This is a genomic window from Rhodococcus sp. 2H158, assembly GCF_053764755.1.
In genome coordinates, this window is sequence record NZ_JBSNCE010000005.1 from 113,841 (window position 1) to 226,308 (window position 112,468).

A 112,468-nucleotide genomic window follows, 5' to 3' on the forward strand; every position below is an offset into this window, starting at 1 on the left:
CACGGCGCGGAAGGACGCGAGCACCGTCAACGGCGCCAACGGATCGGCCAGCGCCGCCCGGCGGGCCAGGACTGGTCGGCTGCCAGCACTCCCCCGAAGCCGGGCGCGGACAGGTCCTGGTGGTGCTGCGGGATGTCGGCGAGGGCACCCAGGAGGGAACTCGGCATCGGGGGCGGCGCCATCCGGGCGGCGTCGCGCAACGCGCGACGGGCCTGCTGCTGGGCCTCGACCTCCGTGGCGCACTCCGGGCACACGGCCAGGTGCTCGGCCGCCCGGAGATACGCGTTCATCCGCAGTTCGCCGTCCACGTACGCTGCCACAGCCTCACTCGCCAGGTGCTCCGTGGAACCGAACCGGCGGGTCGGGTGTGCCCTCGTCATGAAACCCTCCTGGCGGCTACCCCGCATCGACTCGACCGACTTCGACCTTCCCATGCTCGCGCAGGTGCTCACGCAGCGCCTGCCGTCCGCGATGGATGCGGCTGCGCACCGTGCCGAGCTTGACTCCCAGTGTGGCACCGATTTCCTCGTAGGACAGGCCTTCGATGTCACACAGGACGACAGCAGCACGATAGTCCGGCGCCAGCGAGTCCAGGGCCGACTGCAGGTCGGCGCCGAGCCGGGCGTCGTGGTAGATCTGCTCGGGGTCGGGGCCCTCGGAGGGCACGCGGTCGTAGTCCTCGGGCAGCGCCTCCATGCGGATGCGGTTGCGGCGCCGGACCATGTCGAGGAACAGGTTGGTGGTGATGCGGTGCAACCAGCCCTCGAAGGTGCCCGGCTGGTAGTTCTGCAGCGAGCGGAAGACCCGGATGAACGTGTCCTGAGTGAGGTCCTCGGCGTCCTGCGCGTTTCCGGACAAGCGGTAGGCGAGCCGGTACACCCGGTCGCCGTGTTCGCGCACCAGCTCGTCCCACGACGGCATCACCGCACGGTCACCGGTGGCGTCGAACACTGCCGTGCCGGTGAGCTCGACGTCGGCCGTGGGCTCGACGTCGGGGCTGGGGAGCTGGGGGGAATCGGCCATGTGGATCGCTGGATCCTCCTCTTCGGGACCGCTGATCGTGGGTGTCGGTGTCTTCGTCCAACACCCGAGGGCGCCGGCTTGTTCCCGGCCCCCGATCGCGCTGTCGGTGCGGTCTGATGTGGTACCTACACCCTCACGCACGGTGATGTGGTGCCGATATGAGCAACCTGAGCATCGCCTGAGAATCCGCCCGCCGTGCGCGCCTGCCTGCGACCGGCCCCCGGCGACGATAACCTCACTGGGGTGCACACGAATGCCGAACGGATACTGGCCCACGTCGAGAACGTCACCGAGGACGAGAACCTCGCCCTGGCGCGTGAGCGTGCCCTCGATCTCGGCGCAGATCCGATCCCGGCAGCAGTGGGCGCGGCCCTGGCGATGTTCACCCGCATGCTCGACGCACGGACGGTAGTCGAGGTCGGCACCGGCGCCGGCGTCAGCGGACTGTGGCTGTTGCGGGGCCTGCGCGAGGACGGCGTCCTCACCACCATCGACAGCGAGCCCGAGCATCAGCGTGCCGCCAAGACCGCGTTCCGGGAGGCGGGCGTCGCGGCCTCCCGTACCCGGCTGATCAACGGGCGCGCGCTGGACGTGCTGCCGCGGCTGGCCGACTCGGCATACGACCTGGTGTTCGTCGACGCCACCCCCGCCGATCATCCGCACTACGTCCGCGAGGGCGTGCGGCTGTTGCGACCGGGCGGGATCATCGTGCTGCACAACGCGCTGCTCTGCGGCCGGGTCGCGGACCCGGGCGAGCGTGACTCCGCCGTCCTCGCCGTCCGAGAGGCGACGCGGGCCGTGCTGACCGACGAGCGTCTCGCGCCGGTGCTGCTGCCGGTGGGCGACGGGCTGCTCTGCGCCGCCAAGCTCTAGCCCCCGGCGCACGCCCCGATCAGATCCACACGCCCTTGCCGATGGCGACGACGCCGCCGCTGCTGACGGCGAAGCGCTGCCGGTCGCGTTCGAGGTCCACGCCGATGATCTCGCCGTCGCCGACGACGACGTTCTTGTCGAGGATCGCGCGCCGCACGACCGCGCCCTTGCCGATGCGCACGCCCGGCATCAGGACACTGCCCTCGACGGTGGCGCCGTCCTCGATCATGACGTTGGAGCTGAGCACCGAGTTGCGGACGGTGGCGGCCGACAGAATGCTGCCCGATCCGACGATCGACTCCTGCGCGAGACCGCCCTGGACGAACTTCGCCGGGGGCCACATCTCGGACGCGCCGCGGATCGGCCAGCGCCGGTTGTAGAGGTTGAAGATCGGGTGCACCGACACCAGGTCCATGTGCGCGTCGTAGAACGCGTCGAGGGTTCCGACGTCGCGCCAGTAGCCACGGTCGCGTTCGGTGGCGCCCGGCACGACGTTGTCGTTGAAGTCGTAGACGTGCGCGGCGCCCTGTGCGACGAGGGCGGGGATGATGTCGCCGCCCATGTCGTGGTCCGAGTCCGGGTTCTCGGAGTCTGCCCGCAGCGCCTCCACCAGCACCTTGGTGGTGAAGACGTAGTTGCCCATCGAGGCGAAGGTGACGTTGGGATCGTCCGGGGTGCCGGGCGGGTGCGCGGGCTTTTCGAGGAACTGGGTGATGCGGCCCTGCTCGTCGGTGTCGATGCAACCGAACGCGAACGCCTCGCTGCGGGGTACCCGGATGCCGGCGACGGTCACGCCCGCGCCGGACTCGATGTGCTGGCTCACCATCTGCTCGGGGTCCATCCGGTAGACGTGGTCGGCGCCGAACACCACGATGTACTCCGGATCCTCGTCGTAGACGAGGTTGAGCGACTGGAGGATGGCGTCGGCGCTGCCGGTGTACCAGCGCGGCCCGAGCCGCTGCTGCGCCGGCACCGGAGTGATGTACTCGCCGGTGAAGCCCGACAGGCGCCACGTCTGGGAGATGTGCCGGTCCAGCGAATGGGACTTGTACTGGGTCAGCACGCAGATCCGCAGGAAACCGGCGTTGACCAGGTTGCTCAGTACGAAGTCGATCAGTCGGTAGGCACCGCCGAACGGTACCGCCGGTTTCGCGCGGTCCGCCGTCAGCGGATACAGGCGTTTGCCCTCGCCGCCGGCGAGCACGATTCCAAGCACATGGGGCTGGCTCCTCACACAGTCAACCTATCCGTCACCCCCCTCCGCCGCCAGCGAAGAGGCCCATCGGTGGCCGGAACGTCACGCGCCGGATAGTTTGATCCGGTGCGGGTGGCAATGATGACGCGGGAGTACCCGCCGGAGGTCTACGGTGGTGCCGGCGTGCACGTCACCGAACTGGTTGCGCAGTTGCGCCGGCTGTGCGAAGTCGACGTGCACTGCATGGGAGCGCCCCGCGAGGGCGCCTTCGTCCACGGCCCCGACCCCGAACTGGCGGGCGCCAACCCGGCGCTGACGACGCTGTCCGCCGAGCTGCGGATGGCGCACGCCGCGAGCGGCGCCGGCGTCGTCCACTCCCACACCTGGTACACCGGCCTCGCGGGGCATCTCGCCGCCGAGCTGTACGACGTGCCGCACGTGCTGACGGCACATTCGCTCGAACCGCGCCGGCCGTGGAAGGCCGAGCAGCTGGGCGGCGGCTACCGCGTCTCCTCGTGGTCCGAACGCAACGCGGTCGAGCACGCCGACGCGGTCATCGCGGTCAGCGCAGGGATGCGCCTCGACGTGCTGGACGCATATCCGTTCGTCGACCCGGCCCGTGTGCACGTGGTGCGCAACGGCATCGACACCGGGGTGTGGCACCCGGGCCCGGCCGAGCCGGGAGAGCCGTCCGCGCTGGAAAAGATCGGGGTGGACCCCGATCGGCCGATCGTCGCGTTCGTCGGGCGCATCACGCGCCAGAAGGGCGTCGGGCACCTCATCGCCGCCGCCCACGACGTGGACCCCGGGATCCAGCTGGTGCTGTGCGCCGGCGCGCCGGACACCCCGGAGATCGCCGCCGAGACCGAGCAGGCGGTGGCCGAACTCGAGCGCCGGCGCGGCAACGTCTTCTGGGTCCGCGAGATGCTTCCCACCGAATCGGTCCGTGAAATCCTCTCCGCGGCATCAGTTTTCGTGTGCCCGTCGGTGTACGAGCCGCTGGGCATCGTGAACCTCGAGGCGATGGCCTGCGAGACCGCCGTCGTCGCGTCGGACGTCGGTGGCATCCCCGAGGTCGTCGAGGACGGGGTCACCGGCCGGCTCGTGCACTACAACTCCTACGAGCCGCGGGCGTACGAGCAGGCGCTGGCCGCGGCTATCAACGAGGTTGCCGGCGACGCCGCCCTGGCCACGGAGATGGGCCGGGCCGGACGGGTGCGGGCCATCGCGGAGTTCTCCTGGGCGCAGATCGCGCGGCAGACCCTCGCGGTGTACCAGGAGGTCGCCGCCGCGCGGCACTGAGCGTCCCGGCTCAGTGCGTCTCGCGCCGTTCCCACACGGTGACCGTCACCGAGGCGGTCACCGGGAACGGCTCCGGCAGCCCCGCGACCAGCTCCGCCAGCCGCTCGGCGGTCAGGTGGTGCCCCGAGGGCCCCATGCCGGCCAGCTGTCCGAGTGCCGGACGGTCGAGCTCCAGGGTGAACTGCACGTCGGCGCGGTCGACCCGCTCGAACGCGCCGGACAGGGCCGCCCCGAGCCGCTCGGTCTTGCGCTCGTCCACCTGGACCATGCCGGGCAGGGCCACCAGTTCGCGCAGGTGCGACGAGGTGGGGGCCGCGACGACGAGCACACCGCCCGGCGCGAGGACCCGGTGCGTCTCGGCGGCGTTGCGCGGCGCGAAGACGGACAGCACGTGGCTGAGGACGCCGCTGCGGATCGGCAACTGCCGCCATACGTCGGCGAGCACGGCCCCGACGCGGGGATGGCTGCGGGCGATGCGCCGGACCGCGGGCTTGGACACGTCGAGCCCGATGCCGCGGCTGCCCGGCAGCGCGTCGAGCACCGCCGCGAGATACCGCCCGGTGCCCGCGCCCACCTCGAGGACGCGGGCGGTGCCGTCGCCACCGGGACGATCGGCACAGACGCGGGCGACGGCGTCGCGCAGCGGATCGTAGTGTCCCGCCTCGAGGAAGTCCGCCCGCGCGGCGATCATCTCCGCGGTGTCGCCGGTGAACCGCGTCGCGGCCCCGGTGAGGAGGCTGACATATCCCTGGCGGGCGACGTCGAAGCTGTGCCCGGCCTCGCACAGCAGCACGCCGTCGTCGAGGTCGAGTCCCCGCTCGCACTGCGGGCAGGCGAGCAGATCGATCACCGCGTCGAGCACGGGCAGTCCTTCCGAGAAACGAAGAGCACCGGAGTGCGAACAGCAACGGGCCCCGCGCACCGTGGAGCGCGGGGCCCGGAGAACCCGGCGAATCGTCGCCGGTTGCCGACACCTAGCTGGTGACGCCCTTGAGCTCTTCGCCGAGCGCTGCAGCTTCCTCCGGCGTGAGTTCGACGACCAGACGTCCGCCACCCTCGAGTGGAACCCTCATGACGATTCCTCGTCCCTCTTTGGTTGCTTCGAGGGGACCGTCCCCGGTCCGGGGCTTCATGGCCGCCATCCTCTGCTCCCTCCAAATCTGCGCTCGACTCTTGCGCGCGTGGGTTACCGTGGGGGCCTCGTCGGAATTCGACGAGGCTCGCCACATCATTCTTCCCTATCCGGCCGACCGCCGGGTAGCTGACTATGCCCTAATGTGGCCGGAAGCTGGTCGAACGTCCGTCTCGACCCAGCAGTCGGCGAGGTGATCGTCGACCATGCCGGTGGCCTGCATGAGCGCATACGCCGTGGTAGGACCGACGAACGCGAAGCCGCGCCGCTTCAGTTCGCGGGCCATCGCCGTCGACTCCGGTGTCACCGCCGGTACCTCCGCCACGGAGCGGAACCGCCGGGCGCGCCGCGCCGGCGCGAACGACCACAGCAGCGCGTCGAGGTCCGTGCCGTCCAGGTCGAGCACCGCCCGGGCGTTGGCGACCACCGCCTCGACCTTGCGCCGGTTCCGGACGATGCCGGCGTCGCCGAGCAGGCGAGCGACGTCGTCGTCCGTGTAGCCGGCGACCACCTCGACGTCGAACCCCGCGAACGCCGACCGGAACGCCTCCCGCTTGCGCAGGATCGTCAGCCACGACAGCCCCGACTGGAACGCCTCGAGGGCAAGGCGCTCGAACAGCTCGTCGCGCCCGTGCAGCTCGCGGCCCCACTCCTCGTCGTGGTAGTCCCGGTACAGCGTGGACCCCGGCGGATCCACCGCCCACGGACAGCGCACCAGGTCCTCGTCCATCGCTACTCCCCCCTGTCCGAGCGGTCCCCTGCGGCCTCTGCCGCAACGGATGCGTCGGCCTGCCCCACCGCGGCGTCCCCACCGTCGCCGCCGGGCGTGCCCCGCTCGGCGTTCTCGTACGCGGCGAGCCTGGCCCGCAGGTCGTCGATCTCGTGCGAGAGCCGGTCGAGCGCCCAGTCCACCTCGGCGGTCTTGTAGCCCCGCAGCACCTGCTGGAAACGCAGATCCCGGACGTCCGCGCCGGTCACGGCGGTGACCGGCAGGGCCGTTGCGGTGGTGCCCGGCGGGATCGGCGCCAGGGTCTCCCCGCGGCCGAACACCGCGCTCGCCACGAGGAACAGCACCGTGCCGACGACCACCATGACGAGCAGGTAGAGCAGAACCGTCAGCATGTACCGATCTTGGCACGGGCCACCGACAGGGCGCCCAGGGCGTCAGGCGACGGTGGCGGCCGGGGGCCGGTCCGCGAGGCTGACCTCCGTGGTGACGGGGACGAACGCGTCGCCGTCCACCAGGAACTGGGTCAGGCCGGCTCCCGAGTCGGGGATCCCACAGCGGGCGAGCATGGTGCCGACGATCTGCCGGCTCATCACCCCCAGCTCCCCGAGCGGCCGGTTCCGGTGCTTGCGCACGCCGAGGTTGACCTGGGCGATCGCGCCGATCCCGAGCCGGTCGTAGGTGTCGAGCAGCAGCCCGATCTCGACGCCGTAGCCGGGCGCGAACGGTACCGCCGACAGCAGTTCCCGGGTACCGGCGTACTCGCCGCCCAGCGGCTGCAGCACGCACGTCAGCTCCGGCCGCAGCGCCGCGAGCAGCGGCCGCGCCACCAGTTCGGTGACCCGCCCCCCGCCGTTGGCCTCCTCGGCGCCGCTGACCCGGAGCGGGCGGCGGTAATAGCCCTTGACCAGGTGGATTCCGTCGCCGGTGAGCAACGGTCCGAGCAGCTTGGGGACGAACGCCGGATCGGGGTCGAGCAGGTCCGAATCCACGAATGCGATGAGATCACCGGTGGTGGCCGCGACGGAGCGCCACAGCACCTCCCCCTTGCCGGGCACCGGGGCGAGGCCCGGCACCGCCTCCTCCCGGGAGAGCACGCGGGCGCCGGCGCTGCGGGCCCGCTCCGCCGTGCGGTCGGTGGACCCCGAGTCCAGCACGATCAGCTCGTCGACCAGCCCGCCGAGCAGCGGATGGATGGTGTCCACCACCCCCGCGACGGTCGTCTCCTCGTTGAGCGCGGGCAGCACCACCGACACGGTTCGGCCCCGCTTCGCGCGTTCGAGTTCGGCGATGCTCCATCCGGGTTCGTCCCAGCTGTTCGCCTCGGCCCACGGCCGGGTCATCGCGGTGCTCATGCCAGCCCCCTGACGGTGCGCGCCGGGGGCCGCGTGCCGGCGACGGCCGCCACCATGTCGACCACGCGACGGGTCGCCGCCACCTCGTGCACCCGAAACATGCGCGCGCCTGCCGCGGCCGCAAGTGCTGTCGCTGCCAATGTGCCCTCCAACCGGTCGGCGAGTTCCACGCCCAGAGTCTCCCCGATGAAGTCCTTGTTGCTCAGCGCCATGAGCACGGGCCACCCGGTATTTACGAGAACGTCCACGCGCCGCAACAACTCGAGGCCGTGGAAGGTGTTCTTGCCGAAATCGTGGGTCGGATCGATGAGGATGGAGTCGCCGGGCACCCCGGCCTTCGCGGCCCGCTCGGCCGCGGCGACGATCTCGCGCGTCACCTCGGCGACGACGTCGGTGTAGCGCACGCGGTGCGGCCGGGTGCGCGGTACCGCGCCCCCGGTGTGCGAGCAGACGATGCCCGCACCGAGTTCGGCCGCGACGGTCACCAGTTCCGGATCGGCACCCGCCCACGTGTCGTTGATCAGATCCGCCCCCTCCGCCACCGCGCGCCGCGCGACGTCGCTGCGCCAGGTGTCGACGCTGATCAGCAGCCCGGGGTGGCGGGCCCGGATCGCCGCGACGAACGGCACCACCCGCCGGGTCTCCTCCGCCGCGTCGACCACCTCGCCGGGGCCGGCCTTCACGCCGCCGATGTCGACGAGGTCCGCGCCCTCGGCCACGGCCCGATCCACGGCCGCCATCGCAGCGTCGTCGGTGAAGGTCGCGCCCCGGTCGTAGAACGAGTCCGGGGTGCGATTGACGATCGCCATCACCAGGGCCCGGTCGGTGGCGACCGGGCGGCCGCAGAGGGTCGGCGAGACGGTGACGGAGGCGGTCATGATTTCCATCCTGGCACGCACCCGCGGGCGGGCCCGGGCAGGAACCGGCCCAGCGGGAGTCAGCCCGCCGGCAGTTCGCCCCCGGCGACGGCCTCGACGTAGCCGTCGTACGCGGGCCGGTAGCCCTCCTCCGGCCCGGTGAGCACGTACACCGTGTCGTCGCCGGTGTCGGCGTAGCCCTGCTTGCGCAGGTCCACCTTGCGGCTCTTGAACGTCGAGGTGTGCTCGAGTTCGTCGACGACACGGACGAACAGCGGCACCGCGTACGACGGCAGCGCCCGGTACAGCTGCGCCGCGAGCGCGGTGCCGTCGAACTCGGCACCGTCGTGGAGCGTGATCGCGGCCATGCCGGCCCGGCCGTCGGTGCCGGGGATCTCGACCCCGTACACCACCGCCTGCGAGATCGACTCGTTCGCCGACACGGCCGCCTCGACCTCGGTGGTGGCGACGTTCTCGCCCTTCCACCGGAAGGTGTCGCCGAGGCGGTCGACGAACGCGACGTGCATGAAGCCCTGGCTGCGGACGAGGTCGCCGGTGTCGAACCAGGTGTCGCCGTCCTCGAAGCCGTCGCGCACGAGTTTGGACTCGCTCGCCTCGGGATCGGTGTAACCGTCGAACGGGGCGCGGTCGGTGACCTTCGCCAGCAGCAGGCCCACCTCGCCGCGGCCGACCCGGCGCAGCCGGCCGTCCGGTCCGCGGAGCGCCTTGCCGGTCTCGTGGTCGTAGTCGACCACTGCGTACGGCAGCGGGCAGACACCCGCGGTGCGCGGCTGGTTGAGGGCGTTGACGAACGCGATGTTGCACTCGCTGGCGCCGTAGAACTCGGCGACGCGGGCGATGCCGAACCGCTGGGTGAACTCGGTCCAGATCTCGGAGCGCAGTCCGTTGCCCACCATCAACCGGATGCTGTGGTCGCGGTCGTCCGGCGACGGTGGCTGGTTGAGCAGGTAGCGGCAGATCTCCCCGATGTAGACGAATGCCGTCGCGCCGTTGCGCTTCGCGTCGGCCCAGAAACCGGTGGCGGAGAACTTGCGGCCGAGCGCAAAGGTGGCACCGGCGGCGAGCACCGACGACAGCGAGACGGTGAGGGCGTTGTTGTGGTACAGCGGCAGGCAGCAGTACAGGGTGTCGTCGCGGCGCAGCCGGACCCCCAGGCTGCCCAGGCCCGACATGGACTTCAGCCACCGGAAATGGGTCATCCGGCTGGCCTTGGGCATGCCGGTGGTGCCCGAGGTGAAGATGAAGAAGGCTGTCTCCTTCGCCTGCAGGCGGTCGGTGACGGCGGGGTTCGCGGAGTCCGCGGCGACGGCGAGGTCATCGAGTTCGCCGACGCGCAGCATCTTTCCGGCCGGCGGCGCCCCGTCGAGGGACTCCAGGGCCTCCTCGCACTCCTCCCCGACCACGAGTACCCGGCTGTCGAGCAGGCCGAGACTGTGCGCGAGCACCTCGCCGCGCTGATGGTGATTGAGCATGCCGGCCGCGGCACCGAGCTTGACCGTGGCGAGCGCGACGAGCAACGCCTCCGGACGGTTCTTCATCAGCACGCCGACGACGTCGCCGGTGCGCACACCCTGCGCGGTGAGCACGGCGGCGTAGCGGTTGACCTGGGCGTTGGCGTCGCCGTAGCTGAGCGCGTCGCCCTCGAATCGCAGGAACGGCCGGTCCGGGTTCCGCTCCGCGAGGCGCTGGAACACCGACCCGATCGTCTCGCGCGCGTCCGGCCGCCGGATGAGACCCCGCGCGCCGCGCAGCAGGCTCGGTGCGTCGGGGAGCATTCGCGGAAGCTGGGTGGCGAGACCCACCAGGGAGATCGTCGAGCCGGACTCGGTCATGGCATCCTCGGTAACTGGCGGACAGGAACTTACTGCAGAGTAAGCAACCTCGGCGCGAAGCGGAAGCCCCTCACCCGGCGCAGCGGTCGAGGGCCTCGTCGATATCGCCGGTGACCTGCAGGCCGTCGAGCGCGTGGCGGTTGACGAAGCCGGTCGGCACCATCGCCTCGAGCCAATCCAGCAGCCCCCGGTAGTGCCCCACCGGGTCGAGCAGCACCACCGGCTTGGCGTGCATGCCCAGATAGCCGGCCGTCCACGTCTCGAACAATTCCTCGAGGGTGCCGATCCCGCCGGGCAGCGTGAGGAACGCGTCGGCGCGCTCCTCCATCACCTGCTTCCGCTGGCGCATCGTGTCCGTGACGATCAGCTCGTCGGCGTCGACGTCGGCGACCTCGCGGTGCACCAGCGCCTTGGGGATCACACCGACGGTGTGCCCGCCGGCGGCGCGCGTCGCCTGGGCGAGCGCACCCATCATCGACACGTTGCCGCCGCCGGAGACGAGCTGCCAGCCGCGCCGTCCGATGGCGGTCCCCACCGCCGCCGCGAGCTCGAGGTAGGACTCGTCGACCGGCCCGGAGGCGCAGTACACGCACACCGCCCGCGCCTCGACGGTGCGCTCGCCGCCGATGCCCTCGAACGGATGGAAACCGCTCACCACGGCCCGCCCCCTCCGTACAGCGCCGACTCGTCCTGCCCGCGATGGGCGTCGACGACGATCTGCACCGCCTCCTCGACACTGTCGGTCAGGTACAGCAGATCGAGGTCACTCGCCGAGATCCGTCCCTCGCCGACCATCGCGTGCCGGATCCATTCGAGCAGCCCCGCCCAGTAGTGGGTGCCCAGCAGCACGATGGGGAACCGGGTGATCTTGTGGGTCTGGACCAGCGTGAGCGCCTCGAACAGCTCGTCGAGCGTGCCGAAACCGCCGGGCAGGCAGACGAAGGCCTGGGAGTACTTCACGAACATCGTCTTGCGGGCGAAGAAGTAACGGAAGTTCAGTCCGAGGTCGACCCACTCGTTGAGGGCCTGCTCGAACGGCAGCTCGATGCCCAATCCGACGGAGAACCCGCCCGACTCGCTCGCGCCCCGGTTGGCCGCCTCCATCGCCCCCGGCCCGCCGCCGGTGACAACCGCATAGCCCGCCGCCGCCAACGCTGCCCCGAGGGCACGGCCGGTGACGTACTCGGGGTGGTCGACGGGGGTGCGGGCCGAGCCGAACACCGCCACCGCGCGCGGCACCTCCGCGAGCGCACCGAAACCCTCCACGAACTCGCTCTGGATGCGCAGCACCCGCCACGGATCGGTGTGCACCCAGTCGGAGGGGCCCCGCCGATCCAGCAGGCGCTGGTCCATCGTCGTGGTCTCGGTCGCCCGGTCCCGGCGCAACTGGACGGGACCGCGGTGCACCACATCGGCACTCGAACGGTCGCGGGATCCGGGGTCGGTGTCGCGCGCCATGCGCCCAGATTAGGGGATGCCGCCGGGCCGCCCCGGCCGATGCCCCGCATCGTGCGTCAGGCGGCCAGATACCTCCGCAGCGTGCCGACGACCTCCGTGATCTGCTTCACGGGCACGTGCTCGTCGCGCTTGTGCGCGAGGTTCGGATCGCCGGGACCGTAATTGACCGCCGGGATCCCCAGTGCCGCGAAGCGCGCGACGTCCGTCCATCCGTACTTGGCCCGGAACCGGCCGCCGGCCGCGGCGACGAGGTCCGCGGCGGCGGGGTGGGCCAGGCCGGGCAGCGCGCCGGGCGAGCTGTCGGTGAGCTCGAGGGTGACGTCGAGACCGTCGAGCACCTCCCGCACGTGCGCGAGAGCCTGCTCGACGGTGCGGTCGGGCGCGAACCGGAAGTTGACGTCGAGGTCCGCGGCGTCGGGCACCACGTTGCCGGCGACGCCGCCGGCAATCCGTACCGCGGAGAGGCCCTCGCGGTAGACGCAGCCGTCGATGTCCACCGACCGCGGTTCGTAGGCCGCGAGCCGCTCCAGCACCGGGGCCAGCCGGTGGATCGCGTTGTCCCCCAGCCAGGACCGCGCCGAATGCGCGCGCATCCCGGTCGCCGCGATCCGCACCCGCAGGGTGCCCTGGCAGCCCGCCTCGATCTGCCCGGCCGTCGGCTCGCCGAGGATCGCCACGTCGGCGTCCAGCCAGTCCCGCAGGTCCCGCTCGATGCGGCCGAGACCGTTGTAGGCCGCGGCGATCTCCTCGCAGTCGTAGAAGACCAGCGTCAGATCGTGCGCCGGGTCCGCGATGGTGGCGGCCAGGTGCAGGAACACCGCGTCGCCCGACTTCATGTCGGCCGTGCCGCAGCCGTACAGCAGCTCCCCGTCGCGCCGCGACGGCACGTTGTCCGCTATGGGCACGGTGTCGAGGTGCCCGGCCAGCAGCACCCGGCTCGGCCGGCCGAGCCGGGTCCGCGCGAGGACCGCGTTGCCGCTGCGGACGATCTCGAAGCCGGTGGTCTGCTCGCGCAGCGCCTGTTCGACGGAGTCGGCGATCACCGCCTCGTCCTGCGAGACACTGGGGATGTCGACCAGCGCAGCGGTCAGCTCGATCGGATCGGCGTGCAGGTCCAGGCGCGGTGCAGACATGCAAGAACAATACGTGGATCGATTTCCCAGGCCGCCGGTGCGAACGACGACGCCTCGCGTACGCTTCACGACCGTGAGTGCACAGGGAGCATCAGCAGTAGGCATCGCCAACATCGCGGCGGACGGCACCGTTCTCGACACCTGGTACCCGGCCCCCACGCTGGGCGAATACAGCGAAACGGGCACGTCCCGGCTCGAGGGCACGGACATCCCGTCGGACTTCGCGCTGCTCGTCGGCGCCGACGAGGCGCGCGAGGTCAACCAGGTCGCGGTCCGCACGACGATCGCCGACCTGTCCCAGCCCCCGGCCGACGCGCACGACGCCTACCTGCGGCTGCACCTGCTGTCGCACCGCCTCGTCCGGCCACACGACGCCAACCTCGACGGCGTGTTCGGCCTGCTCGCCAACGTCGTGTGGACCAATTACGGCCCGTGCGCCGTCGACAACTTCGAACTGGTGCGCTCGCGTCTGCGCATCCGTGGCCCCGTGACCGTGTACGGCGTCGACAAGTTCCCCCGCATGGTCGACTACGTCGTGCCGTCCGGGGTGCGCATCGCCGATGCCGACCGTGTCCGCCTCGGCGCGCACCTGGCCGCCGGCACCACCGTCATGCACGAGGGCTTCGTGAACTTCAACGCGGGCACGCTCGGCAACTCGATGGTCGAGGGCCGCATCTCCGCCGGCGTCGTCGTCGACGACGGCTCCGACATCGGTGGTGGCGCGTCGATCATGGGCACCCTGTCCGGCGGCGGCAAGGAGGTCATCGCCATCGGCAAGCGCTGCCTGCTCGGCGCCAATGCCGGTGTCGGCATCTCCCTCGGCGACGACTGCATTGTCGAGGCCGGCCTGTACGTCACCGCCGGCACCAAGGTCAGCGGCCCCGACGGCACCGTCGTCAAGGCCAAGGACCTCAACGGCCGTTCCAACCTGATGCTGCGCCGCAACTCGGTCAGCGGCGCCGTCGAGGTGGTTCCCACCAAGGGCACCGGCGTCGAACTGAATGCGGCGTTGCACGCCAACGACTGACCCAGAGAAACCGATCGTGTCGAAAACCGAGCACACACTCACCGAAGTCGACCACCTCGAGCACGGGCTCAAGGTCCGGCACCTGACGATGATGGGACTCGGTTCCGCGATCGGCGCAGGCCTGTTCCTCGGGTCCGGCGTCGGCATCGCCGCCGCCGGACCCGCGGTGATCGTCTCCTACGTCCTGGCCGGCATCATGATCGTCTTCGTGATGCGCATGCTCGGCGAGATGGGAGCGGCCCTCCCGGCCAGCGGATCCTTCTCCCACTACGCCCGCATCGGCATCGGTGAATGGGCCGGCTTCACGATGGGCTGGCTCTACTGGTTCATGCTGATCATGGTGCTGGGCGTGGAGATCACCGGCGCCTCGGCGATCGTGAGCAGCTGGCTGCCGGGCGTGCCGCAATGGGTGGTGGCCCTGGTGTTCGTCACGTTCTTCGCGGTGGTGAACCTCGCGAAGGTCGCCAACTTCGGCGAATTCGAGTTCTGGTTCGCGGCGCTGAAGGTCGCGGTCATCATCGCGTTCCTCGTCATCGGCGTGCTGCTGGTGTTCGGTCTGCTGCCGGACACCGAGCCGGTGGGACTGACACACCTGCTCGGCGACGGCGACGGATTCGCCCCCAACGGGCTCGCCGGTATCGCCGCCGGCCTGCTGGCCGTCGCCTTCGCGTTCGGCGGCATCGAGATCGTCACCATCGCCGCGGCCGAGTCGCGCGACCCCGAGCGGTCCATCGCGACGGCGGTGCGCACCGTCGTGTGGCGCATCAGCCTGTTCTACCTCGGCTCGATCTCGATCATGGTGCTGGTGCTGCCGTGGACGTCGGCGAGCGGGGAGACCTCGCCGTTCGTGAGCGTCCTCGACATCGCCGGCCTGCCGTACGTGTCGGGCTTCATGGAACTCGTCGTGGTGATCGCCCTGCTGTCGGCGTTCAACGCCAACGTCTACGGCACCTCGCGCATGGCGTACTCCCTCGCCCGGGGCGGCGACGGCCCGGTCGTGCTCGCGAAGCTCTCCCGCACGGGTGTTCCCCGCAACGCCGTGCTGCTGTCCGTGTTCTTCGGGTTCGTCTCGGTCCTGCTGAACTGGTGGCTGCCGGAGGACATCCTCGGCATCCTGCTCAACGCGGTCGGCTCCGCCCTGCTGGCGATCTGGATCTTCATCGTCGTCTCGCACCTGCGGCTGCGGCCCACGCTCGAACAGGAGGGCCGCCTCACCGTCCGGATGTGGGCGTTCCCCTACCTGAGCTGGCTGACCCTGGCCATGCTCGGCGCGTTCATCGTGCTCATGCTGTTCGACTCCGCCGCGCGGATACAGCTGGCCTCGACGGCGGTGCTGTTCCTGTTCATCGCCGCGGTGTCCCGGCTGTGGCAGCGCCGGAGCCGGTCCCGCACCGCGGCGCGGTAGTTCCGGGGGCGGCCGGCGGCCTCAGCGCTCGCCGCGGTCGGCGAGGGCGTTGACGAACACGTTCGCGATGTCCGCGGGGTCGCGGGCGACGTAGCTCGAGCCGCCGGTCACGCGGGAGATCTCGGCGAGGGTCTGCGCGTCCGCGTCCTCCGTGATGCCGATCGTCACGACGATCACCGGCCGCGCCGGGTCCTGCTCCCGCGCGAGGATCTCGAGGAGCTGCGCCTCGGTGATGCTGTCCGGATCCTCGTTCGCTCCGTCGGTGAGGACGATGACGCTGTTGACCGCGCGCGGGTCGTAACTCTGCTGCACGGCGCGGAACGCCGCGAGGGTCGTGTCGTACAGGCCGGTGCCACCCCCGACCAGACCGGGCACCTTCTCCGCCTGGGCCGCCATCACCTCACGCTGAGTGCGCCCGTCCACGTCGGTGTCGTACCGCCGGATCGGCACCAGCTCGAGATAGTCCTGGCCGTCACCGCCGAGGTTCTGCGAGAACGCCCACAGCCCGGCGGAGACGCTGTCGGGGAACATCGCATTGCCCGCGAGGGCGGCCCGCACCGTCAGGTCCATCCGGGTGCCGTCGCCGGCCGGAAACCGCATCGAACCGGACACGTCGATCGCGACGAGCGTACGGATCGGCAACGCCATCAGCGACCAGGCGCCGAGCGCCTCCTCCGCCATCGCCTCGTCCCGCAGTGACAGCAGCGGCACGCCCCCGATGCCGCGGCCGTCGGGCAGCGGCTCGCCGTCGGGCCCGCGGAACCCGTGGTCGTGGAACACGTCGAGGGCCTTCTCCGTGCCCAGCACCTCGATCAGTACCCGTGCGGCGTCCGTCGCGCGATGGTGCCGGTCGGGCACGGGCGACGTCACCACCACCGGATACTCCAGCAGGATGCTGCCGTTGTCCGGTACCCGCGCCTCGAGGGCCGACTCGTTCGCCGTCGTGAAGGCCAGCACCTGCTGCTCGGTGGCGACGCCGATGCCGTCGGCGCCGATCGTCGCCAGCAGGTCGGCGCCGCTGGGCGCCTCCTCGGTGCGGATGCTCTCCTTCTGGGCCAGGGGCACCATGGCGGTGCGCACCGTGCCGACGGCGACGGGGTCGTCCTGGGTCTCGGCCAGGGCCGCCCGGATCGGGGCGGCGGCGACGCCGGTCCGCAGCGGGTTGCCCAGCACCAGATCCGGGATCGCGAGGGCGGCGCGCCAGGTGGACACCTGCGGAACCGCCCCCGGGGGCCCGACGAGCACCGCGGGGGTGCTCGCGACCGCCCCGGCGATCATCTGTACCGGCCCCGCGGCGGTCGGTGCCGCGCGACTCGCCCACCACCGGGCATCGGGAATCCACAGGTCGGGCGCGTCGATCCCCTTGCCGAGCAGCCCGGCGACGTCCCCCGGTTCGGCGGTGTCGACCGTGAACTCGTAGCAGCGGGTGTCCGCGTTCCCCGAAAGGACGGAACTCACGGCCGGTTCGATGCTCGGAGCCACGGCGAGGCTGTACTGCTCGACGGTGTCGCATCCCCCGGCCAGGGCGCGGACGACGCCGACTCCGGCCGCCGCGAGCGCCACCACCACCGCTCCGACGACTACGACAACCCGGGTCGATCGGCCGTCACGTGCCGTCCGCACGCTGTGGCGGCCTCCTGCCATGTGGTTGGTCCTCCCCTGCCGGTGCCGGGCCGCGCGGCACACACCGTCGTCATGATCTGCGCCACATCGTAACGGTCCGGTATCACGTGCCGTCGGAAGGTGAGCCGCCGGTTGCCGCTCCGCTCTGGAGGCGCCGCGCGACGAGCGCGGCGTGCAGGTGCCGCAGCCCGGAAGGGACGGTGGGATCGAACCCGGTGAGCTGCGCGACCCGCTTGAGCCGGTAGTCCACGGTGTTGGCGTGCACGTGCAGGCTCCGCGCGGTGCGCTGGCGGCTCAGTTCGTGGGCGATGTGGGTCTCGAGGGTCTCGACCAGCTCCGGCGCGTCGGCCAGCGGTTCGAGCACCCGCACGAGGTGTTCGCGGGCCGGCCCGGGCCGGGTGAGCTGATACTCGAACGCCAGGTCCTGCATCCGGTACACGCCCGCGGGCCGGCGCAGATGGCCGACCAGTTCGAGCAGCTCGTGCGCCTGGTGCGCCGCGGCGGGGATGCCCGGGACGTCGGACTCGACGAGCGAGACCGTCAGCGGCACCCCCGCGGCGCGCGCGACCCGCTCGTAGAGCGCGGTGCGGATGTGCTCGGCCGGGGTGTCGCCGAGCAGCACGGTGCCGCCCTCGGGTCCGAGCATGGTCAGCTGCCGGCCGTCGCACACCCGATCCAGCTCGGTCTCGAGCCGCCGCAGGGTACGCCGCGCGACGACCTCCGGCCGCACGTGCGGGTTGCGCTCGTCCGGGTGCCGGCCCAGCCGCACGCCCAGCACCGTGTACCGCTCGGCCAGCTCGAGCCCGGACCGGCGCGCGACGGCGGCGGCGTCCTGCCCGCCGAGCAGGGCCGTCACGAGTTCCTGGGCCGCGACGTCGCGGTTGCGGCGCATCGCCTCGAGCTCGGCGACGAACCCGGTGGTCGCGGCGACGGTGACGCGTTCGAGCAGCGCCATCCACAGCCGCGACGCCGCGGCGACCGACTCGACGTCGCCCTCGCGGGCCCGGGCGGTGACGAGTTCCCAGCCCAGCCGGATGCCCTCGTGGTAGATGCGCAGCATGTATTCCAGACGGAACCCGGCGCGCGCCCACTGGGCGGCGCTGCTGCGCAGCTCCGACAGGTCGGCGTCGGTCGGCAGCTCCCCCGCGTCGAGCACCTGGATCGCCAGGCGCAGGCACCGGACGGTGATCTCGGTGACGTCGCCGCGCAGGGCTTCGCCCGGTTGCAGCGAACACGGCGCGACGTTGTCCGCGAAGTGTGCGACCAGCTTGCGGGCGACGGCGCGCAGGTCCCGCAGCGGGACCGAGGCGGGCCGTCCGTCGACGACGAACGCCACCCCGGACCGCGAACCGTATTCGGACACCGACATTCCGCGGAACCCCCCATGACTCCGGAAAGAGACGAACTTACTCTGCCGTAGGAAGGTACGTGGCCCGGGCGAATCGGACAAGGGCCCGCAGAGACGTGGCTCACACCCGGCGGCGACGACGGGCCGAGACTCAGGTCAGCAGCTGCTTCTTCTGGACCTTGCCCATCGCGTTGCGCGGGAGGGTGTCCACCACCCGCACCTCCCGCGGCCGCTTGTGCACGGAGAGCTGACGGGCCACGAGCTCGATCAGCGCGCCCGGGTCGACGGCCGGGCCGTCCGGTGCGGGCACCACGAAGGCGACGATGCGCTGGCCCAGGTCCTCGTCGGGGACGCCCACCACCGCGACCTCCCGCACGGACGGATCGCCGAGCAGCACGGTCTCGATCTCGCCGGCCCCGACCCGGAAGCCGCCGGACTTGATCAGGTCCGTCGACTCGCGACCGACGATGCGGTGGAACCCGCCCGGATCGATCGCCGCGACGTCGCCGGTGACGAACCACCCGTCCGGGGTCCACGCCGCGGCCGTCGCGTCGGGACGGTTCAGGTAGCCGTCGAACAGCATCGGGCCGCGCACCTGCAGCCCGCCGATGCTCTCCCCGTCGTGGGGGACGTCGTTGCCGTGCTCGTCGCGCAGCCGGGTTTCGACTCCGCGCACCGGAGTGCCCACCCATCCGGGCCGGCGCTCCGCGTCCACCCGGGTGCTGAGCGTCAGCATCGTCTCGCTCATCCCGTACCGCTCGATCGGGGTCAGCCCGGTCAGCTCGCGCAGACGCTCGAACACCGGGACGGGCAGCGGCGCGCTGCCCGACACGAGCAGCCGCGCACCGCTCAGGGCCTTCGCCGACTCCTCGTCCTCCACGACGCGCGACCACACCGTCGGCACCCCGAAGTACAGGGTGCCGTGCGCCTGCGCGTACGCCTCCGGGGTGGGCCTGCCGGTGTGGACCAGCCGGCTGCCGACGCGCAGCGGACCGAGCACGCCGAGGATCAGGCCGTGCACATGGAACAAGGGCAGCCCGTGCACCAGGGTGTCGCGTTCGGTCCAGTCCCACGCCTCGGCCAGCGCGTCGATCCCGGCCGCGATCGCGCGGCGGCTCAGCAGCACGCCCTTCGGCGCGCCGGTGGTGCCGGAGGTGTACAGCACGAACGCCGTGCGGGACGGATCGGGCTCCGGGTGGCTGTGCCAGTCGCGGGCGTGCAGCCGCACCGGCACCACCGGAAGGCCGGGTTCGTCCGGCGCGTCCCCGAGCCACGCCTGAGCTCCGGAGTCGCGCAGGATGTGCTCCCGTTCGGCGGGACCGGAGTCCGGTGGCACCGGGACGACGGTGACCCCGGCGAGCAGGCAGCCCACCACCGCGATCACCGTCGTCGCCGTCGGCGCGGCGAGCACCGCGAGACGTTCGGCTCCGCCGATGCGGCGGGCCAGGGCACCGGCCGCGCCGAGGATGTCGCTGCGCGAGAGCGTGTGGCCGTCGATGCGGACCGCGTCGGGCAGGTCGTCGCCGCGCGCGACGGCCAGGGGGTTGAGGGAACGAAGCAGCGAAGACACGTCGGTCAGGATCGCACAGCCGCCGCGAGGGCGGCGCGGCGCGGCGGCGCCACCGTCCCGAGCACCGCGCCGAGCAGCACACCGACGAGGACGGCCACGCCGTGCCCGTCACCGGCCACCACCAGCACCGCCCCGGCGAGGCAGATGCCGACGGCGGCCGCGAGCACGGCCCCGCGGGCGCCGACCGCCAGCCACAGGCCCGCGATCGACCCCGCGACCGCGAACGACGCGCCCGAGCTGCCGGCACCGGTCGACGGCGACACGAACGCGGTGAACAGTCCGAACAGCAGCTGGCTCACCGCGAACAACCCGACCGCCCGGCCCGGGCCCCACACCCGCACCGCGACGGTCGCGACGACGGCGAGGAGAAGCAGATTCACCAGGGTGACGAACACGCCGCCGTCCTGCACGAGCACCGAGGTCAGGACCCGCCACCATTCGTCCTCGGCGCGGATCCGCAGCGGGTCGCGCCCGAACGTCCCGAGCAGCGACGGCACGGCCAGGCGCAGCAGCGACGGGACCGCGACGACGAGCCACAGCACGAGCGCGGTCACCGGCGGCGGCCACAGCAGCCGCCCCGGCGGGGGCCACCACACCAGCCGCCCCGGCGGCGCGCACCGACGCTGCGCGAGCAGCACCGCGAGGGCCGCGACGAGGGCGAGCAGGAGCACCGAACCGGGGTCGGCGTCCGAGGTGCTCACGGGCGTCAATGTACCTGCGGACGTGCCCGGCGTCCGGTTCCGTCGACGGCGGGTCCGCTCCCCCGGCGCCGGGCGTTCAATCCCGTGACACCACCGAGCGCAGGAAGAACCGCAGGTTCGACGGCCGCTCCGCGAGCCGCCGCATCAGGTAGCCGTACCACTGGGCCCCGTAGGGGACGTACACCCGCATGCGCAGCCCGGCGCCGGCGAGCCGGCGCTGTTCGAGGTCGCGGATCCCGTACAGCATCTGATGCTCGAATCCGTCCGGGCCACGGGCGTACTCGGCGGCGAGCGGTCCCGCGGCCGCCACGATCGCCGGGTCGTGCGAGGCCACCATCGGATAGCCCTGCCCGGCCATGAGCACCCGCAGGCACCGCAGATACGAGGCGTCCACCTCGGCGGAATCCTGGTACGCCACCGACGCCGGTTCGCGATAGGCGCCCTTGCACAGCCGCACCCGCGAGCCCGGGCCGGACAGGTCCCGGCAGTCCGCCTCGGTGCGGCGCAGGTAGGCCTGCAGCACGGCACCGACCCAGGGGAAGTCCTCGCGCAGCCGCCGCACGATCGACAGGGTGGCGTCGGTGGTGGTGTGGTCCTCGGCGTCGACGGTGACCCACACCCCCGCCGCGGCGGCGGCCGCGCAGATCCGCCGGGCGTGCTCGAGCGCGAGGCCGGGGCCCTCGGCGCCGAGGGCCAGGCCGAGCGCGGTGAGCTTGACCGACACCTCCACCGCCGGCATCGGCGCACCGCGCTCGACCAGCGGCGCCAGGTCGGCGATCAGCGCCTCGTATTCGGCGACGATCGTCCGGGCCTGCGCGAGATCGGTGGTGTCCTCCCCGAGGTGGTCGATGCTCACCGCCCGCCCGGTGCCGAGCAGGGCCTTCGTGGCCGCCAGCGCGTCGGGGCGGGTGTCGCCGGCGACGAACCGGTCGACGAGCCGGCGTGTCGGCGGCGCCGTGGTGACCAGCGCCCGGACGCGGGGCGACTTCGCGGCCGCGAGGATCACCGGCCGCAGCGGGTTCGACGCCAGCCGCGGCAGCGCCCGCGACGTCACGGGCGGCGACGACAGCGGTTCCGAGGCGACCACGGACCTCACCCGCCCTTCATGTGCGGGTACCGGTAGTCCGTCGGTGGCACGAACGTCTCCTTGATCGTCCGCGCCGACACCCAGCGCAGCAGGTTCAGCGGCGAGCCCGCCTTGTCGTCGGTGCCGGACGCCCGGCCGCCGCCGAAGGGTTGCTGCCCCACCACCGCGCCCGTGGGTTTGTCGTTGACGTAGAAGTTGCCGGCCGCGAACCGCAGCGCGGCGGTGGCCTCCTCGACGGCCGCGCGGTCCTCGGCGATCACCGAGCCGGTGAGCGCGTAGGGGGCGCCGCGGTCGACGAGGTCGAGCACCCGCCTCCACGCGTCCGGCTCCGCGTCGTCGTAGACGTGCACGCTCAGCACCGGACCGAAGTACTCCGTGCACATCGACTCGTCACCCGGATCGTCGGTGAGCAGGACGGTGGGCCGCACGAACCAGCCGACCCACTGGTCGTACCCGCCGCCGACGGCGATCTCGATCGACTCGCGGTCGCGGGCCCGCTCGAGGGAGCCGACGACCTTCTCGTATGCGGTCCGGTCGATCAGGGCGCCGCCGAAGTTCGACAGGTCGGTCACGTCGCCGTAGGTCAGGCTCTCGACCTCGTCGAGGAACTCGGTGCGCATGCGCCGCCACAGGGAGCGGGGCAGGAACGCCCGCGACGCCGCCGAGCACTTCTGGCCCTGGTATTCGAAGGCCCCTCGGATCAGGGCCGTGGACAGCACGCCCGGATCGGCCGACGGATGCGCGAGGACGAAGTCCTTGCCGCCGGTCTCCCCCACCAGCCGCGGATACGTGCGGTAGCCGTCGATGTTGGCCCCGACCTCCCGCCACAGGTGCTGGAACGTCCGGGTCGACCCGGTGAAGTGGATACCGGCCAGCCGCGGATCGCGCAGGAGCACCTCCGACGCGACCCGGCCGTCCCCGGTGATCAGATTGATCACGCCCGGCGGCATCCCCGCCGCCTCGAGCAGGCGCATCGTCCAGTACGCCGACAGGGACTGCGTCGGTGCGGGCTTCCACACCACGGTGTTGCCCAGCAGCGCCGGAGCGGTGGGCAGGTTCCCGGCGATCGCCGTGAAGTTGAACGGGGTGATCGCGTACACGAACCCCTCGAGCGGCCGGTAGTCCATCCGGTTCCACACGCCCGGCGACGAATACGGCTGGTCGGCGAGCAGCGCCCGGGCGAAGTGCACGTTGAACCGCCAGAAGTCGACCAGTTCGCACGGCGCGTCGATCTCCGCCTGCTGCACCGACTTGGACTGGCCCAGCATGGTGGCGGCCGCGAGCGTCTCACGCCACGGCCCGGCGAGCAGGTCGGCTGCCCGCAGCAGCACGGCCGCGCGGGCGTCGAACGACATCTCCCGCCACGCGGGGGCCGCGGCCGTCGCCGCCTCGACGGCCGCCGTCGCGTCCGCCGGGGTGGCGTTGCGCAGGGTGCCGAGCACCGCGTGATGGTTGTGGGGCTGCACGATGTCGAAGCGATCGCCCTCACCGTGCACGTGCTCGCCGCCGATGACGTGCGAGACGTCCACCGGTTCGGCCGCCAGCTCCTTCAGCTTGGCGGTCAGTCGCTCCCGCTCCGGGCTGCCGGGAGCGTAGGTGTGGACCGGCTCGTTGGCCGGCGCAGGAACTGCAGTGACGGCGTCCATGGGGCCTCCCTGGGCCCAGGGTAGCGCCGAACACCGCCTCGCATACGGCAATCCTGCTCGGGCAGCGTCGCTTCCGCCGCGCGCCGGTGCACGGCTGCACCGCCGGTCGGCCGCTGCGCGCGCGTCACATCAGCTGTTGCGCGCGCGTCACATCAGCCGCTTGGCGGCGGCTGCGATCCTCTCGTCCGAGGCCGTCAGCGCGATCCGCACGTGCTGGACGCCGCCGGGACCGTAGAACTCGCCCGGGGCCACGAGGATTCCGCGCTCGGCGAACCAGTCCACCGTCGCGCGGCACTCCTCGCCGCGGCTTGCCCACAGGTACAGGCCGGCTTCGGAGTGATCCACCGCGAACCCGGCACCGCGGACGGCCGCGAGCAGCACCTCGCGGCGCTTGCGGTACAGCTCACGCTGCGCGTTCTCGTGTTCGTCGTCGTTCAGCGCGACGGTCATCGCCGCCTGAATCGGCAGCGGCACCATCATGCCTGCGTGCTTACGCACCTCGAGCAGGTCCGCGACGAGTTCGGCGTCGCCGGTGACGAAGCCGGCGCGGTAGCTGGCCAGGTTCGACGTCTTCGACAGCGAGTGCACTGCGAGCAGGTTCGTGTGGTCGCCGTCGCACACGCTCGGGTGCAGGATGGACAGTGCCTCACCCTCCCAGGTCAGGCCCAGGTAGCACTCGTCGGAGACGACGATCGCGTCGCGGCTGCGCGCCCAGTCCACCACCTTGCGCAGGTGTTCGAGGCCGAGCACCTTGCCCGTCGGGTTCGACGGCGAGTTCACGAACACCAGCGCCGCGCCCTCGGGTCCCAGGCGGTTGAGCCCGTCGGCACGAATGATCCGCGTGCCGGCGAGCAGCGCTCCCACCTCGTACGTCGGGTACGCCAGCTCGGGGATCACCACCAGGTCGCTGCCGCCGAGGCCGAGGAGGCTCGGCAGCCAGGCGATCATCTCCTTGGTGCCGATGGCCGGCAGGATCGCGGACTCGTCGATGCCGGTGACACCGTAGCGGCGGGCCAGCGCCCCGACCGCGGCGGCGCGCAGCGCTTCCGTGCCGTGGGTGGTCGGATACCCGGATTCCTCCGCGACGGCGAGCAGCGCCTCACGGATGACCGGGGCGACGGGGTCGACGGGGGTGCCGACCGAGAGATTGACGATGCCGCCGGGGTGCGCGGCCGCCTTCTCCTTCGCGCCGGTCAGCGAGTCCCACGGAAAGTCCGGCAGGCTCGCGGCCACCGAACGACGAGTGCGCGTCACGGTACCGCCGATCACTATTCCTCGCCCATGGGCGGCAGGGCCTTGACGAACGGCGGGTCGTAGTCGACCTTGCCGAGCTTGGCGGCGCCGCCCGGGGATCCGAGATCGTCGAAGAAGTCGACGTTGGCCTTGACGTACGCGTTCCACTCGTCCGGCACGTCGTCCTCGTAGAAGATCGCCTCGACGGGGCACACCGGCTCGCAGGCACCGCAGTCCACGCACTCGTCCGGATGGATGTACAGCATGCGACCGCCCTCGTAGATGCAGTCGACCGGGCATTCCTCGATGCACGCCTTGTCCAACACGTCCACGCACGGTTCCGCAATCGTGTACGTCACTGGTGTTCTCCCTGCCTCTCTGGTCGCCCGCCCACCTGCACGGTCACGCCGAATCGGGGCGCGCTCCGCGTCCGTCGACGTCCAGTATCCCCCGCCGCGGGGACGCCCCTCCGAGTTAGGGTGCCCTGACTAGATGGGCCCCGGCTGGGCGCACAGCCACTGCTGCCCGTCCGCGGCGGCCCGGGACAGGGCGGACCGCTCTCCGACGTATCCGGCCAGCGCCCCCACCAGCGGCAGCACGCCGAGCGCGCGCCACGCGCCCGACGGCTGTGGACGCCGCGCGAGTTCCGCGTTCACCGCCCGGACCAGGTCGATCGTCGACCGCACCGGACGCCGCACCCACGACAGCGGCGTCCCGGTTTCGCCCGTGCCGAGGAGGTCGCGGCGGCACAGCACGGCCGCGAGCATCCGCACCTGGCGGTCGCGGTCGTGGATTCCGCATTCCCGGGCGACGGCGAGCAGCACGATCGCCTGGTTGACGAAGCCGAGTGCGTCCTGCAGCGGCAGCATCCGGCCCACCACCCCCAGCATGCCGGGGAAGGCGACGGGCAGCGTCGAGACCGAGCCGAGCCCGCCGACCCACCAGTTCACCCGCTCCTGTTCCGACGCGGCCGCCCACGCCGCCGTGCCCGGCACGCGACCGGCGTCGAGCACGGCCGCGGCCGCGTCGAGCACCTGCTCGACCGGGGTCCGCTCCCGCACCGTCGGCACGAACGTGCGGGCCTTGAGCCCGAACGGGTCGAGGTACGCCAGGTCGAACAGTGGCCCGACACCCGCGGCGGTCGCGTCCAGGGCCGCCGCGACGACTCCGTCGCCCAGCCTGGGGCTCACCGGCCGGCCCCGCTGAGGGCGCCCCCGTCGACGGCGAGCGGTGCGTAGGCGGTGGTGCGTTGGCGGGCCGGGCGACCGATACCCTCGGCGATCGCCACGAGTTCTGCCACGGTCTTCTCCGAGCCGTGCTGGGAACCCGCCATCCGGGAGATCGTCTCCTCCATCAGGGTGCCGCCGAGGTCGTTGGCGCCGCCCTGCAGCATCGCCTGCGTGCCGGCGACACCGAGCTTGACCCAGCTGGTCTGGATGTTGTCGATCCGGCCGTGCAGCATGATCCGCGCCAGCGCGTGCGCGGCGCGGTTGTCGCGCAACGTCGGACCGGGCCGCGACGCACCGGCCAGGTACAGCGGCGACGACTGGTGCACGAACGGCAGCAGCACGAACTCCGTGAAGCCGCCGGTGCGGTCCTGGATCCCGCGCAGCACGTTCAGGTGCCCCACCCAGTGGTGCGGCTGGTCGACGTGGCCGTACATCATCGTCGAGCTGGACCGCAGCCCCACCTCGTGCGCGGTGGTGACCACCTCGATCCACTCTGCGGTGGGCAGCTTGCCCTTGGTGAGCACCCAGCGGACCTCGTCGTCGAGGATCTCCGCGGCGGTGCCGGGGATCGTGTCGAGGCCGGCCTCACGCAGCTCGGTCAGCCAGTCGCGGACGGACACGCCGCTGCGGGAGACGCCGTTGGCGATCTCCATCGGGGAGAAGGCGTGCACGTGCATCGACGGCACCCGCTCTTTGACCGCGCGGACCAGGTCGGCATAGCCGGTGACGGGCAGTTCCGGGTCGATGCCGCCCTGCATGCACACCTCGGTGGCACCGGCGACGTGCGCCTCCCACGCCCGGTCCGCGACCTCGGCGGTGGACAGGGTGAACGCGTCGGCGTCGCCCTTGCGCTGCGCGAACGCGCAGAACCGGCAGCCGGTGTAGCAGATGTTGGTGAAGTTGATGTTCCGGTTGATCACGTACGTGACGTCGTCGCCGACCGTGTCGCGGCGCAGCTGGTCGGCCAGGGCGACGACCGCCTCGAGGCCGGGCCCGTCGGCGTGCGCGAGGGCGACGTACTGGGCGTCGGTACAACCGGCGGGGTCCTTCTCCGCGGCGCGCAGCGCGGAGAGCACGTCCCCGTCCAACCGCACCGGGGCATTCGCGCCGAGCGCGAGGACCTGCTCGCGCACGGTGTCCCAGTCGCCGAACGCGCTGCCGAGGTCGGAGCGGTACTCGGTGTTGCGACCGGTCACGTCGATCTCGGAGTTCAGATCCACGCGGCCGCTGGACTCCCAATCGAGGTCGGGCTCCTGCCACGGCTGCCCCTGCGGGATCACGTCCCGGGCCAGACCGGTCGCCGGGTCCGCCAGCGCGCGCACGTGGGCGGCGATCCGCGGGTCGATCCACGGCTGACCGGCCAGCACGTACTGCGGCTGGGCCGCGATCCGCTCGGTGAGGGTGAACCCGGCGTCGGCGCTGATCCGTGCGAGCGCGTCCAGGTTCGGCCACGGCCGTTCCGGGTTGACGTGGTCCGGGGTCAGCGGTGAGACCCCACCCCAGTCGTCGACGCCCGCGGCGAGCAGCGCGCGGCACTCGTCGGCGGCGACGAGGTTCGGCGGCGCCTGGATGCGCATGGACGGGCCGAGCACGAGCCGGGCCACGGCGATCGCGGCCCGGAACTCGTCGAGTCCGGCGTCGTCCACGTCGCGCATCGCGGTGTCGTCCTTCGCCCGGAAGTTCTGCACGATCACTTCCTGGATGTGCCCGAACGCCTTGTGCTGCTTGCGGATTGCCGCGATGGATTCGGCGCGCTCGGTGAGCGTCTCGCCGATTCCGACGAGGATTCCGGTCGTGAAGGGCACCGACAGCCGGCCCGCGTCGGTGAGTACCCGCAGCCGCACCGCCGGGTCCTTGTCGGGGCTGCCGTGGTGGCACTCCCCCTGCTCGGTGAACAACCGGGTCGACGTGGTCTCGAGCATCATGCCCATCGACGGGGCCACCGGCTTGAGACGGGACATCTCGGCCCAGCTCATCACCCCGGGGTTCAGGTGCGGCAGCAGCCCGGTCTCCTCGAGAACCCGGATCGCCATCGCGCGCACGTAGTCGAGGGTCGAGTCGTAGCCCCGCTCGTCGAGCCACTGCCGCGCCTCCGGCCAGCGCTCCTCGGGCCGGTCACCGAGGGTGAAAAGCGCTTCCTTGCAACCCAGTTCGGCTCCACGCCGCGCGATGTCCAGGATCTCGTCGGGCTCGAGATACATCCCCTGCCCGGCGGCGCGCAGCTTGCCCGGCACGGTCACGAACGTGCAGTAGTGGCAGCGGTCCCGGCACAGCCGGGTGATGGGGACGAACACCTTGCGGGAATACGTGACCGTGCCCGGCCGCCCCGCCGCGAGCAGACCGGCGTCGCGCACCCGGGCGGCCGAGGCACACAGGTCCTCGAGATCCGATCCCCGGGCGGCGAGCAGGATCGCGGCCTCGTCGACGTTGAGCGTCGCCCCGTCCCGCGCGCGCCGCAACGCCCGCCGCATGCCCGACGGCGAAACCCGCGCAGGATCCGCCGCGGACGAGGCGGGCCCGACCGCGCCGGCGCGGACCGAGGGCAGGGGCAACATCGCGGGCGTGGCACCGTCGTGGGTCGAATCGGTCATTCGCCGATCATGCGCCACCCGCCGTACCCATGCCACCTCGGGGGCACGTCCCCGGCGAACTCACTCGCGGGGATAGTCCTCGTCTCCCGGGACGACCCGGCTCTGCTCGAGAACGTCCGCGGGCTCCACTTCGAGCGGCACCGAGGTCACCTCGTCGTCGGCCGGTTCGTCCTCGGCCGGCATCTCCTGCTCGATCCGATCGGCCTCGGGCAGTTCCGTGTATTCGGTGGTCTCCGATGATTCGGTCACGGCGGTCCTCCTCCTCGTGTCGACTCCGAACCCGGTCGCGGCATTGCCGGGTTTGCTCGCCCGATCAGCTTAGCCTGGAACCGACTGGACACCACCGACGAGGAGAACCGCGTGAACCGGGACGACCCCCCGCCGCCCCCGGCAGCCGGCAGGGCCGCCCCGCCGCCGGTGACGATGGCCGATCCGGCGTGGCGCCCCAGCCCGAGGGCGCGGCTGCTGTGGGCGGTGAGCGCCGCGCTGCTGTGGGTGCCGGTCGTGGCCGCGCAGGTGGTGTGGGCGATCGTCGACTCCGGCCGGCACCCGGGTTGGCACGTCGCCGCCGGCGTCGCCACCGCGGTTCTCGCCGTCGCGCACGTGGCCGTGATGCCGATGTGGCGGTACCGGGTGCACCGCTGGGAGATCACCGACACCGCCGTGTACACGCGCTCGGGGTGGATCACCCAGGAACGCCGGATCGCGCCGATCTCCCGGATCCAGACGGTCGACACGGAGCGCGGCCCGATCGAACGATGGCTCGGCCTCGCCACCGTCACCGTCACCACCGCCTCGTCCGCGGGCGCCGTGGCGATCACCGCTCTCGACGTCGGGGTCGCCGACGCCACCGCCGCCCGGCTCACCGCTATCGCCGGCAGCAGCCAGGCCGATGCCACGTGAGCGACGTACCCGTGCCGCCGGAGCGGGAGGACGCCCCCGCCCTCGCCGCCGAGGCCGAGCAGCCGTGGTTGCGGCTGGATCCGCGGATGCTGCTGATCCACCCCGTCGAGGAGGTATTGCGGTTGTTGCCGGTGCTGGTGGCGTCGGTGCTGCTCGGCAGCAGCAGCGGCAATCACGGCTGGGGCCTGGCGGTGGCCGCGCTGCTGGTGGTGATCGGCATGCTGCGCTGGTTCACCACGACCTACCGGATCGGACCGGTACACGTGGAGCTGCGCCGGGGCCTGCTGCAGCGCCAGCTGCTGTCGGTGCCGCGCAGCCGCATCCGGTCGGTGGACGTCGAGCAGCGCGTGCTGCACCGGCTGCTCGGGCTGGCGGTGGTGCGGATCGGGACCGGCCAGCGGACCGGCGCCGGACGCGACCGCAACCGGTTCGAGCTGAACGGCCTGGCGGTCGGCGCCGTGCCGGCGCTGCGCGCCGCCCTGCTCAGCACGCACACGGGGGCGCCGGCCGAGGCGGCCGGGGTGGCCGCCCCGGCCGAAACCGCGATCGCCCGGTTCCGGCCGGGCTGGGTGCGCTACGCCCCGTTCTCGACCACGGGGCTGGTCACCGTCGCGGCGGTGGTGGGACTCGCCTTCCAGTACGGGATCGCCGAGCGGCTCGGCGAGTCGGCCACCGTCGAGCGTGGGCTGTCGTCGGTCGAGGCCGCCGGCCCGTTCGTCGCCGCCGTGCTCGGCCTGCTCGTTCTGGGCGTAGTGGCGAGCCTGGCGGCGTGCGTGCGGTACGTGCTGCTGTACGCGGACCTGTCGGTCACCGACGACGGGCGGATGCTGCGGGTCGGGCACGGCCTGCTGCGGCACCGGCACACCACCCTGGACCGGCGCCGCCTGCGCGGCGTGAGCCTTCGCGAGCCGCTTGCGCTGCGCCTGGCCGGCGGGGCCCGCCTGGACGCGGTGATGACCGGCGTCGCCGCCGAGCACGGCGAGTCGTCGCTGCTGTTGCCGCCCGCGCCCTCCGCCGAGGCGCGACGGGTCGCGGCGGCGGTGCTGCGCGACACGCGTCAGCTCGACGCCCCGCTGCGGCCGCACGGCCCGGCGGCGCGGCGGCGACGGTTCACCCGGGCGCTGAGTCCCGTGGCGCTGGCCGTCGCCGCCGGTGCGACGGCGGTCGCGGTCACCGGCCGCACCGTCCCGGTGGCGGCATGGGGTCCGGCGGTCGCGGCCGTCACGGTGGCGGCGGTGGGACTGGCGTGGGATCGCTACCGCAGCCTGGGGCATGCCGTGCTGGGCGCCGGGACGCAGGACGCGACGGCGTGGCTGATCACCCGCGGCGGATCGCTGGATCGGCGCCGCGTCTCGCTCGAGGCGGACGGCATCATCAGCTGGACGGTGCGGCAGACGTTCTTCCAGCGCCGCGCCGGGGTGGCGACGGTCGTCGCCGCGACCCCGGCCGGTACGGGCCGCTACGCGGTGGTGGACCTCCCCGCGGAGCAGGCGTGGGCGCTGGTCGAGGCGGTCACTCCCGGGGCCGGCGACGGATGGGTGCGCCGATGAACCCGATCGATCGGCCCCCGGACCTGGCCACGCTCGACGCGCGCCTGATCGAGTGCCGGGCCTGCCCGCGCCTGGTCGCGTGGCGGGAGCAGGTGGGCCGGGAGAAGCGTGCCGCATACCGCGACGAGGAGTACTGGGCGCGTCCCGTGCCCGGGTTCGGACCGGCGGATGCGTCCCTGCTGATCGTGGGCCTGGCCCCGGCCGCGCACGGCGGCAACCGGACCGGCCGGATGTTCACCGGCGACCGCTCGGGCGACTTCCTGTACGCCGCGCTGCACGCGGCGGGCCTGGCGTCGCAGCCCACCGCGACGCACCGCGGCGACGGCCTCGAACTGTTCGGCACCCGCGTCACGTCGCCGGTGCACTGCGCGCCGCCGGCCAACCGGCCGACGCCGCAGGAGCGGGACACGTGCCGCACCTGGCTCGACGCGGAGCTGCAGCTGCTGGCGCCGACGTTGCGCTCGGTCGTGGTGCTCGGCGGCTTCGGATGGCAGGCGCTGCTCCCGGTGCTCGACGACGCCGGCTGGGCCGTGCCGCGTCCCCGCCCCGGATTCGGGCACGGCACGGCGGTGGAACTGCGGCCGCGCGGCGACGCTGCGGACCGCAGGCCGCTACACGTGTTCGGTTGCTATCACGTGAGCCAGCAGAACACGTTCACCGGCCGGCTCACCCCGGCCATGCTCACCGCCGTGCTCACGGACGCGGCGCGGGCTGCCGGACTGCGCTCGTGAGCGCGGCCATGCGGGCGACGAACAGGTGCAACCCGGCGGGGGCGAGCGCACCGACCGGCAGCAGCAGGGTCCGCCAGTCGGCGACGAGGAGCTGATCGCCGCCGGGACCGCCGGCCAGGCACACCACGAAGCCGACGATCCACGCCAGCAGCGGCCACGCCGCGCGCGAGGTGGACCCGGTCTCGGCGCGCATCGCCATCACCAGGAGCATGTTCGCCGCGCCGGCCAGCACGATCGTGATCGGGAACGGCACCGTGCCGATGTACAGGCCGAGGAAGAACACGGACAGCAGCGCGCAGAGGAAGCCGTCGAAGGTCAGCAGCGCGACGATGCCCGGCCGCGGCTTCGGCGCCGGCGGGGCGGGGGCTTCGGTGGCTGTGGTGGCGGGATCGACCGTCATCGTTCGATAGTGCGCCACCGGCGCGGGTAGGCGGCCACCGGGTCCCGGCCGATCACGGCACCGGCGGGTAGCCCATGAGCGTCAGCACGTGGCTGGCCTGGTCCGCGAATCCGTAGAGCGCCTGGTAGTAGGCGGCGTTGATCTGGTCCGCGTAGGGACGCAGCGAATCGACGAATGCGACGATCTGGTTCTGGACGGACCAGTTGTACATCAGGACCCTCTCGTGTGACCACGATCACCTGTCCGGTGCTCGTGGTCACACTAACTCAGCCCGGCGAAGAGGTCACGCTCCCGGCCGGAGCCGTCGACGTCGCCGCGGTCGCCCCGGACGAGCACGTAGTGCTCCTGCTCCAGCACGGGCTGCGCGACGAGGTTGGACAGGGCGAACTGTGCTCCGCCGGGCGCGACGACGACCTGGGTCGCGTGCGCCGCCAGGGCCGCCCGCTTGGCGTCGAGCACGCCGGCGACGTCGACCACGGTGGTGACCTGTTCGTCGGGCACGCACGGCAGGTCGTCGGGGCCGGGACGCTGCCACCCGTCGGGCAGGCCGGTCATCTCCGCCATGCCGCGGCGCAGGGCGCTCGCCTCGGTGACGGTCCAGTACAGCTTCGCCGGGTTCCACGGTGCGCCGGCGTGCAGATAGGCGGCGGTGCCCGCGGCCTCGACCGCTGCGGTCACGACGTGATGCACCTGGATGTGGTCGGGGTGGCCGTAACCGCCCACGGGGTCGTAGGTGACCACCACGTGCGGGCGCAGTTCGCGGATCACCGCGACGAGTGCGGCCACCGCCTCGTCGCGGTCGGCGTTCACCCAGGCCCGCGGGTTCGCGGCCGACGGGGTGCCGGCCATCCCGGAGTCGCGCCAATGCCCGGCGCCGCCGAGGAAGCGGGGCGCGGGCACGCCGAGGGCGGCCAGCGCCCGGCCGAGCTCGTAAATGCGATAGCCACCGAGCTGATCGGCCCGGTCGGCGGTGAGCTGCGCCCATTCGTCGCCGACGACCTCGCCCTCCTCTCCGAGGGTGCACGTCACGACGGTGACCTCGGCGCCCTCGGCGGCGTAGCGGGCGATGGTGCCGCCCGTGGTGATGGATTCGTCGTCGGGATGGGCGTGCACCAGCAGCAGGCGCCGTGGCGCGGGGGCGTTCCGATCGGTCACGGTGTGGTCCTCCACCAGTTCTGCGCGTCGGACAGGGAACCGGCAGGGATCGAGCCGGCCAGCGTCACGCCCTCGACGCCGGGTCCCGCGGCGACCACGGTGCGGTCCTGCACGATCGGCAGGGTGACGGCGAGGTCCCATAGCTTCGGCTGCGCCCCGGCCAGGACGGCGGGCACGTCGCCGGCGCCGCGCAGGGCCCCGGCGAGTTCGGGGTCGAGGGTGGGGTCGCACACCCCGGACACGTTGCTCGGTGCGGCGAGTTGCGCCTCGGCGGCCTCGATCTCGTCGTCGGGAACCGGCCCGGTGTCACCGTCGGGAACCGGCCCGGTGTCACCGTCGGGAACCGGCCCGGTGTCACCGTCGGGGGCGGGCTCCGACGTCGGGGTGGGCGCGGGAGCCGGCTCGGCGGAGGCGGGTCCCTGCTCGGGAAGCACTGGGGGGCAACCGAATCGGGACAGCGCAGCGGTGGCCGGGTCGCCTCCGGCGCGCGTCCAGCCGACCACCGCATGCACGGTTCCCTCGACGAGGGCGTCGCCGTAGAGCTCGTCGGGCGGCAACGTCGTCACGGTGGCGGCGACGCCGGCCCCACGCAGCTGGTCCGCGGCGGTGCGGGCGACGGCGTCGGCCACCGGCGAGTTCTCCGGCACGCCCACCACGAGGGTGAGCGGCACGTCGCCCTGGGCGAGCAGTCCCGTCGTCGCGGTCTCGGGCGTCGGGGTGCCGGTCGCGTCGATCGTCGCCGGGCCGGCCGGTACGTAGCCGGCCCCGGCGAGGAGCGCGAGGGACTCCTCGCGGCCGGGCCGCGGCGGCATCGTCGGCGAATAGCCGGGATCGGACGGGGCGAGCACCTGCGCGCGGGCCGCGACGACGGCCGATTCCGTGCCGGCCGCGACGGTGGCCAGCAGATCCGGGTCGAGAAGCCCGAGGACGGCCCGTCGCACGCGGGGATCGGCGAACTCGGTCGTGCGGCCGTTGAGGGTCAGCTCGAGGACGCGGGGCTGCAGTTGAGTGCCGGTGCGCACCTGCGGGATCGCGCCGAGCTGGGCGAGCAGCGCGGATCCCCCACCGTGCATCTGCGCGAGCTGCGCGTCGCCGGTGCGAATGGACTCGGCGAGCTGCGCGTCGGTTCCGCCGCGGCGCAACAGGATCCGGTCGGGCCGGGCCGGCGTCCCCCAGAAGCGATCGTTGCGTTCGAGCAGGATCTCGCCGCGGCCGCGGTCGACGGACTTGACATGGAACCGCCCGCCGGACACCGGGATCGATTCGGCGAGGCTCGTGGTGAAACCGCCCGGAGTGTCCTTGACGAGGTGGGCCGGCAGCAGGTGGGTGAACAGTTCCCGCCACGCCGGGTAGGGCTCGCGCAGCGTGACGGTGACGGTCTTGCCGCCGCCGGAAGATCCGACGTCCTCGATGAGGCGGTATCCGGCGGGATCGACCACACCGGGCTGGGTGATCATCTGCTGCCACAGGTACCGGAAGTCCTCGGCGGCGATGGGCGCACTGTCGGACCACTGCGCTTCGTCGCGCACCTGATAGGTGATGGTGAACGGCGCCTGCGAGGTGACCTCGGCCGATGCGAGGACGGACTCGTCGAGCACCCATGCGGGGGCGCCGGGCCGCGCGGGGTCGGGCACGGGCCGGAACGCGCTCGGCAGCACCATCCCGGCGACGGTGTTGCCGACGGGCGACTGGTCGGCGAGCAGGTGCGGGTTGAACCCGGCGCCCACGTCGTCGACGGCCACCACGACGGTGTTGAGCTGGGGAACCGGGGTGGGGGTCCGGGTGGGCTCGGTCTGCTCGATCGGCGGCGGCGGATCGGCGGTGCACGCCGTCAACCCCAGCACCGCGGCGACCGCGGTGATCCCGGCGATCCTGCGCATCCGGCCTCCCTTCCCTCCGGGATGCGGCGGTGGTCCCGGCCGCGCCGGGACCACCACTGCCGCGACTACTTGTTGCGAGCCTTCTCCCGCGAGCGGGCGCGGGCCCGGTCGGTGGCCGACAGGTGCACCTTGCGCACCCGGAGGATCTCCGGGGTGACCTCGACGCACTCATCGGACGCGCAGAACTCCATGGCCTCCTCGAGGCTCAGGGTGATCGGCTTCGCGAGGGTCTCCATCACATCGGCCGTGGAGGAGCGCATGTTGGTGAGCTTCTTCTCGCGGGTGACGTTGATGTCGAGGTCCTCGGCGCGCGGGTTGATGCCCACGACATGGCCCTCGTAGGTGTCGCTGCCCGGCTCCACGAAGAAGGTGCCGCGGTCGCCGAGCTGGATCATGGCGAACGGCGTGACCGAGCCCGAGCGGTCGGAGACCAGCGAGCCGGTGTGCCGTGCGCGGATCTCCCCGGCCCACGGGGCGTAGCCGTGGAAGACGGCGTTGGCGATGCCCGTGCCGCGGGTCTCGGTGAGGAAGTCGGTGCGGAACCCGATGAGGCCGCGCGACGGGACGATGAACTCCATGCGCACCCATCCGGCGGCGTGGTTGGACATCTGCACCATCTTGCCCTTGCGGGCCGCGAGCAGCTGGGTGATCGCGCCGAGGTGTTCCTCGGGGCTGTCGATGGTGAGTTCCTCGTAGGGCTCATGCACCTTGCCGTCGACCTGCCGGGTGACCACCTGAGGCTTGCCGACGGTGAGCTCGAAGCCCTCGCGGCGCATCTGCTCGACGAGGATGGCCAGCGCCAGCTCGCCGCGGCCCTGCACCTCCCAGGCGTCGGGGCGGCCGATGTCGAGCACGCGCAGCGACACGTTGCCGACCAGCTCCGAGTCGAGACGGGACTTGACCATGCGCGCGGTCAACTTGTGGCCCTGCACGCGGCCGACGAGCGGCGACGTGTTGGTGCCGATGACCACCGAGATGGCCGGCTCGTCGACCGTGATGCGCGGCAGGGCGACCGGGCCGTCCACGTCGGCAAGGGTGTCGCCGATCATGATGTCCGGGATACCGGCGACGGCGACGATGTCGCCGGCGACGGCGACGTCACCGGGCCGGCGCTCGACACCGATGGTCTGGAGCAGTTCGGTGATCTTCACGTTCTTCACGCCGTCGGCGTGCATCCACGCGACGGTCTGGCCCTTGCGCAGCTCGCCGTTGTGGATGCGCAGCAGCGCCAGGCGGCCGAGGAACTCGGAGGCGTCGAGGTTGGTGACGTGGGCCTGCAGCGGTGCGGCCGGATCACCCTTGGGGGCGGGGATGTACTTCATGAGGACGTCGAACAGCGCGTCGAGGTTCTCGGCGGAGGGCGCCTGTCCGTTCTCGGGCTGTTCCGTCGACGCCTTGCCCTCGCGCCCGGAGGCGTACAGGACCGGCAGGTCCAGCAGCTGCTCGGCGGCCTCGGAGGCCTCGTCGTCGAGGTCGGAGGCGAGGTCGAGCAGCAGGTCGTGGGTCTCCTCGACGACCTCGGCGATGCGGGCGTCGGGGCGGTCGGTCTTGTTGACCACCAGCAGCACCGGCAGCGACGCGGAGAGCGCCTTGCGCAGCACGAAGCGGGTCTGCGGCAGCGGGCCCTCGGACGCGTCGACGAGCAGGACGACGCCGTCGACCATGGACAGGCCGCGCTCGACCTCGCCACCGAAGTCGGCGTGACCGGGGGTGTCGATCACGTTGATGACGGTGACGGTGCCGTCACCGTTGTACCGGTGCACGGCGGTGTTCTTCGCGAGAATGGTGATGCCCTTCTCGCGCTCGAGGTCACCGGAGTCCATGACCCGGTCGACGAGTTCCGCGCGCTCGGCGAAGGCGCCCGACTGGCGCAGCATGGCGTCGACGAGGGTGGTCTTTCCGTGGTCGACGTGCGCGACGATGGCGACGTTGCGGAAACTGGCGGTGCTCACGCGATGGCTCTCCTGGCTGTTGTCCGGCCACACGGCACTGGACCCAGACGGCACCTCGCCCGTACGGCGTTCTTGCGGTGGCCGCGTCGCGAATGCGAGTCACCCGTTCGCGGCCGCGAACGGCCCGCACAGGCACTGCGGCCTCCAATACAGTACAGGCCGGACGTGGTGCCTCGCGCCCGGCGACGGCTGATTCACCAGTTCGCGGGCCGGATCGTGACGTTCGCCACGTCCCGGTACGCCGTACGGCGAACCGTCAGCGCCCGAGGTGCGCGCGCAGCTCCGGCAGCCACAGCCGGTCGTTCGGCACCAGGTCGATCCGCTCCAGCTCGTCGGCGTCCACCCAGCACAGCGCCGCGTGTTCGAGCGGCCGCGGTTCCCCGGAGAGCAGCTCCACGCGGTAGGCACGCAGCACCCGGCCGCCGTCCAGCGGCACCCCGACCCCGACCCGCTGCGCACCGGCGACCTCCACGCCCAGTTCCTCGCGCAGCTCCCGGCGCAGCGCCGCCTCGGCGGACTCCCCCGGCTCGGCCTTGCCGCCCGGCAGCTCCCACAGCCCCGCGAGCTCCGGCGGCCCGATGCGCTGGGCCAGCAACAGCCGGCCGTCGCGGAAGATCGCCCCGGCCACCACCTCGTCCGCTCGGCCCGTCGTTGCACTCATGTGCGGCATCGTCCCAGAATGAGGCATGGCCGAGTTGCTCTCCGACGCCGACATCCAGGCCGCCCTCGCCCAGCTGCCCGAGTGGCGACGGGACGGGAACGCGATCGTGCGCACCGTCGAGTCCCCCTCGTTCCCCGAGGCCGTCGCGCTGGTGGACAGGGTGGCCGAGGCCGCCGAGGCGGCGAACCACCACCCCGACATCGACATCCGCTGGCGGAAGGTGACCTACTCGCTGTCCACCCATTCCGCCGGCGGGATCACCGGGTCGGACGTGGAGCTGGCCCGGAAGATCGACGCGCTGGCCCGCGGCTGACGGGCGGGGCCGGGGCCGGGCGCCCGGTGTAGACGATCCACGCGTACACCGCCAGCACCCCCGCCACGTTGCACGCGCCCGCCCAGGCCAGCAGGGCGGGGCGGGAGATGTCCCACATCGAGTCCTGCGCCAGGCCGAGGAGCCACGGCACCCCGACGACGGTCAGCACCGCCCAGAACCCGGCGAGCACACGGGTGCCGGGACGACCGGCGAGCGGCCCGTAGACCAGCCACAGCAGCATCGGCAGCACCCACACCCAGTGGTGCATCCAGGAGATCGGCGACACCAGCAGCCCGAACAGTTCGACGACGACGATCGTGCCGAGCCGGTCGTCCGGGCCGAGCGCACGCCAGGCCGCGAAGGCCAGCACCGCCGAGGCCGCGACAGCCGCCAGCCACAGCGGCCCGGTGCCCACGTCGTGCCCCACGATGCGGCTCAGCGCTCCGCGCAGCGACTGGTTCCAGACCGACCCCACCGGCCCGATCCGGTCGGCGTCACCGAACAACGTGGTGAAGTAGGTCCGCGCCTGGTCGCCGAGGACCAGCCAGCTGACGGCGACGGTGGCGGCGAAGGTCGCCGCGGAGAAGAACGCCGCCGCCCAGCGGCGTCGCGCCACGAAGTACATGCCGGCGATCGCCGGGGTCAGCTTGATGCCGGCGAGCAATCCGACCAGTCCGCCCGAGAGCCACCAGCGGTTGCTGCGGACCGCGACCATCACGCCGAAGGCCAGGAACACGTTGACCTGTCCGTAGTCGAGGGTCGTGCGGATGGGCTCCGTCCAGATGCCCACCGCCGTCCACACAAGCGCGACCGCCGTCCAGCGCGCGCCGTGCGCCGCGGGACCGACGAGCAGCTCGAGGCAGATGCGCAGGAGGCCGAACAGGGCGGCGACGGTCAGCAGCTGCCACGCCACCCCGACCACCGGGAAGGGCAGATAGTGCAGCGGGAAGAAGACCAGTGCCGCGAACGGCGGGTAGGTGAAGGGCAGGGAGAACTCGGGGGTGTCCCGGGTGTAGGTGAAGTCGTACAGTTCGCCGCGCAGCAGCGCCGCGGAACCGTCGACGTACACGTGCAGATCCACGAGATTCATGCCGTTGGGCGTGAGGAAGTTCCACGCCAGCCGGGCCCCGACGGAGACGGCCAGCAAGGCCGCGCACCACCACAGTCGATGCGGGCGAACCGGATCGGACACTGCGGTGCGGCCTCCCGTCGTCACGTCACCCCGGGGTAGGACCGGGGACGGATGCAGACTATCCGTTCCGCGGCGACGGGCCGAACACGATACTCACATCAGTAACAGTTTCATCTAATCTCACAAAAACCACATCAGTCACACGTAGTCTCGAGCGGACACCACTGATCGGAACACGTTATGGCTAGACTCCCGCGAGTACGGGCGGCGGCTGTGAGACCGGCCACGGCTTGTACTGATCGGGGGGCCTACATAAAGTGTCTCCCCGAGCCGTCAGCGGCATCGGCGCCTCGCGCCCCGGAGCCGCTTCAACGACAAGGATGGGGAAAAGTGCTTCGAACCCGAGCAACGCGCAGGATGTTCACCGCCTGCGCTCTCGCCGCCGCCGCGGCGCTCACCGTGCCGTCGCAGGCGGTCGCGCAACCCGTCGTTCCGGGCATCCCCGACGTGCTTCAGCTGCCGGCCGAGTTCGCCGGCTACCAGGTGCCGGCAGATCTGTCGATCGAGTCGCTCATGGGCATGCTGAGCACCCAGGCAGCCGCCCCCGAAGAGGTCGAGGCCCTCGCCTCCCTCGCCCCCGCCATCGTCGGAGCGGCGGCCGGCCCGGCCGACGTCGCGGACGGCAAGAATCAGCTCCTCGACCAGGCGAAGGAACTGCTCGCGAACTCGCAGCTGCCGGACTCGGTCAAGGCCCTGCTCCAGCGAGTGATCACCTTCCTCGACGGCAGCGGCGGCGGCGGACCCGACATTCCGGAGCCGGGCGCCGTGGCGATCTCCCAGTTCCTGTACCCGAGCATCGGCAAGGACTGCATCCGCGACGGCGGCGACTCCATCGGCACCGCGCTCGCCGTGGCCGGCCCCGCGCCGCTCCCGCCGCCGGGCCCGAAGGCCGGCCAGGCCGGGTTCGTGTTCACCGCCCTGGGCACCGCCAAGTTCGCCGACCAGCAGGCGCAGCCGCTGACGGTGAGCTGGATCAACGTCTCCAACGGCCGCAGCGGCACCGCGACGTTGACCAACGAGGCCAGGATCAACCCCGACGGGCCGACGACGCTCAGCGCGATCGCCGACACCGGCTCCGGCAACGTGGCCGCCGTGATCTCCGGCGGCATCACCACGCAGGCCGCGGGCGCGGCCCCGCGTTCGTGCACCTTCCTGCCGACGATCGGGCTCGTCACGGTCGCCTGACCGATCATCCGCACCTTGGCCGAGGCCGCCGGGATCATCCCCGGCGGCCTCCGTCGTCCGGACGCTTCCCGAGCCGCGGACCGCGTGGTAGACCGAGACATGGCCGAAACACCGTCCAGGCTCACCGCTTGCCGGTCCCTGCGCTCGCGCCGTTCACACCGGTCGATCCTGTCCGTCCGCTCCGAGGGCTCGATCCTGTCCATCGGCTCGGCGTACTCGATCCTGTCGATCGGCAGCGTGGGGTCGGTGCTGTCCGTCGGTTCGGTGGGCTCGTTCGGTTCGGCCCTGTCGTCGCTGTCGTTCGCCAGCCTCGGCTCGGCGCTGTCGGGACTGTCCCGCTGGTCGCTGCTGTCGTGGCGCGGTGTCCACGATGCCCCCGACGACCCGCATCCCACGCTCGTCGTCACCGCCGCCGAACCCGACCCCGCCGCGCACTGCCAGAGCTGACCGGCCGACCCGTGTCCCGATCGACGGGCGCGCGGCTGCCCTCCCGGTGGGGAACCTGATACATCTCGTAGATCACGTCCATGCCCGCCCGCATCACGCGGCCCCGGACCCGAGGAGGCGCATGGCCGTCGAGACCCCCGTTCCCTTCACAGCCGAACGCCCCGCACCCCGTGGTCTCGTAGCGGTGCTCTCCCTGTGCGGGATCGTCGTCGCGTTGATGCAGACCCTCGTCATCCCCCTGCTCCCCCAGCTGCCGCACCTGCTCGACACGTCCGTGGAGAACGCCTCGTGGGCGGTCACCGCCACGCTCCTCGCCGCGGCCGTCCTCACCCCCATCAGCGGCCGGCTGGGCGACATGTTCGGCAAGCGGCGCATGCTGCTGGTCAGCCTCGGCGCGGTCGTGGCCGGCTCCCTCGTCTGCGCCCTCGCCGAGTCGCTGCTCCCGATGATCGCCGGCCGCGCCCTGCAGGGCGCGGCGACCGGCGCGATCCCGCTCGGCATCGCGATCCTGCGCGACGAACTGCCGCCCCGGCGGATCGCCGGGGCGATGGCGACCATCAGCGCCACCCTCGGGGTGGGTGGGGCCGTCGGGTTCCCCGTCGCCGCGGCCATCGCCCAGATCGCCGACTGGCACATGTTGTTCGCCGCCGCCGCCGGTTTCGGCCTGCTGGGCATCGCCATGGTGCTGAAGGTGGTCCCGGAGTCGCCCCACCGCAACCCCGGCCGGTTCGACGTCGTCGGCGCGATCGGCCTCTCGGTCACGCTGACGCTGTTGCTCCTGCCCGTCACCAAGGGCGGCACCTGGGGCTGGTCGAATCCCCTGACCCTGGGCATGTTCGCCGGCGCCGCCGGCGCGGCGCTCGTGTGGGGATACTACGAACTGCGCACGGCGCGACCCCTGGTGAATCTACGGATCTCCGCGCGGCGCCCGGTGCTGCTGACCAACCTCGCGTCGGTCGCCGTCGGGTTCGCGATCTACGGACAGATGCTCGCGTTCCCGCAGTTGCTGATGGCCCCCACCGAGACGGGCTACGGCTTCGGGCTGTCCATGGTGACGACCGGCGTGCTCATCGCGCCGGGCGGGGTCGTCATGATGGCCCTGTCCCCCGTCTCCGCGCGGATCAGCGGCAGCTACGGGCCGCGGGTCACCCTGGCGAGCGGGGTCGTGGTCGTGGGCGCCGGCTACGTGCTGGTCTACGTCGCGTACACCGAGATATGGCACATCGTCGTGGCGGGGATGATCATCGGGGCGGGCATCGGCCTGGCGTACGCGGCGATGCCGGCCCTCATCATGGGCGCGGTGCCGCTGTCCGAGACCGCCGCCGCGAACAGTCTCAACACGCTGATGCGTTCGATCGGGACGTCCACGTCCGCGGCGGTGGTGAGCGTGGTGCTCGCGGCGATGACCACGACGGTCGGCACCTACACGGTGCCCGCCCTCGAAGGGTTCCGCGCCACCTTCCTGCTGTCGATCGTGGCCTCCGCCGCCGCGCTGGCCCTGACCGCCGCCGTTCCCCGGTCGCGACCCGGCGGGCTCACCCGACGGTGAGCGACCACTGTCCGTAGTCGGCGCTGAATACATTGTTGACGTCGATGCCGATGCCGTCGATCGTCCCGCCGCCCACCTGGTGCAGGTTCGCCGCGGGATGCACGTACCCCTCGGCCGTGCCCCAATCATGTTGCCAGTAGAACGATCCCAGGCCGGCGTCGCGGGCCCAGGAGATGGTCGGCCCGTTGGCGTACACGCCGGTGTTCCCGGCGCCGAGCACGTCGTGCCAGCCCTGCAGGTACGGCGCGATCAGGTCGGCGAACTGTTGCTCGGACGGATTGTCGTCGATCGAGGCGTAGATCGGCCGGTCCGCCGGTCCCCCGGCCGCCCGATGCAGTTCGAGGCCGCGCGTCGCGTGCCGGACCCCGGCGTCGTATCCGCCGAGCCAGTCCGCCGTGTCGGCCTTGCCGAACTGATAGCACGACACGACCTCGAGGTCGCCGGCGACGAGCGCGGCGGCCTCCGACTCGGTCAGCGGCTTGGCCAGCATCCATTCGGCGCCCGGCCGGCGGTCCGAGACGTACCGGATGGCACCGATGTGCCCGGCGGCACGGATCGACGACGGCGACGGCACGGCCGCCGAGTAGTCGACGATCGTGCCGAGCACCTCCCGGCCCTGCGCCACCCCGGGGGCGGCGACGGCCGACACCCAGGCCGCGCACGAGCCGACGGCCGCGTACCGCAACAGTTCCCGACGTGAGAGGGCCATCGAACCTCGCTTGGACGAGCGTGCACGGCGGACAGGGTGTCGAGCTTCCGGTATTGCACCACACTCGCGGGTCCCGCGCGGGCACATCGGGATTCGGGTCCCGCGCGACGGGGCGCGGCGCGGCTACCGGCCGCCGAGCTCGGCGAAGAAGGCGGGAACGAGGGCGACGTCCTCGACGGTGCGCACCGTGGTGTGGACCCCGAGACCGTGCTCCTTGAGCAGATCGCACAGGCCGTCGCCGTCGACGAGTTCGATGGGCGGCGCGCCGAGCCGGTGCGCCTCGGCGCGGGCGTCGTCGCCGAACGTCCCGGTGGTGACGAGCAGGCCCTTCTCGCCGCGCCCGGCCATCGCGGCGCGGAACTCGCGCACGACGTCCGCGCCCGCCCGCTCGGGGCCGCGCAGGAACCGGAAGAACACCGAGAAGCCGAGCAGCGACACCCGCAGCACGCCGGTGCCTTCGACGTCGACGTCGTTGTCGGAGCCGGTGTCGAGGTGACCGCCGTGCGGGGGCACCGAGATGGTGGTGAAGCCGGCAGCGCGGAGCACCGCGACGGCGAGTCGTTCGAAGCCCTCGTCGGGGAGCTCGGCGACGGCGGCGAGCACGGGCTCGCGCCACAGCTCGGGATCCTCGGGGGCGGCCGCGAGGGTCACCACCTGCGCGCGCGACGACGCGTTGCGCACGAGCCGCTTGCGCCGCTTCTCCGCGGTGTATGCCACCTGCAGGGGCTTGATCTCGGATTCCTGCACCGCGCGGCCGCGGTCGGTGACGCTCCACACGCCGCGACGGGTGTTGGCGAGCAGCCCCATGCCCTTGAGGTAGGTGCGCGCCCAGCCGACCCGATACTCGATCTCGGTGACCGGCCCGTCGCCGTGCAGTACGGACCGCGCGGCCTCGGACAGACCTTCGCGCGCGATGACGGCCTTCTCGAGCTCCTCGATCGAGGCCGAGCCACCGAGCCCGATCAGCGCCTGCAGGGTGGGCCACAGCAGATCCGTGTACGGCGGTAGCGCCACCTCGCGGCCGGACGAGTCTCCGACGGGGTTACCGATCACGTTCCGGCGCTGCACACCTTCCCCTATCGTTTCGGCCCTGCTCGCCGCGGCTGTTCGGTCCCGCCACGACGCGCATTTCACCCTAGCCGATGGGTGCGGGCGCGATGGCGGCCACACTCCCCGGGCCCGGCACTGCCGGGCCGGGCGGCGCCGCTCGCTACCGTGGGGCGGGTGGGATTCACGCGCGCCGAACTCGAACGCTTCCGTGACGCGGTGGTGCCCGACCTGATCGGGCCGGACTGCCGGCTGCTGTTCGTGGGCATCAACCCGGGCCTGTGGACGGCGGCGACGGGTGCGCACTTCGCGCGGCCCGGCAACCGCTTCTACCCGGCGCTGCTGCGGGCCGGCATCCTGCTCCGGCCCATCGACCCCACCTCGGGGATGAGCGAGGACGACAGGGCCCACCTGATCGAGCGGGGCGTCGGGATCACCAATCTCGCACCGCGCGCCACGGCCCGCGCGGACGAGCTCACGGCCGAGGAACTGCGGACCGGTGCGGTGCGGCTGACCGAGGTGGTGGCGCTGCACCGGCCGCGGGTGGTGGCCGTCGCCGGCATCACCGCGTACCGGTCGGCGTTCGGGCACCGGAAGGCGGTCGCGGGGCTGCAGGAGGAGACGCTCGGCGGGGTGCCGGTGTGGGTGGTGCCGAATCCGAGCGGGCTCAACGCCCACGACACGGTGGACACCCTCGCCGAGGCGTATGCGGCGCCGGCCCGCGCGGCCGGGATCCTGCGCTGAACCGCGGACGGATCAGCCGCGTCCCACCTTGGCGAGGTAGTCGCTCGCCCGGTATCCCGGCGGCACGCCGTCGACGAGGATCGCCGAACTGTCGGAGTGCTCGGTGCGCAGCGGCAGGATCGCCTGGTAGGCCGGCGACCGGTACCAGGCACGGGCCTGCTCGAGGTCGGGAAACTCGACGACCACGACGTGGCCGGGCCACGGTCCCTCGTGGACCTCGGGTTCGACGCCGTGGACGAGAAACCTGCCCCCGTACGGCGTGAAGGTGTCGTCGATCTCCTCGATGTACCGGACGATCTCGGGACCGAAGTCGACGGAGCGAAGATGGGCGATCGCGTAGGCGGTCATGGGGTCCTCCCGGTCGGTCGGTGCGGCGGTGTGCCGCACATCTGTGCCGCACATCGAGGAGACTGCCGCGCTCCGGTGCCCGAATCGATTACCCGGCAGGTAATGGCCGCCCTTCCCGCTCCGCGCCTACGGTGACGGGCATGACCACCGTGCACGAGGAACCCGTCGGAGTGCTGCTGCGGCACTGGCGCGAGCGTCGCGGCCTGAGCCAGCTCGCGCTCGCCAACCGGGCGCAGGTCTCGGCGCGGCACGTGAGCTTCCTCGAGACCGGCCGGTCGCGGCCGACCCGCACCATGCTGCTGCGCCTGGCCGATCAGCTCGACATCCCGCTGCGGGAGCGCAACTCGCTGCTGCTCGCGGCCGGCCTGGCCCCCGCGTATCCGGAGCACCGGCTCGGGGACGTGCCGATGGCCGCGGTGGCCGACGCGATCGAGCGGATCCTGGCGTCGCACCGGCCGTATCCGGCGCTGGTGGTGGACCGGCACTGGACGATGGTCGACGCCAACGACGCCGTGGTGGGACTGCTCGACGGGTGCGCCCCGCGGCTGCTCGAGCCCCCGGTGAACGTGCTGCGGGTGACGCTGCACCCGGAGGGCATGGCGCCGCGCATCGCCAACCACGGCCAGTGGCGGGCGCACCTGCTGACACGCCTGCGGCACCAGCTCGCCGCGACCGGTGACCCGGTGCTGCGACGGCTGCACGCCGAGCTGGCCGCCTACCCGTGCGACGACGACGGCCGCGACGCCGAGCTCGATCCGGCCGGCGCCCACGCCCTGGTGGTGCCGCTGCGGCTGCGCACCGACGACGGCGAGCTGTCCCTGTTGAGCACGACGACGCTGTTCGGCACGCCGCTGGACGTCACCGTCGCGGAACTGGCGATCGAGGCGTTCTACCCCGCCGACGAGACCACCCGCCGTCTGCTGGGAAGCCGGTGACCCGGATCGGCGAACCGGTGCCGCGAAGGCCCGCTCGGGAGTAACGTCCGGCCCGAGACCTGTCCCGTCCCGCACCGGAGGGCATCGATCATGAGCAGGAAGAAGTGGTGGGTACTCGAGGGCCCGGAGAGCGGGTTCTCGCTCGAGGAGCGAGCGACGGGAGACCTCGTCCTCGTCAATACGCAGACGTCGGAGGAACACACCCTGCACGGCTACGTGTGGAAGCACGCCCCGCACTTCGGAGTGCAGATCATGAGCGAGGGGCCCCCGCCCTACGGCAAGTGGGTGGAGAACCCCGAGGAGTGAGCGACGTCGGTCACGGGACCCGCCGCAACGGACGGCGCTCCCCCGTCGCGGTGTCGATCAGTGCCGCGCCGGACACGGCCGTTTCGAGGGGCAGCACGTCGTAGACGGCCGCGGCCACCCGCGGGAGGTCGTCCAACCGCGCGCGGGGGCTGAGGGTCAGGTGCGGGGTCCATACGCCCGGCCGGTAATGCTTGTGCAGGTCCGCGCCGGTGGCGGTGACGGTGTCGACCACGCGCTGCTGGCGCCGCAGGAGGTCGGCGGTGGGGGCGGGCGCGAGCCAGACCCGTCCGCGCCGGAAGGCACCCAGGCCGTCGGAGTAGAGGGTCAACGGCCCGCCGTCGGGCAGTGCCTCGAGCGCGGCCGTCACGTCGTCGACGTCGTAGCTGCGCAGCACCGCGTACGACAGGTGCGGCACGTGCCGGCCGTGGGTATGGGTGAGCAGCGTCGGCACACCGAGATCTTCGAGCCGGGCCCACAGCTGTTGCAGGGCGCGCCGGGCGGCGGCGTCGAAGAGCAGGCAGACCGCGAGTGCCATCAGCGCACGGTACCGCGGCGGCGGTTCGCCGGCGGTCAGTTCAGGGTGGCGTGCCAGACCAGGGCCGCGGCCAGGGCACCGGCGCCGTTGAGCGACCAGTGCAGGGCGATCGGGGCGAGCAGGCTCCCGCTGCGGCGGCGCAGCCAGGTGAAGACGAATCCGGCGGCCGCGGTCGCCACGACCGCTCCGGCGATGCCCAGCACCTGTCCCCACAGGCCGCCGCCGAGGACGCCGCTCAGCCCGCGATTGCCGTTCGTGAGCCCGAGCGACGAGGCGATGTGCCACAGGCCGAACAGCAGCGATCCGGCGGCGAACACGCCGCGCGCACCCGAGACACGTTCGAGCGTGCCGTGCAGCACCCCGCGGAACGCGAGTTCCTCGGGGATGACCGTCTGCAGCGGGATGACGATCATCGACGCGAGGAGCGCGCCGGAGATCGTGGCGTAGCGGTCGGACAGGAAGAACTGCCGGGTCGGGGGCAGCGCCACGCCGACGGCGATCACGGCCAGCACGATCCCCGCGGCGCCCAGCGCGTAGAGCGAACCGGACCGCCAGTGCCGCGGCGAGAGCCCGAGTTCGGACCAGCGCATGCCCCGGCGGCGCATCAGCGCGACGAGCACCACGGCCGCGATGGGCACCGTCGCGATGCTGGCCCACACGGTGGTGAAGTGCGCGATCAGGTTGGTGGCGACGAGGACGACCACCACGACGGCGACGTCGAGCCAGGCGTGGGCGCCGCGAAGCGATCCGCGGTGCGCAGGTGCCGTCGTCGGCACGGTCTCGGTACTCAATGTGTTCTCGAACTCCCGCTCTCGGGTCTGTCGGAAGCGGTGCCCTCCGGGTACCCGATGCTCTCCGAGTACCCGTTCCTGTGCCGTACGAACCATCCATACCAGTGTACGGATCGCGTGCCGCCGGGGCCGTGACCGGCGCCACAGCGACGGCCGAATTCGGTAGTGACGCAGGTCACGACGGGTGCGGGAGCGGATTGCGTCACACGCCCCGGCGTCGGGGCGCCGTGTCGCCCGGACTAGCCTTGTCGCGAACATCAGCCCCGCTGTCCAGGACAGTTCAGGAGAAGAAATGGCCGACTTCCTCTACGAGGACCTGCTGCCGATCGGGGAAGACCCCACCGAGTACCGGCTGCTGACCACCGAGGGGGTGTCCACCGTCGAAGGACCGGGCGGCCGCACCTTCCTGCAGGTCGAGCCCGAGGCGCTGCGCCTGCTCACCGAGACCGCGCTGCACGACATCCAGCACTACCTGCGCGCGGATCACCTGAAGCAGCTCGCAAGCATCCTCGACGACCCGGAGGCGTCGGACAACGACAAGTTCGTCGCGCTCGATCTCCTGAAGAACGCCAACATCGCCGCCGCCGGGGTGCTGCCGATGTGCCAGGACACCGGCACCGCGATCGTCATGGGCAAGCGCGGCCAGCACGTCCTCAGTCCCGGCAACGACGAGGAAGCCATCGCCCGCGGCGTGTACGACGCGTACACCCGGCTCAATCTGCGGTACTCGCAGAACGCTCCCCTCACCATGTGGGAGGAGAAGAACACCGGCTCGAACCTGCCGGCGCAGATCGAGCTCTACGCCGACACGGCGGCCGGCCACGAGAACGCCTACAAGTTCCTGTTCATGGCCAAGGGCGGCGGATCGGCCAACAAGTCGTACCTGTACCAGGAGACGAAGGCGATCCTGAACCCGGACTCGATGATGCGATTCCTCGAGGCCAAGATCCGCTCGCTCGGCACCGCCGCGTGCCCGCCGTACCATCTCGCGATCGTCGTCGGCGGCACCTCCGCCGAGTTCGCCCTCAAGACCGCCAAGTACGCCTCGGCGCACTACCTGGACGAGCTGCCGAACGAGGGCGCGATCACCGGCCGCGGCTTCCGCGATCTCGAGCTCGAGGAGCAGGTGCTCGAGCTGACCCGCAAGATCGGGATCGGCGCGCAGTTCGGCGGCAAGTACTTCTGCCACGACGTGCGTGTCATCCGCCTGCCCCGGCACGGCGCGTCGCTGCCGGTGGCGCTGGCCGTGTCCTGCTCCGCCGACCGGCAGGCGAAGGCGAAGATCACCCCGGAGGGCGTGTTCCTCGAACAGCTCGAGTTCAACCCGGGCCGCTTCCTGCCCGAGATCACCGACGCCCAGCTCGACGCCGAGACCGAGGGCGTGTCGGGCACCGGCAAGGGTGCCGCGGTGAAGATCGACCTGACGCGGCCGATGCCGGAGATCCTCGCCGAACTGTCCAAGCACCCCGTCAAGACCCGGCTGTCCCTCACGGGCCCGCTCGTCGTCGCCCGCGACATCGCGCACGCGAAGATCAAGGAACGCCTCGACGCCGGCGAGGGAATGCCGCAGTACCTGAAGGACCACCCGGTGTACTACGCCGGGCCGGCCAAGACCCCGGACGGCATGGCCTCCGGTTCGTTCGGCCCCACCACGGCCGGCCGGATGGACTCCTACGTCGAGCAGTTCCAGGCCGCGGGCGGCTCGATGGTCATGCTCGCCAAGGGCAACCGCTCGCAGCAGGTCACCGACGCCTGCAAGAACCACGGCGGCTTCTACCTCGGCTCCATCGGCGGGCCGGCCGCGCGCCTCGCACTCGACTGCATCAAGAAGGTCGAGGTTCTCGAATACCCGGAACTGGGTATGGAAGCGGTGTGGAAGATCGAGGTCGAGGACTTCCCGGCGTTCATCGTCGTGGACGACAAGGGCAACGATTTCTTCGCCGGCACCGGCGAGGTCACCCTGACGATCGGCAAGCGCCCCGGGCTGTAGGCGGCTTCGCCGCCGGTGCGTCCTTTGGGCTGTCCCAGCAGCCCAAAGGACGCACCGGGACGCCGCGTCGCCGGACGAGCCGACGCATCCGGTCGATCAGGCCTCCGACGGGCCGGACTTCTTCGGTTCGCCGGTGGCGGGATATTCGAGCAGCGACTGCTGCAGACTGGACCACTGACGGGCCAGACCCTGCAGCGGAGCCAGTGACTTTTCGACCACCTCCAACTGACGGTCGAACGCCGACAGTTGTGCCTGCAGCGCCTGCACCGATTTTCGCTGCGCGTGCAGCTGCTCGACGAGTGCTTCGAACTCGGTGATAACGGGTGGCACGAGCTCCATCGCTTGCCGAAGTGAGCCGAGCATCCGGTTCGCGGGCGCGGACAGGGGCGCGGGCATCGACCCGAGGGCCTCGCTCCCGATCGACCCGACCGCGTCCGCCACGGCGCGGGTCCTCTCCAGCAACTCCTCCATCGCGGACCCGAGCAGTCCGAATCGACGGGTCTCGCCTTCCTCCGCCATCGCCACCCTCCTCCGGACCCCCACTACGGTTCGGTCCCGCTCCGATCATGCCCCTCGGGCACCGTCTCGGCAGCCGAACCCCGTCGCGGCGGGCTCCCTCAGGCCGCGTGGGTGTCCGTGCGGGAGAGCACGGCGGGCGCCTGCGCGACGAGGCCCTCCAGAAAGCGGACGACGGTGCCGGCCGCCGGAGCGGCGTCCGGCGTCAGCATCGCGCACAGCATCCGGTAGCTGCCCGGATCGAGGTCCGGCTGCGCCCGGAACTGCGCCGTGAGCGGCACCGTGAACGCGATCGTCCGGTCCTGCGAACGGATGTCGAGCGTCGGTCCACCCACCGCCGCGGTCAGCCGGACCTCGAACCGGTTCGCGCCCACGGTGTGCACGAAGCCCACGGTGCGCACGTTGGCCCGTGCCATCTGCCGGTACAGCGGCCGCAGTCCTCCGAGGACCATCGACGGAAGCGTGACGGCACGGGACCCGGCGGCGAACATGAGCGCACTCCTTTTCGTTCCGGGCCGCCCCCACGCGGGCGACGACCCTCCGACGCATTTTCTGGAATCATTCCAGAAAATGCGTCGGAGGGCAACGTCACGGTCGTCACCACTCCGCGCCGGCCACCTGTTTGACCGTCGCGTTGAGCCGGTTCCACACGTTGATCAGCGAGATCTGCAGGATCAGCGCCGCCAGTTGCGGCTCGTCGTAGTGGCGGGCGGCCTCGTCCCAGACGTCGTCGGGCACCGGGTCGGGCCGGTCCGCGAGCCGGGTCACCGCCTCCGTCAGCGCCAGGGCCGCCCGCTCGGCATCGGTGAAGTACGGCGCCTCGCGCCACGCCGCCACCGCGAACAGCCGCTTGTCGGTCTCTCCGTCCTTCTTCGCCAGCCGCGGATGCATGTCCACACAGACGCTGCATCCGTTGATCTGGCTCGCCCGCAGATGCACGAGGTGGGTGGTGCGCGCCGGCAGCCCACCACCGTCGGCGGCGTTCCCCAGTGCCTGCAACGCCGTCACCGCGTCGGGCAGAACGAGCGCGGGATTCGTCATTCGAGCCTTCATGATCGTCTCCTTGTCACATCCGGGGTCGTGCGTTCGTCACAGCCATGACGGATCCCGACGACAGAATGTGACGACATGAGCGACGGAAACTTCTCGGCCCACCCCGGCGGCGCCTTCCCCGCCGAACAGTTCGAGGCACATCGGGACCATCTGCGGGCGGTGGCCTTCCGCATGCTCGGCTCGGCGAGCGAGGCCGACGACGCCGTGCAGGAGGCCTGGCTGCGCCTGCACCGCTCCGGCACCGACGAGGTCGCCAACCTGGGAGGCTGGCTGACGACGGTGGTGAGCCGGGTGTGCCTGGACATGCTGCGATCCCGGGGCTCGCGCCGGGAGGTCCCCCTCGATCAGCCCGACCGTCCCGAACCTCGGTCGACGGACCCGCGCGACGTTCCGGAAAGCGCTGCACTGCTGGCCGATTCGGTCGGCGTGGCCATGCTCGTCGTGCTCGACACCCTCGCCCCGGCCGAACGCCTCGCGTTCGTGCTGCACGACCTGTTCGCCGTCCCGTTCGACGAGATCGCCCCGATCGTGGAGCGCTCCCCCGCCGCCACCCGCCAGCTCGCGAGCCGCGCGCGGCGGCGCATCCAGGGCGCGACCGCCCCACGAGCCGACCTGGTGCGCCGCCGTCGCCTCGTCGACGCGTTCCTCGCCGCGTCGCGGGAGGGGCGCTTCGACGACCTGCTGGCCCTGCTCGATCCGGACGTGGTCCTTCGCGCGGACGACGTCGCCGTGGCGACGGCCCGTGCCGGCGCGGCCCACGGCGCACCGGCGCTCGCGCGCGAGCTTCACGGACCCCACAGCGTCGCAAAGGTTTTCGACGGCCGCGCCCAGGCCGCCCGGACGGTGCTCGTCGACGGAATGCCCGGCGCCGCATGGGCGCCGGGCGGCCGTCCGCGCACGGTGTTCGCCTTCACGATCGAAGACGACGCGATCGTCGAGATCGAGGTGGTGTCGGATCCCGAACAGCTCGCGGCGCTCGAGGTGACGTTCCCGGACGCCGGCTGACACGCGGGTGCGCACCTCTCGTCGCGGCACGCCGGAAACCGGCGCGGGAGGTGCGCACCCGCAGAATGCCAGGACTCAGACCGGGGATCCCGAAACCGCTCGGGAATGGTCGATTTCGTCCGGGACCGCGCGTTCCGCGGCGATCACCTCCGGGTCGTCGACGGGAGCGCCCGGACCGAAGTGCGAGAACTTCTCGATGTGCTGATCGAGTGCGAGCGGATTCGGGGTGCCGTAGGTGAAGTACGTCTCCCACGGCAGCTTCGCGCCGCCGACCGCGAGGCCGGTGTCGATATCGGACATCTGCCAGGTCTTGGTCTCGGCGTCCGGATCCAGGTGCAGGTAACCGGCCTCGCCGAACAGTTCGATGCGGTTGCCGCCCGGCTCGAACACGTAGAGGAACTGCCCCTGGGTGATCCCGTGCTTGTCGGGGCCGGCCTCGATCTGGATGTCGTAGTCGCGGAACATCTCGACCGCATCGGCAAGGTGCTGGCCGGTGCCGTAGTAGAACGCGAGGTGGTGGAGCTTGCCGCGGCCGCCGGTCATGTCCCGCATGCAGGCGACCTCGTGGCCGAGCAGGTTCGAGCTCATCCAGGCGCCGATCTCGACGTTGCCGTCCACGACGCGTTCGGTGGTGCGGAATCCGAGGTGCCGCTCGAACGAGTCCTTGAGCGGGGTGACATCCGAGGCCATCAGGTTGAGGTGGTCGATCCGCTTGACCGGAATGCCCGACAGCGGCTTCTTCGACGGCCGCGAGAGGATCCTGCTCTGCAGTTCCGGCGGGGCGACGTACTTCTCCACCTCCCACAGCAGCTGCAGGTTGTGACCGTCCGGGGACTGGAACTCGAAGGTCTTGCCGTAGCCGAACTGGTCCTCGCTCCACGTGCCCTCGACGTTGCCCTGCTTCAGCGACGCCACGCGGCGCTCGAGCGCCTCCGGCGAACTGGCGCGCAGCGCGGCGTGGCCCATGCCGGCTTCCGGCGCCTCGGTGACCTTCAGGCTCCACTGGTACGGGTCTTCGTACCCACGCAGGTAGACGGACTGCCCCTCCCGATGCGTGACGTACATGCCGAGAAACTTCGTGAAGAAGTCGAGGGTCTCCTGCGGCCTGGGGGTGAACAGTTCGGCACGGGCGAGGTGCGCGATGTCGAAACGGGCAGTGGGGTCGGTCATGGCTACTCCTGATCTCCGCTGGCCGGGCTTGCTGCTCCGGTTGTGGTGGATGTCACGAGCTTGTGGGGGCGCCGGCACTTCCGTCAGCGCTGTTCGGGATAGCCGAACAGGGATCGGATCTCGGCCGGGCGTGTCCGGTACCGCCGGATCACCCGCCCTCTACCAGGGGAGCGCCCCTAGCGTCGGCAGCATCACCCCGACACTGGAGGGAAGGCCCACAGATGAGTCGATTGAAAGCCGCGATCGTCGGATCCGGGAACATCGGGACGGACCTGATGTACAAGCTGCTGCGGTCCGAGTATGTCGAGCCGGTGTACATGGTCGGCATCGATCCGGCCAGCGAGGGACTCGAGCGGGCCCGGCAGGAGGGCCTCGAGGCCTCCGCGGAGGGTGTCGAGTGGCTCCTCGCCCGTCCCGAGCTCCCGGACGTGGTGTTCGAGGCCACCTCGGCGAAGGTGCACGCCGCGGCCGCACCCCGGTACGCCGCCGCCGGCATCAAGGCCATCGACCTGACGCCCGCATCGGTGGGCCCCTACGTCGTGCCCGCGGTCAATCTCACCGAGCACCTCGACGCACCGAACGTGAACATGGTCAGCTGCGCCGGTCAGGCCACGATCCCGATCCTGTACGCGATCAACCAGGCCGCGGACGCCTACTACGGCGAGATCGTCGCCGCGATCGCCTCGCACAGCGCCGGCCCGGGCACCCGCCAGAACCTCAGCGAATTCAGCGAGAAGACCGGCAGGGCACTCGCGCAGGTCGCCGGCGCGGACCGCGCCAAGGCGATCTCGGTGATCAACCCGGCCGAGCCGCCGATGAACATGCGCGACACCGTCTACGCCAAGGTCCGCCACCCCGACCCGGACGCGATCGAGCGCGCCGTGGTCGAGATGGTCGCCAAGGTGCAGCAGTACGTCCCCGGCTACACGTTGCGTCTGGTCGACGTGGACGGCGACCTGGTCACGGTCATGCTCGAGGTCGTCGGCGCCGGCGACTTCCTGCCCACCTACGCCGGAAATCTCGACATCATCACCGCCGCCGCCGTGCAGGTCGCCGATGTCATGGCGCAGCAGAATCTCGTCAAGGGAGCAGCCCAGTGAGCACCACCGACACCACCGACACCGCCGGCGGACGCCGCAAGGTCACCCTCGTCGACACCACCCTGCGCGACGGCATGTCGTCGGTCTCGCACCAGTTCACCCCCCGCAACGTCGCCGACATCGCCCGCGGCCTCGACCGGGCCGGGATCCCCACCATCGAGGTGGCCCACGGCATCGGCCTCGGCGCCTCCTCGATCCAGTACGGCTTCGCCGCCGCCACCGACCCCGAGTACGTGCGCGCCGCCGTCGACGCCGTCGACAATGCGGACATCGCGGTGCTGTACGTCCCGGGCATCGCCACCCTCGCCGAACTGCAGGGCGCGATCGACGCCGGCATCAAGACCGTGCGCGTCGCGGTGCACTGCACCGAGGCCGACTGCGCCCAGCAGCCCGTCGAGTGGGCCAAGGACAAGGGCCTGAACGTGATGACGTTCCTGATGATGAGCCACAAGCTCGAGCCCGCACCGCTCGCCGAGCAGGCCGCCAAGCTCGACTCCTACGGCGCCGACGTCGTCTACGTCGTCGACTCCGCCGGCGCGATGGTGCCCCGGCACGCCGGCGACCGCGTCGCTGCCCTCCGGCAGGCGATCTCCGCCGACATCGGTTTCCACGCCCACAACAATCTCGGTGTCGGCATCGCCAACGCGCTCACCGCGGCCGAGAACGGGGCGACGTTCATCGACGGGTCGCTGCGCGGGCTCGGCGCCAGCGCCGGCAACGCCCAGACCGAGGTGCTCGCCGCCGCGTTCGAGCGGGCCGGCTGGGACACCGGGGTCGACCTGTTCCCGCTGATCGACACCGCCGAGCACGTCGTCGCCCCGCTGATGACCGAACCGCAGATCGTCGACGAGACCGCGTTGATCCTCGGCTACGCCGGGGTGTACTCGACGTTCTTCCACCCGACCAAGCGGGCCGCGAAGAAGTTCGGCATCTCCACCCGCGAGATCCTGCTCGAACTCGGCCGCCGCGGCGTCATCGGCGGGCAGGAGGACATGATCGTCGACGTCGCCTCCGAACTGGCCGGCCGCACCTACGAACTGCCGGCCCGCGCCGGAGTCTGACCCGGGGAGACTGCCATGACACAGACCCAGAACACGCCTTCGATCACGCAGGTCCGGCACCTGATCGGCGGCGAATGGAAGCCGGCGTCGGACGGGGCCACCTTCGAGTCCCGCGACCCCCACGACGGTGCGCTGCTCGGGGTCGTGCCCGCGGGCACCGCCGAGGACGGTGCCGCGGCGATCACCGCCGCCCGCACCGCCTTCGACGACGGCCCCTGGCCGCTGCTGTCCCCGAAGGAGCGCGCGAAGATCCTGCACGCGGTCGCCGACAAGGTCGACGCCCACCGCGAGGAACTCGCCCTGCTCGAGACCCGCGACGGCGGCAAGAGCATCAACCAGTCGCTGCACGCCGAAATCCCCCGCGTGGCCCACAATCTGCGGTTCTTCGCCGACTACGTCGCGATGGCCGCCAACGAGGCCTACCCCGACGGGGACCTGCTGTCCTACGTGCTCTACCCGCCGGCCGGTGTGGTCTCGGCGATCAGCCCGTGGAACGCACCCCTGATGCTGGCCACCTGGAAGATCGCCCCCGCGTTGGCATTCGGTAACACGGCGGTGCTCAAGCCGGCGCCGCAGACACCGCTGACCGCGCACCGCTTCGCCGAGCTCGCGCTCGAGGCCGGACTGCCCGAAGGCGTGCTCAACGTCGTGCACGGGTTCGGCGGTGAGGCCGTCGCCGGGCCGCTGACCTCGGATCCGCGGGTGGATCGGATCACCTTCACCGGCTCGAGCGCGACCGGCGTGAAGATTCTGCAGGCCGCGGCGGTCAACCACACCCCGGTCTCGGCGGAGATGGGCGGCAAGTCCGCGAACATCGTATTCGCCGACGCCGACCTCGACGTCGCCGTGCCGATGGCGATCCGGGCAATCTTCGGCGGCAACGGACAGGTGTGCCTGGCCGGGTCCCGGCTGCTGGTGCACAACAGCATCATGGACGAGTTCCTGGCCCGGTTCACCGAGCAGGCAAGCAGGCTCACCGTCGGCGACCCGAAGGACCCGTCGAACTTCATGGGCCCGCTCATCGAGCAACGCCACCTCGACAAGGTGCACGGCTACATCGAGCTCGCCCAGGAGGAAGGCGGCAAGGTCGTCACCGGCGGCGCCCGGCTGACCGACGAGGCCCGCGCCGGCGGCTTCTACTACCCGCCCACCGTCATCACCGGGCTGACCAACGACTCCCGCACGGCGCGGGAGGAGATCTTCGGCCCGGTCGAGACCGTCCTCGGCTTCGACACCGAGGAGGAGGCCCTGCGCATCGCCAACGACTCCCCCTACGGCCTGGCCGGGATGCTGTTCACCCAGAACCTGGACCGGGCCCACCGGATGGCCGCCCGCTGGAAGGCCGGCACCGTGTGGATCAACACGTTCTTCGAACGCGACCTGCGCCTGCCGTTCGGCGGCGAAGGCGCCAGCGGCCTCGGCCGCGAGGGCGGCCAGTACTCGCGTGAGTTCTTCACCGAACCCCGGGCGGTCACCCTCCGATTGCGCGGCTGAAACGGCCGAAGAATCGGATTCGCTCGGCCAACCGGAATCCGCCCACGGCATTCGTGGGCGGATTTCTGTTCGGCGCGTCGATCGCGGCCGAACGACCAATCGCCCGTCCCGCTACTGCGCGGGTCGTCCGGGCGATCCACAACGGCAAGAGGGAGCACAGGTATGACTTCGTCCTCAGTGTGTGTCGTCGTCGGCGCGACCGGTGCGATGGGCACCGAGTTCACCCGTCGCCTGGCCCGTCGCGGCCTTCGCGTGATCGCCGTCGCCCGCAGTGGCGACGACCTCGACAAGCTGGCGGCCTCGGACGACCTGATCGTCCCGTGCGTCGCCGACATCGCCGACGACAGCGCGATCGAGGCGATCGCCGCCCACGTCGACGCACCGGTGCGGATGGCCGTGTTCGCGGCCGGACTTCCGGTGCGCGGCTCGGCCGACACCATCGCGCCGGGAGACTTCGCGGTCGGCGCGAACATCAAGGTCGGCGGGCTGGTGCGGCTGCTGCACGCCGTCCGCGACCACCTGGTGCCGGGTTCGCGTTTCGTGACGATCGCCGGGTCGCTCGGACTCGAACCCGGCCCGCTCGACGCCGGGCCGGGGACGGTGAACGCCGCGGTCTTCAACCTCATGCGCCAGCTCAGCGCGCTGTACGGCCCGAAGGGCGTCACCACCCACACCATCGCGCCGGGACCTGTCGACACGCCACGGCTGCGGAAGTTCGTCGAGACCGAAGCCGCCGAGACCGGCCGCGACCCCGGCGAGATCTGGAACCGCTACCGCGCCAAGACCACACTCGGCCGGCTACCGACCCTCGACGAGATCGGCTGGACTCTGGAGATGCTGCTCGCCCCCGAGGCTGCCGTGCTGCACGGAAGCGTCCTCACCGTCGACGGCGGGACCCGGCACGGCGTCCAATAGTCACGGCGTCCAATAGTTCTGTACCACAGCATGTCACAAAGGAGCGGCCATGCCCGTTGCACACTTCCATCTCGTCGACGGCGCCTACACTGCCGAGCAACGACGTCGGCTGCTCGCCGACGCGAGCCGCTGCTACGCGGAGGTCCTCGACTCCCCGATCGAGCGAGTGCGAGCGTTCGTCGTCCGGTACGACCCCGACGACGCCGCGACGGCCGGGACGGTGATCGCCGACGGCGGCACCCCGGCCCCCTACTTCACCGCGATCGTCCTCGCCGGACGCCCGATCGAGCAGCGCCAGGAGCTGGCGGCGCGATTCACCGAGCTGATCGTCGAGATCCTGGGGGCGCAGCGGGATCTGGTGCGCGGACAGATCGTCGAAGTCGATCCGGTGAACTGGTCCATCGGTGGCACCGCGGCGGCAGCGGCCCGCGCCGCCGAGATCACGGCGCGCGCGACAGCCACACAGCCGGCGCGGTGATCAGCGGGGCATGAGCGAATGTGCCGTTACGTCGGTCTATCCGACACAACGGCACATTCGCTCGGGGGTTCGAGAGGCGGGGTGACCGCGACGCCCGCCGCGGTCACCCCGCCCTGCTCGATCAGAACCCCCAGGGTTCGTCCCTGCCCTGCAGCTCGAGCGACCGGAAGGTGCCGGTGTAGAACACCAGCGGGTGCCCGTCGTCGTACCAGAGCCGCTCCACCCGGCCCACGTGCAGGGTGTGGTCACCCGCGGGATGCGAATCGACCACGGTGCACGCGAGGTGAACCAGTGCACCTTCGAGGAGAGGCACGCCCTTGCGCCACACGAACCGGACCAGATCCGGCTGGTTCGCCGCGCCGGCGAAGTGCAGGGACAACGGTTCCTGGTCCCCGGCGAGGATCGAAACGCCGTACCGCCCCGCCTCGCGGATCCGCTCGTTCATCTTGGCGCGGTTGGCGATCGATACAAGCACGAGCGGCGGATCGAGCGACACGGAGGTGAACGCGTTGGCGGTCATTCCGTGCACCGAGGCCTCGTCCTCGGACTCGGCAGTGGTGACGATGGTGACGCCGCTGGCGAACCGGCCGAGGGCCTTACGCATGTGCAGAGGCGTGACGTCGAGATCGGATCCCCGGGCGGTGTCGGTCATGACCGTGCTCCTCATCGCTGCGCCCCGTTCAGCTACGGACGATCTTCAGATCGTCGTTGTTGATCAGATCCGGGCGCGTCCAGCCGTCGATGTCGTATTCGGACATGCACTGTTCGGCGAAGCCCTTGAGCTGGTTGTCCAGGCCCTGAGCCTGGTAGGCGAACAGGGTCTGGAACCGCACGGCCTCGTGGTCGCCGCCGTAGTTGCGCTCGTACAGCTCGTGCCGGCCGCCGAACTCGGTACCGACGGCATCCCAGAGCAGCTTGAGCAGCTTGACACGATCGATGGCCACGATGCCGTTCGACCCGCGTACGTACTGGTCGAGGTACGGCCGGATCTCGGGGTTACCCCAGTCGCTCGCATGCGAATTCAGGTAGATCAGGCCGCTGCCGAGGGTCTGCTGGATGATCTCCTTGATCCGCGGGTAGCCGACGCCCATGAAGGTGCGGTAGGCGAGACCGTAGTTGAGGTTCGGTTGCACGGCCCCGTTGACCCACGGATCGGGCGTCTTCGCCATCGCGTCGGACAGTCCCCAGAACATGTCGCGCCAGTTGAGGATCTCGCCGATCTGCATCTGCACGCCGCGGAATCCGGCCGAGCCGGTCATCTCCACCGCCTTCATCACACAGCCGGCGATGAAGTCCAGCTTCACGGCGAGACGGGCGCAACCGTGGAACATGAAGCGAGACATGAAGCCCGACTTCATGACGAACCCGTTGGTCGTCTCGGTGTCGTAGGCGAAGACGTTCTCCCACGGCACCAGCACCCGGTCGAACACCATGATGGCGTCGTTCTCGTCGAATCGGCTCGAGAGCGGGTAGTCGAACGGCGTACCCATGACGGCGGCGTTCATCTCGTAGGACGTACGGCAGAACAGCTTCAGGCCCGGCGAATCCATCGGGACGGTGAAGATCAGGCCGAACTCCTTCTTGCGGAGCGGCAGGCCGTAGTGCGCGATGAAGTTGGCGTTGGTGATCGCCGACCCGGTCGCCACCACCTTGGCGCCGGACACGATCAGGCCCGCGTCGGTTTCCTCCACCACGTGCACGCAGATGTCGGCGGTCTCGTCGGCGGGCTTGTCGCGGTCGATCGGGGGGTTCACGATCGCGTGGTTCATGTAGATCACGCGTTCCTGCGCTTCCTTGTACCACCGCTTCGCATTGTCCTGGTACTCCCCGTAGAACTCCGCGTTGGCTCCGAGGGTGCCGAGGAACGACGCCTTGTAGTCGGGCGAGCGGCCCAGCCAGCCGTACACCTCGCGCTGCCAGGTGGCGATCGCATCACGGGCGAGGAGCAGATCGTCGGCACTGTGCGCCGTCTTGAAGAACGGATGGGTGAATCCTCCGTTACCGGTGTCGGTCGGCACCGACAGGATGCCCTTCGCTTCCGGCTTGTGCATCGCGTCGTACATCCGGGCCACCGACCGGACCGAATTGCGGAACGCCGGATGCGTGGTGACATCGTCGACCCGCTCCCCACGGAAGTACACCTCACGACCGTCGCGGAGCGACTCGATGTACTCGTCGCCGGTCATGGGCCGGACGGTGTTGGGCGCTCCGACGGCGTCGCCCAGGATCGATGTGGTCGTCATGGTCTTCACTCCTGGTCTCGGGGGTGTGGTGCAGGAATCGGCTCGGGTGGGGAACGGCACGACGGGCGTCGACCCGGCCCGGCCGTATCCGCCGACTTCGGAGGATCCCGGCACCGATCACGCTGGCGCGCTTCGGTAACCGTCCTCGGTGGTCGCGCGGGGCCGGGGGTTGGGATATCGTTCCGGGCGCCACGTTCCTGTGATCTGTAACACTAGAAGGCGGAGGTGTGGTGGAACATGGCTGAGCGCGAACAAACGGGTGACTCTGCGCGCAACGGAGCGGCCCCCGGCATCGTTTCCCTGCGGACGCAGGAGCTGGACACGAGCGAGGGGCACACCCGATGGGCGAGCACGCTGGGGCAGCTGTACTGCGAGATGGACGTCGCGTGGCCGAACCCACGACGTCACTTCGACGCGGAATGGGGCGGCCGGCCGTTCGGCGATCTGCACGTCAGCACGATCCGGGCCGACGCCCACACGGTGGTCCGCTCGCCCGCGATGGTCGACTCCGACTCCGGTGCAGGCTATCTCGTGTGCATCGTGACCGAGGGCCACGTCGAGGTGCAGCAGTCGGGCCGGACCACGACGGTCGAGCGAGGGTCGTTCGCATTGCTCGACTGTGCCACCCCGTTCGTCTTCCACTCCCCCGCACCGTTCCGGCAGATCGTCGTGCGGTCCCCTCGTGAACTGCTCACCTCGCGCCTGCCGGGGCGGATCGTCGAACACGGCACGGCCCGCACGATCTGCGGCGAGACTGGGCCGGGCGGACTGGTCGGTCGATTCTTCGTCGACATCGCGACGATGAATGCACCGATCTCGCGGGGGGCCGCCGTGTCGTTCGCCTCCTCGGCCGTCGACATGCTGGTCACCGCCCTCACCGAAGGCACTGTCGCGACCGGTGCCGCCCAATTGCACCGCACGGAAGATCTCACCCGCGTCCAGCGGGTCATCGAACAGAAGCTGCACGATCCCGAGCTCACGCTTCCGGATGTCGCCGCCGACGCCGGGATGTCGTTGCGCAACGTCCAGAAGCTCTTCAGCGCAGCGGGCACCACTCCGCGCGCATGGCTGTATCAGGCACGGCTCGAGCGCGCGCGGAAATACCTGTTGACGACCGCAATGTCCGTCGCGGAGGTCAGCGAATGCGCCGGTTTCCGCGACGTGTCCCACTTCAGCAGGACGTTCCGTAGTGCATTCGGGGCGAGTCCCGGCCAGTACCGGAAGGAACACGCGGAGAAATCGCTCGATGCGAATGCGGACCCGGTCGAGCGGAACCCACTCTGATCGTCTCACGGTTCCGTGCCGCGAATTTCCGCCTCCGCCTGAGTCGTTCGCCCGCACGACGGTTGCGCCCACGGAACCGGACCGCGGGCAGGCCGAAGTGCCGGGTGCCCGTCGTCCGAACACCCGGCACAGTCCCATGACGGCTTCGGGGCAGGATGGACCGTCCCGCCGTCACACGGGCGCCACCTCCGGCCGCGCGGGACTTGCCGTGAACTCCTCGCGGAAGATCAACCGCGGCGACATTCTCCGGCGCTTGAGCGCCTTGACCGCCGCCGCGACCATGGCCGGTGGACCGCACAGGAATGCGCTGTACCCCTTGCAGCTCGCGAAGTCCTCGAGCACGGCATCGGTGACCATGCCGGTCGCACCGTCCCACTCTTCCTCGCTGAGTACGGGGTGATAGCGGAACCGGGCGTCGGCAGCCTCGAGCGCCCGGAAGAAGTCGACGTCGTAGAGGTCCGCCCGCCCGCGCCCACCGTGGTAGAGGTCGATACTCGGAATGAGATCGTTCGCAAGAGCATGCAATGCGATGGATTTGAGCGGCGCGAGCCCGGTGCCGCCGCCGACGAGGATCGCCGCCTCCTGCCGAGGCTCGACCACGCCGAACTGCCCGAGCGGCCCGCGCAGATCGATCCGTTCACCGACCTGCAGTGGACCGAAAACCCATCCCTCGGTGGCCGCTCCCCCGTCGACGCACTTCACATGGAACTCCAGCCGCCGGGACTCGGAGGGCGCATTGGCCATCGAGTACTGCCGGGCCGTCCCGGAGCCCGGCACGAGCAGCTCGGCGTACTGACCCGCCTCGAACTCCATGGGTTCGTCGAGCTCGACGACGAGCCGGCGGGTGCGGTCCGCGATGTCGCAGAGCTCGCGCACCGTGCCGCGGTAGTCGCGGAGGGCGTGCAGCGGCCGATCCGGGGCCGCGTCGTTCACCGGCGCGACGACGAGGTCGGTGCGAGGTGTCGCCTGACAGGCGAGTGTGAGCCCGGACGAGCGCTCCGCCTCGCTCAGGATGGTCTCGTCGGGTCGGCCGTGGTCCACCTCGCCGCACAGCACCCGGATCTTGCAGGTCCCGCAGGTGCCCTGCGAGCACGCGTGCGGCAACCATCGGTTCGCCCGCAGTGCGGACTCGAGTACCGAACGGTCGGGCGCGCCGGGAAAGGCCCCGTCCTGCCCGGAAACGGTCACCGAGTGGCTCACGACTACACCTCCCATCGGACGTGCAGGCCCTGCGGGCCGCGGAAGGTCCAGCCCCAGAAGCTCGGGGTGCGGTCGGGGTCGGGTTCGATGTTCGGGATCGTCTCGAACAGCTCCTCGAGGGCGATCCGGACGATCGCGGTCCCGAGGTAGGTGCCGGCACAGGCGTGCTTGCCGGCGCCGAAGGCGAGGTGCGGCATGACCGGCCGGTCCACGTCGTAGGCGTCCGGGTTCTCCCACACCGTCTCGTCGCGGTTGGCCGAGCCGTACGCAAGTATGACCGGCGTACCCGCGGGCAGGTCGACGCCGCCGACGGTGACCTCCCGGTTCGTGACCTTGACGGCGGCGCTCCAGATCGGCGCAACCCAGCGCGCGCCCTCGTTGACCGCCCGCGGGAGGAGATCCGGATCGTCGACGACGCGTTCGAGCTGGTCGGGGTGCTGCAGCAGACCCGCCAGGGTGGTCGTCATGACGTGGCCGGGCTCCTGCAGTGCGCCGAGCAGGAACACGTAGATGTTGGGATAGATCTCGGCGCGGTCGCGGACCTGCCCCTCCGGCATCCCGTCGTGCAGCCAGTGCGAGATGAGGGTGTGGTCGGGATGGGAGGTCCAGTGGTCGAGCATCGGATCGACCGTCGCGACGATCTCGTCCTTGACCCGGTCGCCGGCCTCGAACGGTGCCGGATTCGCGAAGTTCCCGTCCTCGTCGACCGCGGCGTTGCCGTAGGACAGCGCGAGCGTCTGGAACCAGCGCACGAGGGTGTCCGACGGGACGTCCGTCAAGCCCATGAGGTCGCCGACGGCGCGGACGCTGACCGGCGCGAAGTATGCCTCCTGGATGTCGACGGCACCGAGGTCCTCGATTCCCTCGAGGATCCGCCGCGCCTGCGGCCGGACCAGTGCCTCGACGTAGGAGTCGACCGCACTGGGACGCAGTTGCGGATCGATCCACTCCCGAATCTTGCGGTGCTGCTCGCCGTTGGAGTCGAGAACCGTACCCTCCCCGAACGTCCGGCCCCCCGAGGGGGCGATCACCGTGGACCACGCCTGCGGATCCTGCGTGATCTGCAGGCACAACTCGCGCGAGGCCACGACGTGCATGCCGACGGCCGGCACGTACGCGACCGGCGCCTCCCGACGGAGCCGCTCGTAGATCGGATTCGGGTCGCGATCCAATTCCTCCATGGTGATCTCGTCGATCCAAGTGGTGGCACTCGCCGTCATGGTCGTATCTCCTTTGTACTCATCCGGATTCGGAGGTAGGAATGCTGACGAGCGGCGGACGGCGTGCGGATTGCCCGTCGCTCGAGCTCTTGTGATCTGGAACACTAGGGTGTGGAGGTGAGTAGGAACATGACCGAGAGTGCACCGATGGTTGACTCCGTCTGCACCGACGATTCCGGCAAGCAGGTCGTGCTCAGCACCCGCGGCCTCGCCTCGACCGAGAGACGCGTGCGCTGGGCGGACACCCTGGAGGCAACCTACTGCGAGATGGATGTCGACTGGCCGGACAAGAAGGGTCCGTTCGAGGCCGACCTGGCGGTCCGGTCGCTCGGGGAGCTGACGGTGAGCCTGGTGCGCGCTGATCCGCACGCCGTGGTTCGCACACCGGCGATGATCAGGTCGGATCCGAGCGACGACTACCTGCTTTGCCTGATCAGGCGCGGATCCGCGGTCCTGCGGCAAAACGGGTGTGAAGCGGTGCTCGAGCACGGAGCGTTCGCGATCCTCGACGCGACGACTCCGTTCGTGGTCGACGGGACGACTTCGTTCGAACAAGTCGTGGTGCGCAGCCCACGCGAACTACTGGCCACCCGCCTGCCCTCGCACACAATGGACCACATCACCGGGTCCGGCTTCTCGGGACAGGTGGGTATAGGACGGATCGTGTCGCGGCTCCTCGTGGAGCTCGCGACGACCGCCGAACCATTGTCCCTCCGGTCGTCCTTGTCGGTCGCCGGCTCGGCGCTCGACCTACTCGCCACCGCGATCGGCGAGTCGGCGCCTCCGACAAGATCCACCAGGCGCGTGCACGCGCAGGACCTGCGGAGCGTGCAGCGCGCGATGGAGCGGCATCTGCACGACCCCGATCACACGACTGCGGAGATCAGCGCCGAGCTGGGGATGTCCGTTCGGTACATCCACAAACTGTTCAGTACCGCCGGCACGACACCGCGCGCATGGCTGTACGAGCTGCGCCTGGAGCAGGCCCGGAACCAACTGCTGACGACCGACCTGACGGTCGCGGAGATCAGCGAGCACGTGGGTTTCCGAGACGTCTCCCACTTCAGTCGCGCGTTTCGACGCCGCTTCGACAGGAGCCCAGCGCAGTTCCGACGTGACGCTATCCACGACGGTGGGCCGTCGCCCGGTTCGTGATCGATCGGCCCTGGCCGGAAGTCGGCGCCCACTACAATCGAGTGGCGAAACCTCGTGTGGCGGCATGCAGCGAGAAGGCGGGGCATACCACTCCTACCCCGACCGGCTGGGCGGCATGTTCTCGACTGCATTGGCCGCCGTTCGGTAAGCCACCGTCAGTGCATCGCCGTAGCTTCGTCGGCTACCGTTACGGAATCGCGCGAAGATCCCGCGACGGGCTCACCCCGAAAGCTTCCCGATACTCCCCTGCGAAGCGGCCGGCGTGTAGAAAGCCCCACCGGCGAGCGATTTCGGTGACCCCCGCCGACTCCGGATCGGCGTTCACCAAGTCCCTGCGTACCCGCTGCAAACGGATTCGCTTCAGATGCCGCATGGGTGTCGTTCCCAGCGAGGTCCGGAAGCCCAACTGCAAGGCACGGACGCTGACCCCGAGGTGGCGGGAAACCTGCGCCACCGAGAGCGGCTCGTCGGCGTGCTCGTCCATGAAGTCCAACGCTCGCCGCACCACTGCGGGCAGCACCGCTTTCGGTGTGTCCAGCCCGCGCCGATGGTCGTGGTCCGCGGCGACGAGCAACCCGTTCATCAGGCATTCGGCCATCGGAGCGGCCATAATCGGATGCAGTCCTGAGGCCGTCGGGTCGTCGAGGGAGACAGCCAGCGCCCTCACCACCGACAGCCATTGTCGGCCGGGGACGGTGCGTAGATCGAATTCGACACCGAAAGCAATCGGATCGGTGAGCGCGCGACCGATACGCTCGGACAGTTGGTCCTCGAGAGCCCGCCGGTCGATCTTCACGGCAAGTACCGGTGCCGGATGCGCCGACGACCATCCCCGCAGCATCGTGCGGCGATCGCATCGGTACACAGCAGCAACATCCGGGGTAGCAACCATCCGTCCGTCCCCGGAGCCCGTCACCAGCTCACCCCTCAGGGGAATGTTGACCTGATACGCGTCGCGCAGCTCACCGGTGCTGATCTCCACCTCGGTCGAATAGTCCAGCCTTCCGAGAGTGATCGGTCCACAGGTCACCGCGGTCAGCTGCATCTCGAATGTGCGCTCGCTCCCCAGGACCCGCACCTCGTGCGGGTAGAACACTCCGCCGCCGATTGTGCGCGAAGCGTCGATGTCGTCCGACCGGAATGCAGTCGTCGCGGACTGCCGAATGCCGGTATCGCTCGATTCCACTGTGTCCATGTTCCGCTCGGATCGTCGCCATGCGTGTGCGCATATTGGCTGTACTTCTGCGCGCAGAGGATAGCCGTCGCTGTGACCGCGATCATAGTCTCTTCGAGAAGCTTACGGCAGCTTCGATTCCCGAAACCGGAGGAACCAGATGACCGTCGATCAAGCGCCGCGTGGCGTCACCAGCCCGACCGGATGCCCGGTATCCCGGATGGCCGCCGGGTTCGATCCGTTCCAGGGCCCGTATCAGGTGGATCCGTCGTCGTCGCTGAGGCAGGCGCGCGCCGAGGAGCCGGTGTTCTACAGCCCCCTGCTCGACTACTGGGTAGTCACCCGTTACGAAGACATCAAGCAGATCTTCAAGAATCCCGCGGTGTTCTCACCGCGGATCACGCTCGATCAGATCACTCCGATCAGCGACGAAGCCCTGCAGATCCTCGGCAGTTACGAGTTCGCCCCCGGCCCGACCATCGTCAACGAGGACGAGCCGATCCACACGCAGCGACGCCGCCTGCTCATGCAGCCGTTCGAAGCCGACAACGTCGCCACGTTCGAACCGAAGATCCGTCAAGTCGTCAACGCCTACCTCGACCGGGTCGTCAAGACCGGCCGCGCCGACCTCATCGACGATCTGCTCTACGAGGTGCCCTGCATCGTTGCCCTGATCTTCCTGGGAGTCCCGGACGAGGACATCGAAACCTGCCGCCACTTCGGCATGCAACAGACATTGTTCACCTGGGGCCATCCCGACGGCGAAGAACAGGTCCGCGTCGCCACCGGCATGGGCAAGTTCTGGAGGTTCGCCGGCGGACTGGTCGAAAAGCTGAAGGCGGACCCCGACGCCAAGGGCTGGATCCCGCACGCGATCGAGATGCAGCGCCAACATCCCGACCTGTTCGACGACAACTACCTCCAGAACATCATGATGAGTGGCGTCGTCGCCGCCCACGAAACGACCACCAACGCCACCGGCAACGCCTTCCGCACCCTGCTCGAAAACCGCAGTGCCTGGGAGCAGATCTGCGCCGATCCCACACTCGTCCCCAAGGCCGTCGAGGAGTGCCTGCGCTACAGCGGATCCGTCGTCGCCTGGCGCCGTATGGCGGTGACCGACACCACCGTCGGCGGTGTCGACATCCCGGCGGGTGGGCGCCTGCTCATCGTCACCGCGTCGGCGAATCGCGACGACGACACCTTCCCGGAGCCGGACGAGTTCGACATCCACCGTGGAAACGCGCGCCGGCACTTGACGTTCGGGATCGGTAGCCATACCTGTCTCGGTGCGACACTGGCACGGCTGGAGATGAAGATCTTCCTCGAAGAGACCTCCCGCCGTCTTCCGCACATGTCGCTCGTACCCGGACAGGAATTCACCTACCTGCCCAACACCTCTTTCCGAGGCCCCGAGCACGTACTGGTCGAGTGGGATCCCCAGCAGAATCCCGTCCCGGCCGACCGCCCCTGACAACATCGACCAGACAGGACATCATGTACCGCGTCACCATCGTCTACAATCAGCCCACCGATCCGGCGGCATTCGACGAGTACTACGCCACCAAGCATCTCCCGCTGGTACGAGAGATACCGAACGTGAAGAAGTTCGCCGTCGGCAAGTGCGATCCGCTCGATGGCAATCCCCCCGCTGCCTATGCGCTCGCCGAGCTGTGCTTCGAGTCCAAAGACGAGGCCGGGCAAGCTTTTGCCTCACCGCAAGGACAGTCCGCGGCCGGAGATGTCGCGAACTTCGCCACCGGTGGGATCTCGCTGCTGTTCAGCAACGAAGACACTGTTCTGCCCTGACCCGCCCGTGGGGTGTAGGCTGCTGCCACCGGCACCCCACGTCACCACCGCTTCATTTTCGCGAAAGAGAGATGACGTGCCTACCGTCACTTACGTCGACCCCGATGGAACCAAGCACGAGGTCGAGGTCGCCCCGGGCAAGAGAGTCATGCAGGCCGCCATCGCGGCCGGGATCGACGGCATCGTCGCCGAGTGCGGGGGCCAGGCCATGTGCGCGACGTGCCACGTCTACGTCGCAAGTCCGTGGGCAGAGAAGTTCCCTCCGGTCTCCGAGGAAGAAGACGAGATGCTCGACGACACCGTCAGCCCGCGCACTGACGCCAGCCGGCTCTCGTGCCAGCTCGTCGTCACCGACGAGGTCGACGGCCTGATTGTCCGCCTGCCGGAGGACCAGGTATGAGTACCCCCCGAGTCGTGGTGGTCGGATCGGGACAGGCCGGCTTCGAGGCAGCGGTCAGTCTCCGCGGGCACGGCTTCGACGGAGCCATCTCCATCATCGGCGACGAGAGCGGCGTTCCATACCAGCGCCCGCCGCTGTCGAAGGCCTATCTGCACTGTGAGCCTGATCGCGACTCGCTCGCACTGCGTCCGGCGCAGTACTTCGCCGATCACGGTATCGAGTTGCGGTGCGGCAAACCCGTCGTGCGACTTCATCGGATCGATCGACGAGTGGAACTGGTGGACGGTTCCACGGCCGAATACGATCACCTGATCCTAGCCACCGGTGCGCGCAATCGCCGCCTGCCCGTCCCCGGGTCAGACGCCGCCGGCGTCCATTATTTGCGCACCGCCGTCGAGGCCGAGGCGCTGACTGCACAGATGAAGGCGTGTTCGTCGCTCGTGGTCATCGGCGCCGGATTCATCGGGTTGGAGGTCGCTGCCGCCGCCCGCAAGAACGGACTGTCCGTCACCGTCGTGGAGGCGATGGCCCGTCCGATGGCCAGAGCGTTGACCGAAACGATGTCACAGTTCTTCTCCTCCCTTCACGCCGCCCACGGCGTCGATCTGCGGCTGTCGACCGGAGTCGAGCGGATCGTGGTGGACGACGGACGCGCCCGGGGGGTGATCACCAGTGACGGCGAGACGATCCCCGCCGATGCCGTCGTGATCGGAATCGGCGTTGTCCCCAATACCGAACTGGCCGAGCAAGCCGAGTTACGGGTCGCCAACGGCATTGTTGTCGATGCGCACCTTCGTACCTCGGATGAGCGGATTTCCGCCATCGGCGACTGCGCAGCGTTTCCCGGGGTGAGCGACGAAGGGCTCGTCCGACTCGAGTCGGTCCAGAATGCGGTCGACCAAGCCCGCTGCATTGCGGCCCAACTCACCGGTACCGAGACGGCGTACCGCAGTGTGCCGTGGTTCTGGTCGGAGCAGTACGAGGCCAAGTTGCAGATTGCCGGGCTGACCACCGGCACCGATACCAGCGTCGTTCGAGGATCGGTCGCGGACGGTGCCTTCTCCGTCTTCTGTTTCCGGCATGGGCGCCTGCTGGGTGTCGAATCGGTGAACAAGCCGCGGGACCATATGGCAGCGCGCAAGATGCTGGCCTGCACGATGCCGCTCACACCGGAACAAGCCCGTGACGTCAACTTCGATCTCAAACATGCTCTGTCACAGCGCCAGTCACAGACCGATCCTCATGCTGTCCCTCCCTCCCCGCTGTCGTCGGTCGGTTGACGAAAGGAATGACCCATGTCTGCCGAAGACCGTGAACTTCTCGAGCTCGCCCGCATCTGGCTACCGTATGGGGGTCCACCCGTCGGGGAGATCCTCGTTCGCTGCGGGATGAGCACAACACGGTTCTACGAGAACATCGCTCGCATCCTCCGCAGCCAGGTTCCCACTCGGCTGTCCCCTTCCGAGCGGGAACAGATCGAACGAGCTGCCGAGCAGTGTGCCGGAGTTCAGGTCGCGGCGGGATAGGGCGCGTCCGGGCTCGACAGTGGGTCGATGCGGGTCGGCGGAGCCCGAGTCTCGAGCGCACTGTCCATCGGAAGGGGGCTGGTCTGATTGTTCGACCAGGTCGCCGGCATGCCGGCACGCCTTACGGTGGAGCCGGCTGCCACCGAAGCCCCGGGAGGACAGATGCAATCGATGACTGTACGAGGTGCTCCCGTGTGTGAGGCGGAGCCGATGTCAATGGACAAGCCGACTGTAAAACGTATTCCGTGGGCGCAACTCAACACAGGACTGGATACCGATCGGAGACCACAGCAGTGAGGCAACCGACGGAACGGTCCTGCAGTGAGTAGCCGCTTTCGGATCGAGCGGGTCGACAACCGACGATCACAGCGCTCCGGGCGGTTCCTGTCCGAGCATTGCGAGACGAACGTCTGGGTGGTCGGCGACGACCGAGATGCGGTGATTGTCGATGCGGGCGGTCGGGCCGTCGATATCGCCGGTGTAGTCGGTGACCGGTGTGTCACGGCAGTGATCTGCACCCAAGGACGCCGAGCCCACGTCTCGGCGGCGGTCGAGGTGGGCATAGGGCTGTGTGCCCCGATCCTGCTGCATCCGGGCGACTACGACCTGTGGCAGGCGGTGCACGGGCAGCGTCAGTACTGGCGACTCGACGACGGGCAACGCATCGCCGTGGCCGGTGACGAAATCCGGGTGCTGCATACCCCGTCGGTGACCGCCGGCTCGGTGGCGTTGCACATCGAGCGCCGGGGCGTGGTGTTCACCGGCGACGCCCTGCGGAACGGATGTGAACCGCCCGGACACTTCCCGGCACCGGCTCCGGCGCTCGAACCCCTGTCGGGATTGCCGGCCGACACCCGTGTCCATCCGGGGCACGGTGACTGTTTCGTGCTCGGCGAGGCGTTCTCGTCGACCTGAACCGAAAGTGTCGCTACCAATGTCCTCGACATCGACCTCGCCACGGTGCCCCAGGGCCGGACACCGGCGATCGAATCCAACGTGTCCGCCATCTCCTCCGGCGGGTGCCTGAGAGGGCGTACCTCGGCGCGATCCTGCAAGACACCCACCATGCCGTGGACGGTCCTGGTCGTCGACACGGCGATCCAGCGCCTTGCGCGGCACGGTCTTGCTCATGAGCCGGACGGGCTCCTGCGAACGGATCCAGAGCGCCGTCATGGGCGGTGTCCTAGGCCCACCGCGGTCTATGCACCCTCCGATCTCGGCGGAGGAGTCCGACGCCCCTCATCGGGCTCCGTTGAGGGAACCCGATGAGGGCGACACCTGTCGGGCGGGTCAGCCTGCCGCATCGTCCGAACTGAAGAGTCTCGGACGGACGATGCGGAATCCGTAGTCCTACCCGGTGTGGTCCCGCCCGAAAATCTGCCGGGCGAGCACCCATTTCTGAATCTCGTTGGCGCCCTCGTAGATCTCACCGATCTTGCTGTCCCGGTAGATCGCCTCGACCGGTCCTTCGGTGTCGTCGGCTCCGAGGGACTGCACGAATCCGAGGCCGCCGAATGCCTGCACGGCATCCCGGGCGATGCGCGCCGCCAGGTCGGTGCCGCGCAGCTTCGCCATCGCCGCTTCGGGCTCGGGAAAATGCTCCCCTGCGTCGAGCCGAAGAGCCGCTTTCAGGTACAGGCTGCGGGCGGCCTCGAGATCCGCCGCGTAGTCGGCCATCACGAACTGCCAGTGCTGTTTGGAAGCCAGCGAACCACCGAACGCGTGCCGCGACTTCAGATGCGCGACGGTCCGGTCGAAGGCGGCCTGCGCCATGCCGACGCCGGCGGCGCCGATTCCGATGCGGCCGTAGGTGAGTGTCCGGAGCGCGACGCGCAGGCCGCCGCCGACCCGCCCGAGCACCAATTCCGGTCCGAGCGGAACACGGTCGAGGATCACGTCGGCCGTGATCTGCCCGCGGTTGCCGAGTTTGCGGTCGGGTGTGCCGACAGTGACGCCCGGTGCGCTGGTGGGAACGATGAAGGTGGTGAGGCTGTCGCCGGTCCGGGCGAGCACGACGACGACACCGGCGACCACCGAATTGGTGATCCACCGCTTGCGGCCGGTGAGCACCCACCCGTCGCCGTCCGGGCTCGCGACGGTCTGCACCGCCTCGGGAGACAGATCGCTCGACGCACCGGGCTCGCTCGTCGCGAACGACCCGACGATCTCCCCGTCGACGACGGGACGCAGCCATCGGCGCCGTTGCTCCTCGGTGCCCTGGTCCAGTGCCGTGCCGGCGAGGATGCAGTGGACGTCGTAGATGGCGGCGACGCTGTTGGAGTAGTACGCCAGTTCCTCGACGGCCACCGCGGTGGCCGTGGCGCGATGCGTGAGCCCGTCGCCACCGACATCCGCGGTGAAGGGAAGGCGGAACAGACCGTTCGAGGCCATGGCCTCGAACGCGTCCCGCGGGAACCCGTCGAGGCGCTCGTCCCCGCCGGCGATCCGGCCGGCGATCGGCGAGACGGTCCGGGCGGCGAAGTCCCGGACGCGGTCGCGCACCTGGTGCACCTCCGGGGGCGAAAGCAGGTCGTGGTACATCCGGTCCGCCACCCGTTCGCAGCCGGGCTCGGGCTCGGCAACCAGGGTGAGGGCGCGCTGTGGGTTCGACGTCATCGGGTTCTCCGGGGGATGCAGGGGATGGTGTCTCCCTTGTGTATCCCGCTTCCCCGCCCCGATGCGGCCCAATCACGATGCTCGACTTCGTCGCCGGCGGGCGCTGTCGCAGTTCGGGATATCCGGACCGTTCAGGCCCGTGTCTCACGCTCGGCGATCGTCACATCCCCCGCGGCGAAGTGTGTCTTCGGCGTCTCCCGCAGCACCACCCGGATGTTGGGCAGCGGCGCGTCCAGGGCCCGGTGCGCCGCCTGGGTCAGTTCGTGGATCAGCCTCCGGAGCTCGTCCGGGCTGCGCCCCTCCGCGATCGTCACGTCGATGAACGGCATCGTCAGCCTCCCGCCACGGTGACGGTGCCGAGGGTGGTGAAGTGCGCGGCGATGCGCGCCCCCGGTTGCACCGGCACGGCGTCGGTCATGCCGCCGGTGAGCACCACCCACCCTGCCTCGATGGCGAGTCCCCGCTCGGCCAGGGTGTTCGCGGCGAAGGCCAGCGCCTCCGCGGGATGTCCGTGCACCGCGGCGCCCGTCGCCGAATCCACCACCTCGCCGTCGACCTCGAGCAGGCACGCCTCGAGGGCGAGATCGAGATCCTCCGGCGCGCGGCCGACCGGACCGGTCACGTACCGCCCGGACGAGTTGTTGTCCGCGACGGCGTCCATCATCGAGAACTGGTAGCCGGAGAAACGGCTGTCGATGATCTCGATCGCGCCGACCACGTGCTCCACCGCGGCCAGTGCGGTCGCGGCCGAGACGCCGGGTCCCTCGAGTCTGCGACCCATGACGAACGCGATCTCCGGCTCCGCGCGGGCGTGGATCATCTTCTCGCGCGGGACAGGCTCGCCGATCGGCAGGATCATCCTGTCCGTGAGCCACGCGGTGGACGGCGAGTCCACGCCCACCTGCCGTTGCTTCGCCTTCGACGTGACCCCGAGCTTCACACCGGTGAGCCGCTCGCCGCGGGCGAGCCGCATGCGCAACGCGATGTCCTGCGCGGCGTACGCGGTCCCCAGGTCCAGTCCGTCCCATTCCGCGAGGATCGACGTCTGCGGCGTCACCGTGTCCTCCGCACGCAGCAGCACGTCGGCGACGCGGGCCGCGCTCCACAACTGATCGCTCATTTCTCGTCCTTTCCGCCGAGCACGGCGGTGACGCTGCCGAGTCCGCTGATGTTCGCCACGATGGAGTCGCCCGCCGCCACTGGAAACGCCCTGGTCATGGAGCCTGGAAGCACCACGTGCCCCGGTTCGAGGGTGACCCCGAGCGGGCCGACCGTGTTGGCCAGCCACACCAGCGCGTTGAGCGGGGACCCGAGCACGGCTCCGCCTGCTCCCGTCGCCGTGAGCTCACCGCCGATGTGGAGCGTGCATCCGATCAGCCTCAGGTCGACGTCACCGAGGGAGACCGGCCGGCTCCCCAGGATCACGCCGCCGGAGGAGGCATTGTCCGCGATGGTGTCGAAGATGCCGATCTTCCAGTCCCGGATCCGCGAGTCGACGATCTCGAGTGCGGGCAGCACGAAGTCCACGGCCCGCGCGGCTTCGGCGGCGGTGACGCCCGGACCGGCCAGCGGCCGGCCGAGCACGAACGCCACCTCGGGCTCGATCCGCGGCTGCAGGAAGCGGCCGGCGGGGATCGGCTGGTGCTCGAGGTGGAACATGCTCGCGGTCAGATGCCCGAAATCGGGTTGATCGACGCCCATCTGCCGCTGGATCGCGCGGGAGGCCAAGCCCACCTTGTGGCCCTTGACGACATCACCAGCCAGCGTCCACTGCTCGACCTGCAGCTGTTGGATCCGGTAGGCGAGTTCGATCGACGCGTCGGGATGGTCCGGGGTGAGCGGATCGATCGGTTCCCCCGTGCGATACACCTCGAGCAGTCGGTCTGCGGCCTTGTGGGCGGCGGTGTCCATGGCTCCTCTTTTTCGCTTGTCTCGTTCGTGCGGTCGGATTCGTGGTCAGGAGGCGCGTGGGCTCGCCGCCGTCAAACCGGCGGCACCCGGGTCGTCCCGCAGGAGCACGGGACTGCAGTCGTGGGCTTCGGCGATCGCCCGGGTGATCTCGTGCGCGGCACCGACCACCGCCCGCTCGAGCTGCGGTCGCCGCTGGACGAAGCGCGTCGCGGGCACGCTCACGCTCACGGCCGCCACGACGGAACCCAGGTCGTCGCGCACCGGGGCGGCGACGCAGTGCACCTCCGAGACCGTCTCCCCGAGGTCCGCAGCGAAGCCGGCCGAGCGCACACCGGCCAGGGCGTCCAGAAGCGCCTGGGGGTTCGTGGTGGTCGACGGTGTCAGCCGCCGCAACGGGCGCATGGCCAGATACCGGCGCACCTCGATCTCCTCGAGTTGCGCGAGCAGCACCTTGCCCACCGCCGTGGAATGCGCATCCAGGCGCGTCCCGATCCGCGCACCCTGCACGGTGATGTTGTGATTGCCGAGAATCTTGTCCACATAGAGGACGTTCCATCGATCCATGACCGCGAGATGAGTTGTCTCGCCGTACTTCTCCACCAGACGCTCGAGGACCGGGGCGGCACAGGACCGGACGTCGACGGTGCCGCGCAGCGTCTCTCCCAGCTCCACGACGCGCCAACCGAGCCGGTAGCGTCCGCGTGCGCGGCACTGGAGCAGCCCCGTGTCGACCAGGCTCGACAGCAGGGCGTGCGCGCTCGATCGGGGAACGTCGATCGCCGCCGCGACTTCGGAGACTCCCCACTCGGGTTGCTGCACCGTGAACAGGTCCAGCACCGGTCCGATCCTCTGCACCGTCTGCAGTGACGCCACGTCCAGGTCCGTCCTTTCGGGTCGCGGCGGGGGCCTCGAATGCGCACCACCCGCCGCCGGATGCTTGTGATCTGGAACACTAGGTCCCCGGATGGCGGGCGAACATGGCTGGGAATGCACAGAAGGATGACTCCACGCGCACCGAGTGCGCACATCCCGTCACGCTGCCTCGGAAATCGGCGCGAGACGTGCGCACTCGTGGGGCGCCGGCGGTTACGCGCCCAACGACATCCGCAGGTGCGACACGACGTGCGCGAGGGTCGGGTCGTCGAGTTGACCGGCGCGCCGGACGATGCTGACGACCCGCACGGCGCCGGGTGCGGGTATCGCCACCAGGTCCGGTCCCAGCGGCCTGCGGCCCAGTCGCGGCACCAGCGCGGCGGCGAGCCCGGCGCGCACGAAGTCCAGATGGATGTCGAAGTCGCTCGACGTGCAGGTGATCCGGGGGCGCAGGCCGTGCCCGGCGAACATGGACATCAGCCATTCGTGGCACAGCGTCCCCTCGCCGGTGGACACCCAGTCCGACGACGAGAGCTGTTGCGGTGAGAGCGTTTCGCCGAGGGCCGGCGGATGGTCCGCGCGCACGATCACGTCGGCGCCGTCGTCGAGCACATGTTCGGCGACGAGGGTGTCGGGCAACACCCGCGGCAGCGACCGCCAGTGGTGCAGCACGGCGACATCGGCCCGCCGGTGGCCACTCTCAGGGCAGCGTCGACCGGGTCGGCCTCGACGACCCTGACGGACAGATCCGGCCGGCCCCTGGTGGCCGAGGCCAGCGCCGCGGGGATGCCGGCCCGGATCGCCGTCGTGAATGCCGCCACCGTGACCGCGCCGGCGATCCGCGACGATCCCGAGACCCGGAAGAAGGCCGATTCCAGCTGCCCGAGAAGGGGTTCGGCGTCGTCGAGGAGGCGCTGGGCGGCGGGGGTGAGCACCACCCGGCGGCCCGCCGGGGCCGTGAGGGCCGCGCCGAGGCGTCGCTCGAGCCGTTTGACGCGCTGGCTGACGGCGGAGGGCGTGTAGCCGAGGGCGCTCGCGGCCTCGGTGACCGTGCCGTGGTCACGCAGCGCACGCAGGGCCACGAGACCGTCGACGTCGAACATGTAGCAACATTACACAGAACCCTGCACAAAGTTGTGATGGACGTGCACGTTTCTGGGCGGCACTCTCGATCCTGTCCCGAACGGAAAGGGTTGCCGTGGTTTCTGCCTCCGCCGCGGCCGGGGTGGCCGTGGTCGCGCTGGGCATGGTCCTCACTCCCGGCCCGAACATGATGTACCTGACCTCGCGGTCGCTGGCGCAGGGCCGCCGGGCCGGCCTGGTGTCCCTCGCGGGCGTCGGCACCGGGTTCCTCTGCTACCTGCTCGCCGCTGCGGCCGGGCTCTCCGCCCTGTTCGCCGCGGTCCCCGTCGCCTACGATCTCCTGCGCCGGCGCGGGCTATCTCGCGTATCTCGCATGGGGCATCCTGCGTCCCGGCGGCGGTGCACTCTTCGCCCCGGTCCCTGCGACCGAGCACTCGGCGGCGCGACTGTTCGGCATGGGCCTCGCGACGAACGTGCTCAACCCGAAGATCGCCCTGATGTATGCGGCGCTGCTACCCCAGTTCGTCTCGCCCGCCGCCGGTCCCGAATGGCGGCAATTCCTCGTGCTCGGCGCGGTCCAGATCGGGGTGGCGCTGACGGTGAACGGGTTGATCGTGCTCGGCGCGGCAGCCGTTGCGCGCCGCGTGGCAACGCACCCGCGGGCCGTGCGGACCCAGCGCCTCGTCACCGGCACGGCGCTCGGGGCCTTCGCCGTGGCGACGGCCTGCAGCCAGGCGCCGCCCGCACGGGCGTAAGGCTCAGGCCTCGAGCACCTGACCCTTGCGCTCCGGCAGCGTGTAGGCGGCGACGGCGGCGACGGCGAACGCCGCCGCGAACACCCCGAAGACGAGCGGGTTGCCGCCGGCCGTGAGCAGCCCGGGCACCAGCAGCGGCGCCAGGATCGACGCGATGCGCCCGAACGCGGCCGCCGCACCGGTCCCGGCGGCCCGCACCGACGTCGGATACAGTTCCGGACCGATCGCGTACAGCGCGCCCCACGCGCCGAGGTTGAAGAATGACAACGCCATTCCGGCGGCGACGATCCGGGTGGGGGTGTCGGCGAGGCCGAACAGCCCCGCGGCCACGGCCGAGCCGACGAGGAAACTCGCCAGGGTGGCGCGCCGCCCCCACACCTCGATCAGCCACGCGGCGACCGCGTATCCCGGCAACTGCGCGAGCGTGATGATCAGCGTGTACTGGAAGGACTTCACCAAATCGAAGCCCTGCGTGACCAGCAGGCTGGGCAGCCAGATGAAGGCCCCGTAGTACGAGAGGTTGATGCCGAACCACACCGTCCACAGGGCGACGGTCCGGGGCCGCAGCCGCGACGACCAGATCGACTCGGCCGCCGCCGGGTCGGTGCGCACCGGGCGCGACGTCTCCTCCTGGCCCGGGGGCGCGTCGACGCCGGCGGACGCCTCGAAGGACCGGACGGCCGTCTCGGCCTCGCCGTAGCGGCCACGGCTCTCGAGGTACCGGACGGATTCGGGCAGGCCGAACCGCACGACCACCGCGTACACGGTGGGGACGATCCCCACGGCCAGCGCCCAGCGCCAGCCGTCGTCGCCGAGCGGAATCACGAAATAGCCGATGAGGGCGGCGAGGATCCACCCCGCCGCCCAGAACGCCTCGAGCGCCACCACCATGCGGCCGCGCTGCCGGCGCGGCGCGTATTCACTGACCAGGGTCGACGCCACCGGAAGTTCGGCACCGAGTCCCAAACCGACGACGAACCGCAGCACGATCAGCACCGCGACGGAGCCGGCGAGCGCGGCGGCACCGGTGGCCAGGCCGTATACCAGCAGCGTCACCGCGAACACCTGGCGCCGGCCGATCCGGTCCGCGAGCAGGCCGCCGAGCGCGGCGCCGACGGCCATCCCGACGAAGCCGATCGAACCGATCCACGACAGCTCGGTCGTGCTCAGGCCCCACTGCACCGCCAGGGCGGCCATCACGAACGAGATGAGCCCGACGTCCATGGCGTCGAGCGCCCAGCCCACACCGGAGCCGAGCAGCAGCTTGCCGTGCCTGCGGGTGAACGGGAGTTCGTCGAGCCGCTCGGTGCGCGTGGTCATCGACCGAAAGCTATCACCGCCGCCGCGGTGTCCGCTGGGCTCGGCCGCCGCGCCGGTTCAGCCGCGGGCGGCGTCCTCGAGCGGCGCGATCTCGATCCTGCGCATCTGCAACATCGCCTCGGTGACGCGCCGGGCGACCTCGGGGTCGGTGTCGGAGAGCAGCTCGTAGAGCCGCCGCGGCACCACCTGCCAGGACAGCCCGAAGCGGTCCTTCAGCCAGCCGCACTGGCTCTCCTCCCCGCCCTCGGTGAGGGCGTTCCAGTAGTGGTCGACCTCGTCCTGGTCGGCGCAGTCGATCTGGAACGACACCGCCTCGGTGAACGAGAACTCCGGGCCGCCGTTGAGCGCGACGTAGCGCTGGCCGTCGAGTTCGAAGTCGACGGTCATGACGGTGCCGGCCGGCTTGGGGCCGGTGTCCTGGTAGTAGGTGGTGCCCAGGATCTGGGAGTCGGGGAACACGCTGGTGTAGAACTTGGCCGCGTCCTCGGCCTCGGTGTCGAACCACAGGAACGGGGTGATCTTCGGCATCGTCTTCTCCTTGCTCGGTGGATGACGGCGCCCTGTCGGCGTCACAGATATCGACCCGAGACGGAACCGGAACTCATCGCGGTCGCGACCGCTGCCCGCACGGGCGATCATGAACTGGTTTCGATACCCGTCGGAAGGAGACGCTCATGCGGACATCGGCTCGCATCACCACGGCAGTTCTCGGCGCCACAGTCCTGTCGGCGCTCGCGCCCGGCACGGCCCTCGCCGACACCGCCGACGACGGCTCCAGCGTGATCGGGTCCGCCGAGATCTTCTCCTGGCTGATCGACTTCCTGGCCAGTGCCTTCGGCCTGTCCTGAGCCGGCCGCCCGCGTCAGCCGCAGCGGATCGTGCCCTCGGTCAGGTCGCGGACCTCCGCGTACCGGGCGCGCACGGCCGGCATCGGGTCGGTTTCGTAACGCTGCACGGCACCACCCTGCCACCGCGGTGGTTCCGCCCCGCCGTCGAGCACCCACGCCGCCTGGCGGGCCGCGCCGACGGCGACGTACTCGCCCGGCTCGGGCACCTCGACCGGGACCCCGAGCACGCCGGGCGCGACCTCGCGCAGCGCGCGGGAACGGGCGCCGCCACCGACGAGCAGCACCCGCCGCACCGGCACGCCCTGCGCGGTGATGTGGTCGAGGCCGTCCGCGAGCGAGCACAGCAGTCCCTCCACGGCCGCGCGCGCCAGGTGCTCCCGCGTCGAATTCGTCAGGCGCAGGCCGTGGATCGCGCCGGTCGCGCCGGGGCGGTTGGGGGTGCGCTCGCCCTCGAGGTACGGCACCATCACGAGCCCGCCGGCGCCGGGCGGGGCCGACAACGCGAGCCGCGACAGTTCGTCGTGGTCGACGCCGAGCAGCGCGGCGGTGGCGTCGAGGACCCGCGCCGCGTTGAGGGTGCACACGAGCGGCAGGTGGCGGCCGGTGGCGTCGGCGAAGCCGGCGACCAGCCCGTCGGGGTCGCGGGTGGGGGTGACCGAGACCGCCGAGACCACGCCCGACGTGCCGACGGAGACGATCACGTCGCCCTCGCGCGCCCCGAGGGCGAGGGCGGCGGCGGCGTTGTCCCCGGCGCCGGGTCCCAGCGCGGCGCCCCGGCCCGTCTCCCCGACCTGTTCGGCCGGTCCGGCCACCCGCGGCAGCAGGGGCCGCCGGCCGCGCAACGCAAGTTCGAGCAGGTCGGTGCGATAGGCGTCGTCGGCGGCGCTGTAGTAGCCGGTGCCGCTGGCGTCGCTGCGGTCGGTGATCAGCGCGCCGATGTCCGATCCTCCGGCCAGCCGCCAGGTCAGCCAGTCGTGCGGCAGGCACAGCGCCGCGGTGCGGTCGGCGCGGCCGGGTTCGTGGTCGGCGAGCCAGCGGGCCTTGGCGACGGTGATCGCGGCGAGCGGGACGACGCCGACGGCGTCGGCCCACTGCTGTCCGCCGCCGAGGTCGGCGACGAGGTCGGCGGCGGCCGCGGCCGAGCGGGTGTCGTTCCACAGCAGCGCCGGGCGCACCACCGTCCCGCTCTCGTCGAGGGTCACCAGCCCGTGCTGCTGACCCCCGACCGACACCGCGGCGACGTCGTCGAGCCCGCCGGCGGCGGCGACGGCGCGGTCGAGGGCGTCCGCCCAGGCACGCGGGTCGACCTCGGTGCCGTCGGGGTGCGGGGCGCGGCCCTGCCGCACGATGTGGCCGGTGTGCGCGTCGCAGACGAGCACCTTGCAGGACTGGGTGGACGAGTCGATCCCGGCGACGAGCGTCACCACGGCTCCTTCGGGTCGGCGTCCCGCTCGTCGCGGGTGGGCAGGTCCGCGCCGGCGCGCGCGACGGTGCGGGCCGCGGTGAGCGCGGCGACGTCCAGGGCCGTGCGCAGCGCGTCCGGTTCGATTCCGCGCAGGCCCTCGCGGTCGCCGAGCAGCTCCTGGGTCCACAGGGCGTCGAGCAGGCCGGCCATGAACGCGTCGCCGGCGCCGACGGTGTCGACGACCTCGACCGGCTGCGCGGCGACCTCGACGGAGCCGGACCGCGCGACGGCGACGGCACCGCCCGCGCCGAGGGTCACCGCGACGAGCGCCGGCCCGAGTGCGAGCCACTCCCGCGCGACGTCGCGGGGGTCGCGGCCGGGGGCGAACCAGCGCAGGTCTTCGTCGCTGGCCTTGACGACGTCGGCGCCCGCGACGAACCGGGTGATGCGGTCGCGGGCGCGCGGGTCGTCGCCGACGAGCGCGGGCCGGACGTTCGGGTCGTAGCTGACGGTCGCGGTGGGCACGTGCCGGTCGAGCAGCGCGGCGACGGCCTCGCAGCCGGGTTCGAGCAGGGCCGCGATGGATCCGGTGTGCACGTGCCGGGCACCGGGCGTGGGACGAGGATCGGGCAGTTGCCATTCCAGGTCGAACTCGTATGTGGCGGAGCCGTTCTCGTCGAGCACGGCGGTCGCGGTCGGGGTGCGCGCCGCGGTGCTGCTGCCGGCGGCGAGCCGCACCTTCGAGGCCGCGAGGTGGCCGACGATACGGCGGCCGCGGTCGTCGTCGCCGATATGGGTGACGAACTCGACGTCGCGGCCGAGCCGGCCGAGGCCGACGGCGACGTTGAGTGGGCTGCCGCCGACGTGTTCGACGGGCTCGGCCGCGCCCCGGCGGACGATGTCGACGAGCGCCTCGCCGATCACGAGGACGGGCCCGTTCACGATCCGACCTTGCTGCGCAGGGCTTGCAGGGTGGCGCGGGCCCCGACGCGGTGCAGGGACCCGAGCGCCCACAGGTAGGCCTCGACGAACCGCGGCTGATCGGCGAGATCCCCGAAGACGGACCGGTTCCCGAGGAAGGCGGTCGGCTCCTCGCGCTGGCTGCGGGCGAGGGGCCCGAGGGTGTCGGCGAGCCGGTCGACGACCTCGACGGGGTCGCCGGCCTCGTCGATGCCCTCGGCGTAGCGGGCCCAGCTGGCCACGACGGCGGCGGCCAGGCGCACCGATCCGCCCGTGGCGAGGTTCTCCCGCACCACCGGCAGCAGCCACTTCGGGATGCGGTCGGAGGATTCGGCGCACAGCCGGGCGACGGTGTCGCGGATCTCGGGATTGGCGAAGCGCTCGATCAGGGTGCGCTTGTACTGCGCGAGGTCGATGCCGGGCACGGGCCGCAGGGTGGGGGTGGCCTCGGTGTCCATGTAGTCGAGCAGGAACTCCGCGAACAGGGGGTCCTGGGCGGCCTCGTGCACGTAGCGGTAGCCGCACAGATGGGCGAAGTAGGCCAGCGCCTGGTGGCTCGCGTTGAGCAGGCGCAGCTTCATCAGCTCGTACGGCGCGACGTCGTCGACGAGTTGCACCCCGGCCTCGTCGAAGGCAGGACGGCCGCAGGAGAAGTCGTCCTCGAGCACCCACGAGGTGAACGGTTCGGCGACGACGGGCCAGCGGTCGCGGACGCCGAAGCGGGCGTCGAGTTCCGGGGCGATGTCGTCGGTCGTGACCGGGGTGATGCGGTCGACCATCGAGTTGGGGAACCGGGTGTGCTCGCGCATCCAGCCGGCGAGATCGGGGTCGACGAGCTCGGCGAAGGACGTGAAGGCCCGCCGGGCGACGGTGCCGTTGCCCTCGATGTTGTCGCACGACATGATCGTCGGCGACGGCAGCCCCCGCTCCCGGCGGCGCGCGAGCGCGGCGGTGACCAGGCCGAAGACGGTGCCGGGCGCGTCGGGGTGCTCGAGGTCGCGGCGGACGGCGGGGTCGTCGACGTCGAATTCGCCGGTGTCGTGGCGGATGTTGTAACCGCCCTCGGTGACGGTGAGCGAGACGATGCGGGTGGTGGATGCGGCGATCAGCTCGATCACCGCCTCGGGATCCTCGGGGGCGTAGCGGTAGTCGACGATCGAACCGATCACCCGCGGTTCCCATTTGCCGTCCGGGTGGCGCAGGATCAGGGTGTAGAGGCCGTCCTGGGCCGCGAGGGCGTGGCGCATACGGCGGTCGCCGGGCATGACGCCCACGCCGCAGATGCCCCAGTTGCGGGCGGCGCCGCGTTCGAGCAGCCGGTCGACGTACATCGCCTGATGGGCACGATGGAATCCGCCGACCCCGAAATGCACGATGCCGACGCCGATGTCGCGACGCGAGTAGGTCGGGCCGGGGACGGGCAGGGCGTTCAGGGTGTTCTCCCCCAGGTTCACTTCGGGGCTCCTTACGTGTCGTCGCCGGGGTGCACCCGCACGACGGTCTTGATGTTGCCGGGTGTCCGGTCGGATTCGAGTGCTTCGGCCGCCCTCTCGAGCGGGAAGCGGGCGGTGACCATCGCGTCGAGGTCGACGCGACCGGTGGCGGCGAGGGCGATCGCCGTCGGCCAGGTGTGGGCATAACGGAAGACGCCGGTGAGGACCAGTTCGCGGTTCTGGATCAGCTGGACCGGCAGGTTCATCGTCTCGGCGCCGGAGCCGACGAGGACGACGGTGCCGGCGGGCCGGACCGCCCGCATCGCGGCGGCGACCGCGGCGGGGGCGCCGGAGGCGTCGATGTAGGCGTCGACGTGCAGGCCGGTGACGTCGTCGGTGCGCGGGTCGAGCGCGGCAGTCGCCCCGAACTTCCGGGCCAGCGCGCGCCGGTCCGCGTCGAGGTCGGTGACGACGATGTCGGTGGCGCCGAACGCGCGGGCGACCTGCGCGGTGACGATTCCGATGGGGCCCGCGCCGGTGACCAGGACCCGGGAACCGGCGGTGACGCCGGCCTTGCGGACGGCGGCGATGCCCACGGACAGCGGTTCACAGAGGGCGGCGGCGTCGTCGGAGACGGTGTCGGGCACGGGGTGGGCGAATTCCGCCCCGATGGTGACGTAGTCGCAGAAGGCGCCGTCGACGGGTGGGGTGGCGTAGAACCGCATGTGCGGGCAGAGGTTGTAGCGCCCGCGCCGGGTTTCGTCGGTGGTGGGGTCGGGGCGCTGCGGCTCGACGGACACGCGCTGCCCGACCCGGCCCGCGGGGACGCCGGCGCCGACCGCGGCGATCGTGCCGGAAGCCTCGTGGCCGAGGACGAGCGGGGCCTCGACGACGAATTCGCCGATGCGGCCCTCCCGGTAGTAGTGCGTGTCCGATCCGCACACGCCGACGGAAGTAACCCGGACGAGCACGTCGCCGGGTGCGGGTTCGGGGACCGGCCGTTCGCGCATCTCGATCCGTCCGGGTTCGACGAGGACGGCGGCGCGCATGCCGACCGGGATCGACGGGGGTGTTGTGTGGGTCACACTTCCGATGCTAGCGTACTGAGCAGATGAACGCACCCATGAGCATTTGCTCACGGTGTTCCTCCGAACCAGGAGATGTCGTGACCCTCCCCCACGTGACGAACCAGCCCGCGGCCACCGCCGCGCCGGAGGATCTGCGCCTGGCGCTGCGCGCGGCGACCCTGTACTACCTGGACGGCCTCACCCAGGCCGAGGTCGCGACGCGCCTCGGCGTCTCCCGGCCGACCGCGGGACGCCTCGTCGCCCGGGCCCGGGCCCAGGGCCTGGTGCGCATCGAGGTGAACGTGCCGGCCAACCTGCGCGACGACCTGCACGCCGACGAGGAACGCGCCCTCGAGGAGCGTTTCGGCCTGCTCGAGGCCGTCGTCGTCGGCGACGGCGTGGACGCGGCCGGCCCGCTCGACGAGGCCGCCAGCTTCGCGGGCGTCGGACGGGCTGCCGCCGCCCTGATCAGCCGGCGGATCCGCACGACGGACACCCTCGGATTCACGTGGGGCCCGGAGACCGTGGCCGTCGCGCAGGCCCTGCCGCCGGGCGGGGCGACCTGCGCGACGATCGTCCAGCTCGACGGCGCCGTCACCGCGTCCGACTACCAGACCGGCGCCGAGTACGTGCTCGGGCGATGCGCGGAACAGTTGCAGGCCAAGATGGTCCGGCTCCCCGTTCCCCTGTACGCCGACCCCGCGACGGTCGCGTCCATGCGCGCCGACTCCATGATCTCCCGCACCCTGGACATCGGCCGCCGCGCCGACATGATGATGTTCGGCGTGGGGGCGGTGTCCACGTCGACCACCCTGTTCGAGGGCAGCTACCTCGACACCGCCATGCTCGACACCCTCACCGACCTCGGCGCGGTCGGGGAGATCGCGGGACGGTTCTTCCACGCCGACGGCACCGCCGTGGGCGGGGACCTCGACCGTCGCGCCGTGTCGGTCTCGCTCGACGACATCCGCGCCTGCCCGGGCACGGTCCTCGTCACCGGCGGGGCCGCCAAACACCAGGCTGCGCTCGGGGCGCTGCGCGGCGGCCTGGCCACCATGCTCGTGTGCGACATCGAATGCGCACGTTGGCTACTCGACCGATAACCCCACCGGAGAGACCGAAGAAGAGGCGACGATCGGTGAACACATCCAGAACGACCACCCGAATGCTGGTGGCCGGGGCGGGGGCGCTCAGCCTCACGCTCACCGGCTGCGCCGGCGCCGGCTCGATCGGCGCCTCCGACCAGACCGTCACCATCGCGATGGTGTCGAACTCCCAGATGCAGGACGCCCAGCAACTCGCCGCGCAGTTCGAGGCCGAGAACCCGGACATCGACCTGCGGTTCGTCACGCTCTCGGAGAACCAGGCCCGCGCGAAGATCACGGCCTCCACCGCGATGGGCGGCGGCGAGTTCGACGTGGTGATGATCAGCAACTACGAGACTCCGCAGTGGGCGGAGAACGGATGGCTGACCAACCTTTCCGACTACGCCCGGCAGACGGAGGGTTACGACGAGGACGACTTCATTCCCTCCCTGCGCGACTCGCTGTCCTACGACGGCGACATGTACTCGGTGCCGTTCTACGGCGAGTCCTCGTTCCTGATGTACCGCAAGGACCTGTTCGAGCAGGCCGGCATCGCCCTGTCCCCCACCCCCACGTGGGACGAGGTCGCCGCCGCCGCCGCGCGCCTCGACAGCCCCGACACCGCCGGGATCTGCCTGCGCGGCAAGCCCGGCTGGGGTGAGGTGCTCGCCCCGCTGAACACGGTGATCAACACCTTCGGCGGCCGGTGGTACGACGAGAACTGGAACGCGCAACTGACCAGCCCCGAAGTGGTGGAGGCCGTGCAGTTCTACGTCGACCTGGTGCGCGAGCACGGCCAGCCGGGCGCCGCCACCAGCGGTTTCAGCGAATGCGCCACGCAGCTCGCCCAGGGCCGCGTCGCGATGTGGTACGACTCCACGTCGGCGGTCTCCACCCTCGAGGACCCCACGTCGAGCAACGTGGTCGGAAAGATCGGGTACGCGCCGGCACCGATCCGGGTCAAGGACGACGCGGGCTGGCTCTACAGCTGGTCGCTCGGCATCCCCGTCGACAGCGACAACGCGGACTCGGCGTGGCGGTTCGTCTCGTGGATGACGAGCAAGGAGTACCTGCGCACCGTCGGCGAGACCCTCGGCTGGGAGCGGGTGCCGCCCGGCAGCCGGCTGTCCACCTACCAGATCCCCGAATACCGTGAGGCCGCAGCCGCTTACGGGCCGCTCACCCTCGAATCCATCGAGAACGCGACTCCGGACGCCCCGACGGTCGAGCCGGTGCCCTACACCGGTGTCCAGTTCCTCGCCATCCCCGAGTTCCAGGATCTCGGAACCCGCGTGAGCCAGCAGATCAGCGCCGCGATCGCCGGTCAGAAGACCGTCACCGAAGCGCTGGAACAGGCCCAGGAATACGCCGACGTCGTCGGCGCCACCTACCGGGAGGATCAACAATGACAACCGTGGCAGTCGGCGCACCCACCGCCGACGACTCGGAACGCATCCGCCGGGTGCGGGAAGCCAAGAGCGACGCGGTCTCCCGCGCGGAAGGCTGGCGCCGCCGGGGGCCCCTGCTGCCGGCCCTGATCTTCATGATCGTGGTCACGCAGATCCCGTTCGTGTTCACCCTCTACTACTCCACGCAGTCGTGGAACCTGGTGCGCCCGGGCTCGCGCAGCTTCGTCGGCCTGCAGAACTACGCGGACGTCTTCCGCGACAGCCAGTTCCGCGAGGTCGCCGTCAACACCGTGATCCTCATCGTCGGCACCGTGCTGATCTCCGTCGTGCTGGGCCTGCTGCTCGCGCTGCTGCTCGACCGGGTCTTCCTCGGTCGCGGCATCGTCCGCACCCTGCTCATCACGCCGTTCCTCGTCACCCCAGTCGCGGGAGCGCTGATGTGGAAGACCGCGATGTTCGATCCCGTGTTCGGCATCGTCAACTTCGTGCTCTCCCCGTTCGGCGTCGGGCAGATCGACTGGGTCAGCCGCTACCCGCTCGCCGCGGTGATGGCCAACCTGGTGTGGCAGTGGACCCCGTTCATGATGCTGCTCATCCTGGCCGGGCTGCAGTCCATGCCGCGTGACACACTCGAGGCCGGCCGGGTCGACGGGGCCGGCGCCTTCGCCCTGTTCCGCGAGCTGACGCTGCCGCACCTGCGGCGGTTCATCGAACTCGGCGCCGTGCTCGGCGCGATCCACCTGGTCAACACGTTCGACGCCATCTACATGATGACCCAGGGCGGACCGGGCACCGCCAGCTCCAACCTGCCGTTCTACATCTATCAGCGGGCGTTCCTCGGCTTCGACATCGGCCAGGCCGCCGCCATGGGCGTGGTGGTCGTCGTCGCCACCATCGTCGTGGCCACCGTCGCGCTGCGGCTGATCTTCACATCGTTCACGGGCAAGGAGGAGGCCGCCTGATGAGCACCACCGCCCCCACCACACAGCAGCTCCCAGCACCGGAGACCGTCCCGACGCGCACCCGGAAACGCAAGCACCGCAAGGCAAATCCATGGGGAGTCGTCGCCTGGATCGCCGCCCTGGGGTTCTTCTTCCCGGTGTTCTGGATGGTGCTCACCGCCTTCAAGCAGGAGGCCGACGCCTACTCCGATCCACCGAAGTTCTTCTTCACTCCCACCCTCGACCAGTTCCGCGCGGTGTTCGACACCGGAGTCGGTGTCAGCCTGCTCAACTCGGCGTTCGCCACCGGCGTGTCGACGATCCTCGTCCTGCTGCTCGGCGTGCCCGCCGCGTTCGCCCTGTCGCTGCGGCCGGTGCGCAAGACCAAGGACGCCCTGTTCTTCTTCATCAGCACGAAGATGCTGCCGATCGTCGCCGCGATCATCCCGCTGTACGTGATCGTCGCGAACATCGGTCTGCTCGACAACATCTGGGCCCTGATCATCCTCTACACCGCGATGAACCTGCCGATCGCGGTGTGGATGATGCGCTCGTTCTTCCTCGAGGTGCCGGGCGAGCTGCTCGAGGCCGCGAGCATGGACGGCGCCAGCCTGTGGACGTCGGTGCGGGAGGTGATCCTGCCGCTCGTCTCGCCCGGCATCGCCGCCACTGCCCTGATCTGCGTCATCTTCTCCTGGAACGAATTCTTCTTCGCCGTCAACCTCACGGCGGTGCAGGCGCAGACGATTCCCGTGTTCCTCGTCGGCTTCATCACCGACGAGGGCCTGTACTGGGCTCGCCTGTCCGCGGCCGCGACGATGGCGGCGCTGCCCGTCGTCCTCGCCGGCTGGATCGCTCAGAACAAGCTCGTGCGCGGGCTGTCGTTCGGCGCAATCAAGTAACTCTCCCGATCACTTTCGAAGGAATCGTCATGGCCGAGATCACCTACCGCAACGCGTCGTGCATCTACGAGAACTCCGACACCCTCGCCGTCGACTCACTGAACCTGGACATCCAAGACGGGGAGTTCGTCGTCCTGGTCGGACCGTCCGGCTCCGGCAAGAGCACCGCACTGCGGATGCTCGCCGGCCTCGAGGACATCGACGAGGGCTCGATCAGTATCGGCGGCCGCGACATGGTCGGTGTGCCGTCGAAGGACCGTGACATCGCGATGGTCTTCCAGAACTACGCCCTGTACCCGAACAAGACCGTCGCCGAGAACATGGGCTTCGCGCTGAAGATGCGCGGCGTGAGCGCCGACGAACGGCGTCGCAAGGTCGAGCAGGCCGCAAAGCTGCTCGACCTCAGCGACTACCTGGACCGCAAGCCCGCCAAGCTCTCCGGCGGCCAGCGGCAGCGCGTCGCGATGGGCCGGGCGATCGTCCGCGAACCGCAGGTGTTCTGCATGGACGAACCGCTCTCCAACCTCGATGCCAAGCTGCGGGTGCAGACCCGCACCCAGATCGCCGCGCTGCAAAGGCGTCTCGGCACCACCACGGTGTACGTCACGCACGACCAGGTCGAGGCGATGACCATGGGCGACCGGGTGGCGGTGCTGCGCGGCGGCACGCTGCAGCAGTTCTCCTCCCCCACCGAGCTGTACGACCGGCCCGCCAACGCGTTCGTCGCCGGGTTCATCGGCTCGCCCGCGATGAACCTGCTCGACGCGCGGATCGTCGACGGCGGCGTGCAGATCGGCAGCACCGTCGTCGAGGTCGAACGGGACCGCGTCGCCTCGCTGCACCGCGCCGGCCTCGAGACCGTCACCGTCGGGATCCGGCCCGAACAGCTGGAGATCACGGACGGCGACGGCGTCGAGGCCATCGTCGACCTCGTCGAGGAACTCGGCAGCGAGTCGTACGTGTACACCCGCGTCGCGCGCAGCGACACCACCCTCGTCGCGCGGTCGCTCACCCGCACGCCGGCCCGGCTCGCGGACACGATCCGGCTGCGCAAGCGGGAGGGCTCGGTGCACCTGTTCCATCCGCAGACGGGCGAACGCGTCGGCGACTGACCGGCCGGCGGCGAACCCGCGCCGGAACCGGCGGCGAATCTGCGCCGGAACCGGCGGTGGTCGGTACGGTCGGGACGTGCTCTTCTCGACGATCGTCGCCACCTCACGGGCCGTCGGCGCCACCCGGTCGCGACGGACCAAGGTGGAAGAACTGTGCAGCCTCCTCGCCGTCCTCGACCCCGTGGAGGTCGAGCCCGCGGTGTCGTGGTTGGCGGGCGAGCCACGCCAGGGCCGCATCGGCGTGGGGTGGCGCACCCTCGCCGGGTCCCGCGTCGACCCGGCCGACGCGCCGTCGCTGACCGTCTCCGACGTCGACCGGGCCCTCACCGAGCTCGCCGGTCTGGCCGGGACCGGATCGACGGGGCGGCGCCGCGAACTGCTCGCCACGCTGCTCGGCGCGGCCACCACTGCCGAGCAGGAGTTCCTGGTGCGGCTGCTCACCGGGGATCTGCGGCAGGGCGCGCTCGAGGGCGTGATGACCGACGCGGTGGCCGCCACGACCGGTCTGCCCGCCGAGACGGTGCGCCGGGCGTTCATGCTCTCCGGGCAACTGTCCGTGACGGCGGCCGCCGCGCTCACCGGCGGCGCCGACGCGCTCACCGCGTTCCGTCTCGAGGTGGGCCGGCCGATCAGGCCGATGCTCGCTTCTCCCGCGCAGTCCCTCGGCGACGCCTACAGCCGGTTCGGCGGCGACGTCAGCGTCGAATACAAGCTCGACGGCGCCCGCATCCAGGTGCACCGCCACGACGAGACGGTGCGGGTGTTCACCCGCACCCTGCGCGAGATCACCGGCAGCGTACCGGAACTCGTCGATCTGGTCGCCGCGCTGCCGTGCACGTCGGTGGTGCTCGACGGCGAGACCCTGGCGCTCGACCCCGCGGGCCGGCCCCGGCCGTTCCAGGAGACCATGAGCCGCTTCGGCGCCGAGTCCGCCCACGATCTGTTGCTGCACCCGTACTTCTTCGACTGCCTGCACCTCGACGGCGTCGACCTGCTCGACGCACCGCTCGCCGAACGTCTCGACGCCCTGCAGCGGGTCGCCTCCCAGCACCGGATCCCGGGCGTGCTGCAGCCGGACGACGCCGCAGCGGAGGCCCAGTTCGAGGCCGCGCTCGCCGCCGGACACGAGGGCGTCGTCGTCAAGGACCTCACCGCGCCCTACGCGGCCGGCCGGCGTGGCCGCGCCTGGCAGAAGGTCAAGCCGGAGCACACCCTCGACCTTGTGGTGCTCGGCGCCGAGTGGGGCTACGGCCGCCGCACCGGGTACCTGTCCAATCTCCATCTGGGCGCGCGGGACCCGGACGGCGGTGAACCGATCATGGTCGGCAAGACCTTCAAGGGGCTGACCGACGCGCTGCTGCAATGGCAGACCGAGGAATTCCCGCGGCACGAACGCAGCCGCGACGCGCACACGGTGTACCTGCGACCGGAGCTGGTCGTGGAGATCGAACTCGACGGCGTGCAGGTCAGCCCGCGCTACCCCGGCGGGGTGGCGCTGCGATTCGCGCGGGTGGTGCGCTACCGCCCCGACAAGACGGCCGCCGAGGCGGACACGATCGACGCGGTGCGGGCGCTGCTGCCGGCGACGGATTCCGGTTAGCGCCCCGCACTTCCGTCCGGTACCGGATGTCGCTCGTGGCCGGTCATGCCCGCCCCTGGGCGAGCGACTCGACCACGGTGGCGAACATGGTGGACTTGATGACACCGAGGGTGCCGGGGTCTTTCCCCACGAGCGGGGTGACGAGCTCGACGGCAGCATCCAGGACGTTACCCTCGCCGGCTGTGCGGTCGACCAGGCCGGCAGCCTCGGCCTCGAGGCCGCCGTAACGGTGCCCGGTGGTCATCGCGGTGACTGCAGTCTGCGGGGTCAGCTTGGCCTGGATCAGGGCAGCCATGCCCGGCGTGAACGGGATGTGGATGTCGACCTCGGGGAAGCAGTAGTAGCCCCGGTCGGCGCGCATCACCCGGTAGTCGTGCGCGATGCCGAGCATGGCGCCCGCTCCGAACGCGTGCCCGACCACCGCGGCGACTGTCGGCAACGGGAAGGTGAGGATGCGGCTGAACAGTGCCTGCACCCGGCCGACGTACCACTGCGCCCGATCACCGTGCGCCGTCAACCATTCCAGGTCCAGGCCGTTGGAGTAGAACTTCCCCGTCGCCGTGGTGACGAGCGCGTGCGCGTTCTGCTGCGCTTCGTCGAGGAGCCGGTCGACGGTGTCGAGCCAGTCCGGGGAGAACCGGTTCTCGTCGTCGCCGAGGTCGAGGACGGCGATCTTGTCCCGGTAGGTCAGAGTGACAGTCATCGAGAACCTTTCGTGTGGCCGCCGCGCCGGGGCGGCGCCGGCGGAGGATCGAGGGCGAGAACCGCACGGACCGCGGCCTCGAGGCGTTGCCGCAAGGCCGTGTCGGGGACACGCCGACGCCGGAGCAACAGCCCTGTGGGCAGACCGACGACGCAGTCCTCGACGACCGCGACCGCACGCGCGTCGCCGCGGCCCCACAATGTCCGGGTCAGGCGAACGAGCAGCGCGACCAGAACCGAATCGAGCCGGCTCAACTCTGCGGCGACATCCTCCGGCAGGTCGGACCCGAGCAACTCGTCGCGCCGGACGGTGAGCAGAAGACGCGAGGACTCGGGGAAGCGTGCGGCGAACTCCGCCGGGGTATCGGCAGCCGCGACGACGGCGTCGACCCCGACGGCCCAGTCCGGCGCCGAGGCGGAGCCGAGAACCTCGTCGACCGCCGCGTGTTGCAGGTCGAGGAAGCGGTGGGCCGCGCGCAACCAGGCCCGGCCGACCAGCCCGCCTCGTGAGCCGAACGCGTGATACAGAGCGCCGTTCGACATCCCCGTGGCCGCGGCGACCGCACGCAGCGTCACCGCACTCGCGCCACCCTCCACCACCAGACTTTCGGTGGTGTCGAGAACCTCGTCGAGGTCATGGATGCGGGGGCGGGGCACAGCGGGACCGTAACAGAACATGCGCTCTATTACTAGGCGGTAACCACGGGTGGCGATCGGCTGCGCTGCGAACCGCGGCCGGCCGCGTCGCGTCGCGTCGCGGACGGAGGCCCCCGTTTCGCTGTCGGTGAATACCCCGGCGCGGTGCCGGCGTCGTGCGAGACTTCGGGGCATGACAGCAGCGGACCGGCCCGCCGTCGCGGATCTCGACGCCCGGCGACGACAGCACCGTGCCCGGCGGCCGCGGCCCGAGCGCCTGCTGCGCGAGGTCTACGGGGAGATCCTGCGCGACGAACGCCGGGATCAGGACCGCAGCCTCGCCGACGTCACGGCCGCGGTCGGCATGTCCAAGCAGTACCTGTCCGAGATCGAGCGCGGCCGCAAGGAGCCGTCGTCAGAGGTGCTGCGCTCGGTGTGCGGGGCGCTGCACCTGCCCGTCGAGCACCTGCTCTCGCGCGGGATCCGGCGGCTGACCGCCGCGCGAGTGAGCGCGCCGATCGAGCGGGTGCGCGGCCCGCGCGTGGAGCTGTTCACCACCTGAGCTCCGGTCCCGCTGAGCGGAACCCGTGGTATCGCCCGTCGCTTCGGGCCTGGAGAATCCGCGTCCGACCCGACGATCCCCCCACTGCCGAGGAGACGAGCATGGATCCCGCCGGCCGTTTCGAGAACAAGGTCGCCTTCATCACCGGCGCAGCCCGGGGCCAGGGCCGCGCCGAGGCGGTGCAGTTCGCCCGCGAGGGCGCCGACATCATCGCGATCGATGCGTGCATCGACTTCGCGTCGACCGCCTACCCGGGCGCCACGGAGGAGGATCTCGCGGAGACCGTGCGGCTGGTCGAGAAGACCGGGCGTCGCATCGTCGCCACGACCGCGGACGTGCGGGACTTCGACGTGCTCTCGCGGGCACTCGCCGACGGCGTGGACCGGCTCGGCCGGCTCGACGTGGTCGTCGCCAACGCCGGCATCTGCTCGGGCGCGCTGTCGTGGGAGATCACCCTCGAGCAGTGGCGCGAAACGGTGGACGTCAACCTCACCGGAGTGTTCCACACCGCGAAGGCCGCCGTGCCCTACCTGATCGAGCAGGGCGAGGGCGGCGCGGTCGTCTTCACCAGTTCCGTCTCGGGTCTCAAGGGCACCCCGTTTACCGGCCACTACGTCGCGACGAAGCACGGCATCACCGGACTGGCGAAGACGATGGCGAACGAACTCGGCGAGCATCGGATCCGGGTCAACACCGTCCACCCGGCCGGGGTGGAGACCGGCATGAAGGTCAGCGACCTGCACCCGCTCATCGCGAAATACGCGACCACCCTCGGCCCGATCTACATGAACTCCCTGCCGTACGAGATCCTGCAGCCCGAGGACGTCGCGGCCGTCGTCGCGTGGGTGTGCTCGGACGAGGCGAAGTACATCACCGGCGCGCAGATCCCGGTCGACCTGGGGAACCTGATCCGCTGAGCGCCCCCACCCAGCGTGGCCGAATGTCACACCGCTTCGATCTGATCGAACGCATGTCACATTCGGCCACACCCGTCCCCCGGCGGATACCCTCCGGAGGGTGACCTGGTCCCTGGAGTTGGTGCCCACCGCCGTCGGGGTGGCACTGCTCGTCGGGACGACGACCGCGGTGCTGTGGGGCTACCGCGCCCCGCATCACTTCGCGCCGGCGATCGCGGTGCTGCGGGGCGCCGTGCAACTGGCCCTGATCAGCGTGGTCCTGTCCGGGGTGATCACGAATCCCATCTGGGTGGGCGCCGCCCTTCTCGTCATGTTCACCGTGGCGGCTCTCACCGCATCGCGCCGGATCGGCTGGAGCCCGGGACATGTGGCCCTCGTATCCGGTGCGATGGCGCTCGGGATCGCCGTGACGCTCACGATCGTCTTCGTCACCGGCGCCATCGAGTTCTCCCCCCGGTACGTGCTGGCCATCGGCGGCATCGTCGTCGGCAACGCGATGACCATCGCGACCCTCGCCGGGCGGCGCTTCACGGAACTGACCGGGGACAACTGGGACACTGTCGAGGGTTGGCTCGCGCTCGGTGCGACGCCGCGGCAGTCCACCCGCGAGCTCACGCGACTGGCCGTCCACTCGGCGCTGATCCCGTCGACCGACCAGACCAAGACCACCGGGCTGGTGACGCTGCCGGGCGCCTTCGTCGGCGCGATCTTCGGGGGTGTGTCCCCGCTCGAGGCCGGACGCTTCCAGATCGTGGTGCTCGCCGCGATCATGGCCGCCGGAACGATCACCGCCGTCGTCCTCGTCTCCGGTCTGGCACCGGTCCGTACCCGGCCCGGCCTGCCGGACTGACCTCCCGCTGTGCACCCCGGACCGGGAGGCCGGGGGGCGTAGGATCGCAGGCAACCACTCGGTGCACGTTCGGTCGCCGCAGGGAGCGAGGATGGGCCCGTCGACGGTGCTCGACCACGCGCGGGCAGCGTTCCACGCGCGGGACTGGACGCGGGCGTTCGACGCGTTCCGCGCCGCCGACGCGCACGAGCCCCTCACCGCCGAGGATCTCGACCTGTTCGCACGGTCCGCGTATCTGGTCGGCCGGGACGACGACTGCGTGACGCTGTACGAACGCGCGTTCTCGGCCCACGTCGACGCCGACGACCCCGAACGGGCCGGGCGCAGTGCGTTCTGGCTCTGCTTCCTGCTGATGAACCGTGGCGAGGTGGCGCGCGCCGGCGGCTGGCTCGCCCGGGCCCAGCACCTGAGCGAGCCCGGACGCCCCGACTGCGCGACGCGCGGCTTCCTGATGCTGCCGGCGGCGGTGCAGGACATGCATGCGAACCGGCCGGCCGACGCCCTGCCCGCGTTCACCGCAGCCCAGGCGATCGGCCGGTCCTGCGGCGACGCCGACCTCGTCGCGCTGAGCACCCTCGGCATCGGGCAGTGCCGCATCCTGCTCGGCGACGTCACCGGCGGTCTCGCCACGCTGGACGAGGTGATGGTCGGCGTGACCCTCGAAGAGGTCTCGCCGGTCGTGGCCGGCCTGGTGTACTGCGCGGTGATCGAGGCCTGCCAGGGCACGTTCCAGCTGCAGCGGGCGAGGGAATGGACGCGGGCACTCGGCCGCTGGTGCGACGCCCAGCCCGGCCTCGTCCCGTTCCGTGGACAGTGCCTCGTACACCGCGCGCAGATCCTGCAACTCGAGGGCGCCTGGACGGAGGCCATGGACCTGGCCCGGCTCGCGTTCCGTCGGCTGTCGGACCCGCCGGGGCAACCGGCCGTCGGCATGGCCCTGTACGAACAGGGCGAACTGCACCGGTTGCGCGGCGCGTTCGACGAGGCCGAGGACGCCTACCGCCGCGCCGGCCGGCTGGGCCGCGAGATCCAACCGGGCATGGCGCTGTTGCGTCTGCGTCAGGGCGACACCGACGCGGCGCTCGCCGGGATCCGGCGGGCGCTCGGCGAATCCCTTCCCCTCTATCGTCCGCGGCTGCTGGCGGGCCACGCGGAGATCGCGCTCGCCGTCGGCGACGTCGCGGCCGCACGCCGCAGCGCCGACGAACTCGCGGCGCTGGCCCGCGAACAGGACGCTCCGGCGTTGAGCGCGATCGCCGAGCAGGTCACCGGGGCCGTCCTGCTCGCCGAGGGCGCACCGCGCGCCGCCCTCGACCGGCTGCGCCGCTCGTGCGGGCTCTGGCGCGGGTTCGAGGCGCCCTACGAGTGCGCGCGGGTGCGGGTGCTGCAGGGTCGCTGCTGTGACGCGCTCGGCGATGCCGAGACGGCGCGGCTCGAGTACGAGGCCGCGGCGGCGACGTTCCGGGACCTGCACGCCGAGCCGGACCTGCGGGACCTCGCGCGAATGCCGACGCGGCCGGCCGCGCGGGGCCGGCTGACCCCGCGCGAGGTCGAGGTGCTGCGGGCCGTCGCCACCGGGAAGACCAATCGGGCCGTGGCCCGTGAACTCGTGTTGAGCGAGAAGACCGTGGCGCGGCACCTGAGCAACATCTTCACCAAGCTCGACGTGTCGTCCCGGGCGGCCGCGACAGCATACGCGTACGAGCACCACCTGCTCTGAGCTGCACAGAATTACCCATCCGGGTCCGCGGCCGGCTACATACTTCGCCCGACGCGGCCGATGCCGGCGGCGCCTAACGTCATCCGTCCAGACCCCTCGAGCCAGGAGTTCCCCATGACCACCGACAGTGCACCCCGACGGATCGACACCGTCGTGATCGGCGCGGGCCAGGCGGGTCTGTCCGCCGGCTACCACCTCGCCCGGCACGGCCGCCCCTTCCTGATCGTCGACGCGAACCGGCGGATCGGCGACAACTGGCGCAGCCACTGGGATTCGCTGCGCCTGTACAGTCCCGCCGGATACGACGGCCTGCCCGGCATGCCGTTCCCCGGCGATCCACACCGGTTCCCGACGAAGGACGACGTCGCCGACTATCTCGAGGCGTACGCCGCGCGGTTCGATCTCCCCGTCACGGGCGGCACCCGGGTGCGGCGGCTGTCGCGCGACGGCGACCGATTCCTCCTCGACTGCGGCGAGATGCGGATCGAGGCCGGCAACGTCGTCGTCGCGACCGGCACGTTCGGCCGCACCCCGAGCATCCCGGAATTCGCGGCGGAGCTGGACCCGCGGATCGTGCAGCTGCACTCGAGCGAGTACCGCAATCCGACACAGCTGAACGACGGGCCGGTGCTCGTGGTGGGCGCCTCCCACTCCGGCGGCGACCTCGCCTACGAGGTGGCGACGTCCCATCCGACGATCCTGTGCGGCCGCGACACCGGGCAGCTCCCGGTGCGGCTCGAGAGCCGCCGGATGCGGGTGCTCTTCCCGGTCGTGTGGTTCGTGTGGGGCCACGTGCTCTCCGTACGCACCCCGCTCGGCCGGAAGGCACGCGAACACGGGCGTCGGCACGGCGCACCGCTGTTGCGGGTCAAGCGGGAGGATCTCACCGAGCTCGGCGTCGAACGGATCACCGAACGGGTCACCGGTGTCGTCGACGGCCGCCCGGTCCTCGCCGGCGGTCGCGTCCTCGACGTGACGAACGTGTTGTGGTGCACCGGTTTCCGCCAGGTCTACGACTGGATCGACCTGCCGGCGCTCGGCCCGGACGGCTGGCCGCTCGAGGAGCACGGGGTGGTGACCGACACCCCCGGCCTGTACTTCACCGGGCTGTGCTTCCAGTCGTCGTTCCGCTCGATGCTCGTCGGCGGGGCCGGCGCGGACGCCGGGCATGTCGTCCGGCACCTGGTCGAGCACCGCGCGCCCGTCGCCGCTGGGGTTCCGACCCGACTCGGCGCTCCGGCGCACGGCGGTTCATACGGCTCGTCGGGGACCTACGCTACGTCCAGCCGGCGAGTGTCTCGGCTGCTGCCCGGTAGTCGATCGTCCCGGTAGAGACGGCGATCACCAGGTCGTACGCGTCGTCATCCGGCGCGTCGAGATCGAGCCCGTTGAGGCCGTAGAAGACGAACACCGCCATCCACGAGAGCCGCTTGTTGCCGTCGACCAGAGGATCGTTCCGCGCGATCGATTCGAGCAGCACCGCGGCCTTCCCGTGGATCGACGGATAGGCATCACGCCCGAAAAACGAGGAGCGAGGTCGGTGCGCAGCCGAATCCAGGAGACCGAGATCGCGAATGTGCGGCACCCCCAGATCCGCCGCAAGCGCGAGCAGATCCTCGAGTTCCAGGTACTCGACGTTCACTGAGCCAATCGGTCGAGCAGCGCGGCGTATCGCTCCCGGCCGTCACGGGACAACGCCTGCACCCGCGTGTCCCGCACGCGCCGCGCCGCCGCCTCCGTGATGGCACGCACCGTCGCCTCGTGCTTACTCACACCGTCGGCCTCCGCCAACAGCGCAAGTGCTCGCTCCTGCCCTTCGGTCAACCGGAGTGTCATGGCCATGAGTCCGATGCTACCACTTTGGTATCACCGGACGGCTCGAGGGCCCGGCAGCTGCCGGCGCAGGCCGCTGGCTCGCAGCACCCGCCGCTCGACCCCGGCGCGGACGGCTTCCTCGGTGCCGATCAGGCGCACGTGACCGCGCGCACGGGTGATCGCGGTGTACAGCAATTCGCGGGTCAACAAAGAGGATTCGGGTGGGGGCAGGATCACCGAGACCGTGCCGTACTGGCTGCCCTGGCTGCGGTGGATCGTCATCGCGTACACGGTCTGCACGGCCGACAGCTGGCTCGGGTGGAGCCGGAACGGCTCCTTGCCGCGCGCGAACGCCGCAACGGGTTCGCCGTCGGCGGCGACGACCACGACGCCGGTGTCGCCGTTGTAGATGCGGGTCTCGTGGTCGTTGGCGGTGACGAGCAGCGGCTGACCCGGGTACCAGCGCTCGGCGTCGAGCCGCCGGCCGGTGTCGGTGGCGATCCACTCCATCGCCCGCCGCGCCCACCACTGCACCCCGTACGGCCCCTCGCGGTGCGCGCACAGCAGGCGGTGCGTCTCGAACTGCTCGAGCGCGGTCACGGCGTCGCCCGCGACGGCGGCGGCGGTGACGGTCGCGGCGGTGGTGACGACGTCGTGCCGCAGGGCCTCCAGGTCGTTCGGCGCGTGGAAGGACACCTCGGTGCCACCGCCCCCGAGAATCCGCATCACCGCGTCGGCGTCGCCCTCCCGCACGGCGACGGCCAGGTGTGCGATGTCGCCACCGAACCGCCGGCCGCGGCTGAGCCGGATCACGCCGCCGCGCAGCCGGTTCCGTTCCCCCGGCGAGAGCGCCGCCTCGGCGGGGTCGTCGCCGGCGTCGAGGTCGGGTCCGACGACGCGGCCGAGGACGGGGTTTCCCGCGGCGGTGACGGGACGGGCGACGAGGTCGGCCAGGACGGCGCCGGCGTCGACGGAGGTCAGCTGGTCCGGGTCGCCCACCAGGATCAGGCGGGTGCCGGGGCGGACGGCCTCGAGCAGCCGGCACATCATGGTCAGCGACACCATCGACGTCTCGTCGACGACCACGACGTCGTAGGGCAGATGGTTGCCGGCGTGGTAGCGATACCGGGTGCGGCCGCGCTGCCAGCCGAGCATGCGGTGCAGGGTCATCGCGGACAGGTCGGCGCGCAGGCCCAGCGGCTCGGCCTGCTCGCGGACGGATTCCTGCAGCCGGGCCGCGGCCTTGCCGGTGGGCGCGGCCAATCCGATGCGCAGGGCGGGGCCGTGCAGCGTGGTCAGGAGCGCCAGGATCCGGGCGACGGTGTGGGTCTTGCCGGTGCCCGGCCCGCCGGCGATGACCGTGGTCCACCCGGTGGCGGCCAGCGCCGCGGCGATGCGCTGCCGATCCGGTGCGACGGACGGGCGGCCGGGGTCGTGCTGGTCCCGGAACAACTCCCGCAGCCCCCGCTCGAGCGTCTGCTCGTCGACGACGGGATGACCGAGCCCGCGGGCGTCGAGGATCTGCCGGACCGTCTCCTCCTGACGGAAGTAGCGGTCGAGGTACAGCAGCGGACCGTCGGCGGTGTCCACCAGGCGCAGCGGACGCAGCGGACCGCGGTCGCCGCCGACGACGAGCGGACTGCGGCGCAACCCGGCGACGACGGCGTCGTCGTCCGGCCACGGCAGCGCCGCGAGATCCACCTCGGCGGCCTCGTCGACGGTGACCTCCCGCAACCGGGTCAGGTCCAGGCACACCGAACCGGCGCGCACGGCACGCACGACCAGCGCGGTCGCGAGGTGCACGTCCTCGGCGGTCTCCCCGGACAGCTGGGCCAGCCGCAACGCGACGTGCACGTCGGCGGCCGCGAGCACCCCGGCCTCGTTGAAGGCCCGCAGGGCCCCCTTCCCGCGCTGGGCCACCTGGGCGTTCGTCACGGGACCTCCTTGCCTGCCAGCAGATCGGACAGTTCGGCGACGAGGGCGGGCGGCGGCACCCAGTCGAACACGCCACAGCCCGCGGGGGTGTCCGGGCCGACCATGCCGCGCACGAACAGGTACTGCACGCCGCCGAGGTGCACGGCCGGGTCGTACCCGGGCAGCCGCCACCGCAGATACCGGTGCAGGGCAACGGCGTACAGCAGCGCCTGCATCGGGTAGTGGGCGCGCAGCATCTCCTCGGCCATCCGGTCCCGGGTGTAGTGGGCGGTGGTGAGCTCCTCCGGCCCGAGCCGGTTCGTCTTGTAGTCGACGATCACGAATCGCGGCTCGGTGCCGTGGATCCGCAGCACCGAATCGATGCTGCCGGTGAGGTAGCCGCGCAGCGGGGTCGGCTCGAGGGTGCCCACGAGTTCGGCGTAGGACGCGAACGGGTCGCCGGCGGGCAGGTGGGCACGCAGCAGCCGGGCGACACCGTCGAGGGTGACGGTGGTGGCGACGGGGTCGTCACCACCGGCGAGGGGCAGCTCGAAGTCGAGTTCGGCGAGCCGGTCGGCGGGAGCGATGTCGGCGAGCGTGCCCGCGGCCCCGGCGAGCGGGGTGCGCAGGACCGGCAGCAGGGCCACGGCCAGCTCCTCGGGGTCGACGTCGGAGAGCTGTTCGGCGACGGTGTCGCGGCAACAGCGCAGCAGTTCCGCCCCGAGATCGGCGGCCGCGGTGTCGACGACCTCGAGCACCGCGTGCACGAGGGTGCCGAACACGGCCCCGCCCGGCAGGGGGTTCATCGGGGACACGATGCCGTCGTCCTCCGCTTCGGCCGGCAGCAGCGGGGGTTCCTCCGGTTCGTCGGTCTTCGCGGGCTGTTCGGCCTCGCCGCCCGCGCCGGGCCCGTCGTGGGCGGCGGCGGTGAGGGCGGTGTACGAGGTGCGCCGCCAGGCGTCGTCGAGCTCGCGGTCGAAGCGGGCGGCCTCGAGCTCCACGACGGTCTCGTGCGGCCACACCCACGTGACGGCGGGGATCGGCGCCGATCCGACGGCCTCGACGGACACCGTGCCGGCGGCCCGGCCGGCCCACCCGGTCAGCTGCTGCGCCACGATCGGATCCTCGGGCACGCGCGCCTTGTGGGCGATCTCGGACGTGCCCGGCACGCGGCCGAAGAGCATGCGGTGCAGCGGGGCACCGGAGGTGCTGTACCCCGGAGCCCACCACAGCACCAGGTGACAGCGGGCGCGGGTCAGCGCGACGTAGAGCAGGCGCAGTTCCTCGCCGGCCACCTCCTCGTCGTGGCGCCGGCGGCGCTCGCCGTAGCCGGCGCTGCCCTCGCCGCCGACGTCGAGGATGCGGCGGCCGTCGTCGTCGTGGAGCAGGAGCCGGTCGGGTTTCGACCGCACACCCGACTCCCACGCGAACGGCACGTACACGACGGGGAATTCGAGGCCCTTGCTGGCGTGGACGGTGAGCACCTGCACCGCGGCGGCGTCGCTGTCGAGGCGGCGGCTGCGGTCGGCGCGGGCCGTGCCCGCCTCGGCGATCCGTTCCGTCAGCCAGCGGGTCAGCGCCGTGACACCCAGCGCCTCGGCCGACGCGGTCTCGTCGAGCAGTTGCGCGAGGTGCCGCAGATCGGTCAGTTCCCGCTCGCCGCCCGGCCATCCCAGCAGGCGCGGTTCGAGGTCGCAGAACGCGGCGAGGCGCTCGAAGAGCGCGGCGAACCCGGACCGCTCGAACACGACGTCCAGTTCGCGCAGCAGGGTGCCGATCGCGGCGACGAGTTCGTCGCCCCGGGTATCGACGTCCTCGGCGGTGCGGCCCATCAGCGAGGTCAGAGCGGCCAACCGCACCCGGTCGGGGCGGTGCGGCTGTTCGAGTGCCTGCAGCACCCGCAGCCACTCCCGCGCGGCCGGGGTCGCGAAGACACTCGTCCCGCCGGCCAGCACGGCCGGGATCCCGGCACCGGTGAGCGCCCCGTGGACGAGGGCGACCTGCGCATTGGTGCGCACCAGGACCGCGACGTCGCCGGGTTCGACGGAGCGGCGGCCGGCCCCGAGGTCGACGGTGACGTCGCCACCGAGCAGGGCCGCGACGTCGGCCGCGACGTCGCGTGCCACCCGTTCCTGCAGCGCCTGGGCCTTCGGGAAACCGGAGGCGCCGCACGGGCCGGCCCCGGTACGCGGCAGGTGCCGCAGCCGCAGCGGCGCTGCCCCGGCGATCCGGGACGCCGGCTGCGCCGCCTCCACCCGGTGCGCGACGATCCGCGGATCACCCAGGGCCGCACCGCCGTACAGGTGGTCGAGGGCGGCGAGCAGGTTCCCGTCGCTGCGCCAGTTGCAGACGAGTTCCTGGTGGCCGTCGGCGAACTCCATCGCGCCGAGGTAGCTCAGCACCTCGGCGCCGCGGAACGCGTAGATGGCCTGCTTCGGGTCGCCGACGAGGACGAGGGTCGTGCGGCGGTGGAATGCGCTGCGCAGGATCTCCCACTGCAGCGGGTCGGTGTCCTGGAACTCGTCGACGAGCACGACGCGGAAGCGGGAGCCGATGCGGCGGCACGCGGCCTCGCCGTGCTCCGGGTCGGTCAGCACCGCGTGCAGCAGCGCGAGCTGGTCGTCGTAGTCCCGCAGGCCCGCGAGGCGCTTGCGCCGGTCGACCTCGGCCCGCACGGCCCGGGCGAACTCGACGCGTTCCCCGGCGGGCGTGCCGTCGGCGTCCTCGGGGGCGAGGGCGGCCTGGGGGTCGAAGACCGCGGCGCGCGCGGCCTCCGCGGCCTCGGCGTGCGAGATCGGTGCCCTGTCCGCCCGCCCGTACCGGCGCAGGTACAGGTCCGCGATGACCTCGATGGTCAGGTCGTCGACGTCCTCGACGAGCACCGCGTCGGTGTCCCGCTCGCCGGCGGTACCGAGCTCGTCGAGCATGCGCTGGCAGAACCCGTGCGTGGTGGCGATGGTGGCGGCGTCGAAGTCGGACAGGGCCCGCAGCAGCCGGCGCCGGTGCGTGGCCACGTCGCCGCCGGCGAGGTGCCGGATCAGCTCGTCGGGGTGGTGCCGGGCGGCCTCCGGGTCGGCCAGCGCCCGCGCGACGCCGGCGAACCGGTCCCGGGTGCGTTCGCGCAGTTCCTGCGTCGCGGCGCGGCTGAACGTCACCAGCAGCAGCTGCGACAGCTCCGCCGCCCCCTCGGCGACGAACCGGGTGGCCAGGCCGACGATGGCGTAGGTCTTGCCGGTTCCCGCGCTGGCCTCGAGCACGGTGGTGCCCGTCGGGAGCGACCCGAGCAGGTCGAACTTCGACACGGTTCGGGTCACGGACGCCCCTGGATCTCGTTGGACAGCAACGGCTCCCACAGTCGTCGCGCGAGGGCACCGAACCGGGTGGGCTCGCCGTGCCACGCCTGCTCGTCGTCGCGGGCGGCGACGGCGGTGAGGTCCCGCAGCGTCACGCCGGAGCCGTACAGGTAGGTGATGTGCCGGTCGGTGCGTTCGCCGTAGGTGGAGCCGAACTCCTGGGCGGCGGCGTCGACGCCCATCTCGACGGAGTCGCCGCGGTGTCGCCGCTCGGCGTACTCCGCGGCGGCGGCGGTGGCCGTCGGCAGCGGCTCGTGCAGCCCGCGGTCGCGCAGGTCCACGAGCCGGGTGAGCTGCTCGAGCGCGTCGGCGGGGGCGTTGATCGTGGACCGCCAGGCCGGGGTGCTGCGGAACCGGCCGCGGCCGGTGCTGATTGCCTGCCACTGCCCCGGCCGGTCCGACGCGGCGACGGCGAGCAGGTGCACCCAGGCGGTGAGACGGTGCTTCGGCGCCAGCCGGGAGAAGGTGCTGCGGGCGACGACGGTGCCGTGGACCCCGCCGACCGTGCCGGTCAGCCGCCGGCCGTCGCCGAGGTCGACATTCACGTCGACGGTGTCGGCCGGTCCCGTGTAGATCGGCCGGCACACCGCCACCAGGGCGTCCACGGTGCCGGCGACGTCGTCGAGCGCGAGCTCACCGAGCCGGTACGGCGGCAGTGTCCCGCGCCGCCATTCGGCGGCCCGGAAGTCCGCGGGGTCCGCGCCGGCGAGCAGCGCCTCGAGCATGCGGTCGCCGAGGTCCCACCGGGCGAGCGGGTCGAGGCCGACGTCGAGGGCGTCCGCGATGTCCTCGTCCCGGTCGGGCACCCGCACCCCGAGCCGCTGCCGCAGGAACGCCTGGGTGGGGTGGGTGACGAACGCGACGAGGTCGGCGAGGTCGACGTCGGTGCGCGGGACGGGCGCGAGCGGCCGGTGCAGCAGCCCGGGCCGGTGCCTCGCCGGATGCTGCGCGGCGCGCGCCCCGGCGAGCGCGGCCCGGTCGAAGCTCAGCGGGCGGCCGGGCCGGAAGTTGCGCGGATCGAACGGCTGCAGCGGATGCCGGGTGACGACCTCGGCCATGCCCTCGGGGCCGACCATCGTCTCGACCACGTCGCGCAGCTCGCTGAGCGGGATCGCCGGGGGCCGGCGGGCGCCGGTGACCGGGTCCGCACCGGTGTAGAACAGCAGCAGCTTCTCCCCCGCCGACATGACGGCGTCGAGCAGCAACTGCCGGTCCTCGCTGCGCGGATCACGTTCTCCCAGACAGGGGTTCAATGCCAGCACGTCGTCACCGTCGATGTGCGCGGTGCGGGGGAAGACCTCGTCGTCGAGGCCGAGCAGGACCACGACCCGGTGCGGCACCGACCGCATCGGCACCATCGTGCACACGGTCAGTTCACCGGTGCGGAAGTTCGCGCGCGTCGGCCGCCCCGCGAGCCGGGCCGCCAGCATGGCTCGCACGTCGGCGAGCCGCAGCGGCGCCGGCCCGGCGTGCTCGACGGCGGCCGCGAGTTCGCGGTGCGCCTGGGCGAGCTGCCAGGCGTCGGCGGGCTCGACATCGGTCAGCAGGTCCAGTGCGCGGGCGAGGGCGGCGGCCCACTGCGCGGCCGGTTGCGGGCCGCGCAGGCCGTGCAACGCCACCGTCAGCCGGTCGATGTATTCGGCGAACCGTCCGGTCAGGTCGATGTCGTTGCTCTCGACGTCGTCGAGCGGGAGGGTGAGCCCGAGCCACTCGCTCTGCGACTCGTCGGCGGCCGCACCGAGCAGGATCCGGTCCAGTGCCGTACCGAACGTGTTCTGCGGGAAGTCCCCGAGCCCGAAGGCGTTTCGCTGCCCCTTGCCGATGCCCCATCGGGCGCCGGCGGCGGCGGTCCACTCCTGCAGCCGTTCGAGGTCGTCGTCGACGAGACCGAACCGCCGGCGCACCGGCGCGGCGGCGGCGAGGTCGAGGACCTCGCTGGCGGTCACCCGCGCGTCGGCGAGGTCCACGAGCGTCGACACGACCGCCAGCACCGGGTTGGTGCGGCGCAGGCCCCGATCGGCCAGACGCACCCGCAACCGGTGCCCGGGGTGTCCGGAAGCGTCGCGCTGGGCGAGGGCGCCCTGGCCGAAGGCGGCCTGCACGAGCGGCGCGTAGGTCTCCACGTCCGGGCACATGACGACCACGTCGCGCGGTTCGAGACCCGGATCGTCCGCGAAGAGGTGCAGCAGGCACTCGCGCAGCACCTCGACCTGCCGGGCCGGCCCGTGACAGGCGTGGATGCGGATCGTGCCGTCGGCGACCGCGGAGCGGGCCGGGGGCCGGTCGGCGCGGAGGTCGTCCTGCAGCCGGCCGAGGAGGGTGTCGGGGCCGGGCCGGCCGGCGTGGTGCACGTCGGCGACTTCGGGGCCGGCCAGGTGCGCGCGCAGTTCGCGCACGTCGCGGGCCAGGCTCGCCAGGAGGGGGTGCTGCACCGCGAGGGCGCTGCGGTCGGCGGCGCGCCGGCGCACCGGCGCCGCGGCCGCCTGCCCCTCCCACATGGCCGGGCTGGGGTGCGGAATCCACAGGTGCACGTCGCGGTTCGCGGCGATCGCGGACAGCACGGCGCACTGGGCGACGGTGAGCCGGGTGGGTCCGAACAGCGACAGCCGCGACGGCCAGTCCACGAGCGCGGGCTCGGCGCGCAACCGCGCGCAGGCGGCGGTGAGCCGCTCGGCGGGACTGTCGTCGCCGATGCGCTCGCGCAGCCGCCGCCACAGCCGTGCCTGCCACCCGAGGTGGTCGGCGAGGTCGTGGCCGGTGCCGTCCGTGTCGCGTCCGGCGGCCCAGTCGACGAGCATCTCCGGGCGCTGCGTGGAGTAGCTGCGGAACAGGCCGGCCAGGTGGGCGGCGGTGGCGTAGCGACGGCCGGTGCGGTGATCGACGCCGTCGCGGCCGAGGTGCCGGGCGAGAACGGTGCACCACGGTTCGTCGAGGCAGTCGTCGACGACGTCGAGCAACGTCCACAGCATCCGGTCGGGATGCCACGGGTCGTCCTCCGCCGCCCGGCCGGTGGCGGCGGCCAGTGCCTCGTCCACCAACCGTGCCGGCGACGGATGGTCGATGTTGGCGGCGACGCCGTCGCCACAGGTACCCCCGAGCACCGTCGACAGCCGCTGGGTCAGCCACCGCTCGACCCCCTTGGCGGGGACGGCGACGAGCTCGCGGGCGAACGGGTCGGCGAGGGGCACGGCGAGCAGGTCGGCGAGGGCGGCCGCCAGGGTGTCGGCGCGCTCGGCGCGGTGCAGCGTCAGCACGCAGGTCCCCTCGTCGCTAGGTGTGTTCCGGTCCTCCACCGGCTTATCACACCGCGGCGACAGGGCTCGCCGCCGCGGCGGCGCAGCAGGCGCGGCGCGGGCGGTCGGGGCAGGTCAGCGCGACAGCCACGCCGCGATCGCGATCCGATCGTTCTCGACGATCTGCAGGACCATTCCGTGCACCATCGACTCGATCCGGCCCCCGAGGACCGGGACCCGGACGACGACCTGCCCCTGTACGTCGATGAACGTGCCGCCGGTCTCGCTCACCCGCAGCCGCGAGCGTCCCTGGAGGGCGACGGGCAGGCCGGTGGCGCCTCCGGACAGCCGCCCCTCGGCGGCCTCGCCTACCAGCGGACCCCACTCGTCCGTGCGCTCGATGACCAGCGGTCCGCGCAGCATCCCGCGCACGATCGACGGCAGCTCCGACGGTTCGGACCGGTCCGTGACGGTCACGCGCACGGTGCCCGGACCGTGCGGTTCCTCGACCACCGCGGTAGCGCTCGCCCGGTCCGCCACCCGGTCGAGCCAGTAGCGCTCGTCGATCAGGGCCGCGTGCACGTCCCGGACGTGGTGGTCCAGCTCGGTGGTGAAGGCGAAGGACTTCGGCATGAGCTGCACAGTATCGGCCCGCCCGGACCGTTGACAGGGCTCCGCCCCGATGCAAAACTGAACCTAATGGTTCAGTATTCGAGTCTCGATGCCACGTTCGCGGCGTTGTCGGACCCCACCCGGCGCGGGATCCTCCAGGACCTGCGTGCCGGACCGGCCTCGATCAGCGACCTGGCCGCCCGGTACCGGATGACGCCGACCGGGATCACCAAACACGTCCGGCTACTCGAGGAGGCAGGTCTCGTCGTCACCGAGAAGAAGGGCCGGGTGCGCTACTGCCGGCTCGGCACCAACCCGCTCGAGCGGGAAGCGGACTGGATCCGCAACCACCAGCAGATGATCGAGGGCCGCATGGACCGCCTTGCGGAGTTCCTCGACCGAACGAAAGGAACGTCATGACCACCACGAATCCCTCTGCTTCGCTTGCCGTTACGACGCCCAGCGAGCGCGAGATCCGGGTCGAGCGCGTCTTCGCCGCCGACCGCGACCGCGTGTGGGCCGCCTACACCGAGCCCGAACTGCTCGCCCAGTGGTGGGGCCGGGGCAACCGGCTCGACGTCGAACGCTACGAGTTCGAACGGGGTGGACACTGGCGGTTCGTCGAGCACAGCGACGGCGAAACCCACGGATTCGAAGGGCGATTCCGGGAGATCACGCCCAAGGACCGCATCGTGCAGTCCTTCGAGTGGGACGGGATGCCGGCATACGTCGCCATCGACACCGCGACATTCGAGGACCTCGGCGACGGCCGCACCCGCGTGGTCACCGTCTCGCAGTTCCACACGCCCGAGGAACGTGACGGCATGCTGAACTCCGGCATGGCCGAGGGTCTCGGCCAGAGCTACGACGCGCTGGACGCGCTGCTCGCCCGGATGTGACCGCCGTCCGGGCTCAGCGCCTCCCCGCGGTGCGGGGCTCAGCGCCTCCCCGCGGTGCGGGGCTCAGCGTCCGGAGGCGGTGTCGCCCTCCTCGTCGACCTCGTCGGACCCCGTGTCGACGAGGTCGGCGAACGCCGTGCCCGACACCGTCCCCCCGGTCCCGGGCAGCGTCACCGTCGGCCGAGCCCCCGGCTCGTACCGGCGCTGCATCTCCTCCGCTTGTTCCTTCGCGCGGCGCTTCGTGTCCTCGTCGATGTTCTCCAGCGGATCCTCGGGCCTGTGCTCGGTACTCAACGGTTTCGCTCCGATCCCCTCGCGGTGCACACCTGGCCGCCGGTCGCCCGGCACCCCTCACGATCCTCCGCATCGGCGCCCGGCACCACCCCCGGCGACGAATCGGCCGAGCCGGGCCGCGGAGACCCCGCGGACCAGTAGGCTCGTGCGCATGGCTGTATCGCCGATCCGAACCCCGAGGTAGGTGGCGCCATGGCAGAGCTGATCCTGGGCCCGGTCCTTCGGCACGTCGGTCGCAGCGACGCCACCGTGTGGGTGGAGACGTCGGAGCCGTGCACCGTCGAGATTCTCGGCCACCGGGAGCACACCTGGACCGTGGCCGGCCACCACTACGCACTGGTGGTGATCGAGGACCTCGAGCCCGGCTCGACCACTCCGTACGAGGTCCGCCTCGACGGCGATCCGGTCTGGCCGCACCCAGACTTCCCCGCGTCCGTCGTCCGCACCCTCAGCGACGGCGGGCCACTCGAACTGGCCTTCGGTTCGTGCCGGTTCGCCACCACGTCCGCCACCGAGAACGACGACAAGCTCGGCGCCGACGCCCTCGACGCATACGCGCAGCGCATGATGACCCGGACACCGGACCGGTGGCCCGACGCGCTGCTGCTCCTCGGCGACCAGGTCTACGCCGACGAACTGTCCGAACAGACACTCGAGCGAGTCAGCGAACGCCACGACCTCGACGAGCCTCCGGGCCCGCAGGTCCGCAACTACGAGGAGTACACCTGGCTCTACGCCGAGTCGTGGTCCGATCCGCACGTGCGGTGGCTGCTGTCCACCGTCCCCACGTCGATGATCTTCGACGACCACGACGTGCACGACGACTGGAACACCTCGCAGTCCTGGCGCGACGAGGTCGAGGCCACCTCCTGGTGGGAGGAACGCATCGTCGGTGGGCTGGCGTCGTACTGGGTGTACCAGCACCTCGGCAACCTCGACCCCGTCCAGCTGGCGGAGAACGCGCTGTACCAGCGCGTCCGGAAGGCCGACGGGGACGCCGAGCCGCTGCTGCGCGAGTTCGCGTCGGCCGCGGACGAGGAGGCCGACGGCGCGAAGGGCGCCCAGTGGTCCTACCGGCGCGACTTCGGAAGGGTGCGGCTGCTCGTGATCGACTCGCGGTGCGGGCGGGTCCTGGCCGGCGGCCGGCGGGAGATGGTCTCGGACCCGGAGTTCTCCTGGATCGAGCGGCAGACCCAGGGCGACTACGACCACCTGCTCGTCGGGACGTCGCTGCCGTGGCTGCTGCCGCGGGCACTGCACGACCTCGAGTCCTGGGACGAGCGGCTCGCCGCCGGGGTACGCGGGAATCGGGTCGCCCGCTGGGCGGAGATCGTCCGTCGCGGCGCGGATCTCGAGCACTGGGCGGCGTTCCGCGACTCGTTCGACCGGCTCGCCCGGCTCTTCGCCGACATCGGCCGGGGCCGTTGCACCGGCCCGTCCGGCCGTCCCCCCGCGACGATCTGCGTGCTCTCGGGCGACGTGCACCACGCCTACGTCGCGCAGGCGTTGTTCCCGGATCCGATGTCGACCCGGGTGTATCAGCTGACCTGCTCGCCGCTGCACAACTACGTGCCCGCCGCGGTCCGGGCGGTGTTCCGCATCTCCTGGAGCCGGGCGATGGAACGGAGCGTGCGCTTCGTGCTCGGGCGCGTGTCGGAGGTGCCGCCGGTGCCGATCGAGTGGACCAAGGCGACGGGACCGTTCTTCGGCAATCAGATCGCGACGCTGCGCCTGGCCGGCCGTGCCGCGCATCTGGGGCTGGAACGGGCCGGCCGGGTCCCGCACGGACCCGTCGGCTTCACCACCACCGCCGACCTCGTGCTGTCGACGCCGGACGCGGCCTGGTGAACCTGCGGACCGCGAGGCGGGTCCGGTGACGGGATCCGGCACGCGTTCCTGGTGGGGCTGGGGCACTGTCGAGGACGCGGTGCGCGGCGCCGAGCTGCGGGACCTGGTCGATCGTGCCTCGGCCCTGCTGCCCGGCGCCGACCTGACGGACCACCCGCCGCCCGACGTGCAGTCGCTCGGACTGCCGCCCGCGCGGATCGCCCCGCCGGATTCCCTTGCGGCGCTGTGTTCCTCCGACCCGGCGGACCGGGCCGCCCACACCCACGGGCGCGCGTTCCGGGATGTGGTCCGGAACCTGCTCGGCGACCTGCGCCATCCGCCCGACCTCGTCGTGCGGCCGACCGTCGAGGCCGAGATCGTGGACGTCCTGGACTGGTGCGCCCGGGCGCACGTGGCCGTGATTCCGTTTGGCGGCGGCACCTCCGTCGTCGGCGGTGTCGAGCCGCGGCTCGACGGCGGCTTCTCCGGTGTGGTGAGCATGGATCTCGGTGCCCTCGAAGGAGTTCGGGAGATCGACCGCACGAGCCGGGCGGCCCGCATCGGCGCGGGCACCCTGGGTCCCGCGCTCGAAGACGAACTGCGCCCGTCCGGTCTGACCCTGCGCCACTTCCCGCAGTCGTTCGAGTTCTCCACGCTGGGAGGCTGGCTGGCCACGCGTTCGGGAGGTCACTTCGCGACCGGATACACCCACATCGACGATCTGGTGGAGTCGATGCGGGTCGTCACCCCGGCGGGCACGTGCGAGTCGCGTCGCCTGCCCGGCTCGGGAGCGGGGCCGTCGCCGGATCGCCTGTTCCTCGGATCGGAGGGGGTCCTCGGTGTCGTCACCGAGGCCTGGATGCGGCTGCATCCGCGCCCCCGGTGGCGGGCGGACGCGTCGGTGCACTTCGCCGACTACGGAGCGGCGGTGGCGGCGACCCGCGCCGTCGCCCAGTCCGGTCTCCGGCCCGCCAACTGCCGGTTGCTGGACCCCGTCGAGGCGTTCGTCAACGCGGCCACGCCGTCGGCGGGCGGTGTCCTCCTGCTCGCCTTCGAGTCGGCCGATCATCCCGTGGACGCCTGGATGGACCGCGCCGTCGAACTGTGCCGCGGGCACGGCGGCACCCTGCCGGAGGCGCCGCGGCGCACCGCGCCGGAGGCGCCGAGGCGCACCGCGCCGGAGGCGCCGCGGCGCACCGGCTCGGCCGGCGACGAGAGGGACACGGACGCCGCGGGCAGGTGGCGGTCGTCGTTCCTGCGCATGCCGTACCTGCGCGACGCCCTCGCCGCGCGGTCGATGATCGTCGAGACCTTCGAAAC

The 112,468-nt window shown here is 71.2% G+C and carries 112 protein-coding genes and 1 pseudogene (1 of these 113 running past the window's edge); 46 read left to right on the forward strand and 67 right to left on the reverse strand.

The genetic code is table 11. The features are described from left to right. Nucleotides 1-26 precede the first annotated feature (26 nt). Complete coding sequence (locus tag ACWPOB_RS06395; protein ID WP_185713676.1) at nt 27-380, reverse strand: zf-HC2 domain-containing protein; 354 nt, start codon at nt 378-380, stop codon at nt 27-29. A gap of 16 nt (nt 381-396) precedes the next feature. Then, nucleotides 397-1,023, reverse strand: a complete 627-nt coding sequence (gene sigE, locus ACWPOB_RS06400) for an RNA polymerase sigma factor SigE (RefSeq protein WP_165042507.1) — start codon at nt 1,021-1,023, stop codon at nt 397-399. 243 nt (nt 1,024-1,266) lie between these two features. Between sigE and ACWPOB_RS06405 the strand changes: the two genes are divergently transcribed. After that, on the forward strand, nt 1,267-1,896 hold the full coding sequence (locus ACWPOB_RS06405; protein ID WP_100058241.1) for an O-methyltransferase: 630 nt from the start codon (nt 1,267-1,269) through the stop codon (nt 1,894-1,896). A gap of 19 nt (nt 1,897-1,915) precedes the next feature. Here ACWPOB_RS06405 and glgC read toward each other — a convergent pair whose 3' ends face one another. Continuing rightward, on the reverse strand, nt 1,916-3,130 hold the full coding sequence (gene glgC, locus ACWPOB_RS06410) for a glucose-1-phosphate adenylyltransferase (protein WP_037200697.1): 1,215 nt from the start codon (nt 3,128-3,130) through the stop codon (nt 1,916-1,918). Between the two features lie 87 nt (nt 3,131-3,217). Here glgC and glgA point away from each other — a divergent pair, with 87 nt between their 5' ends. Further along, nucleotides 3,218-4,393 (forward strand): glycogen synthase, encoded by a 1,176-nt coding sequence (glgA, locus tag ACWPOB_RS06415; protein WP_455400271.1) that lies wholly within the window; start codon nt 3,218-3,220, stop codon nt 4,391-4,393. A 10-nt stretch (nt 4,394-4,403) separates the two neighbouring features. Here glgA and ACWPOB_RS06420 read toward each other — a convergent pair whose 3' ends face one another. The 10 genes from ACWPOB_RS06420 to dapE form a co-directional block, all read right to left on the reverse strand. Beyond that, nucleotides 4,404-5,255: a putative RNA methyltransferase gene (locus ACWPOB_RS06420; RefSeq protein WP_455400272.1), complete on the reverse strand. Its 852-nt coding sequence runs from the start codon at nt 5,253-5,255 to the stop codon at nt 4,404-4,406. A 112-nt stretch (nt 5,256-5,367) separates the two neighbouring features. Further along, complete coding sequence (locus ACWPOB_RS06425; RefSeq protein ID WP_003936084.1) at nt 5,368-5,535, reverse strand: DUF3117 domain-containing protein; 168 nt, start codon at nt 5,533-5,535, stop codon at nt 5,368-5,370. A 123-nt stretch (nt 5,536-5,658) separates the two neighbouring features. After that, nucleotides 5,659-6,255 (reverse strand): DNA-3-methyladenine glycosylase I, encoded by a 597-nt coding sequence (locus ACWPOB_RS06430; protein WP_455400273.1) that lies wholly within the window; start codon nt 6,253-6,255, stop codon nt 5,659-5,661. 2 nt (nt 6,256-6,257) lie between these two features. Further along, on the reverse strand, nt 6,258-6,647 hold the full coding sequence (locus tag ACWPOB_RS06435; RefSeq protein WP_455400274.1) for a DivIVA domain-containing protein: 390 nt from the start codon (nt 6,645-6,647) through the stop codon (nt 6,258-6,260). A 42-nt stretch (nt 6,648-6,689) separates the two neighbouring features. Further along, nucleotides 6,690-7,607 (reverse strand): glucosyl-3-phosphoglycerate synthase, encoded by a 918-nt coding sequence (locus tag ACWPOB_RS06440; protein ID WP_029542464.1) that lies wholly within the window; start codon nt 7,605-7,607, stop codon nt 6,690-6,692. Beyond that, on the reverse strand, nt 7,604-8,485 hold the full coding sequence (folP, locus tag ACWPOB_RS06445) for a dihydropteroate synthase (RefSeq protein WP_100057723.1): 882 nt from the start codon (nt 8,483-8,485) through the stop codon (nt 7,604-7,606). Before folP ends, ACWPOB_RS06440 begins: the two co-directional genes overlap by 4 nt. A 59-nt stretch (nt 8,486-8,544) precedes the next feature. After that, the gene (locus ACWPOB_RS06450; RefSeq protein ID WP_100057722.1) at nt 8,545-10,317 is read right to left on the reverse strand and encodes a long-chain-acyl-CoA synthetase; all 1,773 of its coding nucleotides are present in this window, start codon (nt 10,315-10,317) and stop codon (nt 8,545-8,547) included. Nucleotides 10,318-10,387: 70 nt separating this feature from the next. Then, complete coding sequence (locus ACWPOB_RS06455; protein WP_100057721.1) at nt 10,388-10,975, reverse strand: TIGR00730 family Rossman fold protein; 588 nt, start codon at nt 10,973-10,975, stop codon at nt 10,388-10,390. Then, nucleotides 10,969-11,775, reverse strand: coding sequence for an LOG family protein (locus ACWPOB_RS06460; RefSeq protein ID WP_100057720.1), 807 nt, complete (start codon nt 11,773-11,775; stop codon nt 10,969-10,971). Before ACWPOB_RS06460 ends, ACWPOB_RS06455 begins: the two co-directional genes overlap by 7 nt. Before the next feature lie 56 nt (nt 11,776-11,831). After that, nucleotides 11,832-12,908, reverse strand: coding sequence for a succinyl-diaminopimelate desuccinylase (gene dapE, locus ACWPOB_RS06465; RefSeq protein ID WP_455400275.1), 1,077 nt, complete (start codon nt 12,906-12,908; stop codon nt 11,832-11,834). Nucleotides 12,909-12,981: 73 nt separating this feature from the next. Between dapE and dapD the strand changes: the two genes are divergently transcribed. Together dapD and ACWPOB_RS06475 are read left to right on the forward strand one after the other, a co-directional pair. Next, the gene (gene dapD, locus ACWPOB_RS06470; protein WP_455400276.1) at nt 12,982-13,935 is read left to right on the forward strand and encodes a 2,3,4,5-tetrahydropyridine-2,6-dicarboxylate N-succinyltransferase; all 954 of its coding nucleotides are present in this window, start codon (nt 12,982-12,984) and stop codon (nt 13,933-13,935) included. Between the two features lie 16 nt (nt 13,936-13,951). Continuing rightward, entirely contained in the window at nt 13,952-15,340 is a 1,389-nt protein-coding gene (locus ACWPOB_RS06475; protein ID WP_455400277.1) for an amino acid permease, read from the forward strand. A gap of 21 nt (nt 15,341-15,361) precedes the next feature. Here ACWPOB_RS06475 and ACWPOB_RS06480 read toward each other — a convergent pair whose 3' ends face one another. The 11 genes from ACWPOB_RS06480 to ACWPOB_RS06530 form a co-directional block, all read right to left on the reverse strand. Continuing rightward, on the reverse strand, nt 15,362-16,984 hold the full coding sequence (locus ACWPOB_RS06480) for a substrate-binding domain-containing protein (protein ID WP_455400278.1): 1,623 nt from the start codon (nt 16,982-16,984) through the stop codon (nt 15,362-15,364). A gap of 82 nt (nt 16,985-17,066) precedes the next feature. Further along, a complete protein-coding gene (locus tag ACWPOB_RS06485) occupies nt 17,067-18,332 on the reverse strand; it encodes a PucR family transcriptional regulator (RefSeq protein WP_455400279.1) in 1,266 nt (421 codons plus the stop codon). A 130-nt stretch (nt 18,333-18,462) separates the two neighbouring features. Next, nucleotides 18,463-19,881 (reverse strand): acyl-CoA synthetase, encoded by a 1,419-nt coding sequence (locus tag ACWPOB_RS06490; RefSeq protein ID WP_455400280.1) that lies wholly within the window; start codon nt 19,879-19,881, stop codon nt 18,463-18,465. Between the two features lie 5 nt (nt 19,882-19,886). Then, complete coding sequence (locus ACWPOB_RS06495; protein ID WP_455400281.1) at nt 19,887-20,582, reverse strand: rhomboid family intramembrane serine protease; 696 nt, start codon at nt 20,580-20,582, stop codon at nt 19,887-19,889. A gap of 76 nt (nt 20,583-20,658) precedes the next feature. Continuing rightward, the gene (locus ACWPOB_RS06500; protein ID WP_455400282.1) at nt 20,659-21,678 is read right to left on the reverse strand and encodes a proline dehydrogenase family protein; all 1,020 of its coding nucleotides are present in this window, start codon (nt 21,676-21,678) and stop codon (nt 20,659-20,661) included. Further along, entirely contained in the window at nt 21,675-23,315 is a 1,641-nt protein-coding gene (gene pruA / locus ACWPOB_RS06505) for an L-glutamate gamma-semialdehyde dehydrogenase (protein ID WP_455400283.1), read from the reverse strand. The genes ACWPOB_RS06500 and pruA overlap by 4 nt, the downstream gene beginning before the upstream one ends. Before the next feature lie 147 nt (nt 23,316-23,462). Next, complete coding sequence (gene dapC / locus ACWPOB_RS06510) at nt 23,463-24,548, reverse strand: succinyldiaminopimelate transaminase (protein WP_455400337.1); 1,086 nt, start codon at nt 24,546-24,548, stop codon at nt 23,463-23,465. A gap of 35 nt (nt 24,549-24,583) precedes the next feature. Continuing rightward, entirely contained in the window at nt 24,584-24,907 is a 324-nt protein-coding gene (gene fdxA / locus ACWPOB_RS06515; RefSeq protein WP_003936066.1) for a ferredoxin, read from the reverse strand. A 129-nt stretch (nt 24,908-25,036) separates the two neighbouring features. Beyond that, complete coding sequence (locus tag ACWPOB_RS06520; RefSeq protein ID WP_455400284.1) at nt 25,037-25,738, reverse strand: hypothetical protein; 702 nt, start codon at nt 25,736-25,738, stop codon at nt 25,037-25,039. Further along, nucleotides 25,735-28,368, reverse strand: coding sequence for a bifunctional FO biosynthesis protein CofGH (locus ACWPOB_RS06525; RefSeq protein ID WP_455400285.1), 2,634 nt, complete (start codon nt 28,366-28,368; stop codon nt 25,735-25,737). The genes ACWPOB_RS06520 and ACWPOB_RS06525 overlap by 4 nt, the downstream gene beginning before the upstream one ends. Before the next feature lie 60 nt (nt 28,369-28,428). Beyond that, a complete protein-coding gene (locus ACWPOB_RS06530; protein ID WP_006933961.1) occupies nt 28,429-28,617 on the reverse strand; it encodes a hypothetical protein in 189 nt (62 codons plus the stop codon). A 174-nt stretch (nt 28,618-28,791) separates the two neighbouring features. Between ACWPOB_RS06530 and ACWPOB_RS06535 the strand changes: the two genes are divergently transcribed. Genes ACWPOB_RS06535 through ACWPOB_RS06545 form a run of 3 tightly spaced genes read left to right on the forward strand, consistent with a single transcriptional unit; the run spans nt 28,792 to nt 31,552 of the window. Continuing rightward, a complete protein-coding gene (locus ACWPOB_RS06535; RefSeq protein WP_455400338.1) occupies nt 28,792-29,271 on the forward strand; it encodes a PH domain-containing protein in 480 nt (159 codons plus the stop codon). Further along, on the forward strand, nt 29,268-30,821 hold the full coding sequence (locus ACWPOB_RS06540) for a PH domain-containing protein (RefSeq protein ID WP_455400286.1): 1,554 nt from the start codon (nt 29,268-29,270) through the stop codon (nt 30,819-30,821). The genes ACWPOB_RS06535 and ACWPOB_RS06540 overlap by 4 nt, the downstream gene beginning before the upstream one ends. Further along, nucleotides 30,818-31,552 (forward strand): uracil-DNA glycosylase, encoded by a 735-nt coding sequence (locus ACWPOB_RS06545; RefSeq protein WP_455400287.1) that lies wholly within the window; start codon nt 30,818-30,820, stop codon nt 31,550-31,552. Before ACWPOB_RS06540 ends, ACWPOB_RS06545 begins: the two co-directional genes overlap by 4 nt. Here ACWPOB_RS06545 and ACWPOB_RS06550 read toward each other — a convergent pair. The 6 genes from ACWPOB_RS06550 to ACWPOB_RS06575 form a co-directional block, all read right to left on the reverse strand. Beyond that, nucleotides 31,515-31,952 carry a hypothetical protein gene (locus ACWPOB_RS06550; protein ID WP_100058884.1) on the reverse strand — a complete coding sequence of 146 codons (438 nt, stop codon included), beginning with the start codon at nt 31,950-31,952 and terminating at the stop codon, nt 31,515-31,517. The two genes, ACWPOB_RS06545 and ACWPOB_RS06550, sit on opposite strands and share 38 nt — an antisense overlap. A 52-nt stretch (nt 31,953-32,004) precedes the next feature. Beyond that, nucleotides 32,005-32,163 carry a hypothetical protein gene (locus ACWPOB_RS06555; RefSeq protein WP_006933951.1) on the reverse strand — a complete coding sequence of 53 codons (159 nt, stop codon included), beginning with the start codon at nt 32,161-32,163 and terminating at the stop codon, nt 32,005-32,007. 50 nt (nt 32,164-32,213) lie between these two features. Next, nucleotides 32,214-33,107 (reverse strand): N-acetyl-1-D-myo-inositol-2-amino-2-deoxy-alpha-D-glucopyranoside deacetylase, encoded by an 894-nt coding sequence (gene mshB, locus ACWPOB_RS06560; RefSeq protein ID WP_455400288.1) that lies wholly within the window; start codon nt 33,105-33,107, stop codon nt 32,214-32,216. Then, a complete protein-coding gene (locus ACWPOB_RS06565) occupies nt 33,104-34,987 on the reverse strand; it encodes an ABC transporter family substrate-binding protein (protein ID WP_455400289.1) in 1,884 nt (627 codons plus the stop codon). Before ACWPOB_RS06565 ends, mshB begins: the two co-directional genes overlap by 4 nt. 65 nt (nt 34,988-35,052) lie before the next feature. After that, the gene (typA, locus tag ACWPOB_RS06570; protein WP_100056410.1) at nt 35,053-36,939 is read right to left on the reverse strand and encodes a translational GTPase TypA; all 1,887 of its coding nucleotides are present in this window, start codon (nt 36,937-36,939) and stop codon (nt 35,053-35,055) included. Between the two features lie 256 nt (nt 36,940-37,195). Further along, the gene (locus ACWPOB_RS06575) at nt 37,196-37,600 is read right to left on the reverse strand and encodes a (deoxy)nucleoside triphosphate pyrophosphohydrolase (protein ID WP_100056409.1); all 405 of its coding nucleotides are present in this window, start codon (nt 37,598-37,600) and stop codon (nt 37,196-37,198) included. 25 nt (nt 37,601-37,625) lie between these two features. Between ACWPOB_RS06575 and ACWPOB_RS06580 the strand changes: the two genes are divergently transcribed. Then, nucleotides 37,626-37,913, forward strand: coding sequence for a 4a-hydroxytetrahydrobiopterin dehydratase (locus tag ACWPOB_RS06580; protein ID WP_100056408.1), 288 nt, complete (start codon nt 37,626-37,628; stop codon nt 37,911-37,913). Here ACWPOB_RS06580 and ACWPOB_RS06585 read toward each other — a convergent pair. Beyond that, the gene (locus tag ACWPOB_RS06585) at nt 37,858-39,105 is read right to left on the reverse strand and encodes a mannosyltransferase (RefSeq protein WP_455400290.1); all 1,248 of its coding nucleotides are present in this window, start codon (nt 39,103-39,105) and stop codon (nt 37,858-37,860) included. The two genes, ACWPOB_RS06580 and ACWPOB_RS06585, sit on opposite strands and share 56 nt — an antisense overlap. A 330-nt stretch (nt 39,106-39,435) precedes the next feature. On the opposite strand from ACWPOB_RS06585, the gene ACWPOB_RS06590 reads away from it, so the two are divergent. The 3 genes from ACWPOB_RS06590 to ACWPOB_RS06600 all read left to right on the forward strand — a co-directional run bounded on the left by ACWPOB_RS06590 (nt 39,436) and on the right by ACWPOB_RS06600 (nt 42,286). Then, nucleotides 39,436-40,290 carry an Rv1157c family protein gene (locus ACWPOB_RS06590; RefSeq protein WP_006933936.1) on the forward strand — a complete coding sequence of 285 codons (855 nt, stop codon included), beginning with the start codon at nt 39,436-39,438 and terminating at the stop codon, nt 40,288-40,290. A 99-nt stretch (nt 40,291-40,389) separates the two neighbouring features. After that, a complete protein-coding gene (locus ACWPOB_RS06595; protein WP_100056406.1) occupies nt 40,390-40,737 on the forward strand; it encodes a hypothetical protein in 348 nt (115 codons plus the stop codon). Nucleotides 40,738-40,858: 121 nt separating this feature from the next. Next, the gene (locus ACWPOB_RS06600) at nt 40,859-42,286 is read left to right on the forward strand and encodes an MFS transporter (RefSeq protein ID WP_100056405.1); all 1,428 of its coding nucleotides are present in this window, start codon (nt 40,859-40,861) and stop codon (nt 42,284-42,286) included. On the opposite strand, the gene ACWPOB_RS06605 is transcribed toward ACWPOB_RS06600, so the two are convergent. Continuing rightward, nucleotides 42,273-42,995, reverse strand: a complete 723-nt coding sequence (locus ACWPOB_RS06605) for a DUF1906 domain-containing protein (protein ID WP_100056404.1) — start codon at nt 42,993-42,995, stop codon at nt 42,273-42,275. The genes ACWPOB_RS06600 and ACWPOB_RS06605 overlap by 14 nt on opposite strands. Before the next feature lie 123 nt (nt 42,996-43,118). Continuing rightward, a complete protein-coding gene (locus ACWPOB_RS06610) occupies nt 43,119-44,063 on the reverse strand; it encodes a restriction endonuclease (protein ID WP_006933925.1) in 945 nt (314 codons plus the stop codon). A 156-nt stretch (nt 44,064-44,219) separates the two neighbouring features. Here ACWPOB_RS06610 and ACWPOB_RS06615 point away from each other — a divergent pair, with 156 nt between their 5' ends. Then, entirely contained in the window at nt 44,220-44,786 is a 567-nt protein-coding gene (locus ACWPOB_RS06615) for a mismatch-specific DNA-glycosylase (protein ID WP_455400291.1), read from the forward strand. A gap of 12 nt (nt 44,787-44,798) precedes the next feature. Here the strand turns inward: ACWPOB_RS06615 and ACWPOB_RS06620 are convergent, their stop codons facing one another. Next, the gene (locus ACWPOB_RS06620) at nt 44,799-45,134 is read right to left on the reverse strand and encodes a DUF1330 domain-containing protein (RefSeq protein WP_100056411.1); all 336 of its coding nucleotides are present in this window, start codon (nt 45,132-45,134) and stop codon (nt 44,799-44,801) included. Between the two features lie 140 nt (nt 45,135-45,274). Between ACWPOB_RS06620 and ACWPOB_RS06625 the strand changes: the two genes are divergently transcribed. Together ACWPOB_RS06625 and ACWPOB_RS06630 are read left to right on the forward strand one after the other, a co-directional pair. After that, the gene (locus tag ACWPOB_RS06625) at nt 45,275-46,069 is read left to right on the forward strand and encodes a helix-turn-helix domain-containing protein (protein ID WP_455400292.1); all 795 of its coding nucleotides are present in this window, start codon (nt 45,275-45,277) and stop codon (nt 46,067-46,069) included. A gap of 90 nt (nt 46,070-46,159) precedes the next feature. After that, nucleotides 46,160-46,375 (forward strand): maltose regulon activator MalT, encoded by a 216-nt coding sequence (locus tag ACWPOB_RS06630; protein ID WP_100056402.1) that lies wholly within the window; start codon nt 46,160-46,162, stop codon nt 46,373-46,375. 10 nt (nt 46,376-46,385) lie between these two features. Here the strand turns inward: ACWPOB_RS06630 and ACWPOB_RS06635 are convergent, their stop codons facing one another. Continuing rightward, nucleotides 46,386-46,910: a 2'-5' RNA ligase family protein gene (locus tag ACWPOB_RS06635; protein ID WP_455400293.1), complete on the reverse strand. Its 525-nt coding sequence runs from the start codon at nt 46,908-46,910 to the stop codon at nt 46,386-46,388. 35 nt (nt 46,911-46,945) lie between these two features. After that, entirely contained in the window at nt 46,946-47,701 is a 756-nt protein-coding gene (locus tag ACWPOB_RS06640) for a CPBP family intramembrane glutamic endopeptidase (RefSeq protein WP_455400339.1), read from the reverse strand. A gap of 292 nt (nt 47,702-47,993) precedes the next feature. Between ACWPOB_RS06640 and ACWPOB_RS06645 the strand changes: the two genes are divergently transcribed. Then, the gene (locus tag ACWPOB_RS06645) at nt 47,994-49,691 is read left to right on the forward strand and encodes a fumarate hydratase (RefSeq protein WP_029542320.1); all 1,698 of its coding nucleotides are present in this window, start codon (nt 47,994-47,996) and stop codon (nt 49,689-49,691) included. 96 nt (nt 49,692-49,787) lie between these two features. On the opposite strand, the gene ACWPOB_RS06650 is transcribed toward ACWPOB_RS06645, so the two are convergent. The 3 genes from ACWPOB_RS06650 to ACWPOB_RS06660 all read right to left on the reverse strand — a co-directional run bounded on the left by ACWPOB_RS06650 (nt 49,788) and on the right by ACWPOB_RS06660 (nt 51,260). Continuing rightward, complete coding sequence (locus ACWPOB_RS06650) at nt 49,788-50,210, reverse strand: hypothetical protein (protein ID WP_100056399.1); 423 nt, start codon at nt 50,208-50,210, stop codon at nt 49,788-49,790. 98 nt (nt 50,211-50,308) lie between these two features. Next, entirely contained in the window at nt 50,309-50,698 is a 390-nt protein-coding gene (locus tag ACWPOB_RS06655) for a hypothetical protein (protein ID WP_100056398.1), read from the reverse strand. A gap of 106 nt (nt 50,699-50,804) precedes the next feature. Then, complete coding sequence (locus ACWPOB_RS06660) at nt 50,805-51,260, reverse strand: carboxymuconolactone decarboxylase family protein (RefSeq protein ID WP_100059215.1); 456 nt, start codon at nt 51,258-51,260, stop codon at nt 50,805-50,807. 75 nt (nt 51,261-51,335) lie between these two features. On the opposite strand from ACWPOB_RS06660, the gene ACWPOB_RS06665 reads away from it, so the two are divergent. Continuing rightward, complete coding sequence (locus ACWPOB_RS06665; RefSeq protein ID WP_455400294.1) at nt 51,336-52,265, forward strand: sigma-70 family RNA polymerase sigma factor; 930 nt, start codon at nt 51,336-51,338, stop codon at nt 52,263-52,265. Between the two features lie 75 nt (nt 52,266-52,340). Here ACWPOB_RS06665 and ACWPOB_RS06670 read toward each other — a convergent pair whose 3' ends face one another. Beyond that, a complete protein-coding gene (locus ACWPOB_RS06670) occupies nt 52,341-53,435 on the reverse strand; it encodes a VOC family protein (protein WP_100055921.1) in 1,095 nt (364 codons plus the stop codon). Nucleotides 53,436-53,656: 221 nt separating this feature from the next. On the opposite strand from ACWPOB_RS06670, the gene ACWPOB_RS06675 reads away from it, so the two are divergent. From ACWPOB_RS06675 to ACWPOB_RS06695, 5 genes are all read left to right on the forward strand, one after another. Continuing rightward, nucleotides 53,657-54,535 carry an acetaldehyde dehydrogenase (acetylating) gene (locus ACWPOB_RS06675; RefSeq protein ID WP_100055920.1) on the forward strand — a complete coding sequence of 293 codons (879 nt, stop codon included), beginning with the start codon at nt 53,657-53,659 and terminating at the stop codon, nt 54,533-54,535. Next, a complete protein-coding gene (gene dmpG / locus ACWPOB_RS06680; protein ID WP_100055919.1) occupies nt 54,532-55,596 on the forward strand; it encodes a 4-hydroxy-2-oxovalerate aldolase in 1,065 nt (354 codons plus the stop codon). The genes ACWPOB_RS06675 and dmpG overlap by 4 nt, the downstream gene beginning before the upstream one ends. A gap of 15 nt (nt 55,597-55,611) precedes the next feature. Beyond that, nucleotides 55,612-57,090: an aldehyde dehydrogenase gene (locus tag ACWPOB_RS06685; protein ID WP_455400295.1), complete on the forward strand. Its 1,479-nt coding sequence runs from the start codon at nt 55,612-55,614 to the stop codon at nt 57,088-57,090. Nucleotides 57,091-57,252: 162 nt separating this feature from the next. Continuing rightward, entirely contained in the window at nt 57,253-58,005 is a 753-nt protein-coding gene (locus ACWPOB_RS06690; RefSeq protein ID WP_455400296.1) for an SDR family NAD(P)-dependent oxidoreductase, read from the forward strand. 49 nt (nt 58,006-58,054) lie between these two features. Beyond that, nucleotides 58,055-58,483, forward strand: coding sequence for a tautomerase family protein (locus ACWPOB_RS06695; RefSeq protein ID WP_455400297.1), 429 nt, complete (start codon nt 58,055-58,057; stop codon nt 58,481-58,483). A gap of 121 nt (nt 58,484-58,604) precedes the next feature. On the opposite strand, the gene nphA is transcribed toward ACWPOB_RS06695, so the two are convergent. Beyond that, on the reverse strand, nt 58,605-59,135 hold the full coding sequence (nphA, locus tag ACWPOB_RS06700) for an NADH-dependent flavin reductase (protein ID WP_006933892.1): 531 nt from the start codon (nt 59,133-59,135) through the stop codon (nt 58,605-58,607). Nucleotides 59,136-59,163: 28 nt separating this feature from the next. Beyond that, on the reverse strand, nt 59,164-60,726 hold the full coding sequence (locus tag ACWPOB_RS06705; protein ID WP_043799290.1) for a 4-hydroxyphenylacetate 3-hydroxylase family protein: 1,563 nt from the start codon (nt 60,724-60,726) through the stop codon (nt 59,164-59,166). Nucleotides 60,727-60,963: 237 nt separating this feature from the next. On the opposite strand from ACWPOB_RS06705, the gene ACWPOB_RS06710 reads away from it, so the two are divergent. Beyond that, nucleotides 60,964-62,010, forward strand: coding sequence for an AraC family transcriptional regulator (locus ACWPOB_RS06710; protein ID WP_100055914.1), 1,047 nt, complete (start codon nt 60,964-60,966; stop codon nt 62,008-62,010). Between the two features lie 171 nt (nt 62,011-62,181). Here the strand turns inward: ACWPOB_RS06710 and ACWPOB_RS06715 are convergent, their stop codons facing one another. Beyond that, on the reverse strand, nt 62,182-63,210 hold the full coding sequence (locus ACWPOB_RS06715) for a 2Fe-2S iron-sulfur cluster-binding protein (protein WP_455400298.1): 1,029 nt from the start codon (nt 63,208-63,210) through the stop codon (nt 62,182-62,184). A 2-nt stretch (nt 63,211-63,212) separates the two neighbouring features. Next, nucleotides 63,213-64,430, reverse strand: a complete 1,218-nt coding sequence (locus ACWPOB_RS06720) for a cytochrome P450 (protein WP_455400299.1) — start codon at nt 64,428-64,430, stop codon at nt 63,213-63,215. A gap of 129 nt (nt 64,431-64,559) precedes the next feature. Here ACWPOB_RS06720 and ACWPOB_RS06725 point away from each other — a divergent pair, with 129 nt between their 5' ends. After that, the gene (locus ACWPOB_RS06725; protein ID WP_455400300.1) at nt 64,560-65,585 is read left to right on the forward strand and encodes an AraC-like ligand-binding domain-containing protein; all 1,026 of its coding nucleotides are present in this window, start codon (nt 64,560-64,562) and stop codon (nt 65,583-65,585) included. Between the two features lie 187 nt (nt 65,586-65,772). On the opposite strand, the gene ACWPOB_RS06730 is transcribed toward ACWPOB_RS06725, so the two are convergent. Beyond that, nucleotides 65,773-66,681 (reverse strand): AraC family transcriptional regulator, encoded by a 909-nt coding sequence (locus tag ACWPOB_RS06730; protein ID WP_455400301.1) that lies wholly within the window; start codon nt 66,679-66,681, stop codon nt 65,773-65,775. Between the two features lie 238 nt (nt 66,682-66,919). Between ACWPOB_RS06730 and ACWPOB_RS06735 the strand changes: the two genes are divergently transcribed. The 6 genes from ACWPOB_RS06735 to ACWPOB_RS06760 all read left to right on the forward strand — a co-directional run bounded on the left by ACWPOB_RS06735 (nt 66,920) and on the right by ACWPOB_RS06760 (nt 71,409). Next, nucleotides 66,920-68,233, forward strand: a complete 1,314-nt coding sequence (locus ACWPOB_RS06735) for a cytochrome P450 (RefSeq protein ID WP_100055911.1) — start codon at nt 66,920-66,922, stop codon at nt 68,231-68,233. Nucleotides 68,234-68,256: 23 nt separating this feature from the next. After that, nucleotides 68,257-68,568: an EthD family reductase gene (locus ACWPOB_RS06740; protein ID WP_100055910.1), complete on the forward strand. Its 312-nt coding sequence runs from the start codon at nt 68,257-68,259 to the stop codon at nt 68,566-68,568. Between the two features lie 76 nt (nt 68,569-68,644). Next, nucleotides 68,645-68,968 carry a 2Fe-2S iron-sulfur cluster-binding protein gene (locus ACWPOB_RS06745; protein WP_455400302.1) on the forward strand — a complete coding sequence of 108 codons (324 nt, stop codon included), beginning with the start codon at nt 68,645-68,647 and terminating at the stop codon, nt 68,966-68,968. Beyond that, a complete protein-coding gene (locus ACWPOB_RS06750) occupies nt 68,965-70,248 on the forward strand; it encodes an NAD(P)/FAD-dependent oxidoreductase (protein ID WP_455400303.1) in 1,284 nt (427 codons plus the stop codon). The genes ACWPOB_RS06745 and ACWPOB_RS06750 overlap by 4 nt, the downstream gene beginning before the upstream one ends. A 15-nt stretch (nt 70,249-70,263) precedes the next feature. Next, on the forward strand, nt 70,264-70,494 hold the full coding sequence (locus ACWPOB_RS06755; RefSeq protein WP_455400304.1) for a hypothetical protein: 231 nt from the start codon (nt 70,264-70,266) through the stop codon (nt 70,492-70,494). Nucleotides 70,495-70,815: 321 nt separating this feature from the next. Further along, nucleotides 70,816-71,409, forward strand: a complete 594-nt coding sequence (locus ACWPOB_RS06760) for an MBL fold metallo-hydrolase (RefSeq protein WP_455400305.1) — start codon at nt 70,816-70,818, stop codon at nt 71,407-71,409. A gap of 435 nt (nt 71,410-71,844) precedes the next feature. Here the strand turns inward: ACWPOB_RS06760 and ACWPOB_RS06765 are convergent, their stop codons facing one another. The 7 genes from ACWPOB_RS06765 to ACWPOB_RS06795 form a co-directional block, all read right to left on the reverse strand. Further along, entirely contained in the window at nt 71,845-73,110 is a 1,266-nt protein-coding gene (locus ACWPOB_RS06765; RefSeq protein WP_100055906.1) for an acyl-CoA dehydrogenase family protein, read from the reverse strand. Between the two features lie 131 nt (nt 73,111-73,241). Then, nucleotides 73,242-73,439, reverse strand: a complete 198-nt coding sequence (locus ACWPOB_RS06770; protein WP_006933877.1) for a tautomerase family protein — start codon at nt 73,437-73,439, stop codon at nt 73,242-73,244. Between the two features lie 2 nt (nt 73,440-73,441). Next, on the reverse strand, nt 73,442-74,230 hold the full coding sequence (locus ACWPOB_RS06775; protein WP_100055904.1) for a 2-keto-4-pentenoate hydratase: 789 nt from the start codon (nt 74,228-74,230) through the stop codon (nt 73,442-73,444). Next, the gene (locus tag ACWPOB_RS06780) at nt 74,227-75,021 is read right to left on the reverse strand and encodes a 2-keto-4-pentenoate hydratase (RefSeq protein ID WP_100055903.1); all 795 of its coding nucleotides are present in this window, start codon (nt 75,019-75,021) and stop codon (nt 74,227-74,229) included. The genes ACWPOB_RS06775 and ACWPOB_RS06780 overlap by 4 nt, the downstream gene beginning before the upstream one ends. Nucleotides 75,022-75,066: 45 nt before the next feature. Then, entirely contained in the window at nt 75,067-75,894 is an 828-nt protein-coding gene (locus tag ACWPOB_RS06785; protein ID WP_029542304.1) for an IclR family transcriptional regulator, read from the reverse strand. 213 nt (nt 75,895-76,107) lie between these two features. Further along, on the reverse strand, nt 76,108-76,536 hold the full coding sequence (locus ACWPOB_RS06790; protein WP_455400306.1) for a LysR substrate-binding domain-containing protein: 429 nt from the start codon (nt 76,534-76,536) through the stop codon (nt 76,108-76,110). Next, nucleotides 76,482-76,997, reverse strand: coding sequence for a LysR family transcriptional regulator (locus ACWPOB_RS06795; RefSeq protein WP_455400307.1), 516 nt, complete (start codon nt 76,995-76,997; stop codon nt 76,482-76,484). The genes ACWPOB_RS06790 and ACWPOB_RS06795 overlap by 55 nt, the downstream gene beginning before the upstream one ends. Before the next feature lie 95 nt (nt 76,998-77,092). Between ACWPOB_RS06795 and ACWPOB_RS06800 the strand changes: the two are divergent. Continuing rightward, nucleotides 77,093-77,732, forward strand: a pseudogene (locus tag ACWPOB_RS06800) (LysE family translocator). 3 nt (nt 77,733-77,735) lie between these two features. On the opposite strand, the gene ACWPOB_RS06805 reads toward ACWPOB_RS06800, so the two are convergent. Together ACWPOB_RS06805 and ACWPOB_RS06810 are read right to left on the reverse strand one after the other, a co-directional pair. After that, complete coding sequence (locus tag ACWPOB_RS06805) at nt 77,736-79,052, reverse strand: MFS transporter (protein ID WP_455400308.1); 1,317 nt, start codon at nt 79,050-79,052, stop codon at nt 77,736-77,738. Between the two features lie 57 nt (nt 79,053-79,109). Then, nucleotides 79,110-79,580 carry a VOC family protein gene (locus ACWPOB_RS06810; RefSeq protein ID WP_100059010.1) on the reverse strand — a complete coding sequence of 157 codons (471 nt, stop codon included), beginning with the start codon at nt 79,578-79,580 and terminating at the stop codon, nt 79,110-79,112. A 146-nt stretch (nt 79,581-79,726) separates the two neighbouring features. Here ACWPOB_RS06810 and ACWPOB_RS06815 point away from each other — a divergent pair, with 146 nt between their 5' ends. After that, the gene (locus tag ACWPOB_RS06815) at nt 79,727-79,900 is read left to right on the forward strand and encodes a hypothetical protein (protein WP_455400309.1); all 174 of its coding nucleotides are present in this window, start codon (nt 79,727-79,729) and stop codon (nt 79,898-79,900) included. Between the two features lie 14 nt (nt 79,901-79,914). On the opposite strand, the gene xylB is transcribed toward ACWPOB_RS06815, so the two are convergent. The 4 genes from xylB to ACWPOB_RS06835 are packed head-to-tail and all read right to left on the reverse strand — an operon-like array spanning nt 79,915 to nt 84,747. Next, nucleotides 79,915-81,324, reverse strand: a complete 1,410-nt coding sequence (gene xylB, locus ACWPOB_RS06820) for a xylulokinase (protein WP_455400310.1) — start codon at nt 81,322-81,324, stop codon at nt 79,915-79,917. Then, entirely contained in the window at nt 81,321-82,247 is a 927-nt protein-coding gene (locus ACWPOB_RS06825) for a carbohydrate kinase family protein (RefSeq protein ID WP_455400311.1), read from the reverse strand. Before ACWPOB_RS06825 ends, xylB begins: the two co-directional genes overlap by 4 nt. Beyond that, nucleotides 82,244-83,719, reverse strand: a complete 1,476-nt coding sequence (locus ACWPOB_RS06830; RefSeq protein ID WP_455400312.1) for a mannitol dehydrogenase family protein — start codon at nt 83,717-83,719, stop codon at nt 82,244-82,246. The genes ACWPOB_RS06825 and ACWPOB_RS06830 overlap by 4 nt, the downstream gene beginning before the upstream one ends. An 11-nt stretch (nt 83,720-83,730) precedes the next feature. Continuing rightward, on the reverse strand, nt 83,731-84,747 hold the full coding sequence (locus ACWPOB_RS06835; protein ID WP_455400340.1) for an NAD(P)-dependent alcohol dehydrogenase: 1,017 nt from the start codon (nt 84,745-84,747) through the stop codon (nt 83,731-83,733). Nucleotides 84,748-84,863: 116 nt separating this feature from the next. Between ACWPOB_RS06835 and ACWPOB_RS06840 the strand changes: the two genes are divergently transcribed. The 6 genes from ACWPOB_RS06840 to ACWPOB_RS06865 all read left to right on the forward strand — a co-directional run bounded on the left by ACWPOB_RS06840 (nt 84,864) and on the right by ACWPOB_RS06865 (nt 91,814). Continuing rightward, complete coding sequence (locus tag ACWPOB_RS06840; RefSeq protein ID WP_100057126.1) at nt 84,864-85,868, forward strand: sugar-binding transcriptional regulator; 1,005 nt, start codon at nt 84,864-84,866, stop codon at nt 85,866-85,868. A gap of 62 nt (nt 85,869-85,930) precedes the next feature. Continuing rightward, nucleotides 85,931-87,259 (forward strand): ABC transporter substrate-binding protein, encoded by a 1,329-nt coding sequence (locus ACWPOB_RS06845; RefSeq protein WP_455400341.1) that lies wholly within the window; start codon nt 85,931-85,933, stop codon nt 87,257-87,259. Further along, the gene (locus ACWPOB_RS06850) at nt 87,256-88,221 is read left to right on the forward strand and encodes a carbohydrate ABC transporter permease (RefSeq protein WP_006933844.1); all 966 of its coding nucleotides are present in this window, start codon (nt 87,256-87,258) and stop codon (nt 88,219-88,221) included. The genes ACWPOB_RS06845 and ACWPOB_RS06850 overlap by 4 nt, the downstream gene beginning before the upstream one ends. Further along, complete coding sequence (locus ACWPOB_RS06855) at nt 88,221-89,102, forward strand: carbohydrate ABC transporter permease (protein WP_455400313.1); 882 nt, start codon at nt 88,221-88,223, stop codon at nt 89,100-89,102. The genes ACWPOB_RS06850 and ACWPOB_RS06855 overlap by 1 nt, the downstream gene beginning before the upstream one ends. A 29-nt stretch (nt 89,103-89,131) precedes the next feature. Then, a complete protein-coding gene (locus ACWPOB_RS06860) occupies nt 89,132-90,214 on the forward strand; it encodes an ABC transporter ATP-binding protein (RefSeq protein WP_455400314.1) in 1,083 nt (360 codons plus the stop codon). Between the two features lie 76 nt (nt 90,215-90,290). Then, the gene (locus ACWPOB_RS06865; protein WP_455400315.1) at nt 90,291-91,814 is read left to right on the forward strand and encodes an ATP-dependent DNA ligase; all 1,524 of its coding nucleotides are present in this window, start codon (nt 90,291-90,293) and stop codon (nt 91,812-91,814) included. A 43-nt stretch (nt 91,815-91,857) separates the two neighbouring features. Here the strand turns inward: ACWPOB_RS06865 and ACWPOB_RS06870 are convergent, their stop codons facing one another. After that, a complete protein-coding gene (locus ACWPOB_RS06870) occupies nt 91,858-92,517 on the reverse strand; it encodes an enoyl-CoA hydratase-related protein (RefSeq protein WP_100057129.1) in 660 nt (219 codons plus the stop codon). After that, complete coding sequence (locus tag ACWPOB_RS06875; RefSeq protein ID WP_455400316.1) at nt 92,514-93,173, reverse strand: TetR family transcriptional regulator; 660 nt, start codon at nt 93,171-93,173, stop codon at nt 92,514-92,516. Before ACWPOB_RS06875 ends, ACWPOB_RS06870 begins: the two co-directional genes overlap by 4 nt. Nucleotides 93,174-93,345: 172 nt before the next feature. On the opposite strand from ACWPOB_RS06875, the gene ACWPOB_RS06880 reads away from it, so the two are divergent. The 5 genes from ACWPOB_RS06880 to ACWPOB_RS06900 all read left to right on the forward strand — a co-directional run bounded on the left by ACWPOB_RS06880 (nt 93,346) and on the right by ACWPOB_RS06900 (nt 98,533). After that, a complete protein-coding gene (locus ACWPOB_RS06880; RefSeq protein WP_455400317.1) occupies nt 93,346-93,714 on the forward strand; it encodes a helix-turn-helix domain-containing protein in 369 nt (122 codons plus the stop codon). Nucleotides 93,715-93,815: 101 nt separating this feature from the next. Beyond that, the gene (locus ACWPOB_RS06885; RefSeq protein ID WP_455400318.1) at nt 93,816-94,631 is read left to right on the forward strand and encodes a mycofactocin-coupled SDR family oxidoreductase; all 816 of its coding nucleotides are present in this window, start codon (nt 93,816-93,818) and stop codon (nt 94,629-94,631) included. A 100-nt stretch (nt 94,632-94,731) separates the two neighbouring features. Continuing rightward, nucleotides 94,732-95,481: an ABC transporter permease gene (locus ACWPOB_RS06890; RefSeq protein ID WP_100059012.1), complete on the forward strand. Its 750-nt coding sequence runs from the start codon at nt 94,732-94,734 to the stop codon at nt 95,479-95,481. 91 nt (nt 95,482-95,572) lie between these two features. After that, the gene (locus ACWPOB_RS06895; protein WP_455400319.1) at nt 95,573-97,201 is read left to right on the forward strand and encodes a LuxR C-terminal-related transcriptional regulator; all 1,629 of its coding nucleotides are present in this window, start codon (nt 95,573-95,575) and stop codon (nt 97,199-97,201) included. A 114-nt stretch (nt 97,202-97,315) separates the two neighbouring features. After that, on the forward strand, nt 97,316-98,533 hold the full coding sequence (locus ACWPOB_RS06900) for a flavin-containing monooxygenase (protein ID WP_455400320.1): 1,218 nt from the start codon (nt 97,316-97,318) through the stop codon (nt 98,531-98,533). Here the strand turns inward: ACWPOB_RS06900 and ACWPOB_RS06905 are convergent. The 6 genes from ACWPOB_RS06905 to ACWPOB_RS06930 all read right to left on the reverse strand — a co-directional run bounded on the left by ACWPOB_RS06905 (nt 98,478) and on the right by ACWPOB_RS06930 (nt 108,149). Further along, nucleotides 98,478-98,843, reverse strand: coding sequence for a type II toxin-antitoxin system death-on-curing family toxin (locus ACWPOB_RS06905; RefSeq protein ID WP_100058764.1), 366 nt, complete (start codon nt 98,841-98,843; stop codon nt 98,478-98,480). The genes ACWPOB_RS06900 and ACWPOB_RS06905 overlap by 56 nt on opposite strands. Next, nucleotides 98,840-99,043 carry a CopG family transcriptional regulator gene (locus ACWPOB_RS06910; RefSeq protein ID WP_100058763.1) on the reverse strand — a complete coding sequence of 68 codons (204 nt, stop codon included), beginning with the start codon at nt 99,041-99,043 and terminating at the stop codon, nt 98,840-98,842. The genes ACWPOB_RS06905 and ACWPOB_RS06910 overlap by 4 nt, the downstream gene beginning before the upstream one ends. Nucleotides 99,044-99,067: 24 nt before the next feature. Further along, entirely contained in the window at nt 99,068-100,951 is a 1,884-nt protein-coding gene (gene recD, locus ACWPOB_RS06915) for an exodeoxyribonuclease V subunit alpha (RefSeq protein ID WP_455400321.1), read from the reverse strand. Next, nucleotides 100,948-104,244, reverse strand: a complete 3,297-nt coding sequence (locus ACWPOB_RS06920) for a UvrD-helicase domain-containing protein (RefSeq protein ID WP_455400322.1) — start codon at nt 104,242-104,244, stop codon at nt 100,948-100,950. The genes recD and ACWPOB_RS06920 overlap by 4 nt, the downstream gene beginning before the upstream one ends. Continuing rightward, nucleotides 104,241-107,537 (reverse strand): exodeoxyribonuclease V subunit gamma, encoded by a 3,297-nt coding sequence (recC, locus tag ACWPOB_RS06925; RefSeq protein WP_455400323.1) that lies wholly within the window; start codon nt 107,535-107,537, stop codon nt 104,241-104,243. The genes ACWPOB_RS06920 and recC overlap by 4 nt, the downstream gene beginning before the upstream one ends. Before the next feature lie 114 nt (nt 107,538-107,651). Then, the gene (locus ACWPOB_RS06930) at nt 107,652-108,149 is read right to left on the reverse strand and encodes a DUF2505 domain-containing protein (RefSeq protein WP_455400324.1); all 498 of its coding nucleotides are present in this window, start codon (nt 108,147-108,149) and stop codon (nt 107,652-107,654) included. Between the two features lie 66 nt (nt 108,150-108,215). Between ACWPOB_RS06930 and ACWPOB_RS06935 the strand changes: the two genes are divergently transcribed. After that, on the forward strand, nt 108,216-108,548 hold the full coding sequence (locus ACWPOB_RS06935) for an ArsR/SmtB family transcription factor (protein ID WP_043799194.1): 333 nt from the start codon (nt 108,216-108,218) through the stop codon (nt 108,546-108,548). Next, a complete protein-coding gene (locus tag ACWPOB_RS06940; RefSeq protein ID WP_100058137.1) occupies nt 108,545-109,027 on the forward strand; it encodes an SRPBCC family protein in 483 nt (160 codons plus the stop codon). Before ACWPOB_RS06935 ends, ACWPOB_RS06940 begins: the two co-directional genes overlap by 4 nt. Nucleotides 109,028-109,090: 63 nt before the next feature. Here ACWPOB_RS06940 and ACWPOB_RS06945 read toward each other — a convergent pair whose 3' ends face one another. Further along, nucleotides 109,091-109,291 carry a hypothetical protein gene (locus ACWPOB_RS06945; protein ID WP_260502470.1) on the reverse strand — a complete coding sequence of 67 codons (201 nt, stop codon included), beginning with the start codon at nt 109,289-109,291 and terminating at the stop codon, nt 109,091-109,093. A gap of 222 nt (nt 109,292-109,513) precedes the next feature. Between ACWPOB_RS06945 and ACWPOB_RS06950 the strand changes: the two genes are divergently transcribed. Further along, entirely contained in the window at nt 109,514-111,169 is a 1,656-nt protein-coding gene (locus tag ACWPOB_RS06950) for an alkaline phosphatase D family protein (protein ID WP_455400325.1), read from the forward strand. Between the two features lie 25 nt (nt 111,170-111,194). Further along, nucleotides 111,195-112,468, forward strand: partial view of an FAD-binding oxidoreductase gene (locus tag ACWPOB_RS06955; protein ID WP_455400326.1) — the 5' portion only. 418 nt of this gene lie beyond the right edge of the window; the window shows 1,274 of its 1,692 coding nt (coding positions 1-1,274); it begins with the start codon at nt 111,195-111,197; its stop codon lies beyond the right edge, outside the window.

Excerpts from the sequence above, each read along its gene's own strand:
- ACWPOB_RS06395 (WP_185713676.1), bottom strand. The coding sequence starts at position 380 with ATGACGAGGGCACACCCGACCCGCCGGTTCGGTTCCACGGAGCACCTG.
- sigE (WP_165042507.1), bottom strand. The coding sequence starts at position 1,023 with ATGGCCGATTCCCCCCAGCTCCCCAGCCCCGACGTCGAGCCCACGGCC.
- ACWPOB_RS06425 (WP_003936084.1), bottom strand. The coding sequence starts at position 5,535 with ATGGCGGCCATGAAGCCCCGGACCGGGGACGGTCCCCTCGAAGCAACC.
- ACWPOB_RS06430 (WP_455400273.1), bottom strand. The coding sequence starts at position 6,255 with ATGGACGAGGACCTGGTGCGCTGTCCGTGGGCGGTGGATCCGCCGGGG.
- ACWPOB_RS06435 (WP_455400274.1), bottom strand. The coding sequence starts at position 6,647 with ATGCTGACGGTTCTGCTCTACCTGCTCGTCATGGTGGTCGTCGGCACG.
- ACWPOB_RS06440 (WP_029542464.1), bottom strand. The coding sequence starts at position 7,607 with ATGAGCACCGCGATGACCCGGCCGTGGGCCGAGGCGAACAGCTGGGAC.
- folP (WP_100057723.1), bottom strand. The coding sequence starts at position 8,485 with ATGACCGCCTCCGTCACCGTCTCGCCGACCCTCTGCGGCCGCCCGGTC.
- ACWPOB_RS06450 (WP_100057722.1), bottom strand. The coding sequence starts at position 10,317 with ATGACCGAGTCCGGCTCGACGATCTCCCTGGTGGGTCTCGCCACCCAG.
- ACWPOB_RS06460 (WP_100057720.1), bottom strand. The coding sequence starts at position 11,775 with ATGGCGCGCGACACCGACCCCGGATCCCGCGACCGTTCGAGTGCCGAT.
- dapE (WP_455400275.1), bottom strand. The coding sequence starts at position 12,908 with ATGTCTGCACCGCGCCTGGACCTGCACGCCGATCCGATCGAGCTGACC.
- ACWPOB_RS06480 (WP_455400278.1), bottom strand. The coding sequence starts at position 16,984 with ATGGCAGGAGGCCGCCACAGCGTGCGGACGGCACGTGACGGCCGATCG.
- ACWPOB_RS06485 (WP_455400279.1), bottom strand. The coding sequence starts at position 18,332 with ATGTCGGTGTCCGAATACGGTTCGCGGTCCGGGGTGGCGTTCGTCGTC.
- pruA (WP_455400283.1), bottom strand. The coding sequence starts at position 23,315 with ATGGACGCCGTCACTGCAGTTCCTGCGCCGGCCAACGAGCCGGTCCAC.
- ACWPOB_RS06525 (WP_455400285.1), bottom strand. The coding sequence starts at position 28,368 with ATGACCGATTCGACCCACGACGGTGCCACGCCCGCGATGTTGCCCCTG.
- ACWPOB_RS06535 (WP_455400338.1), top strand. The coding sequence starts at position 28,792 with ATGGCCGATCCGGCGTGGCGCCCCAGCCCGAGGGCGCGGCTGCTGTGG.
- ACWPOB_RS06545 (WP_455400287.1), top strand. The coding sequence starts at position 30,818 with ATGAACCCGATCGATCGGCCCCCGGACCTGGCCACGCTCGACGCGCGC.
- ACWPOB_RS06550 (WP_100058884.1), bottom strand. The coding sequence starts at position 31,952 with ATGACGGTCGATCCCGCCACCACAGCCACCGAAGCCCCCGCCCCGCCG.
- ACWPOB_RS06555 (WP_006933951.1), bottom strand. The coding sequence starts at position 32,163 with ATGTACAACTGGTCCGTCCAGAACCAGATCGTCGCATTCGTCGATTCG.
- ACWPOB_RS06565 (WP_455400289.1), bottom strand. The coding sequence starts at position 34,987 with ATGCGCAGGATCGCCGGGATCACCGCGGTCGCCGCGGTGCTGGGGTTG.
- ACWPOB_RS06575 (WP_100056409.1), bottom strand. The coding sequence starts at position 37,600 with ATGAGTGCAACGACGGGCCGAGCGGACGAGGTGGTGGCCGGGGCGATC.
- ACWPOB_RS06580 (WP_100056408.1), top strand. The coding sequence starts at position 37,626 with ATGGCCGAGTTGCTCTCCGACGCCGACATCCAGGCCGCCCTCGCCCAG.
- ACWPOB_RS06595 (WP_100056406.1), top strand. The coding sequence starts at position 40,390 with ATGGCCGAAACACCGTCCAGGCTCACCGCTTGCCGGTCCCTGCGCTCG.
- ACWPOB_RS06600 (WP_100056405.1), top strand. The coding sequence starts at position 40,859 with ATGGCCGTCGAGACCCCCGTTCCCTTCACAGCCGAACGCCCCGCACCC.
- ACWPOB_RS06605 (WP_100056404.1), bottom strand. The coding sequence starts at position 42,995 with ATGGCCCTCTCACGTCGGGAACTGTTGCGGTACGCGGCCGTCGGCTCG.
- ACWPOB_RS06620 (WP_100056411.1), bottom strand. The coding sequence starts at position 45,134 with ATGACCGCCTACGCGATCGCCCATCTTCGCTCCGTCGACTTCGGTCCC.
- ACWPOB_RS06625 (WP_455400292.1), top strand. The coding sequence starts at position 45,275 with ATGACCACCGTGCACGAGGAACCCGTCGGAGTGCTGCTGCGGCACTGG.
- ACWPOB_RS06630 (WP_100056402.1), top strand. The coding sequence starts at position 46,160 with ATGAGCAGGAAGAAGTGGTGGGTACTCGAGGGCCCGGAGAGCGGGTTC.
- ACWPOB_RS06635 (WP_455400293.1), bottom strand. The coding sequence starts at position 46,910 with ATGGCACTCGCGGTCTGCCTGCTCTTCGACGCCGCCGCCCGGCGCGCC.
- ACWPOB_RS06645 (WP_029542320.1), top strand. The coding sequence starts at position 47,994 with ATGGCCGACTTCCTCTACGAGGACCTGCTGCCGATCGGGGAAGACCCC.
- ACWPOB_RS06650 (WP_100056399.1), bottom strand. The coding sequence starts at position 50,210 with ATGGCGGAGGAAGGCGAGACCCGTCGATTCGGACTGCTCGGGTCCGCG.
- ACWPOB_RS06655 (WP_100056398.1), bottom strand. The coding sequence starts at position 50,698 with ATGTTCGCCGCCGGGTCCCGTGCCGTCACGCTTCCGTCGATGGTCCTC.
- ACWPOB_RS06660 (WP_100059215.1), bottom strand. The coding sequence starts at position 51,260 with ATGAAGGCTCGAATGACGAATCCCGCGCTCGTTCTGCCCGACGCGGTG.
- ACWPOB_RS06665 (WP_455400294.1), top strand. The coding sequence starts at position 51,336 with ATGAGCGACGGAAACTTCTCGGCCCACCCCGGCGGCGCCTTCCCCGCC.
- ACWPOB_RS06670 (WP_100055921.1), bottom strand. The coding sequence starts at position 53,435 with ATGACCGACCCCACTGCCCGTTTCGACATCGCGCACCTCGCCCGTGCC.
- ACWPOB_RS06675 (WP_100055920.1), top strand. The coding sequence starts at position 53,657 with ATGAGTCGATTGAAAGCCGCGATCGTCGGATCCGGGAACATCGGGACG.
- ACWPOB_RS06685 (WP_455400295.1), top strand. The coding sequence starts at position 55,612 with ATGACACAGACCCAGAACACGCCTTCGATCACGCAGGTCCGGCACCTG.
- ACWPOB_RS06690 (WP_455400296.1), top strand. The coding sequence starts at position 57,253 with ATGACTTCGTCCTCAGTGTGTGTCGTCGTCGGCGCGACCGGTGCGATG.
- ACWPOB_RS06695 (WP_455400297.1), top strand. The coding sequence starts at position 58,055 with ATGCCCGTTGCACACTTCCATCTCGTCGACGGCGCCTACACTGCCGAG.
- nphA (WP_006933892.1), bottom strand. The coding sequence starts at position 59,135 with ATGACCGACACCGCCCGGGGATCCGATCTCGACGTCACGCCTCTGCAC.
- ACWPOB_RS06705 (WP_043799290.1), bottom strand. The coding sequence starts at position 60,726 with ATGACGACCACATCGATCCTGGGCGACGCCGTCGGAGCGCCCAACACC.
- ACWPOB_RS06710 (WP_100055914.1), top strand. The coding sequence starts at position 60,964 with ATGGCTGAGCGCGAACAAACGGGTGACTCTGCGCGCAACGGAGCGGCC.
- ACWPOB_RS06720 (WP_455400299.1), bottom strand. The coding sequence starts at position 64,430 with ATGACGGCGAGTGCCACCACTTGGATCGACGAGATCACCATGGAGGAA.
- ACWPOB_RS06725 (WP_455400300.1), top strand. The coding sequence starts at position 64,560 with ATGACCGAGAGTGCACCGATGGTTGACTCCGTCTGCACCGACGATTCC.
- ACWPOB_RS06735 (WP_100055911.1), top strand. The coding sequence starts at position 66,920 with ATGACCGTCGATCAAGCGCCGCGTGGCGTCACCAGCCCGACCGGATGC.
- ACWPOB_RS06740 (WP_100055910.1), top strand. The coding sequence starts at position 68,257 with ATGTACCGCGTCACCATCGTCTACAATCAGCCCACCGATCCGGCGGCA.
- ACWPOB_RS06750 (WP_455400303.1), top strand. The coding sequence starts at position 68,965 with ATGAGTACCCCCCGAGTCGTGGTGGTCGGATCGGGACAGGCCGGCTTC.
- ACWPOB_RS06755 (WP_455400304.1), top strand. The coding sequence starts at position 70,264 with ATGTCTGCCGAAGACCGTGAACTTCTCGAGCTCGCCCGCATCTGGCTA.
- ACWPOB_RS06765 (WP_100055906.1), bottom strand. The coding sequence starts at position 73,110 with ATGACGTCGAACCCACAGCGCGCCCTCACCCTGGTTGCCGAGCCCGAG.
- ACWPOB_RS06770 (WP_006933877.1), bottom strand. The coding sequence starts at position 73,439 with ATGCCGTTCATCGACGTGACGATCGCGGAGGGGCGCAGCCCGGACGAG.
- ACWPOB_RS06775 (WP_100055904.1), bottom strand. The coding sequence starts at position 74,230 with ATGAGCGATCAGTTGTGGAGCGCGGCCCGCGTCGCCGACGTGCTGCTG.
- ACWPOB_RS06780 (WP_100055903.1), bottom strand. The coding sequence starts at position 75,021 with ATGGACACCGCCGCCCACAAGGCCGCAGACCGACTGCTCGAGGTGTAT.
- ACWPOB_RS06795 (WP_455400307.1), bottom strand. The coding sequence starts at position 76,997 with ATGTTCGACGTCGACGGTCTCGTGGCCCTGCGTGCGCTGCGTGACCAC.
- ACWPOB_RS06805 (WP_455400308.1), bottom strand. The coding sequence starts at position 79,052 with ATGACCACGCGCACCGAGCGGCTCGACGAACTCCCGTTCACCCGCAGG.
- ACWPOB_RS06810 (WP_100059010.1), bottom strand. The coding sequence starts at position 79,580 with ATGCCGAAGATCACCCCGTTCCTGTGGTTCGACACCGAGGCCGAGGAC.
- ACWPOB_RS06815 (WP_455400309.1), top strand. The coding sequence starts at position 79,727 with ATGCGGACATCGGCTCGCATCACCACGGCAGTTCTCGGCGCCACAGTC.
- ACWPOB_RS06835 (WP_455400340.1), bottom strand. The coding sequence starts at position 84,747 with ATGCGCGCCGCCGTCCTCGTCGAACCCGGACGGATCGAGATGCGCGAA.
- ACWPOB_RS06845 (WP_455400341.1), top strand. The coding sequence starts at position 85,931 with ATGCTGGTGGCCGGGGCGGGGGCGCTCAGCCTCACGCTCACCGGCTGC.
- ACWPOB_RS06850 (WP_006933844.1), top strand. The coding sequence starts at position 87,256 with ATGACAACCGTGGCAGTCGGCGCACCCACCGCCGACGACTCGGAACGC.
- ACWPOB_RS06855 (WP_455400313.1), top strand. The coding sequence starts at position 88,221 with ATGAGCACCACCGCCCCCACCACACAGCAGCTCCCAGCACCGGAGACC.
- ACWPOB_RS06860 (WP_455400314.1), top strand. The coding sequence starts at position 89,132 with ATGGCCGAGATCACCTACCGCAACGCGTCGTGCATCTACGAGAACTCC.
- ACWPOB_RS06870 (WP_100057129.1), bottom strand. The coding sequence starts at position 92,517 with ATGACTGTCACTCTGACCTACCGGGACAAGATCGCCGTCCTCGACCTC.
- ACWPOB_RS06880 (WP_455400317.1), top strand. The coding sequence starts at position 93,346 with ATGACAGCAGCGGACCGGCCCGCCGTCGCGGATCTCGACGCCCGGCGA.
- ACWPOB_RS06885 (WP_455400318.1), top strand. The coding sequence starts at position 93,816 with ATGGATCCCGCCGGCCGTTTCGAGAACAAGGTCGCCTTCATCACCGGC.
- ACWPOB_RS06895 (WP_455400319.1), top strand. The coding sequence starts at position 95,573 with ATGGGCCCGTCGACGGTGCTCGACCACGCGCGGGCAGCGTTCCACGCG.
- ACWPOB_RS06900 (WP_455400320.1), top strand. The coding sequence starts at position 97,316 with ATGACCACCGACAGTGCACCCCGACGGATCGACACCGTCGTGATCGGC.
- ACWPOB_RS06910 (WP_100058763.1), bottom strand. The coding sequence starts at position 99,043 with ATGGCCATGACACTCCGGTTGACCGAAGGGCAGGAGCGAGCACTTGCG.
- ACWPOB_RS06930 (WP_455400324.1), bottom strand. The coding sequence starts at position 108,149 with ATGCCGAAGTCCTTCGCCTTCACCACCGAGCTGGACCACCACGTCCGG.
- ACWPOB_RS06935 (WP_043799194.1), top strand. The coding sequence starts at position 108,216 with ATGGTTCAGTATTCGAGTCTCGATGCCACGTTCGCGGCGTTGTCGGAC.
- ACWPOB_RS06940 (WP_100058137.1), top strand. The coding sequence starts at position 108,545 with ATGACCACCACGAATCCCTCTGCTTCGCTTGCCGTTACGACGCCCAGC.
- ACWPOB_RS06950 (WP_455400325.1), top strand. The coding sequence starts at position 109,514 with ATGGCAGAGCTGATCCTGGGCCCGGTCCTTCGGCACGTCGGTCGCAGC.